We start from the raw sequence: 109,551 nt of genomic DNA, 5'->3' as shown, positions 1-109,551 counted from the left end.
GAACAAATCCCGAAAAACATGGTGCCTATTCGTCCCGGTAGAAGTAAACCCCGTAATATGGGGCGTAAAGCTCCTAAGCATTCCCTAAATCAAAAGAGATGTTTGTAACTCACTTTCCGAAAATAATAACCCATTTTGATTAGACGCTGATATCAAGGGCCAGCATTCAAGGACTTGTAAAAATTTAGGCTACTAGTCCCGAGTATGTTATACCATTTTTTAAAAGATGTTTGATTGACTACCCTTTATACTTTAAGCAATCTTTCAAAGATGAGTTTTCGATTAGAGTGAAGGAAATATGTTGTAAATTATTGGCACTATAGCTTACTGACATTGGGATTCTACCCCCACCGAAGTAGAATAAGGAACACCCACTTGAAGAAGTGGGTGTCTCGGAATAGATTAATGGAATAACTGAACCGTTGGATATCGTGACTATTGTTATTTTTATCGACAGACCCGATCCCTGTACTCATATTAGATATTTCTCAACTCGTTCTCTGTATGTCCTCAACGTTTCCTGATCTTGAACAGCCAAAGATAATCAGTGATAAGATTACCGCCAAGTTGTTCACAACGGCAATTTTGACCCAGGCATGGCAGATAACGTTTTGCGTGTTCCCGAAGTCTGGTTACTACGTCCATATCCTCTCAGATTTTGGGAACACGCTGTTATCTGTAGTGCCACGGCCCCAAATTCAGAGCGCGCCACGGACGGCGTGCCCTTGAATATTACTCTTGGAGGTGACGCTTTTGTTTTAGAAGCACCTAGTCATTCAATTACTATTAAGAAAATTAAGTATACGGTTGTTTACAAAATCGGCATTCTCTGGTTAGTCTCCAACTACTTGTCCCAAATTCGAATCCGGATTCGAATTTGGAACAAGCCTTCTATATGATGTTTGTCACACTCGTCTTCTCTTTGTTGAAAAAAATGCCAGGAATCTTTACCCTGACAAAACCGACACATTCATTTATCAAAGATAAACAAAATCTAGGGTTGCAGATAACGTCCCGAGGGTTTGCGACGTCGGGTCACTACATTCATATTCGCTCCGATGTCGCAAACCCTCGGTTATATGCCGTAGTCCGGCTTCGAAGGCTAATCAAAGATTATATCCAACTTTCCGATTTTCATTATTAGAAAACAAAATAAGATTTGGACCATTCATTGTTCCTGTTCCATTATTGCCATTCTTCCATGGAATAGTTGTATAAGATAAAATTGTTTGTCTTTGACCAGGGTATAGAATAAAAGTCCCAGGATCTTCTGAATTCTCTACTCGTGTCAAAATCAAATCCTCTGAAAACCATTCATGAGCAATAAAGCTATCTGATGGAATTTTGATACCAAATTCTATTGGATTATTTCCATAATTCGTAAGAGAAATTGCGCCAATTGTCACAAGTTTCTCATTGTCTAATGAGCTTCTAATATTAAAAGAACTGTTTCTAGAGTCATATTCAACTGTAGCTAGACCGCTCTGCATTCTAAAATAAACCGGTTTTACTAGAGACACAACTGACGGAGTAATTATAAATACCAAAAGTAGTAGTACGATAAGTTGTCGACTAGACATCACCCTTCTTGCTTCAAGACATCCGATAATAAATAATACAAAATAGATTATTATGGGATAGTGAAACCCAGTTTGACCATTGGACCATGGGGATATACCAAACCCCAATAATATCTTATCACCGATTGAAAATCCTGTTTCAGTAGTATGTCCTAAAAAAATAGCGAAGAAAATTAATAGCACCGAAATTATCTCCTGCCTTGTAATTTTCAATTATATCCCCCACTTTATTCTAAAATTTTAATCTACATTATGATAATTCTTCAAAGAAAACTCCGAAACTGACTATGGCATATAACGGACGGGTGTTACCGAAGCGTCCCAACCGCATTCATCATCCTCTAGTTTCGGTAACATTGTGTTTAGGCGGAGTGTCCTCTCTTCGGAGGATAGCTCCAGCCCTCCCTCCTAACATTTTACATTATTCTGCAACCATGTAATTATCACCTTCTGAATTGGAAAAATCGGGCATAATATAATTGAACAACTATTCGGAAGGTGGTATGATATGGACAAGAAAGAAGATAAAGTTAGTAAGGAGGAGGAAGATATGTTACCTGCTTTGCAAGAACCTATCTATAAAACCTCTAAGACAGACAACTTAAAACAACGAGCCGAGATTAGAAAACAAAGAACGGATTTACGACACGAAGCAACAAAGAGCGAAGTGCAAAAATACAATGAACTTTTTAAGGATTTGGAAGAAGAAACATATATAACGATTAAGTGATATGGAGAGAAAGAGTAGTGGCAGAGCTTCTTAGGGGAGAAATATATTTTATCAAATTCCCATATACTTTTGATCGAAGATATCCCGACGGAAAGTCGAAGTTCGTTTTAGTTCTTCAAGAAGGAGAATATTTTAAAGATTATAATACTGTTGAAGTTTTATTAATAACGAGCGATGCCGAAAGTAAAGGCTTTCTTACAAATGTCACCATCGAAAAAGGAACTACATTGTTAAAAATAGAATCTTATGTTATTTGCGCACAACCCTATGGATGAAGTTGATGAAGCGATCTACATTGGACTGTGCATGGATCAACAAAATATGGAGTAGAATTCTTTAAGACCTCCCCAAGCTGGGGGTCTTTTCTCATTCTCATAAAAACGAGGACGTAAAACATTAATGACATTATAATCACATGCAAATCGTTCTTAAAGAAGCAGGATAAGAATGCTTGGTTAGGACATTTCGCCTAACGTTCTGAGGGTTTGCGACGTCGAGTTCTATAAGGAGTTAAAGCGGCAAAAGTGATTACTGAAGGCGAATACGGTTAGTAAATTTCCCATTTGAAGAAAATCCTAATCAATTTCTTCCGCGACCAGTAATAGTTATGAATGTTGATTTGCCTCAAATTCTTTCAACCAAAGTCACTAAACATAATCCAAAAGCTGCTGATCGGTATGATACCCCTATTCAGTATTGGAAAGAAGCAAATCTTAAACATCCTTCAACAGCAAGAGTATCAAAGACCGTACCTCTAAAGTTATCAAACTTTATTCACTATATTGGTAGAGCCAATTTCAATGATCTATTGAAAATTCAAGAAATGTATACAGAATTTTTCTTTAAACATATGTAAGACCTCCGTAGTTTTTGAATTTTTATGACCAAGAAGTTCCTGAATATATCTCAAGTCGGTCCCACTATCTAATAGGTGTGTTGCAAAAGCATGCCTCAAAGATTGAATTGAGACATCTTTTTTTATTCCAGCTCTTTTATAGGCTGATTCAAAAACTTTCTGTGCATCCCAACAAATCTACTTCTGACACCTAGAACAATACACCGTGGTCCTCCCAGCGAGACGGATCCTTTCTAACACTTGTCCACAGAGTTTACAGGGTTCCCCGCCCCGTCCGTAAACTTGTAATTCCCGTTCAAAGGACCCCTTTTCCCCGTTGGCATCTCTGTAATCTCGAAAGGATGTTCCTTGAGCATCAATACCCGCTTGGAGGACGTTTTGAATGGCTTGATGGAGTTTTGAGATTTCCTCATCGGATAGAGTATCTACCCTGCGTTCGGGAGATATCCCTGCTTGAAAAAGGGATTCATCCACATAAATGTTCCCCAAGCCTGCTAGGACATGCTGATCTAGCAAGGCTGCCTTTACAGAAATCTTTTTCTTCCTCAAACGCTCCTTCAAGACATGTGGTGTGAATTCCAGTTCCAAGGGCTCCGGTCCGAGCTTAGACAGGGAAGAGTTGCTAAAGCACTGTGAGGTGGGTATAGCTTGAATACGCCCAAATTTCCGCACATCTGAGAAATGCACTTCCCCTTGTTCCAAACCAAAGACTACATGAGTATGCTTCTCAGGTTCTCGTTTTTCAGTATAGTAATTTAAGCGCCCGGTCATTCTCATATGCGCGATTAATGTCAAATCTTCATCCAACCTAATTAAAAGGTATTTGCCACGACGGTCGATTGTTTGAATTCTTCGGCCAGTGACTAAATCCTCAAAGGATTGATCTTCCCAACTGCAGACTGCAGAAGACCATATAAGTCTAACTTCTTTGATTTCTAGATTAATAACATGCTCTGCTAATGTTCGTCGAATAGTCTCAACTTCAGGGAGTTCTGGCATATTCTTTCCTCATTCCTTAATCCATCATCTTCATTTCAGAGTAAAAGCAGTAACCAATTGAGGCTACATTACCTACCCACCTACTCCAATTAACAAATAATTAACGGGACAATAAATAACAAGTTTTCAGCAAACTTTCAGTTTAGCTTCAGCCTCGTTTCAGTTTAGTTTAGTAATATTTAGCTTATTCGGTTTTAGGGAGGCTTACATATTAATGAACGTATCTTCAGTTTCTTCAACATCTAACAACTCATATACCTCTGGAAGCAATATTGATGTAAAACAACTATCAAATCGAATCAAACAACTTCAAACCCAAATAGAAACTGTGACTCAGAGTAAGGATGATGATAAAACAAAACAGGAGAAGATCCAATTATTACAAGCTCAGATAACTCAACTTCAAAACCAAATACAAGCAAAACAATCCACCCAAACTAGTAATAGCGCACAAGAAGCTAACACTAACACTAACACTAACACTAACACTAACACTAACACTAACACTAACACTAACACTAACACTAACACTAACACTAACACTAACACTAACACTATTATTTTAAGCGATAACAAAATTGATATACAAGCTTAACGTATAAGTTAATCCAATGGCCTAGTCGATCGTCATTCAGTCCTAAAATCAACCACTTCATAGATATTTGGAAGTCCCCTTAACCGACCTAATACTATAGTGCCCTCCCATGGTAGAAAAATCTTCTGCCATGGGAGGGCAATTTTTTGTACAATCTCTTATTAATTCGTGTGAAACGGCTGCATATCATACCAATTCGGTCCGACTTTACATTCCACCGTCATCGGAACCGAAAGTGGATAAGCAGTTTCCATTTTTTCCTTTAGCATGTGGGCAACACTCTCTAGGTCCTCTGGAGCTACTTGGAGCAAAAGCTCGTCATGTACTTGGAGAAGCATAGTCGCCCGAAAGGGTTTCAAGCCTTCTGCTACTTTAAGCATGGCTAATTTCATAATATCTGCTGCCGTACCCTGCACCGGTGTGTTCATTGCAATCCGTTCCCCAAACTGTCGTTGAACTCGGTTAGAATGTAGCAACTCTGGGATACGCCGCAAGCGATTTAAGAGGGTACGAACTTGACCGTCTTTTTTAGCCTGTGTCACAACATCCTCCAGATAGCGTTTGACTCCACTATAGCGTTTAAAATATTGCTCAATATAGAACTTTGATTCTTTGCGCGGGATTCCTAAATCTCTTGAAAGGCCAAACTCTGTTAACCCATAGACTAACCCAAAATTGACGGCTTTGGCACTTCGCCGCATGTTCGGTGTCACTTCATCGAGAGAAATGCCAAAGACTTCTGCTGCGGTTCGAGTATGAACATCCTGTCCCAGGGCAAAGGATTCACAAAGGAGGGGATCTTGCGAATAGTGAGCTAAAATTCGAAGCTCAATCTGAGAATAATCAGCAGATAGCAACACCCATCCAGGTTCTGTAGGATGAAAGACTTTTCTTAGCAGTCGTCCTTGTTCCAGTCGAATTGGGATGTTCTGTAAATTAGGTTCTGTACTCGATAAACGACCGGTTGTCGTCACGGTTTGCTGAAAAGTGGTATGAATCTTGCCATTCTTCGCTTGAGCAAGTAGCCCATTTACATAAGTAGACATCAATTTATTCAACTGCCGATAGTCAAGAATTTTCTCTACGACAGGGTGGGCTAAGCGCAGTTCTTCCAATGTCTCCGCATCCGTGGAATAACCCGTCTTTGTTTTCTTAGCCGTAGGCAGGCCTAATTTCTCAAACAGTATTGTTCCCAACTGTTTGGGAGAATTAATATTAAAGGTTTCCTCAGCTAAAGCATAAATATCTTGCTCTAACTGTCTTAAGGTCAAACTTATTCCTTCCCCAAAAACCGTCAATTGCTCGGAGTCCACGGCGATTCCATGATGTTCCACTTGAGCGAGCACCATGCATAGAGGTTCTTCAATTTCATGGAGCAGGTGTGCCAGTCCCAGGGAATGAATTTCCTCTTCAAACTTCGGGGCAACTTGAGCTAAGGCTGCCGCTTCTTCCCCAACGTTCACGAAAGCGGCTTGATTAGGAACATATTCTTTGACCAAATCCAGGGGGGCAAATTTTGGGCGTGAGGATTTAATTAGATAGGATGCCAAGCTTAGATCTAACGTAAGACCCTTCAAGGAAACGCCTTCGTTAGTGAGTAGTAAGGCCACAGTTTTACTGTCCGCCAAGATTTTAGGGACCTGATCACTCCCCATCAATTTCAGCCACGCCTCGCAGACCTTTTCGGATGCCCCTTCACGTGTCAGCGTAAACGTCTCTCCTTGGGCAGCTACTCCCCATTCCAACCAGCGCCCTCCTTGTAAACCCGTTCCCTCATATCTGCAGGCTAAGGTGAGTGAGATGTTTTTAGACTGCCACTCTCCAATCTGAGCAAGCCATCCCTCTTCAGTCAAGGTACGTTCAGGCCAATTTTCCAACGACTCTTCCTGGCATTCACTAAGGGGTCCTTCGTCGTCCTTATGACGTTCATGCCATAACCGAGTCACATTCCTGAGATCATATTTTTCCAAGATGGGAAGCACTTTGGCCGCTTGGGAACGGCGATAAACGAAATCCTCGCTGGAAAACGCCAGTGGGACCTCCGTCAACATCGTCGCAAGGGTTTTGCTGAGCATCGCCTGATCTGCATACTCCTTCAAATTACTCTGTACTTTTTTCCCTGATACTTTATCAGCGTTTGCCAAAACGCCCTCAACCGTTTCAAATTCCCAAAGTAATTTCAGCGCGGTCTTTTCTCCGATTCCTGGAACCCCAGGGATATTGTCCGAAGTGTCACCCATTAAACCCTTAAGATCAATAATTTGCTGGGGGCGCAATTGGTAACGTTCCCATAAGGTCGTTTCATCATAACGTTCAACTTCACTGATTCCCTTTTTGGTCAGGAAAATGTTCGTCCTAGGGGAAATGAGTTGCAGGGCATCTTTATCCCCTGTATAAATCTGAATCTCCATCCCCTGGGCTTCTGCTTGTTTGGTTATTGCAGCAATCAGATCATCTGCTTCATATCCTGCCAGCTCGAGCATAGGCACGTCCATTTCAGTTAAGATTTCTTTGAGGTAATCAAATTGTGGGCGCAGTCCTTCCGGGGTTTCTTTGCGTTGCGCTTTATACCCGGCGTATTGTTCAATCCGAACTGTTGCCTTAGTTTTATCGAAAGCCACCACCCAGTAATCTGGATGTTGCTCTTGTTCTAATCTAAAGAGCATAGTCAGAAAACCATGCAGAACATTCGTTGGTCGTCCATCGGCCGTTGTTAGCGGCGGCAGAGCATAGAAAGCACGATTTGCCAGACTGTTTCCGTCTAAAATAACCATCCGCGGCATCCTGAAAACCCCCATTCTTTATCAGTTTACTATATCACACCCTCTAATTTCTAACAAACAATAGCAATGCTTTTCAAACAATGTTTATAGTCCGAGATTCTATAGTTAAAAATCATTTTAAGCGTTTTTGCCCTTGCCGAAGCTATGAATGTGAGGTGCCTTATTTAGATTGTTTTTCCAATCCTGACTTTTTGGGATTGACTCTCAGGGCATACATTGATAGGATTTGTTAGTTGCTATTACATAATCTCAAGAAATTAACTACTCCTTACTTCATGAAAATAATTCCTATCAAGGTTTTGTCATAGATTTATTTCCAATATGCAGGTTTAGGTTTCATTCGTTGTTAACATAGAAGGAGGGGAACTTTAATGTCTGATAAACAGGTTCGTATGCTCATGGTGCTAACCAGTCTTCTTTGGTCTGGCGCATTTATTACCGGAAAATTCTCCGTACAGGAGTTTCCACCCTTCGCCTTGACCTTCTTTCGCTTTCTCTTTGCATTGCCTTTTATTTTCACTATCTTGTATCTCAAAGAGCCAAAAAATCTTTTCCCGCACGGTAAACAGTGGCGGGCACTTCTCCTACTTGGATTCGTTGGCACATTTTGTTATCATGCCTTATTTTTTACGTCGTTAAAGTATACCACGGCGATCAATTCATCTTTGATCGGCGCCATCAATCCAATGCTCACGACCCTTTTGGCGGCCATGTTCTTCGGGGAACGATTAACTCCTTTAAGAGTATTTGGGATTTTTCTGTCTTTCAGTGGGGTCTTTCTCTTCATTACAAATGGGGATCTACAGGTAATGTCCCAATTTCAAGTAAATCATGGGGATTTTCTGATGCTGATCGGGGTCTTTTGCTTTGCAACCTATGCGCTGCTTAGTCGGAGATATATGAAGCAATATCAACTTACGCCTTTCATGGTTACAGCCTATACGTTCTTGATCTGTGTTGTAATTTCCGTGCCTTTTGTTGTGTGGGAAAATCCTGCCACCTACTTATCGGCAACGACATCACGAGGATGGCTCTCAATTTTGTATATGAGCGTTTTTGCTTCCGTATTGGGCTACCTTTTCCAGGCAATTGCCATTCAACGTATTGGTGCTCCCCGCACCGCCGTTTTTATTAATCTAGTACCTATCTTTACAATTATCCAGTCTGTGACAATCTTAGGTGAATCGATCACATTAATTAAATTAATGTGTGCTGGCATTGTAATCATTGGAGTTTATTTGGCGACGCGGCCGGAATCAAAAGTTTATCCTATGAAAGTTCATAAAAAGGCAGTATGATTTCCCCACAATCTAGAAAAAGGAGAACAATATAAAAGCATGAGCCTTCCACCACTTTTTGTGCGGAAGGCTCATGTTTTTGTTTACAGTTTACAGTTATTATCTTCATAAAAGCAATTGATTTATGAAAAAAACATAAACTTTCAGCATCCTTTCAGCAAACTCTCAATATTTTTTCAGCTATAGGCTATATAATAATTTCCAATTCAGGTAGTTACTACAGGTTAAATACTCTGAAAAGTTTAGATTGTTTCCGAGGGAGGCTTAAGATGAAGTTACTTCTAATAGATGTTGAATCCAAGTTCTCCAAATCACTCAGCCAACTTTTAAAAAAGGAAGGCTATGTAGTTGATAAAATTACTGATAGTGAAATCGGGCTTGAGATGGCCATCTTTGGCTCTTACGATCTTATTGTTTTAAATTTGCTACTACCAAACTTTGATGGAATAACCTTTGTTAAGGAATTACGGATTCAAGGTATATCTACTCCCATGTTATTACTTACCCCTAATGATAATATTGAGGATATGGTTAACTGTTTGGATGCGGGTGCCGACGACTATTTGGTTAAGCCATTTTGCACAGAGGTGCTTTTAGCTAAATTGAGAGCACTTTCAAGAAGAAAAAGCAAGGAAATAACAGAGAATGAACTCACTGTAGCTGGATTAGTGTTAGATACCTCAAAGTGTTTAGTAACCCAAGGAAGTAATGTTATTAAATTAAGTGTCAAAGAGACGTTATTGTTGGAGACTCTCATGCGAAACTCAGGAAATGTGGTTACTAAGGAACGTATTTTCGAGAGACTCTGGGGTTCAAATTCAATAAAGGAATTTGCGAATGTTGATCTTTACATATGTTATCTCAGAAAAAAAATTGGCACTGTAAACATAAAAACTGTTCGCAGCGTAGGCTATTACTTGGAGAATATAACATAACTATTAAAAACAAAAAAGACTCCTCTTCATAGGAATCGAGATTCTATTTTGAGACAGACGATCATGATGAAGCATCTCCACATGTGAAAAACGGGTTGTACCCAAAAGTTTACCTAGTGACAATAAGCCCACAACCATACAAGCCCATCCAAACTGGACAGGCTTGTTTTATTATGCTTCTTTTTAAGGCTACCTTTAAAGCAGCCCCTTCTCTTATGCTAACGTTTTATCTGCGCCTAACGCTGATAAGCCTGTCTAGCTGTTTCAAACGTAGCCATAATCGTATTACCTTGGTCTTGGGTAATGATTCCACCTCTGATCAGACTGGCTAAAGGATCGGTCTGCTCAGATCTTTCTACATTGGCTTGGGACTCTATAGCTGCTTTGAGCGCCTCTTCAATGGCATCCTTTTGGTCCTGCGTAATAGTTCCGCTAGTCAACAAGCTATCCAAAGGATCTGTCTTAGGGATCTTCTCAGATTGCGACTTTCGAGCTTCTTCCAACGCCTCTTTTATTGCATCTGCCTGATCTTGAGTAATTGTGCCGCTTGAGACTAAGCCGGCCAAAGGATCGGTCTTTGAGTTGTCACTTATTGTGTCAGTTTGGGACTGATTAGCAAAGTGTTGCTGCATAGCAGCTTGAAGAGTACTGGCAATAATATCTTCCTGATCCTCAGTAATTGTTCCATCAGAGACCAAGCTATCCAATGGATTGATCTTGGAATCTTTTGCAGCTTGCAGAGCTTCCAGACTAAACTCAGCACTATCTAGAGTCGAGACAGTACTACTCTGCTTCTCCATAGCTTGACGACGTTGCTTTGCACGTAATTGGGCCTCTAAAATGTCGCTAAGGCTTTGGGTAGTGCTAGTACTACTTATTGCTGAAATACTCATTAATAAACTCCCTTCTTCTTAAATATTTGTTTCTTGGATTATCTTCCTACGTAGTATTTATCGACCTTAAAGCTTTGAGTTGTCTTTGAAATTCAAGATTTTCCTCAGAATTATGTTAAAGAAGCAAGAACTTGTGTAAATATATCTTGGGATTGGCCTGCAGGAGCAGGTTGATTGCCAGTTGGTGCACCGCTTTGAACCTTTTCTCGATCTTTTACTTGAGTCGTACCATCTGGGCTCTTACCGTTCGGATTTCCTTTCTTAGTATTAGTACTTAAAAAAGTCTTTTGCTGCTCAGTGAAGACTGCGTTGATGGCATCGGCTTTTTGTTGGAGGAATTCTTGACTTGGATTGCTAGTATCAATTAAAAGCTGCAGAATCGGTTTGATACTGTTTTTCTGATCGCTCGACAGAACCATTTGCTGGTTTTCTTGGAGAAGTCGTATGCTCATTGTGGCTTCTATGGCGGGATTGAGTGCTGGTTTTTGGTCATTCTGACTCTGATTTTCTTGACTAGATGTTGTATCCTGTGTTGCAGCTCCATCAGCTGAGGAAGTTGATGATTGTATTGATGATGTGTCAGGTGAAGAGGTCACTGCTTTTGTTCCACAGCCACCTACTCCAAATACGGATAATGATAATAATATACCGACGACTAGCCAGGGCTTTCTAGTTGTTTTTTTTACTTGACTTAAATTCATCATAGAAAATTTCCTCCTTTTATCCTTAGAAAGGCATATAAAGTTATTGATAATCAAGTACGTTTATCAAGATCCGTCCTCCTATTGATCGAAACCCTCCTTCCTCTGACAAATCGTATAAAACCTTAAGCAGGTATACGAACAACAGATCATTGAGCGAAGCATAGGGATATTCCCCAAGAGTACTGGCAAAGAGTTCGAATATCCAAAACCCATTCTTATTTAGGGAAAAAGGCATCACAATGCTATGGCAGTCATCAGACCTGAAACCATAGCTTTCATCCAACTCTTCACTGATTTTTGCCTGATTAATTTGTTGAAATTTCTATGTGTTATGTTGTTGATGAATCCTCGTTAATCTGATTTCCTTTGCCTCCTCAAAATTCTAATGGAAAGATACATCCCCGAAATGGTCAGGACGATCATACTAATCGCTGCTAGATCTATCACCCATGTGATGTTGAGATTACCAAGTTTACCTTCATGCAACCCTTTCACGAGGCCCATTAGACTATTATCTGCTTCTTGATTTCTTGAACCTCCGCGTCTCAGATCAATCGTTTCGGATTGAGTTTTCCCTTCCAGACTAGAACTTAGTGCATTAGAGCCCGCAGAATTCTGACTTGACGAACTCTGATTTGCTGTTATCTGACCTTGATCTGAAGTTGATATACTATCATCATCTGAAGAAGTGGTCCTAGAATTCCCTTCGATAATTGGGGCTCTTGATTCCATTCCCATCAGAGAAGGATGAGCCAGCATTAACCCGGTTACAGCTTCCATGAGAATAATGATTGAAGTGATTAATCCGATCCATAAGTGTAAATTGCGCATTTTACGAAACACTATTGCTTTCCCTCATTTCATTAAACTTTTAAACAAAAATTAATAAGCCACCACCCGGTATTACTATAAATCCCGCTCCTGAATCTTACCTAAATGCCACCTGAATGTTGCTTGAGTGTTTCCTGAAAATCAGCTGAAATGGCTCATTCAATCCATAACATTTAGATTTCTTTGGTTCCTAGATTTCTTGCGAAGTGCTATAATGTTCATAATCATTCAGCAATACTCTAGTATTACTAGGAAAGCTAGTTATGAGAAGAGGGGTTTTTATGGAGTCCATTCTGGTATCCGGCGGGGCTGGGTATATCGGCAGCCATACTGTTAAGACATTGTTAGAGCAGGGTTACAAACCCGTTGTTCTTGATAATTTAGTGACAGGGCATCGGCAATCGGTTGCAAGCAATGTTCCCTTTTTCCAGGGAGACATCGCAGATTCACTTCTAGTGCGAAAAATAGTAGAGCAAGAGCACGTCAGTGCTGTTATCCATTTTGCTGCTCGGAGTTTGGTTGGGGAATCCGCAGAAAAACCTGACCTTTATTTTGAAGAAAATACTGCCAAGACCAACCGCTTTGTAAGCACACTCCTCGAATCCGGAGTGAAACGACTGATATTCTCGTCTACGGCGGCAACCTATGGGATTCCTGAAGAAATTCCAATTCCAGAAAGTGCACCTACTATACCGATTAACCCTTACGGTTTTTCTAAACTCATGATTGAACAGTCTTTTTCTTGGTTAGAGAAAGCCTATGGTCTTGAGTGGATTGCTCTGCGCTATTTTAATGCTGCCGGAGCAGCTTTGGACGGTTCTCTGGGAGAAGACCATATGCCTGAAACTCATCTTATTCCTTTAATCTTAAAGGCGGCTCTGGGGCAACGACCGGGAATAAACATCTTTGGTACAGACTATTCTACCCCCGATGGGACGTGTATCAGAGATTATATTCACGTCCTCGATTTAGCAAAGGCTCATATACTAGCGCTAGAAGCGTTGGGAAAAGGGACTCAAAGCGGCGTTTATAATGTTGGTACCGGTTCAGGGTTTAGTGTTAGAGAGGTCATAGAAACTGCCCGCCGAGTTACAGCTCGAACGATTCCGGTGGTGGAATCCCCTCGCCGTCCAGGAGACCCTGATAGGCTTGTAGCAAAAGTCGATAAAATTAATACTCTTTTAGGCTGGAGCCCACAGCACAGTTCCCTGGAACAAATCTTAGAGAGCGCCTGGGCTTGGCACCTGAGCCATCCTAATGGATATGAGAAATAGTCATATGAAAACTTGCCTGACGCAAAGCTAAAGGCACCGACTATATCTCAAACCAGGACGTTCGAGATATAGTCGGTGCCATGATTCAATCAAGGCTGGTTAAGGTTAGTAAAATCACAAAAGGTAGCTATGCTATTTGCACGGCTACCTTTTGTGGTTTCTTGACAAGTATTAAGGACGTTATTCGGGACAAGGCTGTGGAAACCATACATAAAATGCGGTTCCACCCTCCGCAAAACTTTCCACTCGAATCGCACCTCCATGAAGCTCCACAAGTGATTTAGTAATAGCAAGCCCTAATCCGGCTCCTCCATATTTGCGAGTCCTAGAAGAATCACTTCGATAAAAACGGTCAAATAATTTAGGCAAATGCTCTGAGGGTATGCCTGAACCGTTATCTCTTACACTTAACTCCACGCCGCCCGAAGCATTCTCCAAAGTAACTTGGATATCTCCTTGTTCAGGATCAGTATGCTGTACGGCATTATGAAAAAGATTCAAGATAACTTGTTTCATTTTATCTTCATCAAAGCGACATCTCAAATTTGAAGTAAGTTTTAGACTGACTTTGCGATTCCCCGCTAATAACCTTAATTGCGGTGCCATGCCCTTAATAATCTCGTCCAGTTCTCCCTCAATTAGTTGGACGTTTGGTGAGCGATCTAACTTAGCAAGCTGAAGCAAATCTTGAATTAACTTTTTCATCCGTTCAGATTCTGTATACATGCTTGTCAGAGATCTGTTCAACTTATCCGGCTGGTTCATAGCCCCACGAAGCAACACCTCTAAAAATCCGTGAATCGAAGTCAAAGGAGTACGAAGCTCATGAGAAGCATCGGCAACAAACTGCCGCATCCGTTCTTTTGCCTCTTTTTCCGCTTCAAAAGACGTTTCCAGTCTTTCAAGCATTCCATTAAACGAGTCTGCCAATCTGTCAATTTCTTCTTGACCTTGATCACTCGGTAAACGTACAGCAAGATTTCCGGCGTCGATTTGTTCCACCGTCTCCACCATTTTAGACAAAGGAACCAACGTTTTTCTAAGCACAGAAATAAATGCTAACAAACCTCCTATTAGAGCAAGCAAGGAGATCAATAAAAACGTTAATAATTGCCGAGTTAAAATATCTCTTAAAGGTTTTGTCTCTAAACTAACTTGAACTACTCCCAGCAATTGATCTCTAATCTTCATTGGCTGAAGAACGATCAATTGCTCGTTTGACGTTGCTTGTTCTATGACTTTAAATGTCACTTCATGTTTGGAACGCAGGGCATCTTGATAATCTTTTTCATCCAGCTTAGGAGGGGCTTGACCATCAATAGAAGAATTCGAAAGGACCGATAAGGTTCCGTACGTATCATAGAAGGCAATTGTGGAGTCTTGCAAGAAGAAAAAGGGAGTACGACCATGGCCGTTACCAAATTGTCTGTCACCCAAAGCATCTCCCAATGCATTACCAGTCATTTTATCAGGGCCCTCATCTTTAATATCCCACGCTAATCTCTCCCAGGCATCAGGAGGAATTGCTAGAATCTGACTTTGCACACTCAATGCTTTATTTCGATATAAAAAATCTTGCATGAAGACATATTGAAACAAGCCGATGATCACCAACAACCCAGCCATAAGCAATAACGAACGAGATAAGAGCTTAAAGCGAAGTGAGTTTGTTTTCATTACAGGTCAACCCGATATCCCGCCCCGCGCAAGGTACGAATTAAACGATGATCTTTATCATTTAATTTTTCCCTGAGCGACCGAATATACACCTCTACGATATTTTCATCCCCGCCAAAGTCATAACCCCATACTTTATCTAAAATTTTCGCTTTGCTTAAGACCAAGCCGTGATTAAGCACTAAAAATTTAAGCAGCTCATACTCGGTGGTTGAGAGTTCTAACACCCTTTGTTCGTAAAGGATTTCTTTGCGCCTATCGTCAATTCGGAAAGCTCCCAGCTCAACCTCTCCTATAAGATTAGGGAATTGATTTCGTATTCTAGCCTGAATACGTGCCAGCAATTCCTCAAAGCTAAAGGGTTTCATCATATAGTCATCAGCACCGAGCGTTAGTCCTTTCACTCGGTCATCTACTTCGTCTTTAGCTGTCAGCATAATAATGGCGACATTCTCGGTTTTCTTGAGCATTCGACATACTTCAAATCCGTCCATGCCTGGCATCATGACATCCAGAATAATTAGATGGGGCTGAAATTGCTTAGCGAGCGTTACCGCTGTCATCCCATCTTGAGCCGTTTGTACCTCAAACCCTTCCTCTTGAAGACCCATCTCTAAAAATTGTAAAATATTCGGTTCATCATCGACTAGCAATAGTTTAATTCCTTTTAATTTCTGCATAATCCTTTGGGCTCCTTTACAATACTTCAAAAACTAACTTTATCATGTTATAGCGCTCTAGCAAAATCATTTGTCTTCTGCTGGTGTCTAACTCATTTTCTTAGCTTAAGCCTAATTATGTAATACTAGGTTGAATTAAAACTGAAGAAAAGCTGAAAGTTTCCTGAATCATATACTAACATCCCAATCCATGTCAATAAATACCACCTACAGCATACACATGGATCTGCCCATGAATTTTTCTTCAGTTAGTTAACACAGAATATCATGCTTTCTTAGAAGTATGATATTCGGAAAAATCTAGCTAATCATACTTATTCATGATAATCTTCAAGTAAGTTCATTCATTTCTTAAGGAAAACCTTTTGGATCTTTAAACTAACGAAATAAATCAAAAACGATAAAGTGAGGGAGCACCATGAATAAACCCCAAAAAAGTATGAAAAACACACAAAAAAAGAAGTCAATCAAAAATATCTGGGATTACATTGCATCAATCGCCTTTATTCTTGCCGGAAGTTACTATCTTGCAACTCAGCGACCAAGTCAAGGAGCCATCTATATCCTCGTCGGTCTATTTTTCATTTTTATAACAAGAACACGCGGAAATAAGAAGAAATAAAATATAGCTACTTGAATCCAGGAAATAATCTTGCTATAACCGCTATACCCCACACCTTGCTGATCCGGTGTAGGGCATAGCGGTTATTTATCAATCCCCGGTCCTTTAACTCCAGAAACCATGACGCTAATTCAAGAACCATCCTATAAAAACAATAGTGTAGTAGCGTAATTCTTGAAAGGCATTAGCACAATTTCTTGCATCTAGTTATTATAGTTATCTTGGGTAAGCGCTTTTTTTGCTTTATGTCTGGACAAATTAAATGACTGCCACTCTTGATCTTTAGCTAACTCACTTTGCTGTTCCGATAAATATTGTTTGAGATCAGAAGGAGTATTTTCCTCATCTAGGAGCTTTACTAACACCGGTATGCTGTCATACGACAAGTTCCTCAAATAGTGAGTATCCAGCTTACCCGTTTCAATATACCTTTCAATATTATTTTTCGCTATCAACACATCAATGTTCACAAAATTAAGAATCAAATACGCCATTAAAGCAATCACGATATAAGGCTTGAGGAGAGAAACATGTTCATTCCATATTTTGTAAAGGGCTATCACAAACAGTATAAATAAGAAAATCATGAAGCTATGAGTTAAAACTCTTAAATATGTATACCCATAGGCCGCCTCATAGAGTGACATTCTTAAAAATGCCGAAGAAAGTATGACCATGGTGCTGAGAACAAGCAAAGAGTGCAAAATACGTACTGTCCTAGCTGCTAATTTACCATCTGTTTTGGTGAATTTAAGACTGCTCAGCAAAAGTGTAAAGTTGATCAAGGTAACCATTAATAACTCGAAAAAACCTCTTCTGGCATACTCTGCATATGTAAAATCCGGTGGCAAAGCATTATTGATTGCTCCAAACATATAGGCAAACTGAATAAGTATAAATACTAAGTAAACACAATTTATAAGACTTAATATCGTTATAGAGATTATGGGATCCCAAATAGTTCTGTTGTTTTCCAGTGCCCCTTGCTGTATCTGCGTTTGTACACTGGCATTGGATTTTAAAAAGCTCCATGTATAGCTAAATACAATGATACTAATTAGCAGCACTAGCAATCCCTGTAATGGAAAATCACTCAAGTTTATACTGCCAAAGGAACTTAATACCTCATCGATGAGATGCTTGAAAACTTGGTCCGCTGCAGTAAGGAGAGAAATGACGATCATTAAAAGCGGAATAGAAATCGCTAAACCGATCAGGACCTTCTTTACAACATCATGCTTTTCATTGCTCTTTCTAATACGCATAGAACTTAATCCCACTATAAATGGTTTAGCAGTGTTGCCAAAGGCCCGATTAAAAATTCCATAAAGGATATCCCTAAGAAACCTTGTATCGAACCATTTGTATTTGTTTTCCCCATTTATCAATATCGTTTGCGCGATTATTAGAATCGGAATTATTAAGAAGTTAAACACGGCAAATATCTGATTAGAAAAGAGAAAATAGGCTGAGGACAATGCCATAATAGGGATACTCAAAAACCAACCAAAATCGTATTTAAAGGTTATTTTCCGTCGCAAATTTCCTAAGAAAACCAGATAAAAAGCAATAACAAAAAGCGGGTATGAAATCCCTAGCGGTTTTTTATAAAACAAAATGTCAAAAATCACGCCTAATAAGACCGAAGAAGCTAAGAGGTACAGATCTTCCTTTTTTACGTTAGTTTTGCTAGACTCCTCGTTTTGGACTATCATTAAATCCTCCATAATTTAACCCCCTTCAAAAAATTCATTACTTTATACAGTATCGTCCTCTTCATAGGCCAAAATATCTCCTGGTTGGCAATGTAATGCTTTACAGATTGCCTCAAGGGTAGAGAAGCGAATTGCCTTTGCCTTATTATTTTTTAGAATTGATAAATTTGCTTGAGTAAGGTCTATTTTCGATGCCAGTTCAGATGAGCTGATCTTTCGTTTTGCCATCATTACGTCCAAGTTTACGATAATTGACATATCTTAGCCTCCATTATATTGTCAAATCATTTTCTTCTTTCACAAGAACGGCCTGTCGGAAAACTTCCGCTAAGATAATCGAAAAAAATCCTGTGATGATAAAAACCATAGTTACAATAATAGTTAGAAATGAATTGTAAAAAATTATTTTAATAACATAACAAGCTGCGATTAATAAACATGAAACAGCAATTCGGTTGAGACTCTGAACATTATTTATAATAAAGGGATTTCTCTTATTTAAGTTCTTTAACAGCTTTCTTATTTCATTGACGACCACCAATGCCAAAATACCTGTTATGAAGAGAAAACCTAATAAGAAATTATAATTTTCACTCGTTCGAGTATACATTAGTCCTAAATACCATTTCAAAGCAAATGGCAAGCTCAGGAAAATACCAATTCCGCCTAAAAAAATCAGGTCCAAGATATGTTTAACTATGCCTGAAAAACCTTTCCGATCTAAAATAACCATGCTTGCAAATCCCCCCATAAACAATTTTACAACTAAGTATAAACAATTATTTTCTATTAATCAATATTTTATTATCGTTTATCAATATAATTTTATTGATAAACACGTTTTGCCTATCCATATTATTAGTTTATAAACTCAATTGAAAGACGAGATGCCACTTTGTAAAACGAAATGCACTCTTTGAAACCGACAACTGAATATTTGTAAACGAAACGCCATTTTTGTAACCGAAATGCAGTATGATTTATTCGTTTTTTTGGCGTATCATGAGAAAAATGGGCATGCCCAGTGGAGATCGACTCCCACTCGATTTCGTAACTTCGTACAAACTTCATACAATGAGTTGAAGAAAAAAAAGTCTGATTGTAATTGACAGACCGTCAATTACAATCAGAGATAAGGACACGAGTTTCACTAATTATTAGTGATTATTAACCGTTTTATTCAGATCCTCAATTAAGCTTGCAACATCGATTCCATGAGCCAAAGCTCCTTGTTCAACATTTTCAAATCGGGCTGCCATGCAACCAAAACAATGCATTCCATATTTCTCAAAGACCTGGACAGTTTGTGGGTATTTCTCTACAACGTCAGTAATCGATTCAGATCCTGTAATCATAGATGTTAACATCTCCTTTTCGATATAATCATGTTCAATGATAAGAGATTACAGCAGATAGATAAGTATCTCTTCTTTAATGTATCCGGAACTCAAAATTTAACTAACATCTGATCAGCCAGTTTTTACCTAAAGTTCACATGTTACCTACTAGTTATGCAGAAAATGCCTATTGGTTTAAATTTCAAAATATGAAACTTTCAAACATGAAAAAGGGGTATATATTATTCCTTCGCAAAAAAGCAGAAAGAATCGTATACAATCCCTACGACATAGGAGATCGGTTAATAACCGATTCCCTAAAGTTTGGAAAGGCTCTTTCTGAGGGATTAAGTGAAACGGCTAAAATAAATGGAGCGTTAGGTCTCGCTAGGAAATACGGCTTATTAGGGGTTTTATCATTTACCGAATATAGGACTCACAAAGAAGATTCATTCGATTCAGGATGGACCATCGCCCTGGTTGGTGATGATGGTGGATTTATGGGTGAAAAATCATTTCAAAAGTATATTTATGAGTATTTTCCATTACCTGATCGACAGCCACCAATAGAGTTTGATCAAGATGTGCAAAAGAGTTTCTTGCAATACAACATTAATTATTCAGAACGTGTCGGCTGGATTGCTCGAAAAGCACACGACCTATATAGAAACTTTAAACATATAACGGATTTTAAAAATACTATGGAAATTGAGAACCTCCCTGATAAGGAATATATGGATAAATTGTTCGACTGCCGTTTTAAAATTAAAAATATCGATTTTGCTATTTGTTATGATGAGCAAAAAGGCGCTTACCTTAATTGGGAAGCGGATAATTTACAAAAAATGCTGGATATTATATATGCTTTAAAACTAATTGATAAGAAGACGGGATTATCTACTTGTGAAAATTGTAAAACCCCTTTTTTTAAACATAGAAAAGATATGAAATATTGTTCTGATGATTTCGGGAATAGTTACCGTGTATACCGGGGGTTGAGCGAATTTATACAACTCCATATAAATGCTAGATTCACATTCGAATCCCGTCGCCTCGACCATTGAAAATAAAAAAAGATCTACCTTTCCTAATTTAGTTTTATAAGTTTCATAATACTGTTATCTTTTCCGCCCATAAGTGGAGCTAATATGTTATTGCACCGCACGAATTGCGGGTTGTCTGATTTTCGACCATATAAAATTTGATACACAGTATTACTGATTATATCAACCATCTGCAAACCTAGCTCTTCTTCAGAATCTTTAAACTGCAAACCGGTTTGGAATATTTTTTTTAGATTAATACAATATTCTCCGTCATTGGTGTAGTAATTATAAATAAATGGATGTTTTTGCTTCCAAGTATCAGGAACCTCTAAAGTAGTTCCATGTGCTATTGTTTCACCATGCATAAACGGCAAAAGATTGCTCTTCAAATACTTCTCCATGCCGGACATTTTCCCGGGCAATTTCCTGTCAAATGTAAATTCGTATACATCAAAATTTTTGGCGTATTTCCAATCAATATAATACACAATTGAATACTGAATGACATCTTTCATATGGTCAAATGTTATTAAGGCTTGTAAAAACTCTTCATCACATAAACGGCCAGAGTATTCCGCAATCTTAATTACTTTATCAAAATGTTGTAGTATTATTGGCGCATTCCCTCCCTTCGATATATATAATTCTTTATTCTTTCTCAATGTATCGGCCTGCAACAATCTAAATTTCGCCAAATCATTCTGAGAGCATAGGTCCGAATCAACACCTGTGACCGCAATAGTAAAATCATTTCTGTTCTTGTATAAAAATTTGCAAACCCGTTCCCTTTGGTCTAATGTCAGGTGAGCTCCTTTTATTTCAGATTTAATATTGTATCTTTTACTAAAGGTTTTAAGAAAATAGCACATTTCATCATAAATGGTATCCGTACAAATCAGACTAACAACAGTACTGATATTCGAAGGCCTTTTCAGATAAAAGTCTCCAGACTCATCGGTGAAAATCTTCATAAAATGCCAACCTCATTCTTTGGTTTCCTTATCAAAATGCAAGGTAAACTCTATAATAGTAAAGTGAGAAATCAGTAGATAATATAATCACCCCAGATCTACTGATTTCTCACTTATGCTTAAATATGCCCAAGTACTTCTAACCAAATAAAGACGCAAATTTCAACTCAATTGATCCATCATCTCATAACTTTCTTGCGAAGTAAGGGGAAAGCAGTCTCACAAATATAAAATGGCCCAGCGTACTGGGTTTTTCATTTTTCTGCAAAAATAGTCGTATAACCATTAAGAGTGTCGCTGGGTAGGGATATCAACTAAGCTGTCGAAAGCTAAAGTTTAATAAAGAAAGGGGGAGTTTTTTATCTTTAAGCATTCACAATACGTTCCAATTCTCAAGTGGAAACAAGGTGAAAGAATTGCCATAAGACATCTTAGAGAAGACATAAAGGATAAGTTGTGCCCAGTCTTTATGGTTTTACCCAATAATGAAGCTGAAAACTTTATTCAAGAAGTGATTCATGAGTGGGGAGAAAACAGAGCTTTTTATATGGATTTCCATTCTAGCTTTAGTGACTTTATTGAGCAAAATACTTTTATCAGCTCATTACTTTCAGGAGATCAAAAAATAGCCCCTATTCCAATTGTTTCGCCAAATAAAAACGAGGAGTATTTCGAAATTATTAAAGATAGTTTTTCAATGTTAGACCATGGTATTGCAATAAGATTAACGATTCAAGATTTTGACGATGCTGTATCTGTAATTACCGACATATTGGACCAAACTGGCAACTTAAGTAACCAAAGTATTGATCTCATTATAGATTTAGGTCAAATACTTCTACCAACAGATGTGATAAAGTCATTTGCCAGCGTAGTGAATGACTTATTATCAAAGGTTTCAGTATTTAAATTTAGAAGAACAATTGTCTGTGGATCTTCATTTCCGGAATCTCTAAGCGTACGCCAAGGTAAAATATCTAGCATCCTCCGCATTGAATGGGCTGTATGGAAAGAGGTCATAAAAAAATTCCCGGATACAGAATTTGGAGACTATGGAGCGGATGATCCCAAAGACCCTACTATAGACCACGTAGTCACGATGGTTCCTACAATACGTTATACTCACGATGAGTCCTGGTACATCGTAAGAGGTACCTATGATCGAAGAGCCCCTTATGATTACGCACAATTTCATAAATTGTCGAAAATTCTTATTGCTCAAGACGCTATTTATTGCGGGAAAGACTTTAGTAATGGGGATTTAAGAATATTTGAATGCGCTAACAAAACTTGTTCAGTAACGAAATGTAACCATGGTAACCTATCAACATGGGTTCAGATTGCAGTTAATCACCATTTAACGTACGTTGCACTCCAGGCCTCCAGTTCTGCCTCTTCTTAAGACACGCTCTGACATATACCTTAAGCTCAGATACTGGGACTATTTCCGCCAACAAATCCCATATCTTAAAACGTGGGAGCTTGTTAACCTTTTTATCTAACTCATAACGCTGTACCAAGTGCAGAAGCTCCTCTCTCCAAAGAAATTGAGTTAGAGAAAATGCATCAACATTGTCGTTAATTTGTGGATTACGTACTGGTTGTAAGAACAAGTCTAATGAATCCACGTAGGTGGCAAGGCTAATACCCCACCAACCTGGAACTAACGAGAATACTTTATCCAAATGTTCGCTACCTGTAACAATTGTAACGGTATCGAAAACTCTATTGTAAGTTTCAATTTGTCCCGGTAGCCTCCCTAAGGTATCTTTGTCGCTTTTTATTTCGTATCCGTGGAGTGATCCATTAACAACAGCAATATCAATCCTTGCCTCACCTTGGCACACTCCTAATTCATCTATAATTAAGGTGTCTATGTCATAGGCAAATTCCTTATCGAGTTCTCTATGCAATATATCGCGGATATCGATGTCTCTAGTTTTCACTTTTGTTCACCCCTCCGCTTTCTAATGTACTATTTATCTTATTATTATATCTTAGCTAGTCACTGTCAATGTTTAAAATATGCTTAGATACTCGAATCTATAGTCGTTATACGAGTGTTACTTCTCAGCTTTCCTTTAAAAAGTGTCTGAATACCACAACGTAAGTGCCTGTTCGTATGCATTCGACCCCCTTGGAGGTCATATCAAGATAGGATTTCCATTACAATCTATTTTAAAAAGAGGAGGGTTAATTTTTGACTATACCTGAAAAAGACTTTTACCATGGTGCCGTTCTAGCGGCGATTACAGAGGCAGAACGCTTTACGTCCATAAATAAAGGTGCCTCACCTAACAAAACCATCATCCCAGGCCTATTTACTTAACCATGACAAAGCATTTTTTATAAAGCATACCACAGTCAAAAATAACAATGCATGGAGATTCACCTTTCCGCCAGATCACCAAAGAACTGTAAGGGAACTATTTGATGCATACGGAGAAAAATCATTTATTGTTTTTGTATGCGAAAGTGAAGCTATTTGTATTGTTAATTTCGGAATTTTTTCCTCTTGTATTGATTTAAATTATAAAGATCAGGAGTGATTTGAGATCTGGAGACCAGATGGAGGAAGCTTCCGTGTTCGTGGTATCTCTGGAGACCATGGAAGGACAGTCCCTCTTAATGCTTTCCCTAAGGTTCTTTTTGAATAGACATTACCCAAGCCCTTCGGATGACTTAGTACTTAAAGATGAGTCCCTCCAAAATAGGAGCTGGCCGGGCTTTCGCTGTGTCTTATGTTTACGCTTTCTTTGCATATCTGACTATTATTAAGTTCATGGCCATTTTAAGGGTTTTTCTAAATTCACATGTATTCAGAAAACAAAAAAAGGCCCGAAGGCCTTGATTTTACTGTGGTGGGCGAGGGGGGACTTGAACCCCCACATACTCACATATATCGGATTTTGAGACCGACGCGTCTGCCATTCCGCCACTCGCCCATATATAATTCCGTCAGATGAATCATGACGGCCTAGTTATAATAACATTAATCCCAAGACTAAGTCAAGTCTTTTGTTAAATTTATATCAGCTGTTTCATGAAAAAATCCGATGGTCCGCAACTTCTCATATCGCTTCTCGCGAAGCACCTCTGGACTTTCCGAACGCAGTCGAACCAAATACTTTGATATGACCTGCGATAATTCATCAGCAGTTTGGTTCAGATTATTGTGAGCTCCACCTTGAGGCTCCCGTACCAATTCGTCCGCTACCCCAAGCCTTAATAAATCTTGAGCGGTAAATTTCAAAGCGGCTGCCGCTTCTTTCGCCTTTGTTGTATCCTTCCAGAGAATTGAAGCGCAACTTTCCGGAGCAATTACGGAGTAAAAAGAATTCTCGAGCATTAATAGTACATTGCCCGCCCCAAGAGCGAGTGCACCGCCGCTTCCGCCTTCTCCAATCACCGTACTGATCACAGGAACATGATAGCCTGACATTGCAAGCAGGCATCGAGCAATTGCTTCACCCTGGCCTCGTTCCTCGGCTCCCAGGTCACAGGCAGCCCCAGGAGTATCAATAAACGTAAGGATCGGACGTCCAAACTTTTCTGCTTGATCCATCAATCGTACCGCTTTGCGATAGCCTTCCGGATGTGGCATGCCAAAATTTCGTTTAATATTTTCCTTCGTATCCTTACCCTTAACCTGGGCAATTACGGTCACAACAATTCCGTGGAAAAGTGCTATTCCACCAGCAACAGAGCGATCATCCGCAAAGAGCCGATCCCCTTTGAGTTCTGTGAAGTCTTCAAACAACAGGGGAGCATAATCATAAAAGTTAGGTCGCTCAGAGTGACGAGCAATTTGAACTTTCTGCCAGGGCTCAAGGTTTCCGTAAATCTCCTTCTTCAAGAGTGCCACTTTTTTTTCAAGGGTGGCTACTTCTTGAGAAAGGTCAATCCCCTTTTCCGCAGAAAACTTTTGGATTTCTGCAATTCTAACTACCAGTTCCGCAATGGGTTTTTCAAATTCAAATAGTTGCGCCATACTGAGCCCCTTCCTGATGGTACCGTAGTAAACGTGCTAAAACGGACCGCATCTGAGTACGCGCCACGATCAGATCAATCAAGCCGTGTTCCTGGTTAAACTCAGCCGTTTGTGCTCCCTTAGGGAGTTCTTGCCTCATGGTTTGTTTGATGACACGCGGTCCCGTAAACCCAATTAAAGCATTAGGTTCAGAAATCATAATGTCTCCCAGTGAAGCATAGCTGGCTGTCACCCCACCGAAGGTGGGATCTGTAAGCACGGAAATATATAATAGGCGGTTCTCTGCCAATTTTCCTAAAGCCGCACTCGTTTTGGCCATTTGGTAAAGAGAAAGAATCCCTTCTTGCATCCTGGCACCTCCGGAAGTAGAAAAAATAACCACCGGCAACCTTAACTCAATCGCCCGTTCAATCGCCCGGGCAATTTTTTCTCCCACGACAGAACCCATACTGCCCATCATAAAACTCGCTTCATTAATAGCAACTACAAAGGGAATATCCTCAATCCTGGCACGACCCGTGAGTATTCCTTCTGTCATGCCTGATTTTTCCTGGGCTTCAATGAGTTTTTCTTCGTACCCGGGAAATTCCAAAGAATCTAAAGTTGTTAATTCAGCATCCCACTCTTCGAAACTGTTTTCATCCACCAATAACGCAAGGCGTGCACTGGCAGAAATTCTAAAATGATGCTCACAGGTAGTACAAACTCGCGCGTTTTCCTCGATATCTTTATTGAAGAGAACTTCCCCACATTTGGGGCATTTAACCCATAGACCATCAGGAAGTTCTTTTTTACTTACACTAACAGATTCTTCTTGCATAGAAACCTCAGACGGAGTGCGATTCTGCATCTGACCGGATTTTATGGTAACATACTTTGTCTTTCTGAATATATCCTTAAACATAGTTAGCTCCCCATAGCGCCAGTGATAATTTCATGCGCCTCTTCAGCTTCAGATTCCGGTACAAGAATTTCGACTGAAGCATGTTCACCAAGATGCGCCGAGCCAATCGGACGAAGCTGGACAAGCATCCCTTCATCCGTAAGGATTTTCTTATACTTCTCAGCGATTAATTTATTGGGAGCAATATAAATGACCGTCCACATTTTTGAAAATCCCCCTTTTTAAATCGATTTATGATACCATAGCACTTCTAATTGTGCAACAAAGGGGTATTCTAATCCTCCATATTAGAGTCTGAACGAAGACTAGAATACTTTGCGATAAGCGCCTTTTCTACATGTAGGGGTACAAAATCAGAGACCCCGGCATGTAAACTGGAAGCCCATTTAATGGCACTTGAACTGATAAAGGAGTATTCGCTTTGGGTCATAAGGAAAATTGTTTCCACATCGGGAGCGATCTTTTTGTTCATTAAGGCCAATTGGAATTCATATTCAAAATCGGATAAGGCTCGGAGCCCTCGAATTATGGCGATGGCCCCGCATTGGCGAGCAAACTCAACTGTCAACCCTTCAAAAACACGAACACTGACATTAGGCATGTCTTTGGTTGATTCCGTGAGAAGTTCCATTCTCTCACCCAATGTAAACAATGGAGTCTTATTACTATCGGCAGCAACGGCAATAATCAAGCCATCGAATAGCTCTTTAGCTCGAACTAATATATCAAGATGTCCCTTAGTTACTGGGTCAAACGTTCCAGGATATATTGCAATACGCACACTTTATCACCTTTTCATTTAGGATGTTTTGATGGTTTTCGCCTTAAAAGCTAAGATTCCTGCAAGGTAAGCCCCTTTAGGCAAAATATTTAGCTGGTCGCCAGACCACATTCTGTTGATCCATCACTTCCCAAAGTGCGCTTGTCAGTTCATCTCTATCATTAACCCAAAATTTCCGTTTTCCTTCAAGGGTTTTCTGACTATCCTCAAAGTAGAAATAAACCGGTTGGCTACCAGGAAAACGTTGTAAGATACTCAATACGGTTTGCATCAAATCACTTTCTTCGTTAGAGAATCTTAAAAAGAGTCGCTTAGCTACAGCTTGGGACGAGTTGCTTCTCGTAATCGAGCTTGGGACTTCTTCGGAAATTGCGGCTGGTCTAGTCTGTTTATTATTTCCAGAAGGTTTTAAGTCCTCTAGCTTAGTAATTTTCTCGGCAAAGATCTTCTTTTCGTCGTCTCGAATGTTATATCGTCCTGACACAACAATCACATCGTCATTAGCAAATGTATTAGTCTGAGCATAAACACGGGGAAAGACCAACACCTCAATTCCGCTCGTTAAGTCTTCCAGAACGAAGCTGGCCATCATTTCCCCTTTTTTAGTAACATTCTGCCGAAAACCAGTCACTAATCCACCAAGCGCAACTTTCTTCTCTTCCTCCCCTTCCAGGCAAGTTAAGATATCTGAAGAAATATAATCCTTTATTTGAGGTAAAACAGAAGAAAGCGGGTGTCCACTTAAGTAGAGTCCGAGATACTCCTTTTCCATGTCCAAGATCTCTCGTTCTTTAAAATCCGGAAGTTGGGGCAAAGTAATTCCTTCATCCATCTCTTCATCCAAATCGAAAAGAGAGAATTGCCCTGAAAGTCGATCCTTTTGCCGACGCCCAGTGGTCTCGAGTACTTGATCGATTACTGCCAGAGCTTGCGCTCTTGTGCAAATTGATCCAAAGGCACCAGAGCGGATTAAGCTTTCCAGAACACGGCGATTCAAAACTTTTTGGTCGACACGCAGGCAAAAATCATCGAGAGATTTAAAAGGTCCATCCTGCCTAGCATCTAATATCTTCTCCACTACATTAACGCCGACGTTACGAATGGCGCCAAAGCCAAAGCGGATCGCTTTCTCCTCAATGGAAAATCCGACTTGACTATATTGAACATCTGGAGGAAGCACCTCAATCCCACCAGTTCGAGCATCTTGAATATAAAACGAAATTTTATCCGACGAGCCCATTACTGTACTTAAAAGAGCTGCCATAAATTCTAATGGATAGTTTGCTTTTAAATAAGCCGTTTGATACGAGATCACGGCATAAGCTGTTGCATGCCCTTTATTAAAGCCATACTCTGCGAATTTGGCCATTAAGTCAAAGATTTCTTCTGCATCTTTGAGTGTCAAGCCAATGCGCAGTGCCCCCGGAATAATCCATTTTCCATCCGTATCTTGCAATCCATGAATGAAATTTTGCCGTTCCTCTGCCATGATTTCTTTCTTCTTTTTCCCCATCGCCCGGCGTAGCAAATCCGCTCGTCCCAGAGAGTAACCCCCCAGATCCCGGGCAATCTGCATGACTTGTTCCTGATATACAATAATCCCGTAGGTCGATTTAAGGATCGGCTCTAACTTTGGATGCAGATAAGTAATATTGCCTCCGCGTTTTCGGCGAATAAATTCTGGGATTTGTTCCATTGGACCAGGCCGGTATAAGGCTACGACAGCGATAATATCCTCGAAGCATGTTGGTTTGAGATCCTTTAGAATCGCGCGCATTCCGCCGCTTTCCAGCTGGAAAATCCCCGTACTGTTTCCTGACGCCAAAAGCTCATAGGTTTTCGGATCATCTAAGGTTAACGTTGGTAAATCAAGCTTTAAGCCATGGGTCTCTTCAATCCGCAGCACGGCCTCTTGTAAAATTGTCAGATTCCTCAAACCCAGAAAATCCATTTTTAGGAGCCCAATTTCCTCAACTGCCTTCATCGGAAACTGAGTCATGACAAAGTCTTCTGACGTCCTCTGGAGTGGCAAATAATTCATAAGAGGATCTTTAGAGATCACGACCCCTGCAGCATGCGTAGATGCATGTCGGGTCATTCCCTCGAGGGACTTGGCCAAAGTATAGAGTCTTTTTATTTCTTCATCCTCTTCTACCATTCGGGCCAAATCAGGGGATACATCTAAAGCCTTCTCCAAAGTCATTCCCAGATCCGAAGGAATAGCTTTGGCTACTTTATCGACTCGAAACAAGGGGATAGCCAACACTCTTCCCCCATCTCGGATAGCCGCTTTAGCCCCCATAGTTCCAAAGGTGATAATCTGACATACCTTATCAGCACCGTATTTTTGGGTAACATAGCGGATGACACGTTCCCGGCCTTCCGGGTCAAAATCTATATCAATATCCGGCATTGAGATACGTTCAGGATTTAAAAAACGTTCAAACAGCAGATCAAAGCGCAAGGGTTCAACCGATGTTATCCCTAGTAAGTATGCCACCATACTCGCAGCCGCAGATCCTCGTCCCGGGCCGACGACCACGCCATTATCCCTGGCAAAACGGCAAAAATCTGCCACAATCAAAAAATATCCGGAAAAGCCTGTTTGGAAAATGACATGAAGTTCGTAATCTAATCGTTCACGTTCCCGCTCCGTCATTTGAGGATAGAAATGGGGAAAGGCCTTGCGGCATTCTGCCTCTAGATAGTCATCTAAGGTGTATCCTGGGGGAACCTCGAACACAGGTAAAAAATTATCCCCAAAATGAAAATCCATGTGACAACGTTCCGCGATCAAGGACGTGTTCGTCAACACTTCCGGGTGTTCCCCAAAGAGCAGAGACATCTCCTGTTCAGATTTAAGGAAGAACTCCTGACTGGAAAAACGCATTCGCGCTGTATCATCTAAGGTCTTACCGGTTTGAATACAGAGCAAAGCATCTTGAACGAACGCATCCTCACGCTTAACATAGTGCACATCATTTGTAGCCACCATCGGAATCCCCGTGCGCTCGTGAATCTTCCACATTCCTATAATGACTTTGCGCTGTTCTTCTATCCCATGATCTTGGATTTCCAGAAAGAAATTCCCTTTACCGAAAATTTCTTCATACTCAAGGGCGCTTTGAACAGCCATTTCCAATTGTTCCTGCACCAAGTGCTCAGCGACTTCTCCAGCCAAACAGGCACTTAGGGCAATGATCCCTTCCGAATGCTTGCGAAGAATTTCTTTATCTACTCGAGGTTTATAATAGAAACCTTCGATATGAGCCATAGAAACTAATTTGATCAAGTTGCGATACCCTTGCTCATTTTCAGCAAGTAAAACCAAGTGATAATTCGCGTCGTCTTTCCCTTGTATCTTATCCGTCCTCTTATTAGGGGCTACATAAACTTCACACCCTATAATCGGTTTGATTCCGGCTTGCTTACAGGCCTTATAGAAGTCGATAACCCCGTACATGACTCCATGATCCGTGATAGCCAAAGCCGACATTTCTAATTCCACTGCACGCTGGACTAAGTTTTTAATTCGTGCTGCTCCGTCAAGCAGACTAAATTCTGTATGATTATGCAAGTGAACAAAGCCACACGTATTCTGAGAGATTTGAGTCATTATAAGGATTCACCTGCCTTCCTTAGAAAGCCCCCTCTTGAATGAGGGGGCTTTACAAATTAATGGACTGTTTCGCTAACCAATTTCTTATCCCCTATCCTGGCAGTCATTAAACCTTTGGCAACCATAGCATTATTAGCCGTCACTTCTACCTCAATATTGCAATGTTTCTTGGCAACTAATAATAGCCTTGCTGTGACCTTAATTTCTGTTCCGACTGCTATCGGCTGCAATTGGTACAGGGTAAAATTCTCGGTAATCGCATTAAGTCGATACTTCTTGCGCAGTCCAATATAGCCCGCCATATTCATAACTGTCACGATAACTCCACAACTGGCAGAACCGTAGTCATCACTCATGGCATTGGTAATTTCCCCTTCAATAGTGAGATGCTCTGCATCATCGACAAATCGGAATCCGCTTAGCACAAGATTATCGACTGTTTCTCCAAACTGTGGTTGTTTCTGAACTTGCTGGTAAGCTTCAATGACATCTTGTAAGCTAATAATGCCGATTAATTTCCCCTGATCTGCAACGACAGCTATTTCCCACCCTTCCCAAACCATGATTCGGGAAATATGGGTGACAGGATCATCTCGACCGACAAGAAAAGGATTAGAATTCATAACCTCTTTGATAGGTGTCTTGACCTCAGCTCCGGCGACATCCACCGCGGTAACGATTCCAACTAAATTCATTTCCTCATCAACAACAGGAAAACGGCTGTGGTCCGTATTTTGAGATAGTTTTCTCCAATCGTCGACCGTAGCATCTGCAGTTAGATAGCTCACATCTTTAACCATAATATCTTCAACTAAAATGAGTTCTTTCTGAATCAATCGATCATAGAGGGCACGGTTAATCATTGAAGTGACCGCAAATGTATCATAAGGAGACTGAATAATCACTAATTCATTATTTCGTGCTAAAGCTACAACCTCTTCATCAGGTTCAAATCCTCCGGTAATTAACAGTGATGTCTGATGATTTAGAGCAACAATCTGGGCGTCACGGCGGTTTCCAACAATACACAATGCACCCTCTTCTAAGTAGCGCACCATGGTATTTAACTCCATTGCGGCAATAACGAACTTATTAGGGGAGCGATCGAGATGTGCAAAGCCGCAAATAACAACACCTTCTGCAATCTGAGAAACTTCACGCAATGTCAAATCCTCGATTTGCCTCTCTTTGACTCCTTCAATTCGAATCGTTCCAACCTTAGGAATCGAACGGACAAACCCTTTAGCCTCTGCCTCTTTAATAGCCCGATAAGCTGTTCCTTCACTGACATCCAGCTCTTTAGCAATGAACCGAACTGAAACTTTACTGCCAATTGCCAGATCTTCAATAAAGGTTAAAATTTGTTGATGCTTTGTCAACTATATACGCTCCCCACTATTACTATATCGGACTATTATTATATCACATGAATTTATATTCAACTATGTTTTAGAGGAATCTTCTAACCATCTTTTCGCCGCCTTTGAGTCATAAGCCCTCCGATTCTCCCTGCATCCTTAGCACTTAAAGAATGCCATCCATTACTGTGTATCTGGTCGAGCAAGCCCAACTCCGCCGCGATCTCCATTTTCAGAGGTTCTAAAGGATCTATTCGCCTAACCTTTGGTTTTTGCTGCTTCATTCTTAGATCCTCCCCCTGCTCATGAGGTTAAAGCCTTCTTCATAATGAGGGCAATTTGGTCCGCGTTCACCGATAATATGTTCCAAACGACAACGACCTTCAATCCCATAAAGACAATGCATCGTACATAATTTTCTTGTCATTTAAATTCATCTCCTCGACTTATAATGATCTCTCCTCACCTTTTAAGTTTGACCATTTTTTCATAAAAATATCCCACTTGAGAATCAAGTGGGATTGATTGATTTCAACTATGTTTTAAACTTCGTATGATTCGCCCGGACTTAGGGCCTGGCCTCGACTTTCCGGCACTCTGCGCTGCAGAAGATGTAAGAACTCTCCAACATCTTGGGCAATTAATGGGAATGTATTATAGTGCATGGGAATAACCACTTTAGGGCGCAATAATTGGGAGGCATGAACCGCTTCTTCTACCCCCATGACGAAATTATCACCGATTGGGAGCATAGCAACCTCGATAGGATAACGACGGCCGATAAGTTCCATATCCCCGAACAATCCTGTATCCCCTGCATGATAAAGCCATTTTCCCTCCATCTGAAGCAAGAATCCGCAGGCTAACCCCCCATAGATCATATGCTCTTCGTTGGGACTTTCTATCCCAGATCCATGTAATGCAAGAGTAAGTTTAATCAATCCAAAGGGAAACAGATGCTTTCCTCCAATATGCATAGCATGGGTCTTAGCCCCCTGGCTCTGACAATAACTCGCCAACTCAAAAACAGCAATGATCGGAGCTCCGGTCTGCTTAGACAAATGTACTGCATCCCCTAAATGATCACTATGCCCATGAGTGACAAGAATCGCATCAAGATGAGTAAAATCCGAGGGCCTAGCCGTTGCGCTTGGATTACCTGTTAAAAAGGGATCTATAAGGATTCTTCCCCCTTCCCCTACAATTTCAAAGCAAGCATGTCCATGGAAATGAATACGCATACACGAGAAACCTCCTATTTTTTAACGTTTGATGTACGTTTGCAATGCTTCCCAAAATTGAGGATAACTAAGGTTCATTTCCCAAAGTGCAACACCGCGTATGCCTTTCTGCGTTGCAAGCTCCAGTTTCTCTCTTAAGCTCCTTGGATCTTCAAAGTATACTGTGTGACGAACTCCTCTGGTCTCGTATCGGAAATACGTGCTGTGTTGCCTTGCATCCCATTGTAACGGAGCACCGTATCGACGTGCAAGCTCTGTAGCCCGTTGATAACCGATAACTTTCCCTGTACCGTTCTCTGGCCAATCATACCCATACATTGGAATTCCCATATAGATTTTATCACGTGGAATATTGGCTATGGCATAATCTAAAACTTGAGTAACCCAAGGAATTGAGGCTACCGATCCCGGTTCGCTTTCCGACCAATGTTCTTCGTAAGTCATCAGAATTACTTCATCCACAGCTCGCCCAATTGGTCTATAATCAAACGACCCCCTCCAAGCATCCTGAGGGTCATCAGAAGTTTTAGCAGGAACATCTATTGAAACCACGAAGTTTGCTTCTTTAAACATAGCAGACCATGTTTGAATCAGTCGTGTGAAAAGTGGGCGATCGGCCGGCGCCGCTTTCTCTAAATCGAGATTTACTCCATCCAAACGATACTCGACTAAAACATTGCGTATGTTTCTCCAAACGAGGTTCGCAAATTCTTGTTCTCGCACTAAACGTCCTATCAAAGCTGTAGAAAACTGACCCTGCCTCGTTAAATTGCTAATGACTAAATATACTTTAATCCCCATGGTATGGGCCTCTTCAATAAGTTGCCGACTTGGACGCCCAAGGATTGCTCCATTACTCTGAATAGAAACCTCAAAAATTGCTAGTTGTTGTATGCTGTTCCCGTAACGTTTTAAATAAGGATAACCCTTTGTTTGCTCCGTTAAGCCATTATAAAAGGCAAAAACATTTAATGGCATACTTATACCCCCTTTCCGACCATCATATGCATGGAGGGAAAAAGAAGTGTAGCAGGCACCTAATGGCAAAGGCAATATTTTAGTATTCCAGATGGAATTCACTTTGACTGTCGTCGAGCGAATACAGCAAGCTTTTCAGTTCGGCGCATTAGAATAGTGATCAGTATCGCAAAAACTACAAAGAGAACTACAAAGGCACTAATCCATTGTCCCTTTGCTCCAAGTACGGCAGCAACCCCAAAACAAGCACTAATTCCATACATTAAGAATACAGCTTGCCTTTGAGTGAACCCAGCATCGAGTAAACGATGGTGCAGATGCCCCCGATCTGCCATAGCAATAGACTGCCCACGCAGTTTTCGCCGTATGATGGCAAAAGTTAGGTCTGTGACTGGCATGCCCAAAACTAGGAGCGGGAAAACCAAACCAAGAATTGTTGCAGTTTTAAGGAGGCCCATGATGGAAATCCCTCCAATAATATACCCAAGAAACATACTTCCTGAATCCCCCATGAAAACACGCGCCGGAGGGAAATTGAAAAACAGGAAGCCGAGAAGCGCTCCGGCTAAAGCTAAGGTAAGATGAGCAGCTGGAAATTGATTAATCCCGTCCGCCGACCAAAACAGCAAAATGGCGACGATAAAACATATGCCGGCAGCCAGTCCATCCAATCCATCAGAAACATTGACTGTGTTCACCAATCCGACGACCCAAAATAGCATGAGTATAATGCCAACAGCACTTAGGCCATGATATGCAAAATTTAGAGGTTTATCGAGGAACGGGAGGGAAATAAAATTCATGGAAAAATCAAAGAAGATCAGCACTGCCGCCGCCGCGATTTGCCAATATAGCTTATACAAAGGGCGAATTTCACGGATATCATCCCATATACCAACCGCTACAATGATGGTACTTCCAATAAATAAGCCCCAGATATTTTCACTCCAAGTTTGTGTCACCACAGCAGTAATCCAAAAAGCCACATACAGTGCCAAGCCGCCAAGACGTGGAATCGGTCGTCTGTGAATATGTCGCCCGCCCGGATAGGCAATTGCCCCCCATCGTTTCGCCAGTTTCATAGAAAATGGCGTAGCAATTACTGCAATCACTAAGGCCATTAAAAATGTCAACCAATATCCATTCATCATGATTGTTCTTCAACCGCCTTTGCATTGCGTTTTGTTAACATGTGCTTTGCCCCTTTCTAGACAAGGTCCGGAAAATCCCATTGGCGTAACACTTCGTAAACGATAACAGCCACAGAATTTGATAGATTTAAGGAACGAGCATCCGCACGCATCGGCAATCGCAGTGCCGTTTCTGGATAGCGCGCAATAATTTCAGGAGCCAGTCCTTTGGTTTCCTTCCCAAATAGAAGGTATCCTCCTAATTCATAGGAAATATCCGTATAAGATCTTCCACCTTTAGTGGTAGCTAAATAACGAGGACCAACAGGATTTTTTTCTTCAAACTCCGCAAAATTTTCATAAATATAAATATCTAAAAGATGCCAGTAGTCTAGACCGGCACGTTTTAGTTGTTTGTCATCAATGCTAAAACCTAATGGTTTTACTAGATGGAGTGCAGCTCCCGTCGCTGCACAAAGCCGTGCCACATTTCCTGTATTCGGTGGAATTTCCGGTTCAACTAAGACAATATTCAGTCGCTTCTTCAAGAATACGGGCCCCTTTCAATGACATCCTGCACAATTCCCACTACACCCTGGCGAACAGCTGCCGCTTCCGGCCCCTCCGCAGATTCCCAGACTTGAAAATCCGGAGATGTGTTTTATCAGCCCTGTGTTTCCACATTCCTCACACCTGAGTTGCTCCCCATTATCTCCTATTTTACACAATTCCGTGGTGATCCCCCCACAGCTCGGACATCCAAATTCATAGATTGGCATATAATGACTCCTCTCAGCTATGAACCATCAAATTGATTAAGTAAGGTTTTATTCTATCCAAACTATTATAACCTGAAATTCTGACAAACCCAACCTAATATTATCGAAACTTGTCACTTAAGCAATATCCTTTAAATTACTGAACTGAAAATTAGGATTATGCCCACAAGCATAAACAATCCTACAGCGGTTCCCCCTTCTCCTAGAACATCTATGCTAAACATTAAGATATTAACCTAGATTTTTTGACCCCATACCCTTTTATATCTTTAACCGTATACCCTATGAATCCTGTCCCTATGCAAATCAGAATTATCCCACCGATTGCTTTCATGCCACACACCGCTTAGTCTACTCATTATCTTGCCCCGGATTCAATTACAGGACCTCTCTCAGCTTCAGCATGAGAACATATTGTATAAATACGAGGACGGGAAACTAGTAACAGACAATACAGATAATTAAGAAAGATATTTTGTATACATAGAGGAAAAGCCTAGATGTTTCGTCTCGTTTTTGGTAAAGTTAATACCAAACTAAAAAAGGATTACCATGGCACGAAATCGTCCTCCTAATTTTTATCTTTTATAAGAATAAAATGCGTGTTATGATGTGTTATATAATAAGAGGAGTGAATTTAATGCTCAGTGAAAAGGATCGCAGACTGCTCAAACTCATTTCCGAAGATTGTAGACTTAAGCCTGAAGAGCTTTCTGTTCAAACCGGATTGTCGCCAGAATACATCACGAAACGTATTAGTGATTGGGAAAATGAAAAAGTAATCGTCGGCTATCAACCCATGATCAACTGGGACAGGACCGGCGATGAAAAGGTATCTGCTCTGATTGAAGTGAAAGTTTTGCCCCAACGGGGCTATGGCTTTGATAAGATCGCCAAACGTTTACAGAAATATCCTGAGATCAAAGCACTTTTTTTGATGTCCGGAGGATATGACTTATCCCTGCTTATTGAAGGTAAAACCATGCAAGATGTCGCCCTTTTTGTGGCTGAAAAGTTGGCCTCTCTTGAACATGTACAGAGTACAGCGACCCACTTTGTTCTTCGCCGCTATAAGCAAGACGGAATAGAGCTTATGGGCGAAGAAGAGACTCTCCAACGTCTGGTGGTGTCACCATGAATAATTATCTGGCCACCCATGTTGCAACCCTTCCTCCCTCGGGAATCCGAAAGTTCTTTGACCTTGTCGCGACTATGAAAGATGTCATTTCATTAGGGGTTGGAGAACCGGACTTTGTCACTCCCTGGACAGTCAGAGAAAGTGGCATCTTTTCTCTGGAAGAAGGACAGACCATGTATACCAGTAACGCAGGGCTTTTTGAGTTGCGTGATGAGCTGTCCCACCATCTGAATAAAACCTTGAATCTTTCCTACGACCCTCATCATGAGATTCTCATCACCTCCGGAGCGAGCGAAGCCGTCGACCTCGTGATGCGAGCTGTACTGGGACCAGGAGATGTTGTCTTAGTTCCCGATCCGTCCTACGTATCCTATGCTCCATGTGCCATATTGGCAGGAGCAAGCGTCAGCTACGTTCCAACTTATGCCAGGGAAAATTTCCGCATGCGCGTAGAAGACTTAGCAAGAGCCTATACTCCGAAAGCTAAGCTCTTAGTTCTCTCCTATCCGAATAACCCTACCGGAGCAATTATGAATCGCGAGGATTTGCTTCCCATTGCCGATTTTGTGAATGAGCACGATCTTCTTGTCCTTGCCGATGATATCTATTCCGACCTCACCTATGACGAGACACATGTCTCCTTTGCCAGCTTACCTGGAATGCGGGACCGCACTCTCTTTGTGAGTGGATTCTCAAAATCATATGCCATGACTGGTTGGAGAATTGGATACGTCGCCGGTCATGCTGATCTGATTCAAGGAATGACTAAAATTCATCAATACACAATGCTTTGCGCTCCCATCATGGGGCAATTTGCCGCCATAGAAGCATTGCGGTCTGCCAATGAAGCTAAAAACGATATGGTCACAGCCTATGACAGGCGACGACGTCTAATGGTTCACGGCTTTCGACAGATGGGCCTCGATTGTTTCGAACCCTTAGGTGCCTTTTATGTTTTCCCCGATATCTCCAAAACAAAATTATCTTCAGAAGAATTTGCTGAACAGCTTCTAATAGAAGAGCAAGTAGCTGTTGTTCCGGGAACTGCATTTGGCCCTTCCGGAGAAGGCCATATTCGTTGTTCTTACGCATATTCCATGGAGCAACTTCAGGAAGCCCTTAAACGCATTTCCCATTTTGTGGAGCGTAGATTAACCAATCTATAAGATTTGAGGATCTGAATATAATTCTGAATATAATTGAGGCATACTGTCCTTTAACAAAAATGGGTCCTATGTCAAGGACAATATTAAAACGTCTAAATAAGAATACCCTCATGTCATAATTATGATATGAGGGTATTCTCTATATTTTCACTGGATAAACTAGTTTTTCAAGTAAAGAGCATTATTGATTTGGTTCCTATTCTTCAATATCTAATTCAATCATTCCCTTAATCTCATGATGAAGTGATGAACTCAATCTCGCTAGCAAATGAATCTAAGATCGTTATATAATGGTAAATAATATGCCTTTATATACAAAGGAGAGATAGTCTTTGAGAACACTAATTATCTTTTCATCCTCTCATGGAACAACAGAAAAAGCAGCTCAATTACTTAAGAAACAACTTAACGGAGAGGTCGAATTAATAAACTTAAAGAAGTTATCAAACCCTCCTCTTTCCGACTATGATTCTGTAATACTCGGAAGTTCTATCTATGCCGGTTCTGTCAAATCAAAAGTAAAATAATTTATTAAACAGAATCAAAAAGCTTTAATGACCAAACGTCTGGGGCTCTTTCTTTGTTGCATGTTTGAGGGAGAAAAGGCCGCGCAACAATTTGAAACAACTTATCCTAAAGAATTGCGAGAACATTCTAAGGCAAACGGGTTGTTTGGCGGAGAATTTATGGTATCCAAAATGAACTTCATAGAGCGTCAAATTGTGAAAAAGGTTGCTGGGGCTACCAGCGATGTTTCTAAAATCAATGTTGAGGAAATAGAACGATTTGCAAAAAAGTTGAATGAGTGAATGACTCACGTTTATCTGACTTAGTCCTTTTTTATTAGTTCAGCAATATAATAAGTACATCCAACAATTAATCCGCTTAAGACAACTATCCCGAGATATATTGGTTTTAAGTAGGATTCTGCTACACCACCGCCGGGAAAAATAACTTCAGCGAGTGGCCCACCAAGCCAATAAATAAATACATAACATGATATCATTGTAGTTAAAATTAGTTTTAACATTAATTTGAGCCTCCTTACTTTAATTTTACGTTTTTTCACCGCTAATAATTTTGTTTCTTCTCTCTATATTAGGAACCTTTAATCCCCTTTTTCGGACTAATTGTTAATTTAATTTTCCCAAGCCTATCTCCTTTCAATATAACACATAGCTTTATACCCAAGCCTTCACCATCCGAAGCCCGTCTACGTATGCTGTAATTAAAGCTATTAAAAAGGCGGGAATTAAAATGAATGAATCCATCACTGAACGTACTCCGCAAGGCATCGCGGCTGAGATTAATAGGATCAAAACAACAGACCTATAAAATTATGCTTACCAATGCCATCAAGGTCGGCAAGCGCCTGAAGGAGGCCAAGGCCCTGCTATCCCAGCGCACAGCCAACAGGCTGAAACAGCTCTTTGAACAATATGAAGATAAACTGTTTACTACCAACGATGACGACGGCAGCTCAAATTCGCCAGCGCCGACGAATTTGACCCACTACCAGGCCCTTCTCCTTTTGGGGATTCTGGAAGATGAGCGGGAGAAATTTATCCTGCGAGTCCATTTTTCGCCAGTACTAACTATAGTTGCCACAGCCCAACCGACACGGGAACTCTTGTATTGACCGTCGCTTGAAACAGGATAGTAAACCCTATTCCATCTATAACAATCAGCACTCATATAAATATCGCTCCAATTATCCAATATATCTGCATCATAAGGTTCTCGACCGATTATCGGATAATTAATTCCACCCCCGGACCTAATATTCAGACTCGATACCTTACGTCGTTTACCGTTACATAGTAAGTTGCAAAAACCGGAATACATGTAACTACTAAGATAGCAATGTCATAGACAATAAAAGGATATTTAAAACAATCGTTTTTAGCTTTTTTCCTGATTCTGTTTTTAATGAACATCCCTTTTCAATGATTTTAAGCTCATTGCAATACCTATTACAAAAGTAACCAATAAAGTAAAAGTTCCCAGTGGGTAATTAATGAATGATCTTCCCCCCTCGTGAGGGCTGAAAATCACTGGGATAGTCCAAGGGAAAATCGTATTAAAAGGTGTATTAAGTATAATAAGGTTTAAAACCATCGCACAGATTCCAAGGATAATCGGGGGAATTATATTGCGTTTTGAAATACTTAACTGGGCTACGATTGGCACCAATGCAAAGTGCATTATGACCATTAAAATATATGCTTTCAAATATTTGATAACAACAACAGTAGTTAAAGGTTCATGCTTTAAAATAGCTCCAGATAATAATGAAAGTACAAAAGAAGAAGAAAGTGTTACTGATATTATCAAAAACATAACTATCAATTTACCAACAAAAAAATTAGACCTGCTAATAGGATAGGTGAATAAATTATTTATCATATGTTCTTGATATTCCCTAGAAAAGATGAAGCCTGTTAACAAAGCAAAAAAACCGATTCCTACAAGTAAATTAATAAGCATTACAGGGGTTAGTAGATAATCATTCCACACTACAATTGGATATTTTGGATTGATAGCGTAGATAAGAAACACCAAGAAATTAGGAATTACAAAGATTGTCGGAATAGCCCATAGAATTTTACAGTTTTTCAATTTTTGAAATTCTGTACTTACAATATTATATAACTCAAATAATTTTGGCATTATATCAATCCCCCGATGAGTTTTATAAAGTAATCTTCAAGCTTTTCTTCAATTAAACACATTTCCTCTACATCAATATTATTAGTTACTAAAACCCTGTTAATATTTATGGTTTCCTTGAGTCTTTCATATATCTTTATTACACCATTTTCTACAGTAAATTCTTTAATGTTTAAATTTTCCGTTAAACATTTAATAGTAGCTTTTAAATCACTGACTTTGATCCGGATATATTGCTCACTCTTTTTCATCAGTGAATTTAGAGTTATTTCTTCAAGTAAAACTCCTTTGTTAATAATTCCAATTTTGGTAGCCATTTGTTCAATTTCACTCAGAAGGTGACTTGATACTAAAATAGTAATTTTATCTCTTTTAGCAAGAGTAACTATTAGTTCTCTAATTTCCTTTATACCCACCGGGTCAAGACCGTTAGTCGGTTCATCCAATACCAAAATCTCTGGCTTATGTAATAATGTTCTTCCTATTCCAAGCCTTTGCTTCATACCTAATGAAAATTCTCCGACCTTTTTATTTCGAGCTTCTGATAGTCCAACTAAATGAATAACTTCTTCAACAGAGTCTCTTTTCTTTATGCCCATAAGCTTCCTGTGTATTTCGAGATTTTCCACTGCAGTCAGATTCTCATATGCGCCAGGATACTCGACCATCGAACCAATTCGTCTAAACACGTGATAATTTCTTTTCTTCAGTGGTTCTCCAAATAGTTCCACATGACCGGATGTTGGCTTAATTAATCCTAATATCATTCTAATAGTAGTAGTTTTACCAGATCCATTCTGACCCAAGAATCCATAAATATCACCCTGTGTTATATGCATATTAAGATTTTGAACAGCATACTCTCCACCGTATTTTTTACTTAAGTTAGATATTTTCATAATAGATTCCATGTAATACCTCCGTACAAACAGTGATTTCTTCTGCTAAAATATTCAATCTAATCGGCACACCAGTGCTAATAATTTTTTATATATTTTATCTGTACCAATCTTCCAATTTGTTCTTCAATATTTAGCACTAATTTTAGGTTGCGGCAGTCCCCCACGAAGTCCGCTGTTCCTCTGCTCGCTTTAGGATGTTTGACACGGTGTTCCCCTTGCGTGAAGGTGGCTCAGTTTCAGGCCCTGTGGCTCTCGCGGAGCATATGTTAGTAGTGCTAACATAATAGTTGACAACCCTCGCGACCTAATAAAGCCAGAAGGGTGTGCGTACTCATTGGACCATGCTTCTGCCAGGCCATCTTTAATTCTTTTTATGTAAAGTACCCTGCGGACTTACTTCTCTACGATAACTCAACACTTATCGTTTATTTGCATGGATGTTTCCTAAGATTGGGCCACAAATACTACACCAATCATAATGAGCAACGTCCCTATGGCTCGAAACAAGGATATATCCTCTTTAAAGACAAAATAAGAAAAGCATAGAATCACGATATACCCCAGACCTACAAACGGATATGCGTAGCTGAGTTCAACTTTGCTTAATACCTTAACCCAAAGAATAAAGCTCAGGCCGTACAAGACCACGCCGGACATCACTGATACATTTTTAGAAATAGCTAAGAGACTCTGGAGCAAATGAGCACTTGAGAAATCTAATTCTAAATGCTTGGCCCCGATCTTAACTAATAGTTGGCCAGTAGCTCCAAGAAGCACGGATATTATTATTAATAACATGTTTTACCCTCGCATTATTTTTACTCTCTCGATACCCATTACCGCATAAAAAGTCAAGCTCAACACAGTTGGAAAGGCATAACGGCTTTGTCCCTCCGTGATGAAATAAACCCCGGCAAACATAAAGAAGGTTATAATTAGGAAAAGACTTCCTTTATCCATACTTGAGCAAAGAGTAAACCAAGATTTCCTTTTGGGCTGGCGATTCTCAACAACCAGATAAAGATAAATTAAGGTATGCATAACAATACTAGCAATTCCAACTAGAAACAATGGCATTCTTAAAAGTTCGGAAAACAAAGACAAAAAAATTTTTAGGAGCGACGACAATCCGCTTCCATAAAATGTGTAATCGATATCTCCTCGTTGAATAAATGTCTTAGAGAGTCGCTTTAAACCTAAGCTGACAAATTCTATTGGGTGACTCAAAATCCATTCATTCGCGGCACGACTCAGCATTTTATTTTTTTGAGTAGGGTTTGCCGTACGATAATCTGACCTATTAACTACGGAGTTTTGGACGTCTTCCACCGGCATCCAACCGCTAAGTTTGTTTTGCGTGTTATTGTTGATGTAAAGGACAATCCCGCCATTATTTGAGACATAGGTAAACTCACCAATGAGCTTGTAGTTACGAAAAAGCCAGGGGGCTATGATAATCCCAGTCACGAGAAGAACAACCGCACCGCTTTTTAAGCTTTTCCATAATTCTTTATGCCACATGAAGTCCGTTAGGATAATAGCCATGGCAAATAGTGGGAAGTAGGGCTTTATCATGGTATTTAACCCCGTTATAACCCCCATGGACACGCACTTATAGTTTGTATCGACTAGATAAATATAAGTGCCGAGCAAAAAGAGGGTTGTAAACAGAACCTCGGATGCGAGAATGCTATTATAATAGATGTTCATTGGGAAAAGCACAAAAAGTACAAAGATTCGTTTGCGGAGTGTATTACGTATTCCTAATTTTTCGAGGATATGAAGAACCAGCATATTGTTTATTGTACTAAGAACCAGATTAAGTGCTTTCGCTACCCAAATCGAAGACCCCAAAAGCCAATAAAAAGGAGCTAAAAAAATAGGGTACCCAACTGTGGTGTAGGTATCTCCCCATTGTCCCCCATTGGCTATTTGAGTTGCTATTCTGTGATAATACTCAAAATCGGAAATAGGTTCTGTTCGTACCAAAAGAATCCAAAGTAAGCCTGCAGCCAATCCTAGGGTCAAAACCCAATAGTAAAAGGAATCCCGTCGTTTTGGTCCTAAGCCCATGGATGTTTCCTTATCTTTATAGACACCTGTAAACAAAGCACTACCTCATTTACTTTCTTTAATTTCCCACAAATCCGGCATAGATGCAGCTATTTGAGCTTAGAAGAAGGGCGCTACAATCCAACGAAAATTCTTATCCTATTATTTTCTGATTCCGCCCATATTTCACCATTATGAAGTTTTACAATACTTTTGGCTATGGACAGCCCTAGACCTGAGCCCCCGATATCAGACGTTCTGGATTTTTCCACCCTAAAGAACCGGTCAAATAGATGGGACAGATCTTCTTTATGAATCGTATCACCACAATTTTCAACCATTACTACCGTTAGCCAATCTCCTTGAGTAATTTGTATTTTTATTTCTCCAGGCCTATAACTGTATTTAATAGCATTGACTAGGATATTCTCAATCGCCCTAACTATTTTATCAGAATCAACTTCCACAACAACTTCGTTCTTAGGATATACTTTTGAAAACGTTGAATGATTTTCTTTAGCCATTAAGGATAATTCACCAATAACCTGTTCAATAAGTTCAACCAGATTAATTTTACTTTTATTTAACTGTACATCACCATTTGCAAGCTTGGTGTATTCAAACAAGTCTTGAATTAACAATTTAAGCTTTTCAGATTTTTTATATGCAGTATCTAGATACTCTTTCATTTGGTCGAAAGTTTCATATTTCTTATCTTTTACTAACCTTAAGTAGCCAATAATTGAGGTCAATGGAGTTTTTAGGTCATGTGAAACATTCGTTATTAATTCATTCTTTAGCCTTTCCGCTTTTCTTTCTTCTTCAATCTGATTTTTTAGTTGCTCAGACATAAGGTTTATGTTTTCCGCAAGTAAGCCCAATTCATCTTGGCCCTTTTTGCTTATCTGGAAGTCCAAATTACCTTTAGAAATCTCTAGAATGCCATCGCCGATTTCCTCAATATACTTAACCTTTCTTCTTAGAAGAAGTATCAATAAACTAATAAATACGGTAATACCCACACTTATTGCAAACAAAGGTTCTCTCCCGTAAGTCACTACTGTTCTCATTTGGGGAATACCTATTATGATAACTTGAGAGTCTATCGAATTGAATTTCATAGGGTATATACAATAAAAGTCGATGGGCTTCCCAGTGTAACTACCCAGTCGTATTTTCTTTATTTGTTCTAAGTCTAACTTGTTTTCGTCAATATTATCTGATTTGAGACTGATATTTCCTTGCCCATCAACGATTGCAATCTTTAATTGATAATAGTTCGCCAGTTTACTTAGGTAATCAGCTCCTGTCTCTTTATCATCGCGTCCAGCATAAAGTTGGTTAATTTCTACAAAGGCAGTATTTGAGTTGTTCACAACACCCATAACTCCACCGCTGTTATCAAAGCTTACTTCTTGTACCTGCCAATAAACAGTTCCTGAGACAATTAGACAGAAAATTATTGCCAGAGTAATTTCTCGATTTAAACTTTTTTGTATGCATTTAATGAACTTTAATGAAATTCTCTTTGCTCTTTTAAATATTGACTCCAGAATTCTACTTATCAACTTTATAGCCCACTCCCCAAATAACCTTTATATACTTTGGTTCTTTCGGATTTACTTCAATTTTTTCTCTAATATTTCTAATGTGAACAGCTACCGTATTATCTGAATTGCGAAAGGGTTCATGCCATACCTGTGTGTAAATTTTTTCTGAGCTTAATACTATTCCTCTATTTCTTGTGAGAATTTCAAGTATTGAAAATTCCAAGGGGGTAAGTTTTACTTCCATACCATCGACTATAACTTCGTGAGTAGTAGTGTTTATAGTAAGCCCGTTGATCTTTATTTCATTTTCTGATGTAGGTCGAAAATCATTTAAGTCTTTAAACCGTCTAAGTTGCGACTTAACTCGTGCAACAACCTCAAGGGGATTAAAAGGCTTGGCGATATAATCATCTGCACCAACGTTTAAACCTAAGATCTTATCAGTGTCTTCGTTTTTTGCTGAAAGCATGACGATAGGCATTTTGTTTTCTAGTCTAATTTTCATACAAGCTTGGATACCATCCATTCGTGGCATCATTATATCCAAAATGATTAGATCAATCTTGTTCCTTTCTAAGACCGCCAAAGCTTCTACTCCGTTAGACGCTGTTAGTACGTGAACTCCCTCACTTTTCAAATAGATTTCCAACAAGTTTCGAATATCCTCTTCGTCATCCACAATGAGTACGCTGTTATTGTTCATCATAAATTCATCCTCTCAAAACTTTAAAAGCAAGCATGGAATAAACTGCTTATTGTCGAAAATTCACACCCGTTCCGTGCAGATTAATATTAATTACACCGGTAGAACGAAATATCCTCCTAAACAAGAAACGTAAAACAACACCTATTCTCACTGCTCAATTTAAAATCCAGAAAACACATAATAACCATAAACAGACCGTAATGATAATGTGAGGATCCCTTACAACCAACCCTGAAGGATCTCCGCTTTCACCTTTGTGAATCAGAAATAGATAACGAAAAATACCATAAACAACTAAAGGTACAGTATAAATCAAGGCTGTAGTTTGATGAAGAGCAACAGTGCTAGGATCTACAGTATATACACTGTAAGAAATAATAACACCACCGGCAGTGATATCGATCAACTGTGTTAGTAACCCAAAATTGTAATTTCCTAAAACTGGTCGTTGGGCAACTGATCGTGCTGACATCACGTTTAATTCTGCAAGTCGTTTTCCGAACCCTAAAAAAAGAGTAACCATTAAACCAGAGAGTAATAACCAGCGTGAAGGCTCAATACCTAAACCCCATGTTCCCACGAAAATACGTAGCATAAAGCCAAAGGAAATTGAAAAAGCATCTAATATAACTATGTGTTTCAGCACTTTGGAGTAAACAATATTTTGAATGAAATAAGCGACTAGAAAGGCTAAAGTTATAGGGGATACTATAGAACCGAATACCAAACCGAAAGTCAAGCATACGTACAGGAGTAATTTCGCAATATATGGAGTGATTAACCCTGCCGCAAGGGGCCTGTTGCGTTTAATTAGATGTAAGCGATCTCTTTCTAAATCAATTAAATCATTCATGATGTAAACCGAGCTAGACACAAGTGAGAATGCAGTTACCGCTAAAATAGTTCGCAGAATTAGTCCTGAATTGCTCCATTGATTTGAAAAGATAATACCAATAAATATAAATAGGTTTTTGTTCCACTGTGTAGGACGTATTAATTGCCATAGAGCTCGTAGATTTCCTATTTTGGAGACTAAAGAATTTTCACTATATCCTATGCTTTTCAAGATTCCCTCTCCTTAACCATAAAGACTACTAGGTCTTATTTTACATGAGGTTTATGAAGAAATATTATGAAAGTTTCTGAAGAATTTATGAAGGTTTTATTCTTTGGGTCCTATACTGCACTGTACTAAACCGCGGCGCGGAGCCGCCTAACTAAGATATATAATTCAGGATATCATCGGGGATGTCTCAATGTGAACATTAGATATCACAATGATTGTGTTTTTCCCCTCAATGGGCCAATTGTGCTAGAGAAATAATTTCAAAGTTGTGCCTCTACTAATGGGATATTTTTATCAGCCATAAGTAATTGTGTTAAAGGAAGTAATTAGACAAAGTTGGAAAACTCGAAATAAATTTAATTTGTCGTCCTTTGGTAAATTAAACACTTTCCCATAGCTTACTTTACCCTAATAAAATACTTTTGCACCGAAAATCATACTGCAAGGTACCACAAAATAATTGTGGTGCCTTGCAGTATGATTTTCGGTGCAAACACATTTGCGTCAAACACAGCTAAAAGCTGTTAATAATGACTTTATGCAATAGTCCGAAAATTTTTCGGACTATTGCTGCAACTTAAGAGCCGCTTTACACCTTGCGTGAAGTTAATTATACAATTCTGTTGATATCAATAACTTCTCAATTAACTATGAGTATATCTCCCTTGGAAAACTCTAGTTGAAAGAGAAAAACCAAAATCCTGAAATGCTTCCGGTCATAAGTCTAGTATATAACTATAGTATCGTAAATCTCCAATATCAACTGCCTGTACGTGGCATTTTCTTTAAGCGTATCTTAATTTCAAGAAGTATTTGGCTAGCAATAAAAATCGAGGAATAAGCTCCACAAAACACCCCAATCAACATAGCTAAAGAGAACATTCTTGTGGATTCCCCACCTAGGATAAATACGGCAAACAGCGAGATTAAAACTGTTGTAACTGTGTTAATCGAACGACGCATGGTTTGCCAAATCGATTTGTCAACCATATCCTGATAGCTATCTCCACGCTTCATCTTAGGTTCGTTCTCACGGATACGATCAAAGATAATCACGGTGTCATTAATAGAGTAACCAACGATAGTCAAGATGGCCGCTACAAAGGTTGCATCGATTTCCCATTGAAACAGCGAAAAAATCCCAACAACCACAAAGACATCGTGCAATAACGCCAGAATTGCCGAGATAGCAAAACCAAACTGGAACCTGAACGTAATATAAATGATCATCATGCCCATGGCAATGATCAATGCATAAATAGCGTTTCTAGTAAGTTCTTGTCCCATGGCAGGGCCTACTTTATCCTCTTTAAGAGACGCCTTGTCATACTCTCCAACTTGGGTTTCCAAGGCAGTCAGTAATTCGCTTCGTTTTTCTTCTTCAAGGGCTTCTGTTCGAATCAAGGCGGTTGTGTCACTGTTAGACAATTGAACATGCCCTTCAAGCCCAACCGATTTCATCGTATCCGATATCGCGCTTTGTGACACTGCCTTATTGAAGGTCACATCAAGCATTGTTCCACCTTTGTAATCAATTCCCAAATTCAGCCCCTGCATGAACAAGGAAATAATCCCCGGGATAATAATTAAAAGAGAAATGGCAAACCACCAATACCGTTTCCTGACAATATTAAAATAAAGCGGATGTAGTTTCTGAACCTCTTCGTAGGTCGCTGAATGTCCAGTTTTTGTCATTATGCATCCCCCCTAACGCCAAACCAAAATGTTTTCATTTTCGGGTTGATTCCCACTGTCCAGCGTAAAACTTGTCTGGTAAACGTAATCGCAGTAAACAAACTGACAATAATCCCGATACCTAGGGTCAAGGCAAAGCCTTTGACCGAACCACTTCCAAAGATGTAAAGAGTTATTGCGGCGATAAGTGTCGTAACATGGGCATCAATTACTGTAATAAAGGCTCGGCTAAACCCGGACTCAACACCAGCCCGAATCGATTTCCCAGCCCGAATTTCCTCTTTTACCCTCTCATAGATAATAATATTAAAGTCCACGGCTATTCCAATAGAAAGAATGAAACCAGCGATACCGGGAAGTGTCAATACCACTCGGAACGACCAAAAAGCCCAAAGGACAATGAGCGCATATACTATTAAAGAGAAGTCCGCCACAACCCCTGGCAAGCGATAGAAAACAAGCATATAGAGGAAGATAAAAATTAGACTGTATATTCCAGCATGAATACTTTTGTTCAAGGAGTCAACTCCTAAAGATGCTCCCACCTGACGTTTCTCTGCAATACTCATGCTCACTGGCAACGAACCTGACCGCATGAGAACGGCATGATTCGCTGCAGCCTCCAAGGTTGCATACCCGTTGATATACGCTTGACCATTAAGAACTGGTGTATCAACTTTCGGATTCGTTAAAAGTTTCTCATCCAGATATATGCCAATTTGTTGCCCTAGATACTTGGTAGTTAAATCAGCAAACTTTTTGGCCCCGTCAGTTGAGAATGTTAAGTTAACGACAAAGCCACCCGCATTGGTTGGGTCCTGCCCTCCCTTGGCATCAGTTAGTTCATCCCCTTGCAAGAGAACATTTCCTTGAGTATCCCTAAACGTTAACTTAGCTGTTGTTTTAAGGATATCTACGGCCTTATCGGGGTCAGTAACACCTGCTAAGTCAACAATAATCCGTTTATTGTTATAGTCTGCTTGAACTATGGGTTCGGATACCCCCAGATCATTGACCCGCTTAGCAATAATCGCTTTGGCTTTATCCATATCCGCATTAGTAATTGGAACGCCGTTTTTATTAGGCTCGGCTTGTAACACCAAGTGCACGCCACCGCGTAAGTCAAGTCCCAACGGGATGCCCTTTACGGGATCCACCAGGGGTTTAATTGATAGTGCTACAGTTGTAGCCACTAGTAACACAAGCGCAACCAGTTTGACGATATTTCCCTGTCTCATGCGATGTCCTCCATTCTAATATAAGGGTACTTGCCTATGCCAAAACTTATTATTGTACCTAGTTTGTGCAAGTATCATTTTTTCAATGATCAGAAGTCTAAGATAGAATTCTAGGTTTACTTGATTAAATAAAAAGCATCCTGCAAAGGTTTGTAACAGCATGACACTTACACCTACCGTTTTTGAAGTATCAGAATTAGCTAACTGGGTATTATCGCTAATGGCGGCATGCTTAATTACTCCGTCCGCATTCTTTTCAAGAACTTTATTACTTTCATCCATAATAATCACTGTTTTAACGGTGTTTATTAATTCCATAGTAGAAGACTTTACATCCACTAATAGGATTAATGTTGTTCCAAATATCACAGAAAGTGCACATATAAAGGCTATAATGTAATGTTTATAACTTGTTTTAAAAGTTCTACGTGCTTGCTCCTTTTCAAGACCGGCAAGAATCAGTGCGAAGGCTTCTTCCGACGGTTCTATTTCATTTGTTTTACTCAAAAGCGCCCTTTTGATTTTGTTATCGAGTTCATGCATTTCCATCAAGCCCATACTCCTTTCTCTTATTAAAAAAAATATTTACCGTAGACGCATTAAGTTCCTTTTCCTTAAATGCGTCATGAAGCTGTATTCTGGCATTATAAAGTCTGGATTTTACAGTTCCCGGAAAACAGCCCAAAACCTTCGAAATTTTCTCAATGGTCATATCATTAAAGTAATAAAGTATGACGACAGTTTTCAATGGTAGACTTAATTGAGCTAAAGCTTCATGTACCATCATGTTAGTCTCGCTAGTATCCAATTCTGATTTAAAATTCACGGTTGTGCTTAATCCTTCCATGTTTTGATCACTCATGAGGAGAAGGTAGTTGTATTTTTTCACCATCCTCCAACCTGTTCTCACCAGAATCTTGTAAAACCATGCCTCAAAAGCTTCTGGGTTTCTAATGGTTTTTATTTTTTGGAAACATTCAATAAATGATTCCTGTACGATATCCTCCGCTATTCCTTTTTGGTTGGATATAAGGTAAGCAGTTACTAATGCCTTCTTTTTGTGCAATTGATAAAGCTCGCTGAAGCTATTCACATCACCCATCTGACATCGCTTTATTAGGTCAGTGTTCCCCACATCTTCCCTTCTTCCTTACGCTTTAAGTAGTTCTGTTATTAAACACGCTATCTGATGATAATTTCAGAACCAGGAGTACTTTGCCCATTGTCAGCGATTTTTAGAAAGATATGAAGCCTGACTAGGTTACCAAGTACATAACGTGATTAAGTACATGTTGCTTCCTATAATAAAAGTGTATTAAATATGGTAAATGGTTCACTTTATTATGAAAATTTTTACTGACAACACCATTACTTAGTGTTTTAGAATTATTAGTAGGAATATAAGGTTACCTCAGGAAGTCTATCAGGCAGTTCAGTGCAGAAGAACCCTTAATCACTGCTTAATTACCATAACAGCCGGAGCTCTGAATTTAAGGACTCTGGTAACCTTAGTTGGTTGTTATTAGTCAGTGTCACCTATTATATAGTAAATGTGTTTTTGCTCCGCTCACTTTTACATCTAATTCAGTTTCATATAAACTCTGGTACATAACATTTTTGTCTAGCAACGAACTGTGACTACCCCGTCCAGATATTTTACCATCCTTCACAACGATAATCTCATCTGCATTAATTACAGTGGATAACCTATGCCCAATAGTTATAACTGTGTGGGTTTTTGAGATTTCTTCAATACATTTTTTAATATAGTCTTGTGATTCATTATCAAGAGATGACATTGCTTCATCGAACAAAATAATTTTAGATTTTTTTATAAGTACCCTTGCAATGGTAAGCCTTTGTTTTTGACCCACGGAAAGATTTGTAGCATTTTCTCCAATAATAGAGTCTTATTTCTCCGATAAACTATCGATATAGTCATGTATGTATAAATGCCGATTTACAGGCTTCCCGTATCTCCTCCGCAGTAGCAGAAGGATTTACTAACAAAAATTTTTCCTTTATTGATAGGTTAAATAAATGCGGTTCCTACCTTACAACAGAAATATGAGTTCGCAAAGATTCTTCGTCAAATTCTTTGATGTTAATACCATCAATCATAATAATTCCCGAGGAAGGCTCATAGAATCGGAGTAATGGGTTAAATATAGTCATTTTTCCAGAACCACTATTACCGACTATTGCAATTCTCCCGGCAAACTGCTACAAACTAAACAATAGAGATTCCTAGTCCAACCTTAGGGTTGGGCCTTTTATTTAAGAAAGCGCCTAGGTTTTGACAATTACACCGTGATCCCTGCTCAACCAAAACGAAATATTCAACCCGAGCAGAGATTAATTAACCGTCAAACGCCAGTCTAAGATGAGGTGTAAATAGACGAAGGAACTTTTTGATCCGCAGATCACAAAAGTTCCTTCTGGCAAGCGCCGAGCGTTCGTTACATTCAAGTAGCTCGTAATTAATACATTTAGTCATTTAGTATTTTGGTCAAATGCGACAACTATCTTGACAACCGCCGCTATGTGAAGTTGTCAAAGAACATTAATGGCTGGTCTTTCCATAATAACCAGAGTCAGTTATGGCTTTTCCGAGATACTACAGGTTATCTTTCAGAATTGATAAATGTCTGTCTTTAACAGGGGGTCTATTACCTCGCAATAGAAATTAATTCTTCAGTAACTGACTTCTTGCTGATACGTCTTGCCAATGGAAGCGCTAACATTAGACTCAAACCTATTATTCCAGCGACTATATAAAGTATCATTAGCCAATTAAAAGCGGGTTTTACTTCCAGACCGGTAACAATTGCATAAGATATAATTACTGAAGCAATAATGCCAATAAATACCCCGATGATACTATATAAAGCACTTTGTGTTAAAATAACTACAAATAACTGTCTAGGTGTAACGCCAATCGCCCTTAAAATTGCATATTCTCTCCTGTGGGCCTGGATATATGAGTTTAAAGTAGTAACGGTCCCAAAAGTACTAATCAAAACAATTATGGCGATTGCTATACTCAGTAAAGTATACCTCTGTTTTAATAATTGGGTTAACTCCTCAAGCGCCTCTTTCAGGCCTTTCCATTGAACTTCCGGATATTGTGCTTTCAGTTCATTCAATCCTTTTATTACTTCAACCTCTTTAGACTTATCTATTTCAATTATAACTTTTTCTAAAACTGTATACTTTGTTTGTAAATCTTTGTTATCCCAATCGACCAGACATATTTTGGACGATAATGTAGCAGGTAGGGCATCGACAATTGCGGCAACTTTTAGGGTTGTCCCCTCACCATTGTAACCAAACTCATTCCTAACTACTTTAATTTCATCTCCAACATTTAGATCTAACGTTTCTGCGTATTCTTTAGTTAGTATGATCATGTTACGTGTTTCGCCTTCAAGTGGCGGTAAAAAGCCAAGTCTGGATAAAGCACTTAAATCCGCAAAAATATATCCAATTCTATCAGGTACCCCCGCTTTATTGCTGTTTTTTCTAAAGGTTATTTTTCCGGTATCACCCCAACTCATGGGCAAAGCTTCTTTTACTCCGTCGATTTCATCAATTGTTTTTTTAAAATCATATTTGAGGTTAGAGGCAGTATGATAACTACTTGTTAAAATAATATCAGATACATATTCCTTATAGACATTATTGATCGAACTAGTTTTTACTGTTTCTAAAATAGTTAAACCGGTAACTGCGATAGTAACCGCCCCTGCTAATGATAATATTACCAATGTATTTTGCCTTGTTTGGTTAATTATGTTCTTTACTGCTACAAATGCTACTCTTCCGCCTATCAATTCCCACAAAGGTAGCAGGAAGATCATTAAAGGTTTTACAATGTAAGTAAAGCCAAAAAATATGCCTATGATAAAAAAAATACCTCCTGAAACCGCCGTTAAGGCTCTAATACCAGCCTCCCCGATAAAGCGGCCACTAAGAAACAAGATAATACCAATTATTGCGCTAGTTACAGAAACCCATTTATGCATACTGTTAGGTTGAAAGTCTATTTGTTCATTTTCCCGAATCGCCTGTAATGGAAGAATTTTTGCAGATTTGAGGGCCGGAAGATGCAGAAACAGTAAAATAGAGACTGCACCAATGCAGCAAATCAGCAATATTCTCCCCCAATTGAACTGAACTTCTATGTTAGATATTTTAAACAAAACCGCAAGAAAATTTGATAACAATATACTACAAGAAAATGCTAGACATAAGCCTAAAATCGTACCACAAAGTACAATAAAAATGTTTTGCGTTAGAATCAACCTAAAACTTTGGGATACCGTTCCGCCAATAGCGCGCATTATCGCCAGTTCACGCTGATACTCGTAAATAAACAGACGAAAATTAGTAATTATAAATAATACGCTGATTATCACAGCCAGAAATCCTAACCCATAACCAATGACCTCGATTTGCAGGATATTCTTTTGTACTTCCTCACTTTCTTCCAAAATATCAACCCGCAAATCCTTGTCAATTGTTTTTAAATTTAATGACATATTTTTTTGGTTAGCGTTTGGCATCGTCTTTATGAGCATTAGATTAATTTTGTTTTCTAAACCAAACCATTTTTGTAATGAATTAAGATTAAATATGGCCATATTAGGTAGAACCATTCCCTTCGGGTTAGGAATAATCCCTACTACTTTCCATACTCTGGGTTTCACACCGGGTAGATCAATTTTAACTTCTTCAAATTCCTTTGTATTAAGGTTTTCTGCTAAAGTATGGGAAATAACAACTTCATCTTGTCCTATTCTTTTATCTATTTTATATCTATCTTTTGCAAGAATGCTGTTATCCGTACCAATTGTATATATCGATTTAGCAAGCGAAGATGTTTTAGTACTTTGATCCATACCAATTTGAGGATTAATTAGTAGCATAGACGTTTTCTCAATATTATTAACCTTTTGGATTTCTTTTATTTGAGTATCGTTCAGGTAGCGCTGTGTAGCAACATTGAACCCAACCATCAAATCCGTTTCTCCGTTAGTAATTCTAACGACGTTTTTGAACGATTGTTCCATATTATCGAAAAGCATAGAAATGCTTACTATTAACCCTACTGCTAATGCGACTGCAATAACTGAAAGTGTGATTCTTATCTTATTCGCAATGATGAATTTTCTTGATAAGCCCGAAAAACTTATAATCATCAAGTATTCTCCTTTAACTACCCTGAAGGTTATTCATAATCATTAAAGTCCTCTCTATATTTGGTACATGGGCCTCCGCCTGGTATTCATTTACTATCCGGCCATCTTTGAAGAAGAATACACGATCTCCATAAGCAGCGACTTTTGGATCATGAGTTACTAATACAATAGATTGATTTAGTTTTTGTTTCATTTCTACAAGTAGTTCAAGTATTTCTATTGAGGTTTGGGAATCTAAGTTTCCCGTTGGCTCATCGGCAAGTAGGATTGACGGGGAAGTTACCAACGCCCTGGCCACTGCCACCCTTTGCTGCTGTCCGCCCGATAACTCGATGGAGCGGTGAGTGCGCCGTTCATACAAACCGACCAGTTTAAGCATATTGTGTGTATTTTCTTTAATAACTGACGCACTTTCATGTTTCAGTATTAAAGGGAGTGCAACATTCTCTTCCACCGTTAAAGCATGGAGAAGGTTATAAGACTGGAACACAAAGCCGATATTATTCCTACGATATTCGGTTGCATAAGGTTCTTTATAATAGTCTTTCACCTCTAATCCGTCAATAAATATTTCCCCCTTTGTTGGCGCATCCAGGCCTCCTAGGATATTTAACAATGTGCTTTTCCCAGACCCGCTGCTCCCCATAACAACTACAATTTCACCCTTATTAAGCTCAAAATCAACATTCCTTAAAGCAAATACTTTATTATTCCCAATGGAATATACTTTTTCGATACCTTTAATCCGCAACACAGAACAGACTGCTGTCATCTAAATCACCTCTCGCTTATATATTCCTTACGGCCCCTTAATATTTTTCAGATTATTATTTCAACCCACATTTCTAAAACTAATAACTATATAAAATTCTCATTAGGAATAAGTCCAAGTCGCTTGGCTTCAACTATTGCCTCCGCTCTAGAGCGAACGTTTAATTTCCCGAAAATTCGTGTCAAATTGTATTCAACCGTTCGTTGACTTATCAATAAAATATCTGCAATTTCCCTGTTGCCCTTGCCTCTGGCGACTTCTCTTAGAATCGCTTGCTCCCTTTCATCGATTGAAATACCTTCTATGCTTTCTTCATCCCCCGAAGCAGCAATCCGTGCATCATTACGCCTTAGCTGATGTAAAAGGGATATCGGTACAACTGCCTCACCTCGTAATGCACAGCGAATAGCGATAATAAGCTGCTCTCGGGATGCTGTCTTACTTATGAACCCGGAGACACGTGCTTCTACCAGAATATTGAAATGAGACGAAATATCGTATCCTGTATAAATCAAAATAGGCGTGTCCGGATTTATTGCGGTTACCCTCCGAGTTAATTCCAATCCATTGATTACCGGCATATTCAAGTCAAACATCAGCACATCAAAACTCTGGCTTTTCAACACCGCTAAGGCTTCCATACTAGAAGTTACAACAGTAGCTTTCATATCATTTTCTTGCTCAATCATGCTTTTTGTACCTTCACCAACTGAAGGATGATCATCGACTAATAATATTTGGATCACGTTGTCCTCTTCCCCCTTAAACACCTTGTTCGTTTACATTAGTAATCATATTAATCGGCAGCCAAATTGAAACTTCAAGCCCCTTGCCTAAACTCGAATAAAACCAGGTTTTACCTTCAAGACCTGATACTCGCTCTTTGATTCCAGATAACCCTATATGATTTAAAGAAGATTGTAAATTATGAAGATCCATTCCAATACCATTATCTCGATAGTTGAAATTGATACTATCATTACTATTGGCTAAGGTAATATTGATTTCCGTCGCCTTGGAGTGTTTAGCTGCATTAGTCAATAGTTCTTGGACAATTCGATAAAGTACCAATACATGTTCATAATCCAGATTTATACTGAAATCTTTTGCATTAAAATTCACAATATAATCATTTCGTAACTGAGCATTAGCAAATAAATTCTTTAACGCTTCAACAATTCCCGACTCTTTTAATAAAGGTGGAAGAAGTTCATTGCAGGTTTCACGAATTTGATGAGTGACATCTAACAGCCCTTCGGCCATATTTTTTAGTTGTTTCTTTAGATCTACCGGAATTCTTTCATCGACCGATATTATTTCAAGGTTACGATACCACAGCAATTGTTGTTGTAATGCTGAATCGTGTAAGTCTGAGGCTAAACGACGTCTCTCTTTCTCCGCTAAATTAAATAAAAGCCGCAATACCCAAGGATGAGGTGAGTCCTTCTGCGTAACCGCTTCCTCTAATTTCTCTATTAGCCCCTCAATTAAGTGTAGGTTTTCATAGACTATACTTGCATAAGAAGCGATTGTTCTAAGCCATACTCTTTCATCTTGGTTAAATTCAGTTCGATTTAATTTTTCCCTAATCCATACGAGATGGCTTTTGTCCTTCTCTTTACTTAGTATGAGAAGGACTCCATTTCTACCAATATCAATTAACTCACCCGCCGAAATCAATCCAGTATTGTTTTTAAACCAATCAATTATGCCTACTTCTTGAAAGCTTGGACTCCCGATCTTTATAATTAATGAATAATCCGTTAAATCAATTTCCAATAAGTAAATGGATTCGACAGATAAAACTCCAGTTATTTCCATGATTAATCGTTCTTCTAAATCGGATATTTTCATTACTTTGGCAATATCCTGAGAAAAACGATCTAAGCTTGCTTGAAAATTATATTTTTCTTTAAATAATTTCGTACGAAAACGGAAATCAAGTTCTTCTTTTACGTAAAGAAATGCAATAAGCCCTATATATGTAACCAAGACAACCTGAATTTTCTGAGCCAAAGTAAATTCCACTACAAAATAAAAAAGAAACAATACAAAGATTGCAGTGGGTACAAGGGTTAATAGAGAATAATAACGTATACGGTCAAGGATAAAATCAATATCGAACAAGCTATTTGCTGTAATCAGATATACAAATACGCCGGGCATAAATACTAAAAAAACTGCCGCTAAAGCTCCTGGTATTAGTTCAATTCCAAACAAAATATTTGGAAGACCCGCTAAGGCAACAAAAGGGAAAAACGCCAGTGTAAACCCAACTATTATTATTTTAAAAACTGGTTTGTGGATGGTATTCCTATAACGGATATAACGGGAGATTAAAATGTAAAGACATAAAAGGACACCTATTGAAAAGATCGCAAGATATAAATGTCTAATAATCAATAAATTTCCACCAAAAATCTGAACTAAGGCAAGAACAATTAGGAGGAAACCATTTATTAAATAAAATACAAAAAGGAGCTTACGACTATGCAACAAAGAAAGTCCATATCGCCTAAAATAGTTATTTATAAATTCCAAAAAAAGTACCGGTATTAATGAGAATGTAATTCGATTGATGTATAACCCTAGAGTATCCATCCTTGACGAAGCTCCAGCACTTAAATAACTTAATCCAATAGCAAGAAAAAAGAGGATCAGAATATGAACAGACATATCATTGTTTTTTTTGAAACACAAAACACAGGAAAAAATGAATAAAATAACAAAGACAAGGGTTGGTATCACGATATGATACTGAACTTGTTGCGGAGTCATATTATTTGTTACTTTATGTAAGATCATTTCTCCGTTTTTATTAATCACAAATGTCTCGGCTTGTTCTATGGCACCATATTGTAGAACTGCAAAATATTCGCTAGGTTGATTTTGATTTATCAGTGAAACAGTATCTCCAACTTTTATTCCTTGTTGTTCTGCCCATCCGAGATGGTCCACATAAGATATCTGCCATTTACCAGCTTCATTCTCTTCCACGCTCATCCCTATATATGGAATATTCAAGGTGATAAACAGCAAGTAATAGGACAACATTAAAATAGTTCCTGCTAAAATTAATAACACGAACCCTTTTTTGAAGTTTCCCATACGAGATCTCCTTCCATAAAAAGAGTCAGGAGATATCCTGACTCTTCGTGGGTCTTTTACCAATACAATAGTGGCGATACAGAAGTGCAATCTGGACTTTCAAAAACATCAAGAACTGCCTTTTGTTCCATTTCTGTTAATCCTATTAAGCTTGCTGTCCCTTCTTGTACTCTCTCTTTGACATCAGGATTTTGGATTAAATACTCAACAACATTTTGCAACATACCCTTTTCCCCCTTTACTTTTATCAAAATTCTATCATAAAATCTACCGCTTGACCCCGCCAACAGTGCTGCGGTTTTCCGCAATTATATTGCGGGGAACAGAAGGTCTAGATATATTGCACCAACTTTTCCTTCCATTCTTGCCCTATACCTATACTATCGATTAGATCAATAGCTTGTAACTGATTTAGCCTCATAATAACGCGTGCATATTCAAGAGCACCGGATTTTTCAATTAACTCTTGAATTTCTACGTTTCTTTTTACTAGTTCTCCTTTTGCCAGTTTACCACTAAAATAGTCCCTGGCAAACTGATATTGCGGTTGTTGATTCTTAAGTAAATATAGGGTAAGAAGAGTCTTTTTCCTATTGATCAGGTCATTTTTTTCATCCCACCGGCAGATATCCTTAATATCATTCTTAATTTGGGCGATTATCCCGATATGCTCCGCATATTTATTGACACTATCATAATGATTTCCGCCGGCTAAAACTGTTCCTACCAAACATGCGGCAGCCATAAGAGACCCTGATTTTCCCCTAACCATTTGGATATAATCCTCTTCAGATTCAATCGAATCCATAAGATCAGTGTGTTGACCATTAATCGCCTTTAGCACACACGTATTTAGGTAGTCGCTTGCCATTTTCTTTCTATTTCGGTCAAATGACGTTTGTTCTAACGCTTTTGTACTAAGCACTAGCAGACCCGTAGCTATGTTCATAGCTAAAGCTTGGTCAATTTTATGCCAAGGTACTGAGAAATTATCTTGATCCTGCAAGTCGTCAAATATGTCTAGAGAAAGAATCATAAGCTCAACCGAAGCTGCAGCTTGAAAGATGTCTTTCGACTGACCATCAAACATCCGGTAATGCAAAATAACAAGCTGACCAAAAGGAAAGTTACCTTTCATTTTGAATGTAACGAATTCTGACATATAGCTATTTAGTTCTTTTACCGTAAAATAATCATTTACTAATTGTAACATTGCTTGTCTGATAACGTCCCGATCCCCTTGCATAAAAATGTCTCCTCCTATTCCACGCAAAAAGAGAAAACTAAAGTACATACCTCAACTACTTCAACTTCAGGTTTACTCACATCTTTCAGAACTATCCTGAAGGTATGGCAAAATCATCGGCGGAACTGATTTATCCTTTTCACAATCTTTCAACCATTGATCACTTCTATTTACCTGAGCATTCCCTAAGGCTAAGAAAGCATTTCTCTGAAGAACTCCCTTACCACGCCATCCTGCTGCAGTTACCTTATAGTGTTTTACAAACTCACCTTTAGTTAAATTAAGAGTTTCGAGTAGACTAACCCCTCGACTGTGTGGAATCGGGGTTGTTGATAGACTGGCACTTAGATCAGTAGACAATTGTTCCTTCCCCAGCCAGTTTTGATTGTGCGGGCACACCTCTTGACAAGTATCGCAACCAAAAATTCGCAACCCAAAGAGGTGCTGCTCTTCAGGAGTAAGCACCTCTTTGCTCTGAGTTAGATAAGAAACACATTTATTAGCAGCAAACGGTTCTTTGCCCAGAATCTGGGCAGGACATGCCTGAACACATTTTTGGCAACTCCCGCATTGTCCGGGGGGTAAAGGCTCATCCGGTATAATCTCTTGATCTAAAAGAAGCAGGGCAAGGACCACAAAAGAACCCTGCCCCGGAATTATCAGTTGTTGGTTCCGGCCAATCCAGCCAATCCCTGCACGTGTCGCAAAGGCACGCTCAACTAAAGGCCCTGTATCCACCTGAAAGCGGGAGGACCCCAGCCAACTATTCTTCACCATAGTATCAACTAGCTGATTGATTTTCCGAGAGATAACCCGGTGATAGTCCTCTCCCACTGCCGAGCGCGCAATGATACCTTCTCCTTCTTGGAGCGGAACCGTTAATGGAAGCGGAAAGGCTAACACAACGACCGTCTGACAGTCTTGCCAATCTGCTTGAGGATCAATCCGCCGATTAATTTCCTTGCTCTCAAAAGGTGTCGCCAAGCCCTGATCTATTCGCGCTTGTAGGAATGGGGCCAGACTATCGATGGGTTCAGCAGTGGTAAACCCAACTGAGACAAAACCCAATTCGCTTGCCCATTTTTTTATGTTCATTTTCCACTGCGTCTGTTTAAGAATATCCATGGACTTCCTTCCCGAGTAATTTTCTCATTGCGCTCTAAGTCACTTCTGTCTCCAATACACATTTTCTCGCTTATGTTTATTGCTCAGTTCATCCAGAGCCGTTTGCGACCAATAGACGTTATAGGCTTTGTCCATGTTCAAATTCCTCAACCTTTTTTTTCAAATACTCTAGCCCTACTTCTTTACCTTAAACACGTCCGTTTTCTCGATCTTCACGGCTTTTTTGAATTTGACAAACAAGTTCCTTATTTTATTATACCATACCTTAGATTTGGGAAACCATAAATTAACAATCGCCATCTGGTTTTTACACATTCTAACACAAAAGCATAAAACCATCGCTAATACAATGGTTTTATGCTTTAAAGAAAATCCCGTATTCATCTTAAAGTAAGCCAGATAGTTTACTTTGACGCCCTAAAAAAGGCATAGGTCATTGGATCCCCTTCTTGCAGGATCTCCCCTGCCGTAACATCCCCAAGAAATAGGGTATGGGTTCCGGAATCTAACTGCCCTGTAACCGTTGCCTCCATAGTTACAAGCACATCGTCGAGCAAGAGAATTCCCGATTCTCCACGATGGACTGCTACACCCTCAAACTTATTGACATCCCGACCTGATCGGTACCCAAACCCACGGGCATAGTCATGACCCGTTTGACTTAATACTGAAACCCCAAACTTGCCACTCTTCTGAATTAACTCATGAGTATAGTTTTGTTTATTAATCCCAATAGCTACTTTTGCGGGGTCAGATGTAATTTGAAAACAGGTGTTTGCACATTGCCCGTTATCCTTACCTTCAGCGTGAGCCGTAATAATATAGAGACCATAGGAAATTCGATAAAGTGCTTGACGAATTGCAGCAGCTTTATCTGGCTGAACGGTTACCGGCTTAGGGACTGATTTTACTTCGACACTAGCTTCCTTCTCATCCGTAACTAGTTCAAAGTAACTCGCATCATACCCGCAAATCGGACAGGTTTCTGGAGGATTCTCCCCGGTATGTATATACCCGCATATCGTACAACGCCAACGTTTTTCCATTAATTAGCACCGCCCTTCATTGGAATTATTATAACTTGATAATTCATTCAGGTCAAGATATTTATAAGCTATAATCGATTATTTAATAGTAATGATGACACCCTCTTGCTTCTTGGAAGACTTGACTGTTCCAGGCTTCGGGCGAAAGCCATGACTCGAATAGGACGTACAGATAGAGCAACGCCCTAGGATGACAAGATATTAGTATTAGTGGTGCCACCTAGCGGTATAAGGAGTCTGACCAGAGCAATAAAGCTTGTATTCCTTTTCCAGAAATTGCGGATCATTTAAGACATATTTAGTATCCATCATAACTTTTTTGCGAACATGTTCTTTGAAATGACCAAACCGCTCCCCTTCAAGCCCTTTTTCACGGGCAAATTCCTCGAAGAATCCCCATTCCAGAAGACGGGCTCGCTCAGCCAAGAAAATACAGGCATTGCGGATTTCACCCTGAATCCCGTCAAGCCGGCTTAAATTCTTTTCGGCATCCTGCTTACCCCCAAGAAAGTCTGCCTTCCACAAGTCGAGTAAATTCTCCACTCTTTGCGAGTTAAAGTTCTGACCGTTCCACCCGACATCCCAGGCAAAGCGACGAGCTTTCAGATGAATTTTAGTATTTTGCATTTCTCCCTTTAATTCACTCATGAAGGTTAATGTCCCTAACATATGATGTCCTACTAAAAAGTGAAGTTCTCCTTCTCCTTTACTCCCCCCTGGAAGAACGATTGTCCAGCGAAAACGAGACAAGAATTCCTTAACTAAACGGGCACTTTCCTTTTCGTGCTGTAAAAAGTGCCGTTTCCCCTCCGGAACCATTTCAAATTGTTTCCTATGCACAGCTCGCTCTAGTTTAATGCGTTTTACGACAATGGTATCCTGGTAATTATCTAATCTTCCCCCGTGGACCTCTACTTCTCTATCGATCCATTTCTCCAAGCTTTTCCCAACCAACTTAAATTCATTGACCATATAGCCCTGAGTTGTCGATTTGATTGTTCCCCAGGCATAACATTCCCGACTGGCAGTTTCCCATTTCCCCATATCATGTAATAAGGCCGCTAAACGTAAGAGTACTCGATGGGGTGTATTTTTCACCACATGTCGGGTATGTTCCCAGGCATCTTTAGTATGATATCGATTTTGAACAAGTCCTTTTAGCCTAGCCAGCTCAGGGATATACATTTTAAAATATCCCAAATCATCGAGGAAGCCTAAAGCCTTGTCGATCTCTTCAAGAATAAGAATTTTACCTAATTCCTCTGTAACTCGTTCCACGGAAACACCTTGGATTAAGGAGATATTGTTATATGCTGCCTGCCAAGTTTCTGGCTCAATGACACAATCATAACGGACAGCTAAACGAATAAGACGCAAAATCCGAATCGCATCTTCTTGGAAACGGGCCTCTGCCCGTCCGCATGCTTCCAGTCTTCTTTCCCTCAAGGCTTTAAGGCCATTTAAGGGGTCTTTCAACTCTCCGGTTTGAATATCTTGATAAATTGCATTCAGGGTAAAATCTCTGCGCAGGGCGTCTTTTTCAACGTCTCCTGAAAACACCGATATATCTACTCGGTCTTTATCTTGAAATAGGCTAACCGTTGGCTGGTGAGCCCCGATAATGTGGGGATTATATCCCCAATCAGACAGCTTATTCTCAATCTGCTCAAAGGAAAGTGTCGTAACCACATCCACATCTTTTGAGGGAATTCCTAACTGCGCATCGCGAACTGCACCGCCTACAATATAGACAGGGCTAAGATCACTGAGTCTTCTCAAGACCTCCTGTTGAAATGGTGTTCCGATCATGAAATCCCTCCGATCATAATCCCAACTGCATTATTTAAATTCACTTACTTAAATTATAGGTATTTTCCCCATCAGAGTAATTTTCTACTCCTAAAGATAAACCTCGTCCATTAAGTAACAAAGGCGAGTCCTTGAAGGACTGCGCCAGTTAACAAAGCACTGAAATTTTCGGTCCAATCTTAATATGCCAGGAGCTTTCCGGACCATATTCTCCATCCAGATCAGATTTTATGGGGCGATCGGTTAGTATCGTAAGTTCTGTGGTCTGGAATTCTTTAATTTTTTCAGCACTTACTTTTTCTCCACGCAAAACATTTAAGAGCAGTCGGATTGTTTCAGGCCAACCTGCCGCTGGTACGATTAAAACTTCCAGTAATCCGTCAGTAAGAGAAGCTTTTGGCACAAGCTTTCTGAGTCCCCCCACCGAATGTCCATTTACAGCTAAAAACAAGACGACATCGTCTGTAAATTGTTGACCATCTTTCTCATACTCAATGCGAAAGGGTCGAAAAGAAGGAAGTGTTTCTATCCCTTTAAGAATATAAGCTAATTGTCCAAGGGTATTTTTAACACGAGTATCCACTTTTTGAGATACATCCGTTAATAGCCCCGCGCTGGCTACATTAACAAAATAGCGATCATTGACCTGGCCTGTATCCATTCTAAACACATTTCCCTTAGCAATAACCTTACACGCTTCAGGAATGCTTTTAGGTAAATGCAAGGCGTAGGCTAAATCGTTTGCGGTTCCAACCGGTAAAATCCCAAGTGCAGGACGTTGATCTTCTGGAATCTTTAATAGACCGTTGACCGCTTGATGAATACTGCCATCCCCTCCTGCAATAACAAAACGATCGACATCACTGCTACGGGACGCGATTTGTTCCATATCTTCCGGGGAACATGCTCGATGTACACACACCTCATTGCCACTTTCTTGAAAAATGCGAATGACAGTATCCAGTTGCACGGTTAGTTTTCGTCTTCCTGCGTAGGGGTTATAGACTAATCGTAATCGTTGACCCTTCATGAAATTAATAATCGACTCCTTACCCAGATTTATAGATAGAATAAGTGCCACTAATCTTCCAGATCCGGATGAGTGGCACTTATTCTGTTACTAATGCCCCCGATAGCCTTAAGATTTTAAATTTTCCGGGTTCAAATCCTCAAGTTCCGGCAAGACAAAGCGCCCATCTTTTCGAACTAACCTATCGTCAAAGTAAATCTCACCACCGCCATAATCCGGTCTCTGAATACATACTAAATCCCAGTGAATAGCAGATTTATTTCCATTATTACACTCATCATAACAGGATCCCGGGGTAAAGTGGAAGCTTCCATCAATTTTTTCATCAAAAAGAGTGTCTTTCATAGGAGTACTAATAAATGGATTGACTCCGATGGCGAACTCTCCAACATATCTTGCTCCATCGTCAGTGTTAAAAACAGACTCTATTCGTTCAGTGTCATTGGCAGTTGCTTTAATAATCTTTCCGTTTTCAAAGTCTAAAACAATGTTATTGTAAGTGAACCCTTGATAAAGTGACGGTGTATTATAACTAATCCGTCCATTCACGGAATCTTTTAGAGGAGCACTGAATATTTCCCCATCCGGAATATTAAGGTGTCCATCGCACTTTATGGCTGGCATTCCTTTAATAGAGAACTCCAAATCTGTTCCGGGACCAACAATACGCACTCGGTCTGTCTTCTCCATTAACTCTTTCAACGGATCCATTGCCTTTGACATCTTTGAGTAATCCAAATTACACACCTTAAAGTAAAAGTCCTCAAAGCCTTCAATGCTCGAATCTGCCAGCTGAGCCATTGCAGCATTTGGATACCTCAACACACACCACCGTGTATGCGGCACTCTTTGCTCTGTATGTACGGGTTTTTGGTAGTTAGACGAATAAGTTTTCATGCATTCACTGGGAAGGTCAGCCCATTCATTGACGTTATCTCCCCCCCTGATTCCGATATAAGCTTGCATTTCCTTCATGCGCGCCAAATCCCAACGAGTCATTGCTTGGGCCTGTTCCAAAGAGAATTCTTTTAATAGTTCACGTAGTAGGGTATGATTAATAATAGACACAAACGGCACTCCACCTGCCTTATAAGCATAACGCACCAAGGCTTGGGCGAGGGGAATATCCGGACCAATTACTTCTATGAGGATTTTTTCACCTGGCTGAAGTCCAATTGAGTATGTTATTAAGGAATCCGCAAGTTCTTCTATACGGGGATCTTTCACTTTAGGTCCTCCTTACAAGCGCTTTAATAGACTTTTATCAATTCCGAGACTCCCACTTCTTTAAGTGGGTGTTCCGATTTCTACTTCGGTGGGGGTAGAATCCCCTACCGAAGCCCCGATGTTCAGCTTTAGCTGAACGAGTTCACTATTCTGCACCCTGCTTAATTTTCCTTTTGATCATATTAAGAGTATGTTCACTCAAAAAAGGTTTTACTCCTTGAATTCAATGAATTGCAAAAATCGCTAGGAGGAAATATGAATACACCACCTACTCTTTGGGAATATCGTCTCCAACCAGAAGACTCTGGTCATAAATATCTGTCCATTCTGCTCCACAAATTTCACTTTTCGGTCAAATTACTCCAGCGCTTGAAACAAGGAGAACGGGTTTGGGTTAATGGAAATTTTTCCTATTTAACCGCACGAGGGAAAGAAGGAGATATGTTATCCCTGCAGCTTTTTTCCGAGGAAGAAGCCAGCATTCCTGGTGAAGACTTGCCCCTGGATATTCTTTATGAAGATGACTACCTGTTAGCAGTTAATAAACCTGTGGGTCAGGTGGTGCATCCAAACCGACGTTATCCCACCAACACCTTAGGTAATGCTGTCATCGGCCATTGGGAGCGCAAGGGGGAAAATCGCCTGTATCGTCCAATCCACAGGATAGATCGAAACACCTCAGGCGTCGTGGTCATTGCTAAAAATCAATTCGCCCATCAACAATTGGCTTGGCAACTGGAGCGAGGTCATATTCACAAACGATACCATGGGTTTGTCGAGGGAGTTGTCCAGGAAAATCAAGGAGCTATCGACGATTCCATCGGTTTTGCCCCGAATAGCTTTATCAAACGCCAGATCAATCCCGATGGTATGTCGGCTCGTACACTTTTCCGTGTCCTCCATCGCTATACTAGCGCTACTTTTCTTGAATTCATCTTAGAAACCGGACGTACCCATCAAATCCGTGTCCATTGTGAAGGTTTTGGGCATCCATTAATCGGGGATGACCTGTACGGTGGAACAAAGACTTTTTTTGACCGTCATGCTTTACACTCTTCAATGTACGCCTTTCTGCACCCTGCGACTGGCCTTCCCCTCGTAATTCGCGCTCCCTTTCCTAAGGATCTTCGCGGGTTGATAATTAAGTTGCGAGATTTAGAAATCTAATGAATAATTTCATGAACTCTCCCAATTTGCCCATCAACAAGTCTGACTTTAATTCCTCTTGTGTGAATCTGGGATTTTGTCAATATATCTTTGACGACTCCTCGGGTCAGCTTCCCTGTTCTTTGATCTGTTTTTAAAATGATATCAACAGTTGCTCCCGCATAAATATCTTTTCTGCTTTGCCCGTTCATATGATACTCCTTTACGTTATTGAACGATATATTCAAGAATTGAAGGCGACCTATAACTGAACTGTCATATTTATCTAATTCCTTAATTATATACTATAATTGCTTAATACCCTACTGATATCTGCATTAAGAGCTTCTACCCTAAAGTAAACCTTTAATGGGCAGAAGCTCAATGCTTTATATAAGATGAATTTTATGGTTGTTTCTTCAACAGATCCCTAATCTCTGTAAGAAGCTGAACTTCCGCACTAGGGGTTGATGGAGCAACCGCCTCTTCTTTAATCTTTTTCCTTTTTAAAGAATTCATCAGTTTAATAATAAAGAAAATCGCACCGGCAACAATGATAAAGTCAAAGGTTGCTTGAATAAAGTTGCCAATATTTAAGGTAACATCATCTTTAAGCCCTATTTTTAGTTCCGTAAATTTTATGCCTCCTATTATAAGCCCAATCGGAGGCATGATAATATCTGCAACAAGAGACGATACAATTTTTCCGAAAGCACCCCCGATAATGATCCCTACCGCCAGATCTACCACATTGCCCCTAGTAGCAAACTCCTTAAATTCCTTAATAAAGCTCATAAAACCACTCCTTCTTATAGTCCACGTTCTCGTACTTGGAACTCTGAACTTTACTGATAATCAAATTTTAAGCCTGACTTGTTTTTAATAATTTGGGGAAACTAACTATAACTTCACAAAAAGGAGGCTGTTTAGAATGGGTTTTTTTTCAAAGGTGCTATGGCAAATGACTAAAGTTAGAAATTGGTTTATGTTGAGGTTTATAATTATCCGCAAACGATGGAAAGTTTAAACCTTTCTTGTCCTTTGCTCGGTCAAAACTAAGGGACTATTCTTTGTAATAGCAATAGTATGTTCATATTGAGCTGAAAGACTGCCATCAGTTGTTCTGGCCGTCCACTTATTAGGATCAATCTTAAGATGATACGAACCTATGTTGATCATGGGTTCAATGGTAAAGACCATACCTTCGCGAAGTCGCTCCCCTCTGTGCGGTCTCCCATAATGGGGAACCTGCAAATCTTCGTGCATGATTTGTCCAATACCATGACCCATAAAGTCGCGCACTACGGAAAATCCTTGCCCTTCGGCATGAGTTTGTATGGCATGGGAAATATCACCGATTCTATTACCAATGATTGCGGCTTCTATGCCAAGGTAGAGGCATTCCTTAGTAACCTTAATCAGCCTTTCAGCTTCCTTGGATATTTGACCTACAGGATAAGTCCAAGCCGAATCTGCTAGCCACCCCTGAAGATTTACAACCATATCAATTTTTACAATATCCCCGTCTTTCAGAGAATCTTTAGTCGGAAATCCATGACATATTTCATCGTTAACCGAAGCACAAGTAGCAAAAGGATACCCTTTGTATCCTTTTTGCTCGGGAGTCGCCCCATGTGACCGGATAAACTCTTCAGCAAACTGATCAATTTCCAAGGTTGTTATTCCCGGACGAATTAAGTTTCGAATCTCTCGGTGGCAGGCTGTTAAGATCTTTCCGGCTTCCTCCATATATCCAATTTCTTTAGCAGTTTTCATAATTACCACTTTTTATTTCCTCCCCGAATCAAGTCTTTAAAAACATTCTCTATCCTTAGTTAAGAGTGCTTTACAATATTATAATTACTTCCTATCGATTATTGTTATCCAAATACTGATTATAATACTTTATCGAGAAAAGTCCACAATCCATGAACAGGATTGTGGACTTTTCATTGCAGTTTAACGTTTAACCTTTATTGGAACCCCCTTGAAAGACTCTCATCACCAGTTTTAGCAGTTCACTAAAAATAACAATGCTAAATGTGAAACCAATGATTTTGAACCATATGGTCAGGTCAAGGGGAACTGTTTTAAACACGTTTCCACCGTACTGAGTTACCAGGACCTGAACGAGGAAGGTTAAGAACACAACCCCTACCATCATTTTGTTTTTAAGAAGATTAGGGAAAATGCTCCTAACTCCGAATTCCCGGCTGTTAAAGGCATTCCATAGCTGGAACAATACAAAGGAAGTAAATACGATCGTTGATTGTTGTGCTGCTGTACCGCCGAGTAGTTGCGTGTCCATGAGTATTATCAAGGCTGCTACAATAAATAACCCGTTTGAAACGATTTTCAGCAACATATCCTTAGTAACAATCGATGCATTTCTCTTAATTGGCTGTTTTTCAAGTAAATGCTCTCTTGGCGGTTCTAATCCTAAGGTTAAGGCCGGAGGACCATCCATGATAATGTTTACCCATAATAATTGTAAGGTTGTAAAGGGCATTGCATATCCCAGGACTTCTGCTAAGATCACCGTTACAAATGCGACAACATTAACTGTAAGCTGGAACTGAATAAAACGTTGGAAGTTTTCGTAAATTCCACGCCCCCACTTAATAGCCTTAACTATTGTGGAGAAAGAATCGTCTAACAAAACGATATCCGAAGCTTCCTTAGATACTTCCGTTCCTGCAATTCCCATTGCAACTCCAACATCAGCCGCTTTTAAGGCAGGTGCGTCATTGATACCATCACCAGTTACGACCACCGAAGCATTGAGCTCCTGTAAGAGCTTGACAACTCTCATTTTAGCTGTTGGATTTGACCGGGCAATTACCACAATGTTGGGAAGTTTGCTCTTCAATTCTTGATCACTCATGGCGTCAATATCGGTAACCTCTAATACCAATGAGTCATTCTTGACGATTCCTAATTGAGTAGCAATTGCTCTCGCCGTATTAATGTTATCTCCCGTCAAAATTTTGACCGTTATGCCGGCTTGACGACAATGACTAATCGCTTCTTTGACATCTGAACGCAAGGGATCTTCAATTCCCACAAAGCCTGTAAAGATTAGATCCTTTTCAACATTATAGATGTCTTCCCATTGTGGTTCTTGACTAAAATCATTGAAAGCAAAACCTAAAACTCTTCTTGCATTATCCTGAAGCTTCTTTATCTTAGCTTCAATTTCATTGATATGCTCTTGAGTCATTGGGATAACATCACCATTGTAAAGAATCCTATTACAAATGCTTAACACCTTTTCAGGTGACCCCTTCGTATAGAGTCTGTAGCCTTTTTCCATTTGATAAGCTGTCGACATCATCTTTCTGGCAGAAGTAAAATTGTATTCACTAACGGGCTCACTATGCTCTTTGCGATAATGGAGATAGTTGATATTATTCTTATCTGCACAGACAAGCAGGGAACATTCCGTAGGATTTCCCAAAAATTCATATTTTCCATCTTTATTCGAAATATCCGCAGTCGAGTTCAGACAGAAATTCTGAAGCATTTCATCATTGCCCAGCTGATCAACCGGAACATCTTTACCGTCGGCCCATACTTCAACCACCGTCATCTTATTTTCCGTCAATGTCCCAGTCTTATCTGAACAGATGACATTTACAGAACCAATTGTCTCGCAGGCAATAAGCTTCCGAACCAGGGCGTTATTCTTAGCCATCTTTTGCATATTGAAGGCCAGGGTAATAGCAACCATGGTTGGCAACCCTTCAGGGACTGCCGCAACGATTAGGGCTACAGACGTTACAAATGCATCTTTGATGCCCGGCAAAGCAGTTCCTAGATTATCAAACACCAGGATCCCCTGGCTATACATCTTGAAGACTTCGAAAAGAAAGATTCCAGCTGCCACAATCGACCCAATAATAGATATTCTCTTTCCGAGATCTGCTAGTTTTTGTTGAAGTGGGGTTTCGGAATTTAATTCTCCCTTTAATTCGTCCGCAATCTTACCCATCTCGGTCCCATCGCCAATGGATATTACGATGGCAATGGCCCTTCCCTCAATAACCATAGTACCTGAATATAACATATTTTTGCGTTCTGCAAGGGGGCAATTCTCTCGTTCGATTTTCAAAGAATTCTTGGAAGACGCTTCGGCTTCACCTGTAAGCATAGATTCGTCAATTCCAAGACTTGATGCATGAATTATTCGAGCATCAGCAGGAACTTTATCCCCCGTTTCCAGATGGATAATATCTCCAATCGTAAGGTCGCTTTGTGAAAGCAACACAATTTCTCCATCTCGAACTACTTTCACATGAACATCTTCACTTAACTTCGACAGAGCTTCAAAGGCTTTATCTGATTTACCTTCTTGAATGATGGAGATTGATGTTGCGATTAGGACGGCAACAAAAATTCCTAAACCATCCGCAATATGACCCATGGCTAAGGATATTAACCCGGAGATTAAAAGAATAAGAATAAGAGGTTCTTTCAAACTATCAATTATTTTTACAAAGATACTTTCCTTCTCTTTTGGAGTAAAAATATTTTTTCCGTAACGTTGGATTCTCGTCTCAGCTTCAACTGCTGAGAGTCCTGTCTCTTCATTACTCTTTAATTCAGAGATGACTTCTACGACTTCCTTTTGAAAAAAGTCCACAACATAATCCTCCTTGTTTTTTATTTTGGCACCTTATAATTCACCTATAGTATTTACGAAATAACCACTCCTTACTTTTTGTTCTTGCAACTTGTTTCAAGTAACAAAAAAGACTTTTAACACAGCCATAATGGCCATGCTAAAAGTCTCGTTACCTCAAACGGTTTACAAAAACAGGTAAGTCACCTTACCGGGTATGTTGCTTTTGTAATTCAACTACTCCCTCTTAACAAGGATAAGTGTACCTCAAATATTTTGGCTTGTCAAATATGATAGGATATTCATTTGTCTAATCTGATAGATTCTAAGTGTAGCTCAAGTTAACTCTTTAATGCTTTTCACTAAAGCCCCTAAGAGACGATGAAAACCTTGAGGATTTTGGGCAGGTACTCTATATTGTTTGTTAATCTCTAACTGCACAGCTGGAATTCCCAGTTCTCGCGCTGCATAATTAGCGACAGTGTTGGGTCCGGAAGCCGGAAAGTGATCGTGAGAAATTTGAGATAATCCAAAGTCCTGAAAGTTTCGTTCTAAAATCTCCACTATCCTCGCCTTACCCAAGAGGTTTTTTCCGCTATTTGTACCAAAGTCCACATCAAATAGCCTTTCACGGGCTGCACCATGGATATCTAGCACGAGCTTTACTTTCTTAATGTCACAAAAATTAGAGATTTTCTCTTTATAGATACAAGGATCATCAACGTTAGGATCCCCTCCATAAAGCTTCGTTGTTGCTATTGCATGACATCCGGTAAGCTTATTTAGAAGGTATACGATGGAGCCTGTAAATTGATCTGACATTTTAATCTTCTTTTGCCTGTAATGTCTAACCGCATGCGGTGCAGATACCAAAATAGGCAGTTCCCCAACTGACAACCAAAAGGGCTCCTCTTGCTTAGGATTAACTCGTTTGTCTGTTTTATAAAAATAAACTCTCTCTACGTTTACAGCTTCATCATTTAGGCGCGCACGGCTAAACTCTTTTAGGACTTCTTCATGTTTATCCATAATCGATACCCCCGGTTCTTATTCCTCAGATAATCAGTCCGCGCCATGGTTTCTGTCTTCTGACAGGTTCCTTACGAAATATTAATCGGCTTTTTCATTTTTCTTATAGCCTGTAACCGTTAATTGCGCTATTAAGTCCCTTTGTTCATTAAATACATCAACTCTATAATTAGCAATTTTATGAGAACCCGATACTTCTCTGGCCTCCGCTGTTAATGATCCCCCTTTGAGAGCTTTGAAATAGGATATATTGGCATTGATTGCGACTGTTATTTGCCCATAAGCATTAGATGCGGCGGCAAAAGCAAAGTCCGCCAAGGTGAAAATCGCTCCCCCTTGAACGATATCAACTCCATTTAAATGCTTCTCAGTGATATCCATTTTAGCCACAGCGTATCCAGGCTGAACTTCAAGCAGATCTATGCCAACAAAAGTTGCAAACCTGTCATTTTCCATAAGTTTTGTCAGTTTATTATTCATGACCATCTCTCCTCTAACCTTCTACAATCTTTAGTTCAAACTTGCCAGTATTTTAAGTTGTCTTTCTATGCGACATAGCCATAATTTTTACTTTTTTTGAAGAAAATAATTCTTTGTTTTGAAACACGACTATCGAATATCAAAATGAGTTCATCTACCAGTATAGATTCTTTTTACAGTTACAGCAACGTATCTTCGACGTATATTGTCACTGTGAATAGGACCTTGAGCCTAGACTCTTAGGGCTTTATGTCTATACTATTTACGTCTCGTCAATGATACTATGTACTAAGATTTGATGAATTACGGAGGGATCCTTTTGCTGTGGCACAAAATTAATACAAAGAAACAAAATCTCATCATTATCGGTGGAACGATTATTTTATCTATTATCATCGTTGGAATTACAAACTTTATCGTCCACTTTGAATAATATAAAAAGGGTCTATAAGTATAAAGCAACCCCCTTAAGAAGAAGGCTCAGAGCGCCATTTTTCTTAGGGGGGTTTTGTAATGTCAGTTTTCAATTGGGTCAAGGCCGAAGGATTGTGTAAAAATTAATAAGTCTCTTCAAAAACTTCGAAATGCGCCTGGGGATGGATACAAGCGGGACATTCATCCGGTGCACTGGTTCCTTCATGAACATAACCACAGTTTCCACACTTCCAAAGTTTGGTTTCTTCCTTTTTAAATACCTTACCATTCTTTATATTTTCAGCAAGTTTATTATATCTTTTTTCATGCCATTTTTCAGCAGCGGCAATCATCTTGAATGCGGCTGCAATTTCGGGAAAGCCTTCGTCTTCAGCAACCTTGGCGAATGCAGGGTATAATTCACTCCATTCCTCATTCTCTCCACCAGCTGCGGCAACTAAATTATCAAGAGTCGTACCCTGGGCAACAGGAAAGGAAGCACTGATTTCTATTACCGCCGGAAGCTCGCGCTCTAGACCCGCCAGTAAAAATTTATAGAATCTTTTGGCATGCTCTTTTTCATTATCAGCCGTCTCAATAAAGATATTTTTAATTTGCTTATAACCTTCTTTGTCAGCTACTGATGCATAATAAGTATAACGGTTGCGTGCTTGAGATTCTCCGGCAAACGCCTTTAATAGATTTTCTGCTGTTTTTGTCCCTTTTAAATTACTCATTCTTAAAACTCCTTCGTGTTACTTTCTTTTAAGGTTAATTCTTGGCATTATTATGAACACCATCGAATAACTTTCTTGCCGAACAATACCTCGAAATACTTTGAAGTAATTATAAACACATTATATTTCTAAACACTCACTCCGTCAATATCCAATCTTTCTATTCTTATAGTAAAATAATTCGTTGGAGCCCATTATTCACTCATACTATTCTTTAACGCTTGAAAATCAAGAATTTCAAATTCAGTTAAGTGGAAATCAATAATCCCCTCATCCCTTAGTTTACCCATTTCCCTTGACATAGAAGGACGAGAAACATTAAGAAAGTCTGCTAGCTCATTTCGATTTAACGGTAAAACTATCTTTTTGTTTCCAATCTTCTTAGATTGATCCAGTAAATAAGCACAGATTTTTGCGCGGATGCCTTTGACAGTCAAGTACTCAACCTTCTTGTTTAGCAAGATTGCCCTTTCAGATATTATTCGCAAAAAGTTTTGTATGAAAATCCGGTGCCAGCTGCACATCCTTTCACAATCGCCGATAATTTTACCTCTCGGCAGGAAGAGAATTTCACAAGCTTCTTGTGCTTGAACAGTTGCAGGCCATGTCATTACACTTGAAAATGCAACTATTTCTCCGAAAATATCCCCTTGTTTTAAAAGTGTCATTACACTTCTATTCCCCGCCGCATTTTCTTTACTCACCGTCGCTGAGCCCTTAAGAACGATCCCAATGCTTTCATATTTGTCCCCACCCTTAACAATATAATCACTTCTTTTATAATGGCCTATTATAGGCTTTAAACAATTTAGCATGGCTTCTATATCTAGTCTTTCTATTCCCTGAAACAAGCTCACTTCTGAGATTTCTTCCAAATATTTTTCATACATCTCTTTTACCGCCATATTCTGTATCCTCAGATACCGACTTAGTTCCTTCATTGTAATATAATGAACCTGTCAAAACAAATTATTAGTAGGAGGTTATAACAATGCTAAGAAAGATTATAAAAATAGATGAAGAAAAGTGTAATGGCTGTGGTCTTTGTGTCACCGCTTGCCATGAAGGTGCATTAAAGCTGATTGATGGCAAAGCCCGCCTGGTTTCGGAAAGTTACTGTGACGGTCTTGGAGACTGTCTGCCTGAGTGCCCAACCAACGCCATCGTCCTTGAGGAGAGAGAAACGGTTGAGTATGACGAAGAAGCAGTCAAGAAACATATGGACAAGAAACACATGGAGAAAAATAAGCCCCAAGCCGAGGCTACTATTCCCTGCGGTTGCCCAGGTACTCATGCGAAACTACTTACCAAAAAACAGCCGGAGGCAACACCTGATCTCTCAGCAGAAAACTCACAATCTCAGCTTGGTCAATGGCCATGCCAGTTAAAATTAGTTCCAGTGTCCGCACCCTATCTGGATAATGCACATTTACTAATAGCTGCCGACTGCACTGCTTTTGCTTATCCAAATATTCACCAAAAGTTTATGCGCAATAAGATCACTTTAATTGCCTGTCCCAAACTGGACGATACGGATTATTCAGAAAAGCTAACTGAGATTCTAAAACAACATGAAATTAAAAGTGTGTCGATTGTAAGAATGGAAGTACCTTGCTGTGGCGGTATTGTTCAAGCTGCGAAAAAAGCTCTTTTAAACAGCGGAAAAATGATACCCTGGAGTGTCGTCACAATTTCGACAGACGGAAGAATTATCGAAGATTGATCTTCAAATACCGAGTTTCAAAAACCCACCGCAAATAAACCTGCGGTGGGTTTCTTTTTCGCCGATTATCACTTTTTGCTATCATGCCTGATCAGGCTTCCATCCTTTTTTTCTATGAACTCCATCACAGAAGGGACGGTTTTCAGAAAGACCGCACCGACACAAGGCAATCCTGCTGCCTTCCTTTAAGGGCTTTCCATCGAGGCCAATTACAACTGTAGGGCCTTCAATAAATAATGGTCCATTGGCACTCACCTTTATTTTCACTGCAGCTGAGTACGTTTTTCCAAAGTCAATACTGCCTACCCCATTAGCGATTTGTGCATCGACCCTAGAACCTTCAGGAAGAGAATATCTTAAGGCACCTGTTGGACATTTATCGATGGTCCTAATTATCTCCTCCGGTTCCGCTCCCTCAACATTAACCCAGGGGCGTTGATCCAAATTGAACACTTTCGGTAAAAGCCTCAAGCATGTCCCTGGATGAGCACACAATTCAGGAAACCAATGTACAATAACATGTTCATTCCTATATTCCTTCAATTAAAACCACTCCCTTCGTGAATCTTTTAATATGATTTTCATTTATTCTATCATATAACATACTTTATTTGACAAATTAATTAACATTAATCAATTCCGAGACTCCCACTTCTTTAAGTGGGTGTTCCGATTTCTACTTCGGTGGGGGTAGAATCCCCTACCGAAGCCCCGATGTTCAGCTTTAGCTGAACGAGTTCACTAGCTTAGTCGGTATTAATTGTATTGATTCAGCGACCAATTTCTATCCTTTCAAAGATGGAAAATCCCTAAATAATGCGTTAATCTTATTGTTTATAATCTGTGGATCGACTGATTTCACTACTCTATCCGTGACTGCATACTTTAGTTTTAACGTTAATATTCTGTAAACGCTTTGATCTATCCTATCCATTGAAATGTTCCCATTCTCTGCAGCCTTTTGAATTGCTTTAATGACTGCCTCCTCCTTGAGGTAGTCGTGGCATACTAAGACAATATCGCTTCCTGCATTGATTGATTTTACTGCAACTTCACCAATATCATAATTATTTACTACTGCCCCCATAGTAATATCATCCGTAATGACTACGCCTTTAAAATTCAAATCTTTACGTAAGAGATCAGAAATAATCTTTTCCGAAAAAGATGCGGGATTATGGGAATCAATCTTTGGTAATAAAATATGAGCCATCATGATTGCCTCTGCATTATTTTCGATAGCTGCCTCAAAAGGCACTAATTCTAAACTATTTAGCCTATCTAAATCATGATTTACAGTTGGTAACCCGACATGAGAATCGACTGAAGTATCACCATGTCCTGGAAAATGTTTAACAACTGATATAATATTCCGTGACTGAAGTCCCTTCATCGTTTGTATTCCGAGTTTTCTCACAAGACTTGGCTCATTACCAAAAGCTCGATCCCCTATCACAGGATTTTTGGGGTTACTGTTCACGTCTAAAACTGGAGCAAAATCCATATTTAAACCAAAGGATTTTAGTTCATCTCCAAGAATACCGCCTAACTGATAAGAAAGCTCACTATTATTGAGCTCTCCAATCCGCTGACTCGATGGTATCTTCATAAACTCGTCTGGCATTCGCGAAATCCTGCCACCCTCTTCGTCAATAGCTAAAAATAGTGGTATTTTGTTAACTGAATTTGTATCTTTCAAAGAGTTAATTAAGGCTAGCATCTGTTTAGTATCCTTGACATTTTGTTTTAACAGAACAAAACCACCAACATGATGGTTTTTAATCAGTTGGATGGAATTAGCATCGTTTTCGTATCCGTTAATCCCCACCATTACTAATTGCCCGACCTTTTCCTCTAAGCTCATCGTATTAATCTGAGCTTGAACAGGATCAGTGGCAGTATTACCATCGGAATTATTATCTGGTGGCTTGTTCTGGCCTATTTGGTCTGCTGGTTTCGACTCATTTATGATTCTGCTATTTAATATTCCTGCATATCCTATGATACTCGCCGCTACCACGGCAGTTATTAAAATCAGATATCTTTTACGCATTTTTCTTTGCTTCCTTCCTATATAATGTTACTAATAATGTTACTAATAATGTTACTAATAATATTCCTTCAAGGTTAAGAGAAGACGTACAGGAAATAGAAATCGACAGGCGATCATAGCTAAATGCCTGTCGATTTCTATTATCATATCGAATTTTTTCATTTTTAAACTCTAAAAAAAAAACCGCACCTAATGGTACAGTTGACTATTTTTATGGAGCGGGTGAAGAGAATCGAACTCTCGTAACTAGCTTGGAAGGCTAGCGCTCTACCATTGAGCTACACCCGCAAAATCGTGGTTTGACGTTCGATATTCGAGGATCGATTCAGTCGTCCTCAAAAGTAACACTCTACCTACTATATATGCATATGTCCGTGCTATTGACCTGGAAGTTCTGCATTGGTCGAACTTCGAACTTCGAATATCGAAAATGGTAGCAGGGGGGGGATTTGAACCCTCGAATGAGCGGGTATGAACCACTTGCCTTAGACCACTTGGCTACCCTGCCATGGCTCCCCGAGTAGGACTCGAACCTACAACCTACCGGTTAACAGCCGGTTGCTCCACCATTGAGCTATCGAGGAATGTATTTTGGCGGAGAAGGAGGGATTTGAACCCTCGCAGCAGTTACCCACTCTAACGGTTTAGCAAACCGTCCTCTTCAGCCACTTGAGTACTTCTCCACAGATCTTTTAAATTGGTGCGGAAGACGGGACTTGAACCCGTACGGTGTTAACCACACGCCCCTCAAACGTGCGCGTCTGCCAATTACGCCACTCCCGCATTGCTGGAGCCATTGACCGGGATTGAACCGGTGACCTTATCCTTACCAAGGATACGCTCTACCAACTGAGCTACAACGGCATTTCTTTTATTATTTTAATTTTGGTGCGCTCGGAGGGATTCGAACCCCCGGCCTTCTGATTCGTAGTCAGACGCTCTATCCAGCTGGGCTACGAGCGCAATTTTGGAGCGGGTGACGAGATTCGGACTCGCGACTTTCACCTTGGCAAGGTGACACTCTACCACTGAGTTACACCCGCAAATTGTCTTTGGTGGGCCATCCGCGACTCGAACGCGGGACACCCTGATTAAAAGTCAGGTGCTCTAGCCGACTGAGCTAATGGCCCTTAATTTGGCTGGGGTGGGAGGATTCGAACCTACGAATGCCAGAGTCAAAGTCTGGTGCCTTACCGCTTGGCGACACCCCAACTATATATTAAGCCTGAGCATTTGCTCCAGGACCTAACACCTTGGTTGCGGGGGCCGGATTTGAACCGACGACCTTCGGGTTATGAGCCCGACGAGCTACCGCTGCTCCACCCCGCGACGTATTTAGTGTTCAACGCACTATGTTCGTTAACCGAACTTTTGTAATCCTCGTACCTAATATCAACATAGTGTATTATTTCTAAGATCTAGAGTTCTCAGCGAATCATCTTCGTATTTCGAATCACGATCTTCGAACCTTCGATAATGGTGGGCAGGGATGGATTCGAACCATCGTACCTCGCGGAACAGATTTACAGTCTGTCGCCTTTAACCACTCGGCCACCTACCCATTATTATTGGAACGCTTAAATTAATGGCGACCCCGATCGGACTTGAACCGACGATCTCCTGCGTGACAGGCAGGCATGTTAACCACTACACCACGGGGCCAGCTTCGATGTTCGCTATTCGATATTTCCTATTCGATCTAAGGATTACTCCATATTCGAATCACGATTTTCGAACCGCGAATTAAGGTAATGGTGGGCGATGACGGGCTCGAACCGCCGACATCCTGCTTGTAAGGCAGGCGCTCTACCAGCTGAGCTAATCACCCCTGAACTCTATTTTGGTGACCCGTACGGGATTCGAACCCGTGTAACCGCCGTGAAAGGGCGGTGTCTTAGACCGCTTGACCAACGGGCCACTGTTTTTGAGAACTTTTTTAGTATAGCTGAAGCTTGCTAAAATGTCAACTCTTTTTAATGAGTTATTTTTAAAAATAGGAGAGCTTGGATTTTGTCTTTGATTTGTTATCTAAAGCTCAACTGTTAGTATTCACTTTACAATCAATAAAATTCAGCTTAACTTATATTCACAACTAAACTTATTATTACATGTGCTTTAATAAACCAAATAATGTATAACCCGACTCCTGTTTCAAAAGGGTTGTGCATATTGAGCGAAGCAAAATCCATATTGGTAAGTTAGGTTAACTGGTTTTACATGTCAACTAACAAATACATCACTGCAGTCTGATCCTTATCTGCTCCTTCGAGATTGACGCGCATTCCCTTCGCTCTTAACTCTGCTACACGTTTGTTTGCCTCACGTAGAAGTTCCTCACGTTCACCGTAAACTCTCGAGTTAACCGGACAGACAGTTACACAAGCCGGCTCATTGATTCTCTCCAAGCGATGACTGCAAAGAGTACATTTTCCAACTTTACCGTTTGTCATGATCTTCATTCCACTGTGCGGACATGCAGACACACAAACATGACAGCCTAGACAATTTTCGTGATCTTGGATCACTATCCCATCTTCTCCACGTTGAATAGCTCCAACAGGGCACACAAACTGGCATACAGGGTCAGCGCAGTGTCTGCATGACTGGGTATTATAAGAGCGAACCAAATGATCCTTCAGCTGTTCCCTCCGCCATACTCTCAACCACCAATCCCCTGTTTGGAGGCCATTTTCTTGTTTACAGGCAACAGTACAACTCTTACACTCGATGCAACGTGACTCATCGACTAACATGGCATGTTGACTCATAATCCTTGCCCTCCTTCGGCTTTAGCATTACAAATGATGTTTTTGCTAACTAGGTTGCCACCAACAGGATCAGCAGCGACTGGAAAAAGGGTATTAGCTGGCGCTTGCCCATAAGGAGATTGTAATCCAAAATAAGGTTGGGTAGAGAGGAAACCCCGCGGGACTGACTGAGTAATCTTCACTGCCAAAACGATCGATCCCGCAACCGTCTCCACTCTAACTTGGCTTCCTTCCCCAACCCCTATCTCTAATGCGGTCAGAGGATGCATCTCTACATAAGGTTGCTCCATTTCATTTGCCCAATCACTGTATTGACATTCAGTATGATAATGGCTTGCTACCTTATTGGTGCTGAAGAGATAGGGGAATTTCTCGCGACTGACCCCGATATTACCAGGGGCATTAAAGGTATCTACATAATCAAGGGGCGAATCACTGACTCCTGTCAGCTCCACTTTGCCGGAGGATGTTTTAAACACACCCTTGGCAAATAAACGCACGCTCTCCTCTCCAACTTCCGAACACGGAAAATGTACTCCGCCAGGTGTTGCCAACATTCGTTCCCTGCTGATACCTGCAACATTCTTATTATACTTTCTTTCCAACTCCCAAGCTGTTTCAGGCGAATCAGGAAAATAAGATGACGGCAAACCCATCCGCTCCGCTAATAGACGGTAAAAATCCCCACCAGATTTTTCTTCACCACGTATCTCAACTGCTTTATTTTTCCACTGTACAACTCTATGAACACTTGCCTGCGCCCCAGCTTCTTCCAGCCAATGGGTCGCAGGAAGGATAATATCCGCCAGTACAGCAGAGTCGTCCATTACTAAGGTATGGCTAACTACAAAATCAAGTCCCTCAATCGCCTTGCTCATACGGGCGCTGTCTGGCCAAGTTACACAGGGATTCCCTGAAATTAAGAGCATTTTAACGTCTCCCTCTTCCATGTCTTTGTAGAGGGCACTTGATGATCTCTTACGATCAGGCTTCATAACATCGTCAGCCTTAATCAGATTGCTAATGCCTCCTGTGTTGTTGATATGCGAAATAATCCCTGAGCCCGGTTTACCGATGTTGCCCAGTATAGCCATTAGGCCTTCAAATGCCCATACTGAAGCCCCTGCATTATTAACACAGACGATACCCCGTCCTTCAAACAGCATGCCTGGTTTTAGCACAGCTAAATCTTGGGCTAATTTCTCAATAACATTTTGGGGAACCCCTGTGATCTCCGCCGCGCGCTCCGTTGTCAAAGCACTTACATCCTGAGCCAGTTTTTCGAAGCCATTGGTATGTTTAGCCACAAACGTTGGATCATAGAGGTTATTCTTGATAACATAATTCAGTAACGCCATACCTAAGGCAGTGTCTGTTCCCGGTCTGATCTGAATAAATAGGTCAGCCGCCTGAGCTGTCTCTGTAAAGCGTGTATCAACAACCACTACACGCGTTCCTGTGCGCTTAGCTTCCGTAATCCAGTGGAATTGTCCCGCCTTTGTTTGGGCAACATTGTTACCAACTATTAACAGGATCTTAGCGTTGACCACATCGGAGAGAGGGCTTGTCCCAGAACCGTCTCCGAAGAGTTTCTTGCGCACATTCGCTTCTGAGTCGGTACAGATCGGCCCCGTTCCGTAATTGACAAGACCAGTTAACTCTGAAAATATACTATGAGCTAATTTGCTGTAAGACCCACCGATTTTAGATGTAATGCCCACAATCGATCCTGTGCCATTTTCCGTGATATACTGGTTATATTTTTGGGCGATTAGATCTAAGGCCTCGTCCCAACTGATTCTTTCAAACGTGCCATTGACCTTTTTCATAGGATATCTAACCCTATAAGGTCCATAAAGGGTTTGGGAGATTTCCATCGGTTTAGCACAGATTTTCCCTTTATTGTAAGGGTTTTTAGAGTCGCCAAAAACCGCCTTGATTTTCCCCTCTTGATCTAGGCTAATTTTTATCCCGCACCCACCGTTACAAAGACAGCAAATAGACGTACGCAATTCCTCATCATGTTCTATAGGTTTACTGCTTGGAGTTAATGCTCGTGTTCTTACGAATGAACCCATTTTACTGACCCCCTCTTTCAACCGGCAAGTACCCTGGATATTCAATCGGATTTACTAACATATGCTGAAGATACTTTACGTCAACTTTAGCCTTCTTTCGAATTAAGCCGCTCAAAATACCAGCCCCTTCGATATCGCCAACCATGATCATTCCCACCAAACACCCATCTTTAATCACGAACTTACGATAGAAGTTCTTATCGGGCTCAGATGCCCTAAGCACACTGCCTTCTCCAGATGGCAAATTCACGAGTCCGGCAGAAATAATCCCTACTCCGCAGATTACGGCAGAGTTTAAAGCTAGTGAACCTTGATAATTGCGTTTAACACCTGCCATGTTGCAGCCAGCGATGATTCCTTGTTCTGTTGCCGAAGGCCATATAGCATTGACGCCCTTTTCGCCGGTTAAGAGATCGAATGCCTCAGCGACATCACCTGCCGCATAAATATCTTTTACCGAAGTTTGCATTTCTTCATCAACAATAATACCGTAATTCACTGCTACCCCGCTATCCCTGACTAGCTTTACATTAGGACGGACTCCAACCGCTCTAATAATCATCTGACAGGGAATCTTTTCGCCGGTATTCAGAAGCACACCAGATACCGACATCCTTCCATCTGCATCCTCCTCACCCAGTACTTTAGTCACTCTGGTATTTATGTGGACACGATAGCCGTCTTCTTCTAATAATCTGGTCAGAATCTCAGCAGATTCTATATCAATTGAGTGACGCAGGACTTGGGGAGCAGATCCTACTATTGTTACATTGATCCCCAGTTCATGAAGTCCATGGGCTCCTTTAAGCCCTACAAGACCAGCACCCATAACAACGGCATTTTTTGCTTTTGGAGCAAACTCTGCCACAGCTTTAGCATCACCTAAGGTACGCAGTTCAAAGATTCCCCCTATGTCACTTCCCTCTAGAGGAGGATTAAAAGGAGAAGAACCTGTGGCAATCAATAACTTGTCATAGATAACCTTTTCACCCGATTCTAACAAGACACTTTTAGAATCAGGATCCACTCGTTCAACATATCCAACTTGGAAGTCAATCCCCGTTTCAGTGTAAAAGGCTTTATCACGAATATACATCATTTCTTCAGAAATTTCGTTCCCTAAATAATAGGAGGTTAGGCAACGGGAATAGGGTAAACAATCTTCATTAGAAATCATGGTGATTTGTCCATCAGGATCCAGACCCCGAATTGTTTCAGCTGCGAAAACGCCTGCAGCACTATTGCCGATAATGAGATAATGCATATCAATCACCCGCAACTTTCATTTCATATTCCTCTGGAGTACCATAAAATAAGGCTTGCCGGGAGCATGATGCTGCACAAGGTGGAGTCATTTCATCCTTACACAGATCACATTTGCTCGCTTTTTTAGCCTCGTTAAGTGTTGTAATGGCACCGAGTGGGCAAACCATTATACACATCCAACAGCCGACACATTTATTGGTATTATGAGAAACCTCACCTGTCAGGGAATACTGCATCGCTCCAGTCATACATGCCCTTACGCACATTGAATCGGTACAGTGTTGACATACTGTAGCCCAATAGTGACTGCCTGATTTTTTTACTTTAATCCGCGGTTGAGGAGAAGGTTGTTCCATCTTCGTCATGAATATGCTCTGAGACTGAGAATGTTTTTCAAGACATGCTACTTCACAAGCCTGACACCCGTCGCAACGTTTTGTTATAAAAAACAGTTTTTGCACGCATCTTACCTCTCTTTCAACTGTATGTTAATCTCAATGATGTACCAGGAACGTGAATTAACTAATATAATTAAATCTACTGCTACAGCTGTAGACAATCATTCAAGGGTATAAGTCCCTTTTAATCTTGAAATCAAAGAGTGCTTTTTGGATTATCCAACCATTGTTTGTAAAGATTTTCACTTACGAAAATAACCCTTCTCGGTCTTCCTCCTTTCACTAATTTTTCTCTTTACTATGTACCCAATTTATCAAATTACAGGTAATATTAATGTCCAATCTTCGACTATATTCTTGTCTTATGCCTTACAAATAAAAAAAACAGAGGCGTAACGAAACATAATTCGCTACCCCTCCGTTTTTGTCTATGTTGTCTAAATAACAATCGCCCAAAACATAGTTTCAGGCGATTGTTACAGTCTAAGTTAGTTGGCTACAGACTTATTCGTATTTCTTATTCATATATTTCTTACGCAGATAACTAGAATAGCAGACTGCTAAAGGATTATGACCTAATACGCGGTCCTTAACGGCGAAGGTTGTGACTGGTGCCTTGGAGTACTTGTTGAATAACATATCATGGCCGACACATAGGCCTACTGCTATGTTAAGCTCAGTCTCATCATTAGCCAGCACTTTGGCTTGAAGAACAGGGTCACAAATGACTTCAATTTTATCCTCTTTTACTTTAGGTATTTCATAATCTTCTTTTTTAAGTCCACCTATTTTACAACAAGCGGAATATACCTCAAAATGTTGGGATAAGATTTGTTCTAAAACTGCTGCTTCTTCCGTTAAGCCTATACAGAAAGCCATTCCAAGTTTCTTATAACCCATTCTCTTAGCAAACATAATCAATTCATCCAGGCGGCTAAGATTGTTGCCATGTACCGCTTGGAAATGACCACTGAGGCGATGAAAGGGTTTATTTTCTTCTTCGAGACATTCATCGAGTGAATATTTTCCCCCAGTGCAATCAAATGCCTCTTTATCACACATGTTTTTAGTCTTCATTTTGCAGGATGCACATTTCATTTACGAACCCCCTCTATTTACATATTCATAACTAACATTAGGATTAGTTATTAGATCTTAATGCCAGCTAGCAGTAACACGTACTTAAGACCAATATAGAACAAGACAAGTGCAAGGAACATTTTCATATAACGAGCATTGATATACTTAGACACCCGAGCAGCTACAACAGTACCAATAGCAACTCCAGCTAATTCAAAGGCTAGAAACTGAAGATCTAAAGAACTGCCCATCGATAAATAATTTAAAATACTGGTTGAAGATGATACCAAGATGGAAAGAACGGATGTCCCTGCCACAATGTACATTGGGAATCCCATCACACTCGTCATGAAAGGAACCAGTAAGAATCCGCCGCCGACTCCAAGGGATGCCGAGATAACTGCTACTACAAGACCTGTAAAGAAGACCATAATAGCGTTATAGTTAAACTCTTGACCAGCAAAGGTAAAGGTGTTTTGAATACCAATTTTTTTGAAATTAACACCGATTTCCTTAAGCTCATTCATTTTGCCTGAGGCTTTAAGTTCTTTAACTTTTGCAGCAAAGAGTTTATTAGCAGCTGTTACAGACTTTTGACCGTTAATGAATTTAGCAGTGCACTCATAGGCAATACGAAACGAAATACCTAAGGTGACCATACCAAAGTAAGGTTGGAACGTTTTCATGTCTTTTAATAAGGAAGCCGAAAGCGTAGATCCTAATATCGCACCAACGATCCCCCCTAAGCCCAGAGCAACAGCAGTAGGTACAACAATTCGTTTCTCACGAAGATATAAAGGAGTGCCAACAACAGGACTGACCAGTGTCAAGATCTGGTTCATTGGTTTAACCATATTGGCATTTTTAAGTCCGAAGATACTCATATGACCGACACCTGCCAGGATGCCTCCAGCTGCTCCTACAGATGTAAAAACGTATCCTACAAAGATACCCCAAAGAATCAAACTAATGGGATTAGCGTCTACACCAGCTAATGCGAAATGCATAACATTTTCCTCCAATTTATTTAAATTTTTGTCGCCTCTGATGCCCCTAAACCAAATAAACCTAATTTATGAATTATAGATTTAATCGGTTTTATAAACCATTTTCCTACATGCAATAGAAGGTACGAGACTAGGAATGCTCCAAATATGTCGACCTGCCAGTTTACAAACGGGATTGTGATGCTTGGCCATTTCAAGCTAATTATCCAAATTATAAGAACGTATGGGGCTAATCTGTAAATTGAATCCACTACTACAGCGGTTAGATACTCAAAAAACACTTCTTTCATTTCCGCCTGAAGGGACTTATAGGCTGATGCATCCCCAATGTCAACCGCTACATTTGAAAGATCGTCTAATTCCTGATACCGTTCCTTATAGTGCTGGACTTTTTTAGTGTGGGGGTCTTTAAGGTATTTCACTAGTTCAGAAACCATCTTCATAGCTAAACGCCTCTCTTGCCATGATTTTCACTTACTAAAACAGTCCTGCCATGCCTAGGCCTAAGTTTTACCCCCTTTCTAATACCTTTTCTCTTGTCTTTACTATGTACTTAATTTATCAAACCCCAGATGATTTTAATGTCTATCTTCCGACCTTATTTATGTCTAACTGATGACCATAATATTGTCAATGACATTACCTTATTTATGTCTACTAAATGACATTATTTATGCCAGGTACAACACATCATTATCATAATTGCATCTTATGTGTCACATAAGTAACACTGTAACTCAATAAAGAGAGGCCAGCATTCTATGCCAGCCTCTCTTACACAATCCATTTACTTAGCTTATCTGGATCGAGAATATACACTTCTTTCTCTTCAATTGCTATACTGTTCTCTTGTCTAAATATATTAAGCAAGGACGTAACCGTCTGTCTTGACGTTCCTATCATACAAGCTATCTCTTCATGTGTTAAGCGAAAACCTATTTTTGTACCTGTATCTGTCTCTACTCCCGCACGTTCAGACATTTTAAGAAGCAACATAGCCAATCTTCCCGGTACTTGAAAACAGACCATTTCTTGGATAATTCCTTCAGCCTCTCGCATTCTAACCCCTAGAGTTGTAGCAACCTTAATAGCAATGGATGGATGATTGACAAGCAATTCTTCAAAACGTGCTTTACGTACAACTACCAAAGTAGCGTCGTTGATAGCACCAGCGAAACAAGTTCGCTCTCCATGGTACAAAGTTTCAGCAAGACCCATTAACTGCCCGGAAGTCCTCATACTTCCAACGGTAACTCTTCTACCATCTGGAGTTATTCGATATATTTTCACAAAACCTTCTTCTATTAAATAGATTCGGTCGGCAGTATCCCCTTCAGAAAAGATTATTTGTCCCTTAGGATAATGAACTACTGTTCCATATTCCCTAATAAGATTCTTTTCTTCTTCGTCTAGTGCTAATGCTTCATGATTTATGTTTTCCATTCTAGATTTTACCCCTCCACGTATCTTTATATTATATTAAATATCTACAAAATACTACTTCGAATTAGCGGAAATAGATGATATTTTTCGAATTCCCCTATCTCTCATAGCAACTTCGCTTCCTGCTAACAAGCGTATTTATGCATATAAAGCAATACTCCAATTGTATTATAACTAAAACCGTAGACTTGTGAAACTTTATGAATTCCCACTTTACAGTATTCTAGTAACAGGAATTTATAAGTAACGTTGGTATATGATTTCCCTTCCCTCTCATATTTGATTCAAGACTAAGAAATTAATCCAATTTAAATAAATGGCATCATTACGTTCCACATGGAATTATTATATTCCATAGCGGGAAATAAGCAAATAATAAGAATTTTAAGATTAATCAAATAACTTAAAATTGAAATGGAATGCCAGTATTCCATTTCAATTTTATTGAGATTTAACTTTTTTAATTTTCTTGGCTAAACTTCGATTAAAACCGTTAACGCAATATTTATTTGGTCATGGCACAAGTTTTGCATAAATAATGGAATATGAAATGGAAACGATCTTAAAATTTCTCCAACGAGATTTTCGCAACTCAAGATCGTTAACTTTCTAAAATCATTGGAAGGGGTTGATTGTTAAACATGGATTTTAATAGCGGAGTTCTTGTTAACGGGATTGACTTAGGATTTATTAACAAAATGATTGACAGAGTAAAAGAAAATCCAGAAAAAGGTCAACGCACGTATAAAGCATCATCGGTATGGCTGGGCAGTACTAAATCAGAATCTACAATCCGCGATTTCAAGGTCATAATGGACGAACCTTTTGGCACAAATGAAGGTCCCCAGCCAGGAGAAATGATACTGGCTGCTCTAGGGGCTTGCTTGGTTGTGGGCTACACTTTCGATGGTGCACTTCACAATATTGAACTCAAAAAGGTTGCAATTGAAGTGGAGGGAGATGTAGTAAGTACAAAGTTTTTTCAAATACCCTCGGAAATAATACCTAATTTGAGCACCATACGTGTTAAGGTTGATATCGAATCCGACGCTGGTTTAGATGTATTGGGAGAGATGCACAAGCGAGTGACATCTATCTCACCGGTATGTGCTACCTTAGGAAATACCTCTAATTTGGAGTTCAACCTTACTCTAAACGGAACCACACCCTAACATTAAGCGTGTATAAATAAAGAAGTGGTACCTGAATCCTTCGGTTCATCCCCGTACACGTACATGAAAAGTCGCACTGAGTTCAGTGGGACTTTCTGTCCTCATAGACAACCTAAGTTACAGAACTTTTAAATATAGAACTTATTGTTTTGTCTCGGACTCCTAATTAAATAGTTATGAGGGGATGTCTTATGAAAAGAGAACAGGCCAGCGACTGGTCTTTAGAATTTGAGAAGGCAATAGCGACATCGGGATTAGCGGATGACATTAGTCGCTGTATATCTTGCGGTAAATGTACTGGTGTATGTCCTGTAGCCGCCATTAGTCCTTCCTATAATCCAAGGCAGATCATTAGAGAAGTACTACTCGGAAACTATGAACGGATCGTTCAAAGCGAAGAAATTTGGCGTTGTTTCTGGTGTGCTAATTGTGCTGCAACATGTCCAAGCGAAATTAAATACCCACTCTTAATGCTATATATTCGCTATTTCTCTATGTCACATGGCGCTGGCAAGAAGCATGTAGATCCGTTTATCCGTTTTGTCACAAAGGCTAGACAAGAAGCTGTAACGTTCCAGCCTGGGAAACCAGCAAGACTGGATGAAATTAGGGCATTAAGGAGTAGCCTGGGCTTATCTCCCCTTAGGATTGTATCTGACGATGGCATAAGGGAGTACCAAAAGTTGTTTGAAATTACTGGTACTGACGAATGGCTAAAGAATTATCAAGAAACTCCCGAAGTTCCTATCAATTTAAGTTATCTCGAGGGAAGAATATTGGTACAGGATGATTCTAATAGTGGTTCAGAAAGGGAGGCTTGAGATGGAAGAATACCAACGATTATCCCTTATTGATCCACAAAGAGTAGCCAATTTACCTACGCCCGATAAACTATTCCTATTTCTTAGCTGCACAGGAAGTATTGAATACCCAGGCACCGAAAGAGCGGTAAGGATCGTTGGCGAAAAACTAGGCATAGAATTTGTAGAATCGGTCGACCAAACCTGCTGCACGGGTTACATGTTAACGTGTAATGCCGTGAACCCTCAGCTTGCTTTGGCATCAACCTCACGCAACTTAAGTATTCCTCAGGAAATGGGACTTGACGTAGGGGTATTTTGTAATGGGTGTTATGGTTATCTGAGAGAATTAGCTCATCTACTACATTCAAACCCAGCTTTCAAAGAGGTTGGAGATAAGGCTAACGAAGCCTTGGGTCGCGAAAAGTTCCGTGGACATCTTAAAATCTATCATGTACAGGAACTATGGTATAAGCAACTAGAAAAACTAACTAGTTTAGTGAAACGACCACTAACTGGTCTGAAAATTGCAGCCCACTATGGTTGTCACTATTTGGCAAATAAGGACGTTGCTATCGATGATGCTCAATATCCTACGTTTCATGAAGAGATTTATAAAGCTCTTGGAGCGACACCAGTAGTTTATAAAGAACGAAGGGCCTGCTGTGGCTATTCTGTGGGTAGAGGATTTACTCACCGCGAAGAGACTGTTTTACCTCATATTACCAACAAGATGCTGAGTGCTGCTGCGGCTGGAGTTCAATTAATGACTACAACTTGCCCGGGTTGTAATACTGCCCTCGACCGTGAACAGAAGACCATAACGGCAAGGGGTAACGCCGTGAGTATTCCCGTTATAGATTTATCTCAGCTTATTGCTTTCGCATTGGGTGCGCCGGTTGAGCAGTTAGGCTTTAAGGCTAATACTACTCCTGTTCTGCCAGTGCTGGAACGCTTTATTAAATAAAGTGTGGGATATTTACCCTTCTCTTAAATTCAAGGTGAAAGGAGCATGAAAATGCTTAATGAGGGTGTACTGGTTATCGGCGGAGGGGTTGCTGGCATGCAGGCTGCCATAGATATAGCTGCCTCTGGAAGGGAAGTTGCCTTGGTTGATAAGGACAAGAGTCTTGGAGGTCATGTGAAAGAATATGGCGCTTTGTTTCCGGATCTCACAGTCGGGTCAACTTTAGTTAAACAAAAAGCCCAGATTATCAAAGAAAATTCTAAGATTACTGTGATGTTAGGTACTGAAGTTGACAAACTCCAGCAGGCTGATGGCACTATTATAGCAAGTTTTTTAAGCTCTGGAAATCCAAAAGAGCAGATATTCACCGCCGCTGTCATCGCAACCGGATTCGATAATTTTAATGGCAAGAAATATGGCGAATATGGATACGGACGTTATCCTGGAGTCATTACAGGTATTGATTTTGAACATCAGGAAGAGGCAATTTTAAAGAGGCCTATTAAGACTGCCGTGTTTATAAAATGCGTAGGTTCACGTGACCGGAGCAAAGGAATGCCTTATTGTTCAAAAATATGTTGTATGTACACCGCCAAACAGGCTTTGGAACTAAAGAAAGCTCAACCAAAAGCCCAAGTGTATGTGTTCTATATGGATATACGATCTAACTTTAAGAACGGAGAAGAATTCGTCCGTGGAGCAATGGAAAATCAACACGTAAAGTATATTCGCGGCAGAGTAGGAAAAGTGATACCTACCAATGGCAGATTGTTGATTCGAGCGGAAGATACATTGATGGGTGTTCCTTTGGAATTGGAAGCCGATCTGGTAGTACTAGCAACGGCAATGGTTCCAAGTCAAAGTACTAACTCACTGGTCAGTCAGGTTGGGGGTAAACTTGATACTAATGGTTTTATCTTACCAATCCCAATGGCGGAAAGTGAAAATCCAATGAGCCTAACAAAAGGTATATTCTATGCTGGTGCCTGTGGTTTTCCTTGTGATGTTAAAGATGCATTAAATCAAGGCAGTGCAGCCGCAGCTGGAGTTTTAGGTTATCTTCAATCCAATCGGGGAGCCGCAAAGTAATGGGGGATTAATGGGAAGGGAGGGTCTCCGATGACTATGGTAATAACCGGTAATTCCACATTGCAAACTGAAGTAGAGGATCTCTGTGATGTGAACATGGATGCCTGTATACAATGCGGCACTTGTACGGGAGGATGCAGTGGAATTGAGCTTATGGAGTATGGTCCGCGCCAAATTATCCAATTAATTAAGCTTAATCAGCGCAAAATTCTGTTAGACAGCCGGGCGATATGGATGTGCGTATCCTGCCATATATGTGAGGACCGTTGTCCAGCAAAAATTAAGACTACTAGTTTAATGGACACGTTAAGAGAGATGGCATGTGTAGAATCTACCACTAAGTCAAATGAACAGATACAATTCCATAAATTATACATTAAACAAGTAAAGGCCTTTGGAAGATCGCATGAATCAATGTTAACCATGGCATTAACTTTGAAAGGCACACCACTGCCACCGTTAAAACTGATGAAAGATCTCATAACTCGCATGAGAGTAGATATCAAACCTCCACACAGACCAGATAAATCCTATCGTCTTGCAATAAAAAGAGTAGAGAAAGGAGGGAGCAAAGGCCATGGCAAGTAAAACTGTATCTTATTTTCCTGGTTGCTCACTTCATGGCTTAGCAAAGCCTTTTGATACCTCCACTCGACTTGTATGTGGCAAAGTCGGAATTAATTTGCAGGAGCCAAACGATTGGAATTGTTGTGGAGCAACGTCAGCTCACAGTATTGATCATTCGCTCAACCTAACCTTAGGCGCAAGGAACTTGCATCTTGTTGGCAAGAGTGGTTTTAATACCGTTACCGCTCCGTGTGCCGCTTGTTACAGTAATCTAAAACGATCAAGCCTTGAACTTCAAGATCCTCAGAAACGCCAATTAGCTAGTCAATTGGTTGGAGAAAGTTTAGCAGGGGTCCAAGCAGTCAGTGTTATTCATATACTAGAGTTGTTATCCGATCTTTCCATTTCGAAGAGCATCAAACAAAGTTCGAAGTACCGTTTCACAGATTTAAAAGTTGTATGCTATTATGGATGCTTAACGGTAAGACCCAATTCCGAGTCTGATCCCGAATCTGACAGCTCTGAAAATCCTCAAAGTATGGATAACCTTCTGGGAGCTCTGGGTGCAGATGTGAGGGACTGGTCTCATAAGAGTGAATGTTGCGGTGGAAGCCATTCTCTCTGCGGTCCCGATCTGGCTAACTTAAGAACGGATGAAGTCCTGCGTCAAGCCATAGCCTCTGGAGCAGATGTTATTGCGGTTGCTTGCCCGCTATGTCATTCTAATCTGGAGTTCCGGCTCCACGCACTACAGGCAAAAGGTAAGCAAATACCCGTGGTATTTTTTACTCAACTCATAGGATTAGCCTTAGGGTACACAGTTAAGGAAGTCGGATTACACAAAATGTTAGTCAATTCTTTTCCCTGGCGAGAGAAGTTAACACTAGCATAATTGTTATTCTGAAAACCCCCGCTCCCTAGCGCATTGGATGCTAGGGAACGGGGGTTTTGTTGTATTCTATGTTTTTCAGAAATCACTCTTGAAGGGTGTCAAGACTGTTGTTTAATTCATGGTCGGACTACCGATATTACGTCTTGAATCATGAGTACTACTATCACAACACTTGAAATAATTAACAACAATTCCGGACCATGGTTATCAATAAAAAAATTCGAAACTTTTACTTTTAGACCCATTACGATGCCCTCCCTTCTGTAATGTCCTTTACTCTAGATATTTTGAAACTATTGTTGACCTCACTGCATATACACCCCTTTGTTCTGCAAAAACTATTATTATAATTTATGCCACGAAACGCACAAGGGTAGAAACATTAGTACGTGACAAATTAAGTAATCGAATTATTGACCTCAATTCCGCTTGTATTTTGATCTTAAAACAGATACATACCCTCCATCTAAGTTCTTGACTTTAAAGCCGTTTTGAGTTAAAAATCGAGCAGCTACATATCCTCTCAGGCCAATTTGACAATATTCGAGGATCTCTTTACCCTTATCAAGCTCTCCTATTCTTTCTCTGAGGCTATCTACAGGTATGTTGACAGCTCCCTCGATGTATCCTTTTTTACTAACTTCCTTTTCAGTACGCACATCTAATAGTATCGTGTTTTCTTTTGGATAAGCCCTAAATTGCTCAGCTGTAAGAATCTCCACTCTGCCAGCTAAAACATTCTCAGCAACATAGCCCGCCAGATTGACCGGATCTCTAGCTGAAGAAAATGGAGGTGCATAGCAGAGTTCTAACTCAGATAAATCTGTGACGGTTCCACCCAGTCTAATCACTGTCGCTATGACGTCCATTCTTTTATCCACGCCATCATTGCCAACACCTTGAGCCCCTAGTATTTTACCTTCCTCATTGAAAATCAGCTTTAAGGTCAACATCTGGGCTCCTGGATAATAGGTTGCATGCGAGAAGGGATGAATAGTAATCGTTTTATTAGACATATTCAATCTATTTAAAGTTCTTTGATTATTACCCGTACAAGCGGCGGTTAATTTAAAAACCTTAATAATTGAGGTACCCTGTGTACCCTTGTAAGTAGTGCCTAAGCCTGCAATATTGTCTGCCGCAATTCTCCCTTGCTTATTTGCCGGTCCAGCTAACGGAACTGTTGAATTTAGCCTATTTACAAAATCGACGACTTCAATGGCATCTCCTACTGCCAATACATTGGCAGCATTTGTTTCCATTTTTTCATTGACTAATATGTGTCCCTTGGTTCCAAGCTTAATTCCGCTCTCCTCGAGAAATTCAGTATCCGGTATAACACCTATGGCCAAAATGACTAAATTTGCATGCAATTTTTTGCCACTATTTAAGGTTATTTCAACGCTGCTCTCCTCATCTTTAAACGCTTTTACTCCGTCATTTAAAATTACTTTAACGCCATTGTCCGAAAGCTCCTTTTCGACCGCTACCACAATATCTGAATCAAAGGTTGCCAGTATATGAGGAGCTGCCTCTACTAAAGCAACTTCAAGCCCTCTTTGCTTCAAATTTTCGGCCATTTCAACTCCGACAAAGCCACCACCAATAACTACTGCACTATTAATTTCATTTTCGCTCACATAGGTTTTAATCTTATCCGTATCCCGTATATTTCTTAAAGTAAAGATTTTCTGACTGTCTATACCTTCTATATTAGGTTTGATTGCTCTTGCTCCAGGAGATAAAACTAGATAGTCATACGGTTCTTTATACTCACCACGTTCTTCACTTCTTACTTTTACTACCATTTGATGAGTATCTATGCAAATAACCTCACTGTTAATTCGTACATCTATGTTAAATCGATTCTTCATCCCTTCAGGGGTTTGCACTAGAAGATTGTCTCTTTCCTTGATTGATCCCCCAATGTAATACGGCAAACCACAATTCGCAAAGGAAATATACTCGTCCCTTTCAAACATAATTATTTCAGCATTTTCATCGAGTCGTCTAAGTCTTGCTGCTACTGAGGCTCCACCAGCTACACCACCTACGATTAACACCTTTTTCCTCATAACTACTCCTCCTCATATTCTTAAATAGGATCATGAAATTCACCAAGTATTTGGCCGTTTCACTTTATACAAGCTCAAACTCCTCATCATTTTGTGAAGATTTGCTCCTTAAAGATATTGACGCGCAACGCCTAGGCCTTAACTTCTTCCTTAGAATCACCTATAGTCTGAGTCGCAGTGTTATTTAAAAGGTATAATACATTAGTCAGTTCTTTTTCTGTACCTTCCAGATGTACACTTATACCCCTTGATGCCAAATTTGTCATACGTAAACCGGCTTCACGAATAAGCTCTTCTCGTTCACCGAAAACCCGAGCATCAACAGGGCAAACGGTTACACACGCAGGTTCTTTGCCCTGTTGTAAAAGATGACTGCAAAATGAACATTTCCCTACTTTCCCGTTCGTCATAATCTTTATTCCGCTATATGAGCAAGCTGTTACACAGACCTGACAGCCAATACAACATTCAACATCGTGGATAACAAATCCATCATCGCCACGCTTAATTGCACCAACCGGACAAACCGAGAGGCAAATGGGATCTGCACAGTGTCGGCAGGACTGAGGATTATAGTATCTGACCAAATGATCTGTTAATAGTTCCCGCCGCCTTACCCTTAACCAGGAATTGCTCTGCAGACCATTTTCCTGCATACAGGCAACGGAACAGCTCTTACAGGCGATGCAGCGTGATCCATCCACTAACATGGCCAACTGACTCATTGTCCCTGCCCCCTTTCGGCTTTAGCAGTACACATAATGTTTTTATTAGCAAAATTCCCTCCGACAGGATCGACGGCTACTGGGAAAAGAGAATTGGCCGGTGTTTGCCCATAAGGCGAATGTAATCCGAAATAAGGTTGGGTAGAGAAGTACCCTCTTGGCACACTTAGGGTAATTCTTGCCGACAAAACAAGGGAACCCGTTACCGTCTCTAATCTAACTTGCTCCCCGTCGATTACTCCTAACTCTGCTGCTGTCTGAGGATGTATTTCAACGTAGGGTTGTTTTTCCATTTCCCGAGCCCAATTGCTGTATTGGCAAATTGTATGGTAGTGGCTTGCTACCTTATTTGTACTCAAGAGGTAGGGGTATTTCTCACGGCTGACCCCCTGATTACCAGGGGAATCAAATACCTCTATATACTCTATGGCGATATCATTTGCTCTAGCCAATTCAACTTTTCCGGAGGTTGTAGGGAATACACCGCTTTCGTATAAACGTTCGGCTTCCTGCCCGTCTTCCGAACACGGAAAGTGCACACCACCTGGCGTTTTCCGCATACGTTCCACTGTAATGCCCTCAATGCTCTTATTATGGGTTCTTTCCAGCTCCCAGGCTTTTTGGGGCGAGTCTGGAAAATACGAAGTCTCTAAACCCATATGCTTCGCCAACTGGCGGAACAAATCTCCACCCGATCTCGCTTCAGCATAAGTCGCTGCTGCTTGATCCTTCCACTGCAAGACCCGATGAACACTTGCCTGTACGCCTGCTTCCTCCAACCAGTGAGTTGCAGGGAGAACAATATCGGCTTGCATAGCTGAGTCATCCAAAAACAAAGTATGGCTGACGACAAAATCCAATCCCTGGATAGCCTTGGTCATACGTCTGCTGTCAGGCCAATTGACACAGGGATTTCCTGCAATAAAGAGCATCTTAATTTCCCCCTCTTCCATGGCTTGGTAGAGGGCCTCTGCAGATCTCTTGCGATCAGATTTTACAACATCTTTTTTGGGAATAAGGTCTTTTGCACTTCCGTAATTGTTGATATGCGAAATAATTCCTGCTCCTTCTTTACCAACATTACCCAGGATGGACATTAGGTCTTCAAATGCTCTAATTGAGGCACCAGCATTATTGACGCAGACAATACCCCTTCCTTCAAAAAGCATACCAGGTTGGCGCGAAGCTAAATCACGAGCTAATTCCTGAATAACGTTACTAGGGACCCCAGTTATGTCCGCTGCACGCTCCAAGGAAAATGACTCAACTGCCTGTGCCAATTGTTCAAATCCATTAGTGTGTTCAGTGACAAAGGATTGATCATAGAGATCATTTTCAATAATAAACTTCAGTAAGGCCATTCCCAAAGCCCCGTCCGTGCCCGGTCTGATCTGGATAAAACGGTCTGCCACCTGAGCGGTCTCAGTAAAACGTGTATCAATAACCACTATCTTTGTTCCTTGCCGCTTGGCTTCCAGAATCCAGTGAAACTGTCCGGCTTTCGTTTGGGCACAATTATTACCCACAATCAGCAGGATTTTGGATTTTACCACATCCGAAAGAGGTCCAGATGAAGACCCATTACCAAATATTTCTTTGCGCACATTAAATTCCGACTCCATACAGATAGGTCCTGTTCCGTAATTGACCATACCAGTTAACTTAGAGAAGATGACATGAGCTAATTTACTGTAAGAACCACCAATTTTGGAGGTAATACCTACAATAGATCCGGTTCCACTTTCTTGAATATAATGGTTATATTTTTGGGCAATAAGCTTTAAAGCCTCATCCCAGGTAATTCTTTCAAACTTACCGTCTACTTTTTTCATTGGATACTCTACACGGTACGGTCCGTATAGGGTCTGGGCAATTTCCATGGGTTTGGCGCAAATTTTCCCCTTATTATAGGGATTATCCAAGTCACCGAAAACCGCTTGTACTTTTCCCTCATGATCTAGACTCACTTTTAGCCCACACCCACCGTTACAAAGGCAGCAAATAGACGTCCTTAAGTTATCATCCGGTTCTAGCGGTTTACTGTTTAGGCCTAAGGATTTTGGTCTAACATAGAAGCCCATTTTACTCCCCCCCTTTGCCCACCGGAAAGTATCCTTGATATTTAACTGGGTTAGTTAATAAATAGTTTAGGTAGTTTAGGTCAACCTTTGCTTTCTTCCTAATCAAGCCACTTAAGATACCTGCTCCTTCGATTTTCCCGACCATAATCATCCCAATCAAACGACCGTCTTTGATCACGAATTTACGATAGAAATTTCGCTTTGGTTCCACTGCCTTTAGCACAATGCCTTCTCCAGGAGGCAAATTCATGATTCCCGCGGAAATAAGTCCCACTCCGCAAATCACAGCTGAATTTAAAGCCAGCGCGCCTGGGTAGCTCCGCTTTACACCTGCCATATTATAGCCGGCAATAATTCCTTGTTCTGTAGCAGTAGGCCATAAAGCACTCACGCTTTTTCCGCCCTGTAAGAAATCATCCGCCTCAGCAACATCACCAGCAGCATAGATATCCTTGACATGGGTCTCCATTTCCTCATCAACAACAATACCTTTATTCACGAATACCCCACTACCTTCAACCAACTGAACATTAGGTCGTACGCCAATTGCCTTGAGAACCATTTGGCAGGGAATATGTTCACCAGAATTAAGAACCACACCACTGACTGCCATCCGTCCCTCAGAATTCCTTTCACCGAGGATTCTCTCTGCTTTAGTATTCAGCAGTATACGATAACCGTCATTTTCTAATAATCTTATTAGGATTTCTGATGATTCGGGATCCGTCGAGTACCGCATAAGGTAAGGCGCGGACCCTACAACGATGACCTTAATCCCAAGTTCATGAAGCCCATGGGCTCCTTTAAGACCTACGAGCCCTGCACCCATGACGACCGCAGTTTTTACCTTCGGTGCAAACTCAGCCATTGCTTTGGCATCTGCTGAGGTGCGTAGCTGAAATACGCCTTTCATGTCACTCCCCTCAAGGGGTGGACTAAAAGGAGAAGCACCTGTCGCAATCAGCAATTTATCATAGCCAACCTTTTCCCCAGAGTCTAACCAGACACATTTATAATCTGAATCCACCCTTTCAGCGTTTCCCCCTCTAAAGTCAATACCTGTTTGAGTGTAAAAGTCCTTATTTCGAATATTCATGCCTTCTTCTGAAATTTCTTTCCCTAAAAAATAAGAAGTCAGGCATCGCGAGTAGGGCAAACAATCTTCTTTGGAAATCATCGTGATTTTCCCGTTAGAGTCTAATCCCCGGATTGTTTCTGCCGCAAAGATTCCTGCAGCACTATTACCAATGATGAGATATCGCATGCCCATCACCTCAACCTTCGTTTTCATAATCTTCCGGAGTACAATAACATAGGGCCTTCCGCGTACATGCTACAACACAAGGGGGGGTTTTTTCATCCTTACACAAGTCACATTTACTAACCTTTTTAGCATCCTCAAGCGGTACGACTGCACCAAATGGACAAACCATAACGCACATCCAGCAGCCAACACACTGCTCCAGATTGTGAACAACTTCACCTGTTTCGGAATACTGCATTGCGCCGGTCATACAGGCCCCAACACACATCGCCTCAACACAGTTTTGACATATCGAAGCCCAATAATGGTTACCGAACTTCTCAAAACTAATCCTTGCTTTAGGAACGGGTTGTTCCATCTTTGCCATAAATAGACTCTTAGTCAGAGATTTCTTTTCGATACAAGCAACTTCACAAGCTAGGCATCCATCACAATGTTTTGCTTGATAGTAAATTTTTTGCATCCCATCCCCATCTCCCTCTCTCGAATCAAACTATAGTTTACGGTTACTCCTCACCAAAAAACATTGCATTTGTAAACTCTTCCGTAAAATCAGCTCGATCTGAAAGCTCAATATATTTAATATTTTTAGCGACTGAATTCGCGATTTCTTCAGTATCCGCACGCAATAGATTGATTTGCGCTCCAACATGTGCCGAATTCCCTGCGTATTCAACTTTGCTTAAAGATATTCCAGTCGGGATTAGACCCACTATTTGAGCATTCACTTTGTTAAGTACATTGCCAAAGGAACCTGCTAAATTAAACAGTTTAATATCTTCCAACTTTATTCCCATTTCCTTGATCATAATTCGAATTCCAGCCAGTATGGCACCTTTAGCTAACTGAACTTGACGAATATCCCTTTGTGTGAGACTTACTTTCTGAAATTCATTATTGACTATGATAAATTCATCACCATCTTCGTTTTCTACTAAACTTTCAGCCAATGTTTCCCCCACGATCGGGATTGCTTCATCACGAGTCAAAAGACGTCCGCTAAAATCGATAAGCCCAATACTTAGCAATACGGCAATTACATCTACTAAACCCGACCCGCATAAACCCAGTGCTGGAATCTGTCCGATAACACTATAGTTTGGCTTACCGTCCTCCATCCATACCCGATCGATTGCACCCGTTTCCGCTCTCATGCCATAACAAATGTTGGCTCCTTCAAAAGCGGGTCCTGCAGCAGCTGAGCAAGCATATAATAAGCCATGCGCTGCTAAAACAATTTCAGCATTCGTACCCACATCAATTAAGATGCAAGGAGCGTCATGCTTGTAGGTGCCCGTAGCCAATACTCCTGCCACAATATCAGCTCCAACATACCCCGCCACATTAGGTAACAATGCTACTTTACCTCTGTCATTAATTTGAATACCTAAATCTCTGGAATCAAAGCTAAGCCCTGCATAAAGAGTTCCGACAAAGGGCGGTGTAGCAATATAACGAGAAGGAAGTCCCAGAAACAAGTGCTGCATCGTTGTATTTCCCACGACACTGAGTAAATAAATGTCCGACCTATTAATCCCTGCTTGGGATATTACTTCATCAATCAAGTCATTAACTTGATCGATAATTATACTTTGTAATTTTTCCAAATTATTGTTCGCTCGAGAAAAATCGATCCGAGAAAGAACATCGGCTCCGTAGGTTCGCTGTGGATTGAACGCTGAGGCAACAGCGATTTCTTGTCCATTAAACAGATCATGCAAACTACAAATTACCGTTGTTGTCCCGATGTCTATAGCACAGCCATAACCAACAGTTGTTGTGTCTCCCGCCTCGACTGTAATCACTTTCCCTCTGTAGGTCACGACAGTAATTTCAAAGTTGTTTTTTCTCATTAATTCGGGCAAATTCCTTAACAAGGTCAAGTCTAACTCTTTTTGAAGATCAGGATCAGGCAGCAGACCTTCAACTCGATCCCAATCAGCCCTTTGATCCGTCATCGTTGGTGGAGGGACTTTAAGATAGTACTTAATAATCGTAGGTAGAATTTCTATGGAGCTTTTAGGCCGAGATAATAAGGCTTTAATTAACCTTCCAGTAGATTGACATGGTACTTCGATAACCATGTCTTGGGTAATAATCGTTTGACAGGCTAATCTCCACCCCTGATCCAGCTTAGTATTGATAATCTTTTCCTTTTCGATGATTGTAGGTACTCTCGAATAATCCTGGCAAAGGATTATACATTTACCACAGGTTCCACGCCGTCCACAAGGGGTAGGCTCAATGCCGACCCTCGCCAAGTCTGCTGCTTCAACCACACTGGTACCTGCTGGAACCAAAACTTCTACATTTTGAGGTAGAAATTTAATCTTAAAATTTTGCATTTTCGCACCTCCAATGGGTTTACTAGGTTCTGCAGGTGAACATGACTTTACCCCCACACCATCATTGCCACACAAACCGTAGCCTAAATAGATGCAGTCTAGATCTCCTTGTTGAGCAAGGAGATCTATCTGCTTTTGTATTTCATGCTTTAGTAACTCAGGGGTACAATACAATTCCTGAAGCAAAAAGATACTGTTCCCTGGAGGTGTTTTTAAACCCTGAGAAATTCTTCCTTAAAAACCTCACATGCAATAATTTCCTCCTTATGCATTGTACGTCCCCACTCTTACTCAATAAGAATATTTAAATTATATTGGCCTTGTTTCCCCAAGAAGCAAGGTTTCTATAAAAACTAGGCTTGTGGTTCAGAGTACTGTCGGTATTCTGCCAAGTAGTTCAAAGACCACTCATCCCGTCCCAAGAGAAGATCAGAAGTTTTAACTGTTCGCCGCATACCCTCTGCCGTTGGATCCATAATTATGCAGGTCAAACCCGCCTTTAAGGCCATAGCTATCATAGTTCTAGTAATACTATTTCGATCAGGTAAGCCAAACGAAACATTGCTAATCCCCAGAATAATATTAGAACCTAGTTCCTCCACAATCCTCTCAATGGTTTTCAGGGTAACAGTGGCTGCATTGTGGTCCGAACTTACTGTCATAGTCAAGCAATCAATGATAATATTGGATCGTTCAATGCCTAGCTTTTCAGCACGTTCGACAATTTTGAATGCGATAGCCAATCTTTTTTCAGGATCATTGGGAATACCGGTATCATCCATAAGTAAGCCGACAACTGCTGCGCCATATTCCTTAATCAGCGGAAGAACACTCACAAGGGATTTTTCCTCACCCGTTACTGAGTTAACTAAGGCCTTACCTTCGTATACTTTTAGCGCTGCTGCCAAAGCCATCGGATTAGACGAGTCTATACATAGAGGTACATCAACAGTTTCAGACACTATTTTGACGACCTCTGGTAACATAGCGATCTCATCGACACCTGCTACTCCTACATTTACGTCCAGAATATCTGCACCCTGTTCAACCTGTGCTATCGCCTCGCGTCTAACATACTCAAAATCTTTAGCCAAGAGTGCCTGACCAAATTTCTTTTTGCCTGTGGGATTAATTCGTTCACCAATGATAACTGCGGGCAAATCCCTACCGATGGTGACTATTGCGTTCTTGCTGCGAACCTCGGTATGAAACATTCTCTTTCCTCCTTTAAGCAACCCCAATTAACTTCTTAGCTGCATCAACTGCCGCAGTGGCATCTTTACCAAACCCATCTCCACCAATTTGCAATACCCACTCTTCAGTTACCGGTGCTCCACCAATCATAATTTTAACCTGCTCACGAAGACCCGCATCTACGATTGCTTTAATGGTCGCCTCTACATTAGGCAAAGTCGAAGTTATCAGGCTCGAAATCGCAATAATTTCTGGTTGATATTCTTTGATTGCCTCGATGAATTTTTCCGGGTCAATATTAACGCCTAAATTAATAACTTCAAAACCTGCACCCTCCAGCATCATAGCCACAAGGTTTTTGCCAATATCATGGAGGTCATCCTTAACTGTTCCCAGTACCACTTTGCCTAACGAAACAGCCTTTGCAGCAGCCAAAATAGGTTTTAAAATATCTAGTCCTGCATGAGTACATTTAGCGGCGATTAATACTTCCGGTACGTAAATCTTATTTAACTTGAATTTCTCACCAATAACCGCCATGCCAGCGATCAGACCCTCACTTAAAATTAACTGTGGCTCGATTCCTTCGTCTAGAGCTTGTTGGCAAAACTCTTTTGTCTTTGCAGGCTTGTAAGTAATAATTGAATTTTTGATGTCTTCTAATACTGCCATCATGCTTCCCCCCATTCAAAATGTTTAATTAGTTTTAACCACCTGGGTTTATAATCGATGACCACTGCTTATAGTAAAGGATGAGTGCTCCTAATTGGTTCCAGGAATTATTTCCCCTCAGCGATCTTTTCTGCGCTGTAGTTTTTCGCGGTATTTAGCATGGTCCGTACGTTCTCATCCGGCGTTCCATAATCAAGCCCTACCGCATCAATAGATAACAACTCGTAAGGACCTCCCGTGTCAACGAGACGTTTGACATCTTGCTCAATTTCTTCAGTTGTACACTGAAGCATACGGACAGGACAAATCCTAGCATTTATAAAAATAGTAGGCATTAGTTCTCTCACCCTACGCAGGTCTGTCAAGGGCCCCACTTCAATAAATTGCATATTTTTGATTTTACTGTACCCCTCCACTACATTATCAACAGACCCGCAATGGTGAATACCAAAAGGTTGTAATGCATTGGCAAGCTTCATTTCATAGGGCAAAATAAATTCCTCATAGGATTCATTGGAGATTTGCGCTGTAGTGCAGTTCGGAGTAATGTACATTTCTGGGGGAGCCATAGGGGTAACAGAAGATGCTAATGTACCGGTACGACTTCTCACATAATTAGCTAAGGGAATAATAGTTTCCAAGCAAATATTCATTACCTTGTGTACCAGATCTGAGTTCACATAGAAATCCGTGTACAGATCATCACCACGCAGTTTTAATGCTAAGTTCTGAATTCCACAAGTATTGATGTTTCCTGTAACCCGTCCGTATTTCTTCTCTAAATAATCCATTTGTCTTATAATCTCAGTCATAGGATGAGTGTTCAACACGTCTGGTACGACTAGGCTATTGATTTGTTCTTCGGACATGTTGGCTGGAATTGACCACGGCAAAGCATCATCAAAAAACTTGGTTTCAACACCGAATAATTCAGGGACCAAGGCCATACCGTAATCGACAAAAGGGTTTGGTTGGGGATCAGGGTTGCCTAGCCCTATATCTCCAAAGCGCTCATGTAGTAATTTCATTTGTTTCATTTGGGTTTCAACTCGGTAATCCGGGTCATAGTAGTACTTTTTACCATAAGCAATTCCATAATTCTTGTGCCACCAGTTGGGATAAAAACCGACACTAGCCCGAATGTGCTGGATTTCATTGGTCATGTTTTATAAGCTCCCTTCTTTAAATAAATTTACTCGATTGGAAATTAGTAGATAAATTACAGAACAGTTTCCAATTATAAAATGCAATACTTATGCCAACTGTTAAAAGATCTGATAATATGGATTTTTCTGAAAATTTGATAACAAATAAAAGGATGCGCGGAACGTTAATGTTCCGCGCATCCTTTATTTATCTTAAATGGCTTTATGGATTGACCAAAATCTCCTTTTCTTCGATTGGAACGCCAAAATTCCAATCGGAACTTCGCAGTGCCACTATTTATAGCAACTCATATTGTTTAGCTTTTCGCAACACAGTAGTATGAGTTATCCCTAAAAGTAGAGCTGTTTTTCTACTGCTTTTCTCTGTTCCAAGTGCTTTTCTTAATAATTCCTTTTCCATCAACTGAACTCCATCGTTTAATGAGGTAATTCCTCTAACTATAACTTCAATCTCAGCCTGTTCATTATGCACAACATACAAGTTTTCCGGTAAGTGGTTAACATCTATTGAATCCCCTTGACTCAGAATGACTGCTCTTTCTATAACATTTTCCAACTCACGAATATTACCTGGCCAATAATAGCTTTCGAAAATTTTAAAAACTTGTGGACTAATTCTTTTTTGTTTATTATATTTAGAACAATATTTACTTAGAAAATACTGACTCAAAGGTAAAATATCTTCTCTACGCTGGCGTAATGGTGGAATTTCAATTTGTACAACATTCAAACGATAGAATAAATCCTCTCGAAAGGTTTTTTTCCTTACCATTTCCTTCAGATTACGATTGGTAGCTGCGATAATGCGTACATCAAGGGTTATAGGTTTTATGCCGCCAATACGATAGATAACTTTTTCTTGGATAACTCTTAAAAGCTTAACTTGTAAATTTAAAGGAAGTTCTCCGATCTCATCAAGGAAGATATTTCCACCATTAGCAGCCTCCATTAAGCCTATTTTGCCCTCTTTACCAGCTCCGGTAAAGGATCCTTTTTCATAACCGAAAAGTTCAGATTCCATAAGATTTTCAGGTATTGCTCCACAGTTAATCGTAATAAACGGACCATTTTCCTTTCGACTTAGTCTGTGAATTCTCTTAGCGGCTACTTCCTTACCCACCCCTGATTCTCCTGTGATCAGAACTGTCGATTCAACTTGCGATACACGTACCATTAGCTCTAGAACAGGCTCCATCTCAGGACTCTTAGTAATTAAATCTTCTTTTAGCAGCTTTCCCCTTAACTCTAGTAACTCGACTGAATAACGCAATTTCTCTTCCTTCGCTTGTTCTACTTGAAACTTAAGCCGTTGCAATTCTGTCATATCCCTCATATTAAATATGACCTGTATTACCTTTCCATCTAGAGCAAAGCGCGGATTACCAGTAATCATAATCTCCTGTCCATCAAACTTGGTGTAACCTTTGGTAAGGGTTTTCTTTTGCTGAATAATGTTAACAGCCATTTCATCCAAACAACTAGCAACTTCGGATTCAATATCACTTAATATACAATTCTGGCTATAATCTATCAGATTAAAAAGCTGCATTGCGCTCTTATTGGCCCTTAGAACTACTCTTTCGGTATTAACTACCAGCATTCCGTCATAAGAACACTCTATAATATTATCCAACTCAACTTTTAATTCCCTGACCCTTGATAATTCTAAAGTTAAGTTTTCCACTTCCGATAAATCTTGCAAAACGACAACTGTACCTGTTATGTTCCCATTGACGTATATAGGGGTCGCATTTCCAATTACCCTCTTATTGTTAACTTCTAATCTAAATCCAAACCGTGCCTGACCGTCCGCAATGACTTCCTTCCATATCCACTGAGGCAGAACTCCTTCATAGCGCTGCTCAGAAGCTTCCTTACTACTAATCCCTAAGAGAATTTCTGCGCCTTTATTGAAAAGGTATATTGAACCGATTTTATCAAAAGCGATAATTGCATGACTAACTGACTGTAACACTACTCTAAGTTCATTTCTAGTTTCTTCCCAAGCTAAGTTAACCTTATTAATTAGCTCCACTCGGGAAAGAATTCCCGTTAGTTTCTTGTTTTGATCTAAAACAAGCATGCGTTCCATGTCCTGAGTGCAAGTATTTGCCAATTCTTCAAAGTCTGAATTTTCTGAAACTACACCTGGCGGATCATCCATGAATTCATTTACTTTTGCTGTTGGGGAAGAACCCGATAAAAAGCATCCCAACACCTTAGAAATCGTAATAATCCCCACGATACTATCATTTACCCCCACAACAGGTGCACAATTAACATCGTGTTCTAGATAAATCCTACTTGCATCAGCAAGACTTTGATCAGATCTGACTGTGTATGGGTTAGAAATCATTACATTTTTAACCTTCATTCTAATTTCCTCCTTTTACAAGGCTTTTTTCCCTATACCAGTCCACCTCTTTCTGATTCATTTGCGTAATTAATATATAAATTCTATTATTTATGTTTCCTCTAAACCAGATAAGCATACAACTTCCAATCTCGTATCCCAAGCATAAATTAATTATAGATTTCTGTAAACAAAACACTTATAAGTTTTAATAATCTATATCAGTATAATATTACCAGTTACTCTCGAACAGGTCAATCAATTTCTAACCCTACATCCATACCGTTGTCCTGCTTTTTGCAATTACTAAGCTATTCTTCAGTTCTTGTATATCAGCAGCGGCGCTATGCTCCAAGTATATACTTGGCCCTGAAACGAAAGGCACGATAGTGTCCTGTGACGAAAGCCTCCAGTGGAGGGTTTCGCCGAAGCCGCGATCCCCAAAGAATACTAATCGGCATAGGATGAGTATCGCCGAGCCACCTACCACAAAGGAACACTTCGTGGCGAAGGAATGAGCTTTTCGCCACACTGCGACTCGTGACGCAAACTCCTGCAATGTGGATCCGAACTGGTGGAACCCCGACTCTCCAAATTCGTCGGCGCCGACGAATTTAAGACGCCCCAGATAAAGTGGCAAGGATGACACATAAAGAAAGACCATCTCTGAATGAGATGGTCTCTCGCTTGTTACCTGGCGATGACCTACTTTCCCAGGAGCTATGCTCCAAGTATCCTTGGCCCTGGAGGTCTTAACTTCCGTGTTCGATATGGGAACGGGTGGAACCCCTCCGGCATGATCACCAGATGTCTGAGATGGTTGCTATTCTTTCGAACGCTGTTCTCTCAAAACTGCACAGAGTCTTCTTCTAGTAGTGTCGATTAAATTTGA

Annotated in this window: 103 protein-coding genes, 16 tRNA genes, 1 rRNA gene and 3 pseudogenes; 24 read left to right on the top strand and 99 right to left on the bottom strand. The window is 40.2% G+C overall.

Annotation, left to right across the window (positions count from 1 at the left end):
• Positions 1 to 596 precede the first annotated feature (596 nt).
• Positions 597 to 899, top strand: coding sequence for a hypothetical protein (locus BUB11_RS28065; protein ID WP_143187673.1), 303 nt, complete (start codon positions 597 to 599; stop codon positions 897 to 899).
• Positions 900 to 1,106: 207 nt separating this feature from the next.
• Here the strand turns inward: BUB11_RS28065 and BUB11_RS20515 are convergent, their stop codons facing one another.
• The gene (locus tag BUB11_RS20515) at positions 1,107 to 1,793 is read right to left on the bottom strand and encodes a hypothetical protein (protein WP_073031819.1); all 687 of its coding nucleotides are present in this window, start codon (positions 1,791 to 1,793) and stop codon (positions 1,107 to 1,109) included.
• Positions 1,794 to 2,088: 295 nt separating this feature from the next.
• Between BUB11_RS20515 and BUB11_RS20510 the strand changes: the two genes are divergently transcribed.
• The 3 genes from BUB11_RS20510 (at position 2,089) to BUB11_RS27190 (ending at position 3,166) form a co-directional block, all read left to right on the top strand.
• A complete protein-coding gene (locus BUB11_RS20510) occupies positions 2,089 to 2,310 on the top strand; it encodes a hypothetical protein (protein ID WP_073031817.1) in 222 nt (73 codons plus the stop codon).
• A 17-nt stretch (positions 2,311 to 2,327) separates the two neighbouring features.
• Entirely contained in the window at positions 2,328 to 2,585 is a 258-nt protein-coding gene (locus BUB11_RS20505; RefSeq protein WP_073031814.1) for a type II toxin-antitoxin system PemK/MazF family toxin, read from the top strand.
• A 332-nt stretch (positions 2,586 to 2,917) separates the two neighbouring features.
• Complete coding sequence (locus BUB11_RS27190) at positions 2,918 to 3,166, top strand: PemK family transcriptional regulator (protein WP_200797961.1); 249 nt, start codon at positions 2,918 to 2,920, stop codon at positions 3,164 to 3,166.
• On the opposite strand, the gene BUB11_RS20495 is transcribed toward BUB11_RS27190, so the two are convergent.
• Together BUB11_RS20495 and mutM are read right to left on the bottom strand one after the other, a co-directional pair.
• The gene (locus tag BUB11_RS20495) at positions 3,116 to 3,343 is read right to left on the bottom strand and encodes a tyrosine-type recombinase/integrase (protein WP_084110426.1); all 228 of its coding nucleotides are present in this window, start codon (positions 3,341 to 3,343) and stop codon (positions 3,116 to 3,118) included. The two genes, BUB11_RS27190 and BUB11_RS20495, sit on opposite strands and share 51 nt — an antisense overlap.
• Positions 3,344 to 4,165 carry a bifunctional DNA-formamidopyrimidine glycosylase/DNA-(apurinic or apyrimidinic site) lyase gene (mutM, locus tag BUB11_RS20490; protein WP_073031811.1) on the bottom strand — a complete coding sequence of 274 codons (822 nt, stop codon included), beginning with the start codon at positions 4,163 to 4,165 and terminating at the stop codon, positions 3,344 to 3,346. It lies immediately after the preceding gene.
• Between the two features lie 214 nt (positions 4,166 to 4,379).
• Between mutM and BUB11_RS27650 the strand changes: the two genes are divergently transcribed.
• Complete coding sequence (locus BUB11_RS27650; RefSeq protein ID WP_159436960.1) at positions 4,380 to 4,760, top strand: FlxA-like family protein; 381 nt, start codon at positions 4,380 to 4,382, stop codon at positions 4,758 to 4,760.
• A 161-nt stretch (positions 4,761 to 4,921) separates the two neighbouring features.
• On the opposite strand, the gene polA is transcribed toward BUB11_RS27650, so the two are convergent.
• Positions 4,922 to 7,543, bottom strand: a complete 2,622-nt coding sequence (polA, locus tag BUB11_RS20480; protein WP_073031809.1) for a DNA polymerase I — start codon at positions 7,541 to 7,543, stop codon at positions 4,922 to 4,924.
• 371 nt (positions 7,544 to 7,914) lie between these two features.
• Here polA and BUB11_RS20475 point away from each other — a divergent pair, with 371 nt between their 5' ends.
• A complete protein-coding gene (locus BUB11_RS20475; protein WP_073031807.1) occupies positions 7,915 to 8,841 on the top strand; it encodes a DMT family transporter in 927 nt (308 codons plus the stop codon).
• 269 nt (positions 8,842 to 9,110) lie between these two features.
• The gene (locus tag BUB11_RS20470) at positions 9,111 to 9,776 is read left to right on the top strand and encodes a response regulator transcription factor (RefSeq protein ID WP_073031806.1); all 666 of its coding nucleotides are present in this window, start codon (positions 9,111 to 9,113) and stop codon (positions 9,774 to 9,776) included.
• Positions 9,777 to 10,012: 236 nt separating this feature from the next.
• On the opposite strand, the gene BUB11_RS20465 is transcribed toward BUB11_RS20470, so the two are convergent.
• The 3 genes from BUB11_RS20465 to BUB11_RS20455 all read right to left on the bottom strand — a co-directional run bounded on the left by BUB11_RS20465 (position 10,013) and on the right by BUB11_RS20455 (position 12,216).
• Positions 10,013 to 10,669, bottom strand: coding sequence for a hypothetical protein (locus BUB11_RS20465; RefSeq protein ID WP_073031804.1), 657 nt, complete (start codon positions 10,667 to 10,669; stop codon positions 10,013 to 10,015).
• 110 nt (positions 10,670 to 10,779) lie between these two features.
• The gene (locus BUB11_RS20460) at positions 10,780 to 11,373 is read right to left on the bottom strand and encodes a hypothetical protein (RefSeq protein ID WP_073031802.1); all 594 of its coding nucleotides are present in this window, start codon (positions 11,371 to 11,373) and stop codon (positions 10,780 to 10,782) included.
• 351 nt (positions 11,374 to 11,724) lie between these two features.
• Positions 11,725 to 12,216, bottom strand: a complete 492-nt coding sequence (locus BUB11_RS20455; protein WP_073031800.1) for a PepSY-associated TM helix domain-containing protein — start codon at positions 12,214 to 12,216, stop codon at positions 11,725 to 11,727.
• 269 nt (positions 12,217 to 12,485) lie between these two features.
• On the opposite strand from BUB11_RS20455, the gene galE reads away from it, so the two are divergent.
• Complete coding sequence (galE, locus tag BUB11_RS20450) at positions 12,486 to 13,478, top strand: UDP-glucose 4-epimerase GalE (protein ID WP_073031798.1); 993 nt, start codon at positions 12,486 to 12,488, stop codon at positions 13,476 to 13,478.
• A gap of 180 nt (positions 13,479 to 13,658) precedes the next feature.
• Here the strand turns inward: galE and BUB11_RS20445 are convergent, their stop codons facing one another.
• A complete protein-coding gene (locus BUB11_RS20445; protein ID WP_073031795.1) occupies positions 13,659 to 15,155 on the bottom strand; it encodes a sensor histidine kinase in 1,497 nt (498 codons plus the stop codon).
• Positions 15,155 to 15,835 carry a response regulator transcription factor gene (locus BUB11_RS20440; RefSeq protein WP_073031792.1) on the bottom strand — a complete coding sequence of 227 codons (681 nt, stop codon included), beginning with the start codon at positions 15,833 to 15,835 and terminating at the stop codon, positions 15,155 to 15,157. The genes BUB11_RS20445 and BUB11_RS20440 overlap by 1 nt, the downstream gene beginning before the upstream one ends.
• 418 nt (positions 15,836 to 16,253) lie before the next feature.
• On the opposite strand from BUB11_RS20440, the gene BUB11_RS20435 reads away from it, so the two are divergent.
• On the top strand, positions 16,254 to 16,457 hold the full coding sequence (locus tag BUB11_RS20435; RefSeq protein WP_073031791.1) for a hypothetical protein: 204 nt from the start codon (positions 16,254 to 16,256) through the stop codon (positions 16,455 to 16,457).
• 203 nt (positions 16,458 to 16,660) lie between these two features.
• On the opposite strand, the gene BUB11_RS20430 is transcribed toward BUB11_RS20435, so the two are convergent.
• The 4 genes from BUB11_RS20430 to BUB11_RS20415 all read right to left on the bottom strand — a co-directional run bounded on the left by BUB11_RS20430 (position 16,661) and on the right by BUB11_RS20415 (position 19,527).
• Entirely contained in the window at positions 16,661 to 18,184 is a 1,524-nt protein-coding gene (locus BUB11_RS20430; protein ID WP_073031789.1) for a DUF4153 domain-containing protein, read from the bottom strand.
• A gap of 30 nt (positions 18,185 to 18,214) precedes the next feature.
• Complete coding sequence (locus BUB11_RS20425; RefSeq protein ID WP_073031787.1) at positions 18,215 to 18,430, bottom strand: helix-turn-helix domain-containing protein; 216 nt, start codon at positions 18,428 to 18,430, stop codon at positions 18,215 to 18,217.
• 13 nt (positions 18,431 to 18,443) lie between these two features.
• Positions 18,444 to 18,905, bottom strand: coding sequence for a DUF2975 domain-containing protein (locus tag BUB11_RS20420; RefSeq protein WP_073031786.1), 462 nt, complete (start codon positions 18,903 to 18,905; stop codon positions 18,444 to 18,446).
• Positions 18,906 to 19,329: 424 nt separating this feature from the next.
• Positions 19,330 to 19,527, bottom strand: coding sequence for a DUF1858 domain-containing protein (locus BUB11_RS20415; RefSeq protein ID WP_073031784.1), 198 nt, complete (start codon positions 19,525 to 19,527; stop codon positions 19,330 to 19,332).
• A 140-nt stretch (positions 19,528 to 19,667) separates the two neighbouring features.
• Here BUB11_RS20415 and BUB11_RS20410 point away from each other — a divergent pair, with 140 nt between their 5' ends.
• On the top strand, positions 19,668 to 20,573 hold the full coding sequence (locus BUB11_RS20410; protein ID WP_159436959.1) for a hypothetical protein: 906 nt from the start codon (positions 19,668 to 19,670) through the stop codon (positions 20,571 to 20,573).
• A 23-nt stretch (positions 20,574 to 20,596) separates the two neighbouring features.
• Here BUB11_RS20410 and BUB11_RS20405 read toward each other — a convergent pair whose 3' ends face one another.
• Positions 20,597 to 21,526 carry a DUF3800 domain-containing protein gene (locus tag BUB11_RS20405; RefSeq protein WP_073031780.1) on the bottom strand — a complete coding sequence of 310 codons (930 nt, stop codon included), beginning with the start codon at positions 21,524 to 21,526 and terminating at the stop codon, positions 20,597 to 20,599.
• A 361-nt stretch (positions 21,527 to 21,887) separates the two neighbouring features.
• Between BUB11_RS20405 and BUB11_RS20400 the strand changes: the two genes are divergently transcribed.
• Entirely contained in the window at positions 21,888 to 22,928 is a 1,041-nt protein-coding gene (locus BUB11_RS20400; protein WP_084110424.1) for a beta family protein, read from the top strand.
• Here BUB11_RS20400 and BUB11_RS20395 read toward each other — a convergent pair.
• Entirely contained in the window at positions 22,873 to 23,472 is a 600-nt protein-coding gene (locus tag BUB11_RS20395) for a sce7726 family protein (protein ID WP_073031777.1), read from the bottom strand. The two genes, BUB11_RS20400 and BUB11_RS20395, sit on opposite strands and share 56 nt — an antisense overlap.
• 254 nt (positions 23,473 to 23,726) lie before the next feature.
• On the opposite strand from BUB11_RS20395, the gene BUB11_RS28860 reads away from it, so the two are divergent.
• Positions 23,727 to 23,855 carry a hypothetical protein gene (locus tag BUB11_RS28860; RefSeq protein ID WP_282434028.1) on the top strand — a complete coding sequence of 43 codons (129 nt, stop codon included), beginning with the start codon at positions 23,727 to 23,729 and terminating at the stop codon, positions 23,853 to 23,855.
• A 530-nt stretch (positions 23,856 to 24,385) separates the two neighbouring features.
• Here the strand turns inward: BUB11_RS28860 and BUB11_RS20390 are convergent.
• The 14 genes from BUB11_RS20390 to BUB11_RS20325 form a co-directional block, all read right to left on the bottom strand.
• A tRNA-Leu gene (locus BUB11_RS20390) sits at positions 24,386 to 24,471 on the bottom strand.
• 59 nt (positions 24,472 to 24,530) lie between these two features.
• Complete coding sequence (locus tag BUB11_RS20385; RefSeq protein ID WP_073031775.1) at positions 24,531 to 25,517, bottom strand: acetyl-CoA carboxylase carboxyltransferase subunit alpha; 987 nt, start codon at positions 25,515 to 25,517, stop codon at positions 24,531 to 24,533.
• On the bottom strand, positions 25,501 to 26,421 hold the full coding sequence (gene accD / locus BUB11_RS20380) for an acetyl-CoA carboxylase, carboxyltransferase subunit beta (RefSeq protein WP_073031772.1): 921 nt from the start codon (positions 26,419 to 26,421) through the stop codon (positions 25,501 to 25,503). Before accD ends, BUB11_RS20385 begins: the two co-directional genes overlap by 17 nt.
• A gap of 2 nt (positions 26,422 to 26,423) precedes the next feature.
• Complete coding sequence (locus tag BUB11_RS20375; RefSeq protein WP_007784763.1) at positions 26,424 to 26,624, bottom strand: putative signal transducing protein; 201 nt, start codon at positions 26,622 to 26,624, stop codon at positions 26,424 to 26,426.
• A 71-nt stretch (positions 26,625 to 26,695) separates the two neighbouring features.
• Positions 26,696 to 27,202, bottom strand: a complete 507-nt coding sequence (gene coaD / locus BUB11_RS20370) for a pantetheine-phosphate adenylyltransferase (protein WP_073031770.1) — start codon at positions 27,200 to 27,202, stop codon at positions 26,696 to 26,698.
• Positions 27,203 to 27,278: 76 nt separating this feature from the next.
• On the bottom strand, positions 27,279 to 30,818 hold the full coding sequence (locus tag BUB11_RS20365) for a DNA polymerase III subunit alpha (RefSeq protein ID WP_073031768.1): 3,540 nt from the start codon (positions 30,816 to 30,818) through the stop codon (positions 27,279 to 27,281).
• 59 nt (positions 30,819 to 30,877) lie between these two features.
• Complete coding sequence (locus tag BUB11_RS20360; RefSeq protein ID WP_073031766.1) at positions 30,878 to 32,200, bottom strand: DRTGG domain-containing protein; 1,323 nt, start codon at positions 32,198 to 32,200, stop codon at positions 30,878 to 30,880.
• 83 nt (positions 32,201 to 32,283) lie between these two features.
• On the bottom strand, positions 32,284 to 32,463 hold the full coding sequence (locus BUB11_RS20355) for an alpha/beta-type small acid-soluble spore protein (protein ID WP_073031764.1): 180 nt from the start codon (positions 32,461 to 32,463) through the stop codon (positions 32,284 to 32,286).
• A gap of 2 nt (positions 32,464 to 32,465) precedes the next feature.
• Positions 32,466 to 32,606, bottom strand: a complete 141-nt coding sequence (locus BUB11_RS20350) for a cleavage protein (protein ID WP_073031762.1) — start codon at positions 32,604 to 32,606, stop codon at positions 32,466 to 32,468.
• 115 nt (positions 32,607 to 32,721) lie between these two features.
• Positions 32,722 to 33,420 carry a metal-dependent hydrolase gene (locus BUB11_RS20345; RefSeq protein ID WP_073031760.1) on the bottom strand — a complete coding sequence of 233 codons (699 nt, stop codon included), beginning with the start codon at positions 33,418 to 33,420 and terminating at the stop codon, positions 32,722 to 32,724.
• 21 nt (positions 33,421 to 33,441) lie between these two features.
• Positions 33,442 to 34,398 carry a glycosyl hydrolase family 18 protein gene (locus BUB11_RS20340; RefSeq protein WP_073031758.1) on the bottom strand — a complete coding sequence of 319 codons (957 nt, stop codon included), beginning with the start codon at positions 34,396 to 34,398 and terminating at the stop codon, positions 33,442 to 33,444.
• 98 nt (positions 34,399 to 34,496) lie between these two features.
• A complete protein-coding gene (locus BUB11_RS20335) occupies positions 34,497 to 35,549 on the bottom strand; it encodes a glycosyltransferase family 4 protein (RefSeq protein WP_073031757.1) in 1,053 nt (350 codons plus the stop codon).
• 56 nt (positions 35,550 to 35,605) lie between these two features.
• On the bottom strand, positions 35,606 to 36,076 hold the full coding sequence (locus tag BUB11_RS20330) for a tRNA (cytidine(34)-2'-O)-methyltransferase (protein WP_143187671.1): 471 nt from the start codon (positions 36,074 to 36,076) through the stop codon (positions 35,606 to 35,608).
• 15 nt (positions 36,077 to 36,091) lie between these two features.
• Positions 36,092 to 36,307: an FmdB family zinc ribbon protein gene (locus tag BUB11_RS20325; protein WP_073031756.1), complete on the bottom strand. Its 216-nt coding sequence runs from the start codon at positions 36,305 to 36,307 to the stop codon at positions 36,092 to 36,094.
• Positions 36,308 to 36,947: 640 nt separating this feature from the next.
• On the opposite strand from BUB11_RS20325, the gene BUB11_RS20320 reads away from it, so the two are divergent.
• The 3 genes and pseudogenes from BUB11_RS20320 to BUB11_RS28470 all read left to right on the top strand — a co-directional run bounded on the left by BUB11_RS20320 (position 36,948) and on the right by BUB11_RS28470 (position 39,420).
• Positions 36,948 to 37,445: an Lrp/AsnC family transcriptional regulator gene (locus tag BUB11_RS20320; protein WP_073031755.1), complete on the top strand. Its 498-nt coding sequence runs from the start codon at positions 36,948 to 36,950 to the stop codon at positions 37,443 to 37,445.
• Positions 37,442 to 38,611, top strand: coding sequence for an aminotransferase class I/II-fold pyridoxal phosphate-dependent enzyme (locus tag BUB11_RS20315; RefSeq protein WP_073031754.1), 1,170 nt, complete (start codon positions 37,442 to 37,444; stop codon positions 38,609 to 38,611). The genes BUB11_RS20320 and BUB11_RS20315 overlap by 4 nt, the downstream gene beginning before the upstream one ends.
• Positions 38,612 to 38,943: 332 nt before the next feature.
• Positions 38,944 to 39,420, top strand: a pseudogene (locus BUB11_RS28470) (flavodoxin domain-containing protein).
• 20 nt (positions 39,421 to 39,440) lie between these two features.
• On the opposite strand, the gene BUB11_RS20305 reads toward BUB11_RS28470, so the two are convergent.
• Entirely contained in the window at positions 39,441 to 39,641 is a 201-nt protein-coding gene (locus tag BUB11_RS20305) for a hypothetical protein (protein WP_073031753.1), read from the bottom strand.
• Positions 39,642 to 39,868: 227 nt separating this feature from the next.
• Here BUB11_RS20305 and BUB11_RS20300 point away from each other — a divergent pair.
• Positions 39,869 to 40,184 (top strand): annotated as a pseudogene (locus BUB11_RS20300) (DUF3102 domain-containing protein); the annotation flags it as partial.
• Positions 40,185 to 40,537: 353 nt separating this feature from the next.
• On the opposite strand, the gene BUB11_RS20295 reads toward BUB11_RS20300, so the two are convergent.
• The 24 genes from BUB11_RS20295 to BUB11_RS20175 form a co-directional block, all read right to left on the bottom strand.
• Complete coding sequence (locus tag BUB11_RS20295) at positions 40,538 to 41,281, bottom strand: ABC transporter permease (RefSeq protein ID WP_073031752.1); 744 nt, start codon at positions 41,279 to 41,281, stop codon at positions 40,538 to 40,540.
• Positions 41,281 to 42,192, bottom strand: coding sequence for an ABC transporter ATP-binding protein (locus tag BUB11_RS20290; protein ID WP_073031751.1), 912 nt, complete (start codon positions 42,190 to 42,192; stop codon positions 41,281 to 41,283). The genes BUB11_RS20295 and BUB11_RS20290 overlap by 1 nt, the downstream gene beginning before the upstream one ends.
• A gap of 435 nt (positions 42,193 to 42,627) precedes the next feature.
• Positions 42,628 to 42,981 (bottom strand): SMR family transporter, encoded by a 354-nt coding sequence (locus BUB11_RS20285; RefSeq protein WP_073031750.1) that lies wholly within the window; start codon positions 42,979 to 42,981, stop codon positions 42,628 to 42,630.
• Between the two features lie 3 nt (positions 42,982 to 42,984).
• Complete coding sequence (locus BUB11_RS20280) at positions 42,985 to 44,292, bottom strand: hypothetical protein (protein WP_242947623.1); 1,308 nt, start codon at positions 44,290 to 44,292, stop codon at positions 42,985 to 42,987.
• A 77-nt stretch (positions 44,293 to 44,369) separates the two neighbouring features.
• Positions 44,370 to 45,803 (bottom strand): sensor histidine kinase, encoded by a 1,434-nt coding sequence (locus tag BUB11_RS20275; RefSeq protein ID WP_073031749.1) that lies wholly within the window; start codon positions 45,801 to 45,803, stop codon positions 44,370 to 44,372.
• Positions 45,793 to 46,488, bottom strand: a complete 696-nt coding sequence (locus BUB11_RS20270) for a response regulator transcription factor (protein ID WP_073031831.1) — start codon at positions 46,486 to 46,488, stop codon at positions 45,793 to 45,795. The genes BUB11_RS20275 and BUB11_RS20270 overlap by 11 nt, the downstream gene beginning before the upstream one ends.
• A gap of 157 nt (positions 46,489 to 46,645) precedes the next feature.
• Positions 46,646 to 47,557, bottom strand: a complete 912-nt coding sequence (locus tag BUB11_RS20265) for a decaprenyl-phosphate phosphoribosyltransferase (RefSeq protein WP_242947622.1) — start codon at positions 47,555 to 47,557, stop codon at positions 46,646 to 46,648.
• Between the two features lie 759 nt (positions 47,558 to 48,316).
• A complete protein-coding gene (gene secF / locus BUB11_RS20260; RefSeq protein ID WP_073031747.1) occupies positions 48,317 to 49,252 on the bottom strand; it encodes a protein translocase subunit SecF in 936 nt (311 codons plus the stop codon).
• The gene (gene secD, locus BUB11_RS20255) at positions 49,252 to 50,490 is read right to left on the bottom strand and encodes a protein translocase subunit SecD (protein ID WP_073031745.1); all 1,239 of its coding nucleotides are present in this window, start codon (positions 50,488 to 50,490) and stop codon (positions 49,252 to 49,254) included. Before secD ends, secF begins: the two co-directional genes overlap by 1 nt.
• A 15-nt stretch (positions 50,491 to 50,505) precedes the next feature.
• A complete protein-coding gene (locus BUB11_RS20250) occupies positions 50,506 to 51,039 on the bottom strand; it encodes a hypothetical protein (protein ID WP_073031743.1) in 534 nt (177 codons plus the stop codon).
• Entirely contained in the window at positions 51,026 to 51,625 is a 600-nt protein-coding gene (locus BUB11_RS20245) for an RNA polymerase sigma factor (protein ID WP_073031741.1), read from the bottom strand. Before BUB11_RS20245 ends, BUB11_RS20250 begins: the two co-directional genes overlap by 14 nt.
• Positions 51,626 to 52,022: 397 nt before the next feature.
• A complete protein-coding gene (locus tag BUB11_RS28465; protein ID WP_073031739.1) occupies positions 52,023 to 52,364 on the bottom strand; it encodes an ATP-binding cassette domain-containing protein in 342 nt (113 codons plus the stop codon).
• Between the two features lie 175 nt (positions 52,365 to 52,539).
• Positions 52,540 to 52,665 (bottom strand): hypothetical protein, encoded by a 126-nt coding sequence (locus BUB11_RS28460; RefSeq protein WP_242947621.1) that lies wholly within the window; start codon positions 52,663 to 52,665, stop codon positions 52,540 to 52,542.
• 494 nt (positions 52,666 to 53,159) lie between these two features.
• Positions 53,160 to 55,691 (bottom strand): ABC transporter permease, encoded by a 2,532-nt coding sequence (locus BUB11_RS20230; protein WP_073031737.1) that lies wholly within the window; start codon positions 55,689 to 55,691, stop codon positions 53,160 to 53,162.
• 13 nt (positions 55,692 to 55,704) lie between these two features.
• Positions 55,705 to 56,463, bottom strand: a complete 759-nt coding sequence (locus BUB11_RS20225) for an ABC transporter ATP-binding protein (protein WP_073031736.1) — start codon at positions 56,461 to 56,463, stop codon at positions 55,705 to 55,707.
• A gap of 86 nt (positions 56,464 to 56,549) precedes the next feature.
• Positions 56,550 to 57,209, bottom strand: a complete 660-nt coding sequence (locus BUB11_RS20220) for a response regulator transcription factor (protein ID WP_073031734.1) — start codon at positions 57,207 to 57,209, stop codon at positions 56,550 to 56,552.
• Between the two features lie 16 nt (positions 57,210 to 57,225).
• Complete coding sequence (locus tag BUB11_RS20215; protein WP_073031733.1) at positions 57,226 to 59,571, bottom strand: sensor histidine kinase; 2,346 nt, start codon at positions 59,569 to 59,571, stop codon at positions 57,226 to 57,228.
• A 56-nt stretch (positions 59,572 to 59,627) separates the two neighbouring features.
• Positions 59,628 to 59,795: a competence pheromone ComX gene (comX, locus tag BUB11_RS20210; protein ID WP_073031731.1), complete on the bottom strand. Its 168-nt coding sequence runs from the start codon at positions 59,793 to 59,795 to the stop codon at positions 59,628 to 59,630.
• A 107-nt stretch (positions 59,796 to 59,902) separates the two neighbouring features.
• Complete coding sequence (locus tag BUB11_RS20205; RefSeq protein ID WP_073031729.1) at positions 59,903 to 60,817, bottom strand: polyprenyl synthetase family protein; 915 nt, start codon at positions 60,815 to 60,817, stop codon at positions 59,903 to 59,905.
• Between the two features lie 72 nt (positions 60,818 to 60,889).
• On the bottom strand, positions 60,890 to 61,942 hold the full coding sequence (gene queG, locus BUB11_RS20200) for a tRNA epoxyqueuosine(34) reductase QueG (protein ID WP_073031727.1): 1,053 nt from the start codon (positions 61,940 to 61,942) through the stop codon (positions 60,890 to 60,892).
• Positions 61,943 to 62,346: 404 nt separating this feature from the next.
• A complete protein-coding gene (locus tag BUB11_RS20190; protein ID WP_073031723.1) occupies positions 62,347 to 62,988 on the bottom strand; it encodes a flavin reductase in 642 nt (213 codons plus the stop codon).
• Positions 62,989 to 63,195: 207 nt separating this feature from the next.
• Positions 63,196 to 64,797: a tRNA nucleotidyltransferase/poly(A) polymerase-related protein gene (locus tag BUB11_RS20185; protein ID WP_073031721.1), complete on the bottom strand. Its 1,602-nt coding sequence runs from the start codon at positions 64,795 to 64,797 to the stop codon at positions 63,196 to 63,198.
• 148 nt (positions 64,798 to 64,945) lie between these two features.
• Positions 64,946 to 65,827 carry a diacylglycerol/lipid kinase family protein gene (locus BUB11_RS20180; RefSeq protein WP_073031720.1) on the bottom strand — a complete coding sequence of 294 codons (882 nt, stop codon included), beginning with the start codon at positions 65,825 to 65,827 and terminating at the stop codon, positions 64,946 to 64,948.
• A gap of 108 nt (positions 65,828 to 65,935) precedes the next feature.
• Complete coding sequence (locus BUB11_RS20175) at positions 65,936 to 67,054, bottom strand: aminopeptidase (RefSeq protein WP_073031719.1); 1,119 nt, start codon at positions 67,052 to 67,054, stop codon at positions 65,936 to 65,938.
• Between the two features lie 255 nt (positions 67,055 to 67,309).
• Here BUB11_RS20175 and BUB11_RS20170 point away from each other — a divergent pair, with 255 nt between their 5' ends.
• Positions 67,310 to 68,221: an RluA family pseudouridine synthase gene (locus BUB11_RS20170; RefSeq protein WP_073031718.1), complete on the top strand. Its 912-nt coding sequence runs from the start codon at positions 67,310 to 67,312 to the stop codon at positions 68,219 to 68,221.
• On the opposite strand, the gene BUB11_RS20165 is transcribed toward BUB11_RS20170, so the two are convergent.
• The 8 genes from BUB11_RS20165 to BUB11_RS20130 form a co-directional block, all read right to left on the bottom strand.
• Entirely contained in the window at positions 68,218 to 68,412 is a 195-nt protein-coding gene (locus BUB11_RS20165; RefSeq protein WP_073031717.1) for a YwbE family protein, read from the bottom strand. The two genes, BUB11_RS20170 and BUB11_RS20165, sit on opposite strands and share 4 nt — an antisense overlap.
• Positions 68,413 to 68,605: 193 nt before the next feature.
• Positions 68,606 to 68,995 carry a large-conductance mechanosensitive channel protein MscL gene (gene mscL, locus BUB11_RS20160; RefSeq protein WP_073031716.1) on the bottom strand — a complete coding sequence of 130 codons (390 nt, stop codon included), beginning with the start codon at positions 68,993 to 68,995 and terminating at the stop codon, positions 68,606 to 68,608.
• 228 nt (positions 68,996 to 69,223) lie between these two features.
• Positions 69,224 to 69,985 (bottom strand): type I methionyl aminopeptidase, encoded by a 762-nt coding sequence (gene map / locus BUB11_RS20155; protein WP_073031715.1) that lies wholly within the window; start codon positions 69,983 to 69,985, stop codon positions 69,224 to 69,226.
• 181 nt (positions 69,986 to 70,166) lie between these two features.
• Positions 70,167 to 72,842: a calcium-translocating P-type ATPase, PMCA-type gene (locus BUB11_RS20150; RefSeq protein WP_073031714.1), complete on the bottom strand. Its 2,676-nt coding sequence runs from the start codon at positions 72,840 to 72,842 to the stop codon at positions 70,167 to 70,169.
• A 315-nt stretch (positions 72,843 to 73,157) separates the two neighbouring features.
• On the bottom strand, positions 73,158 to 73,850 hold the full coding sequence (locus tag BUB11_RS20145; RefSeq protein ID WP_073031713.1) for an N-formylglutamate amidohydrolase: 693 nt from the start codon (positions 73,848 to 73,850) through the stop codon (positions 73,158 to 73,160).
• A gap of 81 nt (positions 73,851 to 73,931) precedes the next feature.
• Positions 73,932 to 74,330 carry a PaaI family thioesterase gene (locus BUB11_RS20140; RefSeq protein WP_073031712.1) on the bottom strand — a complete coding sequence of 133 codons (399 nt, stop codon included), beginning with the start codon at positions 74,328 to 74,330 and terminating at the stop codon, positions 73,932 to 73,934.
• 557 nt (positions 74,331 to 74,887) lie between these two features.
• On the bottom strand, positions 74,888 to 75,481 hold the full coding sequence (gene rbr / locus BUB11_RS20135; RefSeq protein ID WP_073031711.1) for a rubrerythrin: 594 nt from the start codon (positions 75,479 to 75,481) through the stop codon (positions 74,888 to 74,890).
• A gap of 194 nt (positions 75,482 to 75,675) precedes the next feature.
• Positions 75,676 to 76,371 (bottom strand): Crp/Fnr family transcriptional regulator, encoded by a 696-nt coding sequence (locus BUB11_RS20130; protein ID WP_073031826.1) that lies wholly within the window; start codon positions 76,369 to 76,371, stop codon positions 75,676 to 75,678.
• Positions 76,372 to 76,472: 101 nt separating this feature from the next.
• Here BUB11_RS20130 and BUB11_RS20125 point away from each other — a divergent pair, with 101 nt between their 5' ends.
• A complete protein-coding gene (locus tag BUB11_RS20125; RefSeq protein ID WP_073031709.1) occupies positions 76,473 to 77,204 on the top strand; it encodes an ATP-binding protein in 732 nt (243 codons plus the stop codon).
• An 81-nt stretch (positions 77,205 to 77,285) separates the two neighbouring features.
• On the opposite strand, the gene BUB11_RS20120 is transcribed toward BUB11_RS20125, so the two are convergent.
• The 25 genes from BUB11_RS20120 to BUB11_RS20000 all read right to left on the bottom strand — a co-directional run bounded on the left by BUB11_RS20120 (position 77,286) and on the right by BUB11_RS20000 (position 89,297).
• Positions 77,286 to 77,747 (bottom strand): (4Fe-4S)-binding protein, encoded by a 462-nt coding sequence (locus BUB11_RS20120; RefSeq protein WP_073031708.1) that lies wholly within the window; start codon positions 77,745 to 77,747, stop codon positions 77,286 to 77,288.
• Positions 77,748 to 77,988: 241 nt separating this feature from the next.
• On the bottom strand, positions 77,989 to 79,257 hold the full coding sequence (nagZ, locus tag BUB11_RS20115) for a beta-N-acetylhexosaminidase (RefSeq protein ID WP_073031707.1): 1,269 nt from the start codon (positions 79,255 to 79,257) through the stop codon (positions 77,989 to 77,991).
• Between the two features lie 214 nt (positions 79,258 to 79,471).
• Positions 79,472 to 79,545 (bottom strand) — tRNA-Gly (locus BUB11_RS20110).
• A gap of 143 nt (positions 79,546 to 79,688) precedes the next feature.
• Positions 79,689 to 79,765, bottom strand: a tRNA-Met gene (locus tag BUB11_RS20105).
• A 1-nt stretch (position 79,766) separates the two neighbouring features.
• Positions 79,767 to 79,841: transfer RNA gene (locus BUB11_RS20100), tRNA-Asn, on the bottom strand.
• Positions 79,842 to 79,849: 8 nt separating this feature from the next.
• Positions 79,850 to 79,940 (bottom strand) — tRNA-Ser (locus BUB11_RS20095).
• A gap of 15 nt (positions 79,941 to 79,955) precedes the next feature.
• Positions 79,956 to 80,040: transfer RNA gene (locus tag BUB11_RS20090), tRNA-Leu, on the bottom strand.
• Between the two features lie 5 nt (positions 80,041 to 80,045).
• Positions 80,046 to 80,121, bottom strand: a tRNA-Thr gene (locus tag BUB11_RS20085).
• 22 nt (positions 80,122 to 80,143) lie between these two features.
• A tRNA-Arg gene (locus BUB11_RS20080) sits at positions 80,144 to 80,220 on the bottom strand.
• A gap of 5 nt (positions 80,221 to 80,225) precedes the next feature.
• Positions 80,226 to 80,300 (bottom strand) — tRNA-Gly (locus tag BUB11_RS20075).
• Between the two features lie 10 nt (positions 80,301 to 80,310).
• Positions 80,311 to 80,387 (bottom strand) — tRNA-Lys (locus BUB11_RS20070).
• A gap of 6 nt (positions 80,388 to 80,393) precedes the next feature.
• Positions 80,394 to 80,468: transfer RNA gene (locus BUB11_RS20065), tRNA-Gln, on the bottom strand.
• 43 nt (positions 80,469 to 80,511) lie between these two features.
• Positions 80,512 to 80,586, bottom strand: a tRNA-Met gene (locus BUB11_RS20060).
• A gap of 148 nt (positions 80,587 to 80,734) precedes the next feature.
• Positions 80,735 to 80,818 (bottom strand) — tRNA-Tyr (locus tag BUB11_RS20055).
• A 25-nt stretch (positions 80,819 to 80,843) separates the two neighbouring features.
• Positions 80,844 to 80,919, bottom strand: a tRNA-Asp gene (locus BUB11_RS20050).
• Between the two features lie 90 nt (positions 80,920 to 81,009).
• A tRNA-Val gene (locus BUB11_RS20045) sits at positions 81,010 to 81,085 on the bottom strand.
• A gap of 13 nt (positions 81,086 to 81,098) precedes the next feature.
• Positions 81,099 to 81,174 (bottom strand) — tRNA-Glu (locus BUB11_RS20040).
• Between the two features lie 296 nt (positions 81,175 to 81,470).
• Positions 81,471 to 82,025, bottom strand: a complete 555-nt coding sequence (locus BUB11_RS20035; protein WP_073031706.1) for a 4Fe-4S dicluster domain-containing protein — start codon at positions 82,023 to 82,025, stop codon at positions 81,471 to 81,473.
• Complete coding sequence (locus BUB11_RS20030; protein WP_073031705.1) at positions 82,022 to 84,103, bottom strand: molybdopterin-containing oxidoreductase family protein; 2,082 nt, start codon at positions 84,101 to 84,103, stop codon at positions 82,022 to 82,024. The genes BUB11_RS20035 and BUB11_RS20030 overlap by 4 nt, the downstream gene beginning before the upstream one ends.
• Position 84,104: 1 nt before the next feature.
• On the bottom strand, positions 84,105 to 85,367 hold the full coding sequence (locus BUB11_RS20025; RefSeq protein WP_073031704.1) for an NAD(P)/FAD-dependent oxidoreductase: 1,263 nt from the start codon (positions 85,365 to 85,367) through the stop codon (positions 84,105 to 84,107).
• 1 nt (position 85,368) lies between these two features.
• On the bottom strand, positions 85,369 to 85,830 hold the full coding sequence (locus BUB11_RS20020) for a 4Fe-4S dicluster domain-containing protein (RefSeq protein WP_073031703.1): 462 nt from the start codon (positions 85,828 to 85,830) through the stop codon (positions 85,369 to 85,371).
• Positions 85,831 to 86,271: 441 nt separating this feature from the next.
• Positions 86,272 to 86,865 (bottom strand): DUF1847 domain-containing protein, encoded by a 594-nt coding sequence (locus BUB11_RS20015; RefSeq protein ID WP_073031702.1) that lies wholly within the window; start codon positions 86,863 to 86,865, stop codon positions 86,272 to 86,274.
• A gap of 50 nt (positions 86,866 to 86,915) precedes the next feature.
• Complete coding sequence (locus BUB11_RS20010; RefSeq protein WP_073031701.1) at positions 86,916 to 87,854, bottom strand: sulfite exporter TauE/SafE family protein; 939 nt, start codon at positions 87,852 to 87,854, stop codon at positions 86,916 to 86,918.
• A gap of 20 nt (positions 87,855 to 87,874) precedes the next feature.
• On the bottom strand, positions 87,875 to 88,297 hold the full coding sequence (locus BUB11_RS20005) for a hypothetical protein (protein ID WP_073031699.1): 423 nt from the start codon (positions 88,295 to 88,297) through the stop codon (positions 87,875 to 87,877).
• Between the two features lie 331 nt (positions 88,298 to 88,628).
• A complete protein-coding gene (locus BUB11_RS20000) occupies positions 88,629 to 89,297 on the bottom strand; it encodes a Crp/Fnr family transcriptional regulator (RefSeq protein WP_073031697.1) in 669 nt (222 codons plus the stop codon).
• Positions 89,298 to 89,938: 641 nt separating this feature from the next.
• On the opposite strand from BUB11_RS20000, the gene BUB11_RS19995 reads away from it, so the two are divergent.
• The 6 genes from BUB11_RS19995 to BUB11_RS19970 all read left to right on the top strand — a co-directional run bounded on the left by BUB11_RS19995 (position 89,939) and on the right by BUB11_RS19970 (position 94,784).
• Complete coding sequence (locus tag BUB11_RS19995; protein ID WP_073031695.1) at positions 89,939 to 90,469, top strand: OsmC family protein; 531 nt, start codon at positions 89,939 to 89,941, stop codon at positions 90,467 to 90,469.
• A 191-nt stretch (positions 90,470 to 90,660) separates the two neighbouring features.
• Positions 90,661 to 91,290: a 4Fe-4S dicluster domain-containing protein gene (locus BUB11_RS19990; RefSeq protein WP_073031693.1), complete on the top strand. Its 630-nt coding sequence runs from the start codon at positions 90,661 to 90,663 to the stop codon at positions 91,288 to 91,290.
• A gap of 1 nt (position 91,291) precedes the next feature.
• Positions 91,292 to 92,236 carry a CoB--CoM heterodisulfide reductase iron-sulfur subunit B family protein gene (locus BUB11_RS19985; RefSeq protein WP_073031691.1) on the top strand — a complete coding sequence of 315 codons (945 nt, stop codon included), beginning with the start codon at positions 91,292 to 91,294 and terminating at the stop codon, positions 92,234 to 92,236.
• Between the two features lie 45 nt (positions 92,237 to 92,281).
• On the top strand, positions 92,282 to 93,325 hold the full coding sequence (locus BUB11_RS19980) for an FAD-dependent oxidoreductase (RefSeq protein WP_073031690.1): 1,044 nt from the start codon (positions 92,282 to 92,284) through the stop codon (positions 93,323 to 93,325).
• A 30-nt stretch (positions 93,326 to 93,355) separates the two neighbouring features.
• The gene (locus tag BUB11_RS19975; RefSeq protein WP_073031688.1) at positions 93,356 to 93,913 is read left to right on the top strand and encodes a 4Fe-4S dicluster domain-containing protein; all 558 of its coding nucleotides are present in this window, start codon (positions 93,356 to 93,358) and stop codon (positions 93,911 to 93,913) included.
• Positions 93,903 to 94,784 carry a CoB--CoM heterodisulfide reductase iron-sulfur subunit B family protein gene (locus tag BUB11_RS19970; RefSeq protein WP_073031686.1) on the top strand — a complete coding sequence of 294 codons (882 nt, stop codon included), beginning with the start codon at positions 93,903 to 93,905 and terminating at the stop codon, positions 94,782 to 94,784. The genes BUB11_RS19975 and BUB11_RS19970 overlap by 11 nt, the downstream gene beginning before the upstream one ends.
• Before the next feature lie 116 nt (positions 94,785 to 94,900).
• Here BUB11_RS19970 and BUB11_RS28855 read toward each other — a convergent pair whose 3' ends face one another.
• The 12 genes and pseudogenes from BUB11_RS28855 to rrf all read right to left on the bottom strand — a co-directional run bounded on the left by BUB11_RS28855 (position 94,901) and on the right by rrf (position 109,467).
• Positions 94,901 to 95,029 (bottom strand): hypothetical protein, encoded by a 129-nt coding sequence (locus tag BUB11_RS28855; protein ID WP_282434027.1) that lies wholly within the window; start codon positions 95,027 to 95,029, stop codon positions 94,901 to 94,903.
• Between the two features lie 186 nt (positions 95,030 to 95,215).
• Positions 95,216 to 96,859, bottom strand: a pseudogene (locus tag BUB11_RS19965) (FAD-dependent oxidoreductase); the annotation flags it as partial.
• 131 nt (positions 96,860 to 96,990) lie between these two features.
• Positions 96,991 to 97,584: a 4Fe-4S dicluster domain-containing protein gene (locus tag BUB11_RS19960; protein WP_073031682.1), complete on the bottom strand. Its 594-nt coding sequence runs from the start codon at positions 97,582 to 97,584 to the stop codon at positions 96,991 to 96,993.
• The gene (locus tag BUB11_RS19955) at positions 97,581 to 99,665 is read right to left on the bottom strand and encodes a molybdopterin-containing oxidoreductase family protein (RefSeq protein ID WP_073031680.1); all 2,085 of its coding nucleotides are present in this window, start codon (positions 99,663 to 99,665) and stop codon (positions 97,581 to 97,583) included. Before BUB11_RS19955 ends, BUB11_RS19960 begins: the two co-directional genes overlap by 4 nt.
• Before the next feature lies 1 nt (position 99,666).
• Positions 99,667 to 100,956 (bottom strand): NAD(P)/FAD-dependent oxidoreductase, encoded by a 1,290-nt coding sequence (locus BUB11_RS19950; RefSeq protein ID WP_242947620.1) that lies wholly within the window; start codon positions 100,954 to 100,956, stop codon positions 99,667 to 99,669.
• Positions 100,940 to 101,392, bottom strand: a complete 453-nt coding sequence (locus BUB11_RS19945) for a 4Fe-4S dicluster domain-containing protein (protein ID WP_073031678.1) — start codon at positions 101,390 to 101,392, stop codon at positions 100,940 to 100,942. The genes BUB11_RS19950 and BUB11_RS19945 overlap by 17 nt, the downstream gene beginning before the upstream one ends.
• Before the next feature lie 43 nt (positions 101,393 to 101,435).
• Positions 101,436 to 103,274: an ASKHA domain-containing protein gene (locus tag BUB11_RS19940; RefSeq protein ID WP_073031822.1), complete on the bottom strand. Its 1,839-nt coding sequence runs from the start codon at positions 103,272 to 103,274 to the stop codon at positions 101,436 to 101,438.
• 353 nt (positions 103,275 to 103,627) lie between these two features.
• Positions 103,628 to 104,488, bottom strand: coding sequence for a dihydropteroate synthase (locus tag BUB11_RS19935; RefSeq protein ID WP_073031676.1), 861 nt, complete (start codon positions 104,486 to 104,488; stop codon positions 103,628 to 103,630).
• Positions 104,489 to 104,501: 13 nt separating this feature from the next.
• On the bottom strand, positions 104,502 to 105,140 hold the full coding sequence (locus BUB11_RS19930) for a cobalamin B12-binding domain-containing protein (protein WP_073031674.1): 639 nt from the start codon (positions 105,138 to 105,140) through the stop codon (positions 104,502 to 104,504).
• 107 nt (positions 105,141 to 105,247) lie between these two features.
• Positions 105,248 to 106,303, bottom strand: coding sequence for a uroporphyrinogen decarboxylase family protein (locus BUB11_RS19925; RefSeq protein WP_073031672.1), 1,056 nt, complete (start codon positions 106,301 to 106,303; stop codon positions 105,248 to 105,250).
• Between the two features lie 280 nt (positions 106,304 to 106,583).
• The gene (locus BUB11_RS19920; RefSeq protein WP_073031670.1) at positions 106,584 to 108,680 is read right to left on the bottom strand and encodes a sigma 54-interacting transcriptional regulator; all 2,097 of its coding nucleotides are present in this window, start codon (positions 108,678 to 108,680) and stop codon (positions 106,584 to 106,586) included.
• Between the two features lie 671 nt (positions 108,681 to 109,351).
• Positions 109,352 to 109,467, bottom strand: a 5S ribosomal RNA gene (gene rrf, locus BUB11_RS19910).
• Positions 109,468 to 109,551 lie beyond the last annotated feature (84 nt).

This window comes from Desulfosporosinus lacus DSM 15449, assembly GCF_900129935.1.
In the GTDB taxonomy this organism is placed as follows: domain Bacteria; phylum Bacillota; class Desulfitobacteriia; order Desulfitobacteriales; family Desulfitobacteriaceae; genus Desulfosporosinus; species Desulfosporosinus lacus.
The sequence above is the reverse complement of the archived record's forward strand: the minus strand, read 5'-3'. Positions and strand labels throughout refer to the sequence as shown.

Excerpts from the sequence above, each read along its gene's own strand:
- BUB11_RS20440 (WP_073031792.1), bottom strand. The coding sequence starts at position 15,835 with ATGCAGAAATTAAAAGGAATTAAACTATTGCTAGTCGATGATGAACCG.
- secF (WP_073031747.1), bottom strand. The coding sequence starts at position 49,252 with ATGACAAAAACTGGACATTCAGCGACCTACGAAGAGGTTCAGAAACTA.
- secD (WP_073031745.1), bottom strand. The coding sequence starts at position 50,490 with ATGAGACAGGGAAATATCGTCAAACTGGTTGCGCTTGTGTTACTAGTG.
- BUB11_RS19970 (WP_073031686.1), top strand. The coding sequence starts at position 93,903 with ATGGCAAGTAAAACTGTATCTTATTTTCCTGGTTGCTCACTTCATGGC.
- BUB11_RS19950 (WP_242947620.1), bottom strand. The coding sequence starts at position 100,956 with ATGAAAACGAAGGTTGAGGTGATGGGCATGCGATATCTCATCATTGGT.
- BUB11_RS20465 (WP_073031804.1), bottom strand. The coding sequence starts at position 10,669 with ATGAGTATTTCAGCAATAAGTAGTACTAGCACTACCCAAAGCCTTAGC.
- queG (WP_073031727.1), bottom strand. The coding sequence starts at position 61,942 with ATGGATATTCTTAAACAGACGCAGTGGAAAATGAACATAAAAAAATGG.
- BUB11_RS20250 (WP_073031743.1), bottom strand. The coding sequence starts at position 51,039 with ATGGAAATGCATGAACTCGATAACAAAATCAAAAGGGCGCTTTTGAGT.
- galE (WP_073031798.1), top strand. The coding sequence starts at position 12,486 with ATGGAGTCCATTCTGGTATCCGGCGGGGCTGGGTATATCGGCAGCCAT.
- BUB11_RS20340 (WP_073031758.1), bottom strand. The coding sequence starts at position 34,398 with ATGCCATTAAATGTTTTTGCCTTTTATAATGGCTTAACGGAGCAAACA.
- BUB11_RS19940 (WP_073031822.1), bottom strand. The coding sequence starts at position 103,274 with ATGCAAAATTTTAAGATTAAATTTCTACCTCAAAATGTAGAAGTTTTG.
- BUB11_RS19985 (WP_073031691.1), top strand. The coding sequence starts at position 91,292 with ATGGAAGAATACCAACGATTATCCCTTATTGATCCACAAAGAGTAGCC.
- BUB11_RS27190 (WP_200797961.1), top strand. The coding sequence starts at position 2,918 with ATGAATGTTGATTTGCCTCAAATTCTTTCAACCAAAGTCACTAAACAT.
- BUB11_RS20475 (WP_073031807.1), top strand. The coding sequence starts at position 7,915 with ATGTCTGATAAACAGGTTCGTATGCTCATGGTGCTAACCAGTCTTCTT.
- BUB11_RS20000 (WP_073031697.1), bottom strand. The coding sequence starts at position 89,297 with ATGGAAAACATAAATCATGAAGCATTAGCACTAGACGAAGAAGAAAAG.
- BUB11_RS20005 (WP_073031699.1), bottom strand. The coding sequence starts at position 88,297 with ATGAAGATGGTTTCTGAACTAGTGAAATACCTTAAAGACCCCCACACT.
- BUB11_RS28460 (WP_242947621.1), bottom strand. The coding sequence starts at position 52,665 with ATGACTATATTTAACCCATTACTCCGATTCTATGAGCCTTCCTCGGGA.
- BUB11_RS20350 (WP_073031762.1), bottom strand. The coding sequence starts at position 32,606 with ATGACAAGAAAATTATGTACGATGCATTGTCTTTATGGGATTGAAGGT.
- BUB11_RS20365 (WP_073031768.1), bottom strand. The coding sequence starts at position 30,818 with ATGACTCAAATCTCTCAGAATACGTGTGGCTTTGTTCACTTGCATAAT.
- BUB11_RS19935 (WP_073031676.1), bottom strand. The coding sequence starts at position 104,488 with ATGTTTCATACCGAGGTTCGCAGCAAGAACGCAATAGTCACCATCGGT.
- rbr (WP_073031711.1), bottom strand. The coding sequence starts at position 75,481 with ATGAGTAATTTAAAAGGGACAAAAACAGCAGAAAATCTATTAAAGGCG.
- BUB11_RS19975 (WP_073031688.1), top strand. The coding sequence starts at position 93,356 with ATGACTATGGTAATAACCGGTAATTCCACATTGCAAACTGAAGTAGAG.
- BUB11_RS20305 (WP_073031753.1), bottom strand. The coding sequence starts at position 39,641 with ATGTTAAAACTAATTTTAACTACAATGATATCATGTTATGTATTTATT.
- BUB11_RS20290 (WP_073031751.1), bottom strand. The coding sequence starts at position 42,192 with ATGGAATCTATTATGAAAATATCTAACTTAAGTAAAAAATACGGTGGA.
- BUB11_RS19995 (WP_073031695.1), top strand. The coding sequence starts at position 89,939 with ATGGATTTTAATAGCGGAGTTCTTGTTAACGGGATTGACTTAGGATTT.
- BUB11_RS28855 (WP_282434027.1), bottom strand. The coding sequence starts at position 95,029 with ATGGGTCTAAAAGTAAAAGTTTCGAATTTTTTTATTGATAACCATGGT.
- mutM (WP_073031811.1), bottom strand. The coding sequence starts at position 4,165 with ATGCCAGAACTCCCTGAAGTTGAGACTATTCGACGAACATTAGCAGAG.
- BUB11_RS20445 (WP_073031795.1), bottom strand. The coding sequence starts at position 15,155 with ATGAAAACAAACTCACTTCGCTTTAAGCTCTTATCTCGTTCGTTATTG.
- BUB11_RS19930 (WP_073031674.1), bottom strand. The coding sequence starts at position 105,140 with ATGGCAGTATTAGAAGACATCAAAAATTCAATTATTACTTACAAGCCT.
- BUB11_RS20435 (WP_073031791.1), top strand. The coding sequence starts at position 16,254 with ATGAATAAACCCCAAAAAAGTATGAAAAACACACAAAAAAAGAAGTCA.
- BUB11_RS20295 (WP_073031752.1), bottom strand. The coding sequence starts at position 41,281 with ATGCCAAAATTATTTGAGTTATATAATATTGTAAGTACAGAATTTCAA.
- BUB11_RS19920 (WP_073031670.1), bottom strand. The coding sequence starts at position 108,680 with ATGAAGGTTAAAAATGTAATGATTTCTAACCCATACACAGTCAGATCT.
- BUB11_RS20030 (WP_073031705.1), bottom strand. The coding sequence starts at position 84,103 with ATGGGTTCATTCGTAAGAACACGAGCATTAACTCCAAGCAGTAAACCT.
- mscL (WP_073031716.1), bottom strand. The coding sequence starts at position 68,995 with ATGAGCTTTATTAAGGAATTTAAGGAGTTTGCTACTAGGGGCAATGTG.
- BUB11_RS20325 (WP_073031756.1), bottom strand. The coding sequence starts at position 36,307 with ATGCCAATCTATGAATTTGGATGTCCGAGCTGTGGGGGGATCACCACG.
- BUB11_RS20180 (WP_073031720.1), bottom strand. The coding sequence starts at position 65,827 with ATGAAGGGTCAACGATTACGATTAGTCTATAACCCCTACGCAGGAAGA.
- BUB11_RS20510 (WP_073031817.1), top strand. The coding sequence starts at position 2,089 with ATGGACAAGAAAGAAGATAAAGTTAGTAAGGAGGAGGAAGATATGTTA.
- BUB11_RS19990 (WP_073031693.1), top strand. The coding sequence starts at position 90,661 with ATGAAAAGAGAACAGGCCAGCGACTGGTCTTTAGAATTTGAGAAGGCA.
- BUB11_RS20015 (WP_073031702.1), bottom strand. The coding sequence starts at position 86,865 with ATGAAATGTGCATCCTGCAAAATGAAGACTAAAAACATGTGTGATAAA.
- BUB11_RS19960 (WP_073031682.1), bottom strand. The coding sequence starts at position 97,584 with ATGAGTCAGTTGGCCATGTTAGTGGATGGATCACGCTGCATCGCCTGT.
- BUB11_RS28065 (WP_143187673.1), top strand. The coding sequence starts at position 597 with ATGGCAGATAACGTTTTGCGTGTTCCCGAAGTCTGGTTACTACGTCCA.
- BUB11_RS20225 (WP_073031736.1), bottom strand. The coding sequence starts at position 56,463 with ATGACAGCAGTCTGTTCTGTGTTGCGGATTAAAGGTATCGAAAAAGTA.
- comX (WP_073031731.1), bottom strand. The coding sequence starts at position 59,795 with ATGTTGCAAAATGTTGTTGAGTATTTAATCCAAAATCCTGATGTCAAA.
- nagZ (WP_073031707.1), bottom strand. The coding sequence starts at position 79,257 with ATGCGTAAAAGATATCTGATTTTAATAACTGCCGTGGTAGCGGCGAGT.
- BUB11_RS20425 (WP_073031787.1), bottom strand. The coding sequence starts at position 18,430 with ATGTCAATTATCGTAAACTTGGACGTAATGATGGCAAAACGAAAGATC.
- BUB11_RS20405 (WP_073031780.1), bottom strand. The coding sequence starts at position 21,526 with ATGAAGATTTTCACCGATGAGTCTGGAGACTTTTATCTGAAAAGGCCT.
- BUB11_RS20355 (WP_073031764.1), bottom strand. The coding sequence starts at position 32,463 with ATGAAGCAGCAAAAACCAAAGGTTAGGCGAATAGATCCTTTAGAACCT.
- BUB11_RS20205 (WP_073031729.1), bottom strand. The coding sequence starts at position 60,817 with ATGCAAGGGGATCGGGACGTTATCAGACAAGCAATGTTACAATTAGTA.
- BUB11_RS20025 (WP_073031704.1), bottom strand. The coding sequence starts at position 85,367 with ATGCATTATCTCATTATCGGCAATAGTGCTGCAGGCGTTTTCGCAGCT.
- BUB11_RS20320 (WP_073031755.1), top strand. The coding sequence starts at position 36,948 with ATGCTCAGTGAAAAGGATCGCAGACTGCTCAAACTCATTTCCGAAGAT.
- BUB11_RS20185 (WP_073031721.1), bottom strand. The coding sequence starts at position 64,797 with ATGATCGGAACACCATTTCAACAGGAGGTCTTGAGAAGACTCAGTGAT.
- BUB11_RS19925 (WP_073031672.1), bottom strand. The coding sequence starts at position 106,303 with ATGACCAATGAAATCCAGCACATTCGGGCTAGTGTCGGTTTTTATCCC.
- polA (WP_073031809.1), bottom strand. The coding sequence starts at position 7,543 with ATGCCGCGGATGGTTATTTTAGACGGAAACAGTCTGGCAAATCGTGCT.
- BUB11_RS20385 (WP_073031775.1), bottom strand. The coding sequence starts at position 25,517 with ATGGCGCAACTATTTGAATTTGAAAAACCCATTGCGGAACTGGTAGTT.
- BUB11_RS20140 (WP_073031712.1), bottom strand. The coding sequence starts at position 74,330 with ATGAATAATAAACTGACAAAACTTATGGAAAATGACAGGTTTGCAACT.
- BUB11_RS20285 (WP_073031750.1), bottom strand. The coding sequence starts at position 42,981 with ATGTTATTAATAATAATATCCGTGCTTCTTGGAGCTACTGGCCAACTA.
- BUB11_RS20165 (WP_073031717.1), bottom strand. The coding sequence starts at position 68,412 with ATGAACGGGCAAAGCAGAAAAGATATTTATGCGGGAGCAACTGTTGAT.
- BUB11_RS20315 (WP_073031754.1), top strand. The coding sequence starts at position 37,442 with ATGAATAATTATCTGGCCACCCATGTTGCAACCCTTCCTCCCTCGGGA.
- accD (WP_073031772.1), bottom strand. The coding sequence starts at position 26,421 with ATGTTTAAGGATATATTCAGAAAGACAAAGTATGTTACCATAAAATCC.
- BUB11_RS20190 (WP_073031723.1), bottom strand. The coding sequence starts at position 62,988 with ATGGAAAAACGTTGGCGTTGTACGATATGCGGGTATATACATACCGGG.
- BUB11_RS20420 (WP_073031786.1), bottom strand. The coding sequence starts at position 18,905 with ATGGTTATTTTAGATCGGAAAGGTTTTTCAGGCATAGTTAAACATATC.
- BUB11_RS20145 (WP_073031713.1), bottom strand. The coding sequence starts at position 73,850 with ATGGATAAACATGAAGAAGTCCTAAAAGAGTTTAGCCGTGCGCGCCTA.
- BUB11_RS20230 (WP_073031737.1), bottom strand. The coding sequence starts at position 55,691 with ATGATTATAAGTTTTTCGGGCTTATCAAGAAAATTCATCATTGCGAAT.
- BUB11_RS20375 (WP_007784763.1), bottom strand. The coding sequence starts at position 26,624 with ATGTGGACGGTCATTTATATTGCTCCCAATAAATTAATCGCTGAGAAG.
- BUB11_RS20410 (WP_159436959.1), top strand. The coding sequence starts at position 19,668 with ATGTTACCTACTAGTTATGCAGAAAATGCCTATTGGTTTAAATTTCAA.
- BUB11_RS20130 (WP_073031826.1), bottom strand. The coding sequence starts at position 76,371 with ATGTATGAAAAATATTTGGAAGAAATCTCAGAAGTGAGCTTGTTTCAG.
- BUB11_RS20460 (WP_073031802.1), bottom strand. The coding sequence starts at position 11,373 with ATGATGAATTTAAGTCAAGTAAAAAAAACAACTAGAAAGCCCTGGCTA.
- BUB11_RS19955 (WP_073031680.1), bottom strand. The coding sequence starts at position 99,665 with ATGGGCTTCTATGTTAGACCAAAATCCTTAGGCCTAAACAGTAAACCG.
- BUB11_RS20335 (WP_073031757.1), bottom strand. The coding sequence starts at position 35,549 with ATGATGAATGGATATTGGTTGACATTTTTAATGGCCTTAGTGATTGCA.
- BUB11_RS20470 (WP_073031806.1), top strand. The coding sequence starts at position 9,111 with ATGAAGTTACTTCTAATAGATGTTGAATCCAAGTTCTCCAAATCACTC.
- BUB11_RS20215 (WP_073031733.1), bottom strand. The coding sequence starts at position 59,571 with ATGGGAAACTTCAAAAAAGGGTTCGTGTTATTAATTTTAGCAGGAACT.
- BUB11_RS20430 (WP_073031789.1), bottom strand. The coding sequence starts at position 18,184 with ATGGAGGATTTAATGATAGTCCAAAACGAGGAGTCTAGCAAAACTAAC.
- BUB11_RS20010 (WP_073031701.1), bottom strand. The coding sequence starts at position 87,854 with ATGCATTTCGCATTAGCTGGTGTAGACGCTAATCCCATTAGTTTGATT.
- BUB11_RS20125 (WP_073031709.1), top strand. The coding sequence starts at position 76,473 with ATGCTAAGAAAGATTATAAAAATAGATGAAGAAAAGTGTAATGGCTGT.
- BUB11_RS19945 (WP_073031678.1), bottom strand. The coding sequence starts at position 101,392 with ATGCAAAAAATTTACTATCAAGCAAAACATTGTGATGGATGCCTAGCT.
- BUB11_RS20035 (WP_073031706.1), bottom strand. The coding sequence starts at position 82,025 with ATGAGTCAACATGCCATGTTAGTCGATGAGTCACGTTGCATCGAGTGT.
- BUB11_RS20345 (WP_073031760.1), bottom strand. The coding sequence starts at position 33,420 with ATGCGTATTCATTTCCATGGACATGCTTGCTTTGAAATTGTAGGGGAA.
- BUB11_RS20415 (WP_073031784.1), bottom strand. The coding sequence starts at position 19,527 with ATGATTACAGGATCTGAATCGATTACTGACGTTGTAGAGAAATACCCA.
- BUB11_RS20170 (WP_073031718.1), top strand. The coding sequence starts at position 67,310 with ATGAATACACCACCTACTCTTTGGGAATATCGTCTCCAACCAGAAGAC.
- BUB11_RS27650 (WP_159436960.1), top strand. The coding sequence starts at position 4,380 with ATGAACGTATCTTCAGTTTCTTCAACATCTAACAACTCATATACCTCT.
- BUB11_RS19980 (WP_073031690.1), top strand. The coding sequence starts at position 92,282 with ATGAAAATGCTTAATGAGGGTGTACTGGTTATCGGCGGAGGGGTTGCT.
- BUB11_RS20270 (WP_073031831.1), bottom strand. The coding sequence starts at position 46,488 with ATGAACAATAACAGCGTACTCATTGTGGATGACGAAGAGGATATTCGA.